This is a genomic window from Paenibacillus sp. FSL H7-0716, assembly GCF_038002705.1.
Classification (GTDB): Bacteria; Bacillota; Bacilli; order Paenibacillales; family Paenibacillaceae; genus Paenibacillus_AQ; species Paenibacillus_AQ odorifer.
In genome coordinates, this window is the sequence record NZ_JBBODA010000005.1 from 173,014 (window position 1) to 288,356 (window position 115,343).

Here is a 115,343-nt window from a genome sequence, read left to right on the forward strand (position 1 = left end):
GATCGTTCCAGAGCTGAGATCAGTTAGAATGATGTTACTGTGCCGACCCATGAGCTCAATGATGATCTTTTTGGCGAATACGTCACCAAGCTCATCTCTAGTCTTGACGTTTATGTGAATAATTCGTTCCATGCCAACCTGCGTAATGCTTTCAATGGTCCCTCCCTCACAATGCTTCCGCATAAGCATGCAGAACATGGGTGCTTCCGAAGGATTAATGCTGTTTCTTTCGGTAAAATGCACCCGAGGATACGTTGGATTAGCAGAGAGCAGCAGCTTGCCGCCGCCACCTGCGCCGCGCAGGTTAAAAATTAAATCGTGGTTGTTCGGTTGATATATTTTTCCTATACGTGCACCTATGAATGATTGCAATTCGTGCACGATAGCTCGGGTAACAATGCCGTCTAATGCCATGATAAAGCTCTCCTGTCGCCGTGAAATGAATTTCTTAAATATAAGAAAGTAAAAGTTTCACACCATACTTTATGTCTTATATTTCTCGCTCAAACGCCTACCTGTCCTTATAAGGACGCCAAAGATGTTTATGCTTACCTCTCTATGATGCCATACTTTAGGACATTCGCGCAAAAGGGGAATTGGATAGGGGTGATATTATTGGACGACCTTGAATACATTTGTCATGAACAGGTGGAAAAGCTGTGCGCCGCCGGAAGTAAAGAAACGACCGGGAGGGAAAGAAAAGTCATGGAACAAAACAGTTGGCACCGTCTCGGTGCAGAAGAGCTGCAGAAAATGTTCAATGTCCAGCCAAGGACGGGCCTCAGTGATGAGGAAGCCGCGGAGAGACGAAAGGAGAACGGGTATAACGAGCTGTCGGAAGGAAAGACGGTATCTCCGTTTACCCTGCTGTTGAACCAGTTCAAGGATTTCATGGTGCTTGTGCTCATGGGTGCGACGCTTGTATCCGGGTTGCTAGGCGAATACTTGGATGCCATCACGATCATCGCGATTATCCTACTGAATGGAGCGCTTGGATTTGTTCAGGAGTTTCGCGCCGAACGTTCGCTAAGAGCTTTAAAGCAGCTCTCCGCACCTTCTGCCAAAGTACTACGTGGAGGGAATAGCGAGATTATCCCAGCCAAGCTGTTGGTGCCAGGCGATATTGTCTTGCTGGAGAGTGGCGATCGGATTCCTGCCGATGTACGCTGGTTGGATTGCAGTGCTCTATATGTGGAAGAATCCGCACTTACTGGGGAATCATTGCCTGTCTCGAAGCATTCAGAAGCGATCCGTGCAGAAGAGATTCCGCTTGGTGATCAGAAGAATTTAGGCTTCATGGGTACTATGGTAACCAGAGGAACAGGGCGAGCTGTTGTAATTCGTACCGGTATGAATACGGAAATGGGTAAGATAGCAGATCTAATCCAAAATACGGATTCTCAGGAAACGCCTTTGCAGCATCGGCTTGAGCAGCTAGGGAAGATTCTGATCTACGTATCTCTGGGATTGACAATTGTAGTTGTGGCAGCAGGTATTCTGCATGGACAGCCTGCCACCTCCATGTTCTTGGCGGGTGTGAGCTTGGCAGTTGCCGCGATTCCGGAAGGGCTCCCCGCTATTGTAACTATTGCGCTTGCGCTAGGTGTGCAGCGGATGATCAAACGCAAAGCTATCGTTCGTAAATTGCCGTCAGTGGAAACGCTGGGCTGTGCCTCGGTAATCTGTTCAGACAAGACAGGAACTTTAACGCAGAATAAAATGACGGTGACCCGATTGTGGACGGGTGGACGTGGTCTTGAGGTAACAGGCGAAGGGTATGCTCCAAATGGACAGGTTCTGGAGAAAGGCAAAGCAGTGGATCTAAAACATGATCAAAGCTTACGGCGGATGTTGCAGGTCGGCGCATTATGCAGCAACGCAGAAATCATCGAGACCTTCCAGTCTGAAGTGCGGGGCAAACGCAAAGGGAAGGATAAGGATGCTATTCTTGAAAAGTCTGCAGACAACACTTCCGTTTGGGAACTAAAGGGCGACCCGACAGAAGGAGCGCTCGTGGCACTGTCAGGAAAGATGGGACTGACCGCTCAGACGCTTGCTGTAACCTACACTCGTGAACAGGAATTTCCGTTTGATTCTGAACGGAAGCTGATGTCTGTGATCGTAGGCCATCCTGGAGGACGGATGGTATGTACAAAAGGTGCGCCCGATGTATTGCTCAATCGCTGCTCGTACATGCTTTGGGAGGGCGGTGTTGTGCCTTGTACGCCAACTTTGCGGCAGAAGGTGCTTGATGCCAATGAGCAGATGGCTTCTGGAGCTCTTCGTGTGCTAGGTATGGCTTACCGGGATATGCGTCCAAATGAACATGTGAATAGTGAAAAGGATGCGGAGAATCAATTAGTCTTTGTTGGTTTGGCAGGAATGATTGATCCGCCACGTCGTGAAGTCCGCGATGCCATCAGCGTCACACGCCGTGCCGGGATCAAGACAGTTATGATTACCGGTGACCATGGTACAACTGCCGAGGCTATTGCACACCAGCTGGGAATTCTGCAGCGTGGTGGAACGGTGCTGACAGGTGCTCAGTTAACCCGGATGGATGATGATGAGCTGGATAAGGTATCGGACAATGTGTATGTATTCGCCCGCGTATCTCCAGAGCATAAGCTTCGGATCGTTAAATCGCTACAACGTCATGGTCACGTAGTGGCTATGACCGGAGATGGAGTGAATGACGCTCCAGCCATTAAGGCTGCGGATATCGGAATAGCCATGGGTATCACAGGCACAGATGTGACAAAGGAAGCATCATCACTTGTTCTCGGAGATGATAACTTCTCTACGATCGTTGCTGCCATCGAAGAAGGCAGAAACATCTATGAGAATATTCGTAAATTCATTCGTTATTTGTTGGCATCCAATGTAGGAGAAATTCTGACAATGTTCTTTGCCATGATGCTCGCTCTGCCATTGCCACTCGTTCCCATTCAAATCCTATGGGTCAATCTAGTGACAGACGGACTGCCAGCGATGGCCCTTGGCGTGGATCAGCCCGAGAAGGATTTGATGGAGCATAAACCGCGTGGTGCGAAAGAGAATATTTTTGCCCGCCGCTTAGGCTGGAAAATTATAAGCCGTGGACTCTTAATTGGCTTATGTACGCTGGGAGCATTTTGGCTAACTTTACGTATAGCACCAGAGAATCCTGCACAATTGATTCGGGCACAGTCGGTGGCTTTTGCTACACTCGTTATGGCACAGTTGATCCACGTCTTCGATTGCCGCAGCTCGCGCTCAGTGTTCCACCGCAATCCGTTCCAGAATAAGTATCTAGTGCTTGCCGTATTGTCATCAGTCTTACTGATGCTGGCCGTAATGTATATACCTGTGCTCCAGCCTGTCTTCAAAACAGTGCCGCTCAATTTCCGCGAATGGTGTCTGGTGTTTGTAACAGCGGGGATCCCAACCTTCTTGATGGGTGCCGGCAGTGTTTGGGGCGGCAAACGTAATCGTGGGCGCAGCGGCAGTACGATGATAAAAAGTACAAAAATTTCAGCATAAAGTCAATACTAATGCTCCATTCCTAAAGGTATACTTGTTGCAGTTAACCGCTCATATGCTTGCGAAATGCTAAATTACACAGAACCTTAAGCTTAAGCGAATGCTAACATAACATAACCTTTAGGAGTGGACTTTTAATGGAATTTACAAAAATGCACGGCCTCGGTAATGACTTCATCGTTGTTTTCGGTGAGCAAGAGCTGCCAAGTAATGCAGCGGAGCTTGCTGTAACCCTGTGTAACCGGTTCTTTGGAATCGGTGCTGACGGACTGGTATATATCCTGCCCTCTGCGCGTGGCGATTTCATGATGCGTATTATGAATTCTGATGGTTCGGAGGCGGAGCAGTGCGGAAATGCTATTCGCTGTGTCTCTAAATATGTATATGACCACAGAATGGTAAGCTCAGAGCAGATTGTAATAGAAACGATTGGTGCCGGAGAACAAAAGGTTACTTTAAACGTTAAAGACGGTGTTGTGGAGACTGTAACCGTAGATATGGGCGAACCTGTATTGTCCGGTCTGCAAATTCCAGTATCTATTGATGCAGAGCCAGTGCTCTCTCAGCCGATTGAAGCGGACGGAACCGAATTTAAGTTCACAGCGGTATCCATGGGAAATCCTCATTGCGTGATTTACGTAGAAGATGCAGTGAATTTTGATCTTGCCACATGGGGACCTAAGCTTGAGGTACATCCTTTGTTCCCGAGAAAAGTAAACGTTGAATTCGCAACGGTAATGGATCGGGGGAGAGTGGATATGCGTGTCTGGGAACGTGGGGCAGGACCTACGCTTGCCTGTGGCACTGGAGCCTGTGCAACCCTTGTCTCCTCTGTGCTGAATGATCTTACAGACCGGGCAGCTTGGATTAGTCTAAAGGGCGGCGATCTCTATATAGAATGGAATGAAGAGGATAATCATGTGTATATGACTGGACCTGCTGAGGTCGTATTCACGGGCAGTGTAGCAATATAAAAAAAGAACAAAAAAGGCAGTCCAAGAGCGCATTCTTGGACTGCCTTTTTTGTGTTTCTAACCTGATGTGACTTTAAGCAGCCGAATAATGGAAGGAGTAACCGAGAATAATACTACAATGCTTATGAAAAAAAGGAGGGAAGCTTGTTGAACATCAACGGGTTAACTAAAAGAAATAAATCCGGTAAGGGACAGCAAGCAGACCCGGCGGGTCCAGGTTTTGGAGCCAGATTAACCATTCATCTGGAGCAGACGCTAAACAATATCATTACCGAGCTGGGAGATAGTCCGGATCTTAGAATCCGCCAGGTAAGGCTTGGTGAGCAATCCTTTGTTGAGGCTGCTGCGGTACATCTTAATGGTCTAGCTAAGACAGAAACCGTTAATCAATTTGTAATGGGTTCATTGCTCTCCATAACGGATGAGATGCTCAAGGAAAGTAATACTACAGCAAATAATCTGAATGACCTCATCTTAAACCGTGCCCTGGAAATAGGTGAAGCGCAGCTGCAGGGGGATTGGAACGAGGTGCTGCTAGGAATTCTTTCTGGGAAGACACTGATTCTCATTGAAGGTTATGACAGTGCCATCATGTGTGAGACTGAAGGAGGGGAAGCTCGTTCTGTCACTGAACCCTCCACTCAACTAGTTGTGCGTGGTCCAAAGGATAGCTTTGTTGAATCTTTGGCTACGAATGTCTCATTAATACGCAGAAGAATAAGATCACCCAAACTAAGACTCGAGCATGTGAAGATCGGGTCGGTAACTCAGACCGATGTGGCTTTAATGTATATCAAGGATACTGCGGACGAGAAGCTGGTTGAAGAAGTTAGAAAACGGCTGCAGCAGATTAATGTAGATGCCATCATGGAATCCGGTTATATCGAAGAGCTGATTCAGGATAAGACCTTTACCCCTTTTCCGACTATCAATAACAGCGAGCGGCCAGACGTTGCTGCAACGAATCTGTTAGAAGGGAGGGTAGTGATTGTCGTTGATGGCACCCCCTTTGTATTGATTTTGCCAGCGGTTTTCACTCTTTTTTTTCAGTCTGCTTCGGATTATGCGCAAAGGTTCGATATTGCAATTCTGATGCGAATTATTCGGTATATCAGTTTTATCGTGCTTATTCTAGGGCCTTCCGTGTATATAGCTTTAACGACGTTTCATTATGAGATGATCCCTACAACTTTACTGATCAACCTTTTATCGCAACGGGAAAATGTGCCTTTCCCCGCTTTTGTAGAAGCGATTCTAATGGAAGGTGCGTTTGAGATCATCCGGGAAGCGGGAGTAAGAATGCCGCGTGCAGTTGGGCAGACCGTATCTGTAGTAGGTGCTCTGATTCTTGGTCAGGCCGTAGTAGAGGCTGGAATTATTACGCCCGTTATGGTGATTGTGGTCGCGTTGACCGGGATTGCGAGCTTTGCCATTCCAGCCTATAACATGGCGATTGCGGGCAGAATTATCCGCTTTGGTTTTTTGATATTGGCTGGTATGTTTGGTTTTTACGGAATTACATTGGGTTTAATCGTACTGGTTGCACATATCAACAGTCTGCGTTCTTTTGGCGTTCCTTATTTGTCTCCAATCGTGCCTTTGTCATCCAGAGGTCAAAAGGATGCCGTCTTAAGGCTGCCTTTGTGGGCGCTTGGCACAGCAGAGCCAGCTCCTGCTACTGCGCAGCAAGGGAATATTTCAGAAGGGAAGGAGATCACAGCCGGACATGAACAGAACCTATCTCCAAAAATTCTTGATAAGACTAAAGGGACACAGCCGCATAAGAAACGAAAGCAAGATTCTGAGTGAATGCAATTTTTTCTTAGCAGGACTTTTACCATGCATATTGATCTGTCTTAGTCTCACAGGCTGCTGGGATAGTGTGGAATTAAACAGAAGAGCCATCGTTTCCGGTGTGGCCATAGATAGAGGACCTACAGAAGAAGAGAAGTACGTATTGTCTTTTCAGGTTATCGTTGCTGACGAAATCTCTGGGAAGAACGCTAGAGGGACTTCACCTGTATCGGTATATAAAGGTAGCGGCCGCTCTATGTTTGAAGCATTAGCTAATGCCTCGCGTCAGACTGCACGTTTTTTGTCTTTAGGACATATTCGGGTGGTCATCATTTCCGAGAAGTTCGCGCAAGAAGGCATCAAGGATATCATGGATGTATTGGAAAGGGAAAGTGAAACCCGGCTGACAAGCCTGATTTTTATTTCCAAGGGACAGCCTGCTAGTGAATGTATGACGACTATGACCGTGTTCGGAAGGATTCCAGCCAATGATTTGGTGGAGAAGCTACAGACAACCTCCAAGCAATTTGGATATAACTATCGGATGGAAGTGGATGATATTATCCGGGGGATACAGGTTCCTGGTGGGGGGCCAGTGATCAATGGCGTGCTAGTGACTGGAGATTTGGAGCAGAGGGAAAGTAATGATAATTTAAAAAAAATAAGACCGGAGGCCATAATAAAAGTTACGGGTCTTGCAGCGTTTAAAGAAGACAAGCTTAAAGGATGGCTGCTCGGCGAGGAAGCGATCGGTACCGTTCTGCTTAAGAATAAAATCTCTCAGATGCCGGTGCTGGTCTCGATTGGTGAGAATGATTATATATCGTTTAATGTGTATTTATCACAGGTACATATCCACGCTGATGCGAAAGACATAGAGCATCCTGTCTTCACGATTAACGTCACTCAGCAGGCTGGATTAAAGGAATCGCCCAATGGCTTGGATCTAACAGATCCAACAGTGTTAAATGATCTTTCGAAGCTTTTGGAAAAGAATATTCAAGAGCAGATCCGCGCTGCCATAGCAACTGCCCGTTCGTTAAAAAGTGATTATCTAGGTTTTGGTGAAGCAGTAGAAAGAGCTAATCCACGTGGCTGGAAACAAGTAAAAGATCATTGGGACCGTATATTTGAAACCTGCCAGGTTAATATCAATACGGATGCTGTGATCAGGCATACAGATATGCGGAGTGATTCCTTTCAGTCCAAGAATAAGTAATGACAATAAAGGAGGGGCAGCTATGGGGAAAATAAAAATAGGACTACTCCAATTTTTCACGTTGACATTGTTGTTTGAACTGGGAACAGCGCTGGTGGTGAATCTTGGGATGGAGTCTGGTAAAGATGCGTGGATTTCCATACTGCTCGGAACTTTGATCGGTTTGATTGTATTTTCGGGGTACACTTATTTGTATAGAAAGTTTCCGGAACTCCCCTTAACGGCCTATACCCGCAAGCTGCTGGGAAGATCCTTAGGTACAGTGATTTCCGTTCTCTACATTATCCTTTTTCTCAATTTAGCGGGTCGTGATTTACGGGATGGCAGTTCTATGCTGGTTATGGCTACTATGCATCGCACACCTTTGTTTATCATATCTACATTGATGATCTTATCTTCTGCGTATGTTTTGCATAAAGGAGTAGAGGTGTTATCCCGAACTTCATTGGTATTCGCAACTCTCGTAATGCTGATCGGTATATTTTGCTCGATCATGCTGATGTTATCGGGTTCAATTAATTTGAATCGATTGCTTCCTGTTTTTGAGAATGGGTTCCAGCCTGTGATCGAATCTGTCATTCGCCAGAATTATATGTTCCCTTTTGGTGAAATGATTTGTTTTACCATGCTAATGCCCTATCTGAACAATGTTAAAAAAGGTCCTTGGGTCATCGGAGCAGGGATATTTTTTTCAGGTTTGCTCTTAAGTCTCACTATGATGCTGAATATCTCCGTGCTTGGCACAGATATTGTGAAACGTTCACCCCTACCTCTGATGCCCACGATTAGCAAGATTTCAATCTCCGATTTTATTCAACGGGTGGATATTCTAGTTGTTATGGTGCTGATTATCGGCGTTTTTTTCAAAATGTCAGTGTTTTTTGCGGCCGCACTTATAGGGATTTCCGAATTGTTCAAGATTCCTTACCGGAGAATGGTCTATCCCTGTGCTCTGATCATTCTGTTCAGCTCGATGTTGAACGCGCGGAGCTTTACTGAACATATTAATGAGGGAGGGAGATTGTTATATACGATTTTTCCCTTCTTTATGGTGTTGATCCCTGTAATTCTTGTCATCGTTGCGGCGATAAGAAGTCATCTTTCCCCGCCACGTTCTGGTTGATGTCCTGTTTTCCAGTAATAGATATCGGGGATGAACAAGCAGAGCAGCAAAATACAAGCAGTAGCTTTCTCTGAGGCGGTATAGAACAGATAATTAAGGATATAGCCGACGTTACCCAGCCCATAGCCATACAGCCAATCTAGCAAATAAATATACAGTAAGCAGAGAGTGGCTAGCAGTAAAGTTACAGCGTATTTTCGGATCAGAAACTTTCTTGTTTTTTTCTTCAAAGTATTCTCTCCTTTATGGAAATAACAGCATTAACGTTAGTATGAAGCTTTTTATAGATGAACATGCATGGTGGATATTTTGGGCTAAATGCTTTTCTTTTGGAAAGCTTATCATCCATACCGATTTATGTTACATTAGTATGAAACTAAAGTTAGAAACTAATGTGGCAGGGGAGGATCTTGTTGTGAAGCCGGATTTACGTTCCGCATGGGGAAATAAAGTTTTAGTCGGAGACGGAGCGATGGGCACCTACTTATATCAGAAGGGTTTCCCAGTCGGCATTTCCTATGAAGAATTAAATTTGACCTCTCCGGGGGTAATCGAAGATGTTCACCGCAGCTATATTGAGGCAGGGGCAGTGCTGCTGGAAAGCAACACCTTCTCGGCGAACTATGACAGGCTGTCCAAATATGGTCTAGAATCCAAGGTTGAGGAAATTAATCGAGCCGGAGTTAGAATCGCTCGCCGGGCTGCTGGAGATCATGGGTATGTATTAGGAGCTGTGGGATCTATTCGTGCGGGCAAACGTGCGAATCTCTCTTCCACAGAGCTGAAAAAATATTTTACACAGCAGATTGCTGCATTGTTAGAAGAGGACGTAGATGGCATTATGCTGGAAACCTTCTACGATGTTGAGGAACTGCATTTAGCTCTAAGAACGCTCCGCAAGATCAGCTCGCTTCCTGTAGTTTGCCAATTAGCTGTCGATGAAACAGCGCGCACATTAGATGGATTAACTTTGCCGGAAGCTTTTCGTATCCTGGAAGGCGATGGCGCTGATGTTATTGGATTTAACTGTAACACAGGCCCGAACGGAATGAAGCGAGCGCTAAAAGCTGTACAAGGGAGTCTGGTTCTGCCAGCTTCTGTGTATCCAAATGCGGGTGTAGCGGATTATGTAGACGGAGAATACCGGTACGGGGCTTCACCAGAATATTTTGGGCAAATGGCGCAGACTTTTGCGGAGATGGGCTGCCGGATAATCGGTGGTTGCTGTGGTACAACTCCGCAGCATATTGCAGAAATCTCGTCTGCACTGAAGAATTATGTACCGCAACCGCTTGCTCAACCGTTGCCACCTACTGTGGAGCGTGTATCGCTGCAAGATAATTTTGGCGATGATGATAGAGAGGGTAGAGAGCCAAATCTGGTTGATCTGGTCAAGGAACGACATACGGTCATTGTTGAGCTTGATCCACCTCGCGAATTGGATATCACAAAGTTTATGCAGGGCGCAGAAGCGCTTAGAAGAGCAGGGGCGGATGCGTTGACTCTCGCCGACAACTCCCTGGCTGTTACACGGATGAGCAATATGGCTTTGGGGCATTTGGTGCACGCTAAAACTGGACTTCGTCCGCTAGTGCATATTGCTTGCCGGGATCGTAATTTAATTGGTACTCAATCCCATTTGATGGGTTTTGATGCGCTTGGAATTGATCATGTGCTGGCCGTAACAGGTGATCCTGCGAAATTTGGAGATCTTCCCGGCTCAAGCTCGGTTTATGATTTAACCTCTTTTGAGATTATTAGAATGATCAAGCAGCTGAATGACGGGATTTCCTTCTCAGGTAAACCGTTGAAACAGAAAGCGAATTTTGTAATCGGAGCTGCATTTAACCCGAATGTTAAACATTTGGATAAGGCAGTGCAACGTCTGGAGAAGAAAATTGCCTCTGGTGCCGACTATATTATGACCCAGCCTGTCTATGATCAGGAACTTATCGTGAAGATAGCTGAGGCAACAGCACATCTGGAAATTCCCTTATTCATTGGGGTCATGCCACTGGCAAGCGGACGTAATGCAGAGTTTCTACATAATGAGGTTCCCGGTATTCAGCTTACGGACGATGTCCGCAACCGCATGAAGGGACTTGAAGGGGAAGCTGGAAGAGCAGAAGGTGTCGCTATCGCTAAGGAACTGTTAGATGTTGCTACTGCCCATTTTAATGGGATCTATCTGATGACTCCGTTCATGTTCTACGATATGAGCGCACAGCTTATGGAGTATGTGTGGGAGAAATCAGGACGCAAATTGTCCCCCTTGTTTCGCTAGTAATAATCAATTACAATAGTGTAATGGATGTGATTCCGTTGTCATTTAGCATGACCGGATACGGTCAATCGTCCCTGCAATTCGGCGGCTACAAGATTATGTTCGAAGTGAAATCGGTGAATCACCGGTACTGCGAAGTTGTACTGCGGATGCCCCGGGATTGGACGGGTTATGAGGATGTGTTGAGAAGAAAGGTTCAACAGCACATCAAACGGGGAAGAATAGATGTTACCATCAATAGAGAGCACGATGAGTCGACGGTTAGACCGGTTCTGAATCACTCTGCAGTAATGACCTATCTAAAGGCAGCAGAGCAGCTTAAGAACGAATATGGTTTGACGGGTGAGTTGACTTTACGTGATATACTTTCTATACCCGGTATTATGGACAGCAAAGACGAGGCTGCGGGTGCCGTGTCTGCGACATTAGAAGACTACTCCGAAGTATTGGAGGCGGGACTTGAGCAGTGTTTGCAGTCTCTGCTGGAGATGCGCGCCCGTGAAGGCAGTTATCTAGCCGCAGATATTGAACAGCGCCTGAACCATCTTGAGAACATGCATGCTGAAATGGTTGAACTTGCACCTGTCGTAATCATTGAATATCGAGAGAAACTTCGACATCGATTGAATGAACTAAATGATGGGACGTTCGCTTTTGATGAGCATAAATTCGGGATGGAGATCGCTATTTTTGCAGATCGCTGTAATATTGATGAAGAGTTGACCCGGTTGTATAGTCATTTCGAGCAATGCAGAGCCCTCCTGAAGGGGAAAGGACCGGTAGGACGCAAACTGGATTTTCTCATTCAGGAGATGAACCGTGAGACAAATACAATCGGATCGAAATGCAATCATCTAACTCTCGTGGGTCTTGTGCTAGATATGAAAGCAGAACTGGAGAAGATTCGAGAACAAGCTGCGAACATAGAGTAATCGGGAATAGGTAATAGCATAGAACTTTATGGGGGGAACTACCGGAACATGGCAATCAAACTTATTAACATTGGCTTTGGAAATATTGTGTCTGCCAACCGCATTATTTCTATCGTCAGTCCGGAATCTGCACCAATCAAACGTATTATCCAGGAGGCACGTGATCGGCATATGTTGATCGACGCCACCTATGGCCGACGGACTCGTGCCGTAATCATTACAGATAGTGATCATGTCATCCTATCGGCTGTACAGCCGGAGACTGTGGCGCATCGCTTATCCAGTAAAGATGACGACAACGACGAATAACAACTAAATGGAGTGTATTATGTCAAAAGGATTGCTCATCATATTATCCGGACCTTCCGGCGTAGGTAAAGGTACTGTTTGTACTGCACTACGTCCGAAGATGCCCGAACTTGTCTACTCAGTTTCTGCTACTACTCGCAGTCCGCGTGCGGGTGAGGAAGATGGCGTCAACTATTTTTTCAAAAGCAAAGATGAATTTATGACAATGATCGAAGCCGATCAATTGCTTGAATACGCGGAGTACGTAGGTAATTATTACGGTACTCCCCGTGATTTTGTGGAGAGAACTCTCAATAGCGGCAAAGACATTATTCTCGAAATTGAGGTTCAAGGCGCTCTCAAAGTCAAAGAGAAATTTCCTGAAGGGATTTTTGTGTTCCTTCTTCCTCCATCCATGGACGAGTTGAAGGACCGCATTCGCGGACGGGGTACTGAGCATCCAGATGTGATCGATCACCGCATGACTGTAGCGGAGGATGAGATCAACTTAATGCAGCATTATGATTATGCTGTTGTGAATGATGAGATTGATCTGGCTTGTAAGAGAATAGAAAGCATTATTATCGCCGAACATTGTAAAGTTAGATAATTTATGCTGAAGGTCAAATGTATTAACAGTAAACTATGAAGAGGTGTCCCAGTGCTATATCCATCCATTGATGAAATGATGACTAAGGTTGACAGTAAGTATTCGCTCGTTGTCGCTGCTGCACGTCGTGCTAGACAATTGCGTGAGGGTGGCAAGACAGATGTGAAGAATCCTAGATCGCATAAATTTGTTGGTGTTGCTCTTGAGGAAATTTACGAAGATCGCATTACTCTAACCCGCGGTGAAGAGTAGTCTCAAGCATAAGTAATAATGACCTATTGTAGAAACGGATGCCGCCTATTTGTTTTGAGGCGCTGCCGTTTCTTCTTGGGTTATGGAGCATTTATGGGTCTTAAATTTATGATGAAAGCCCAGAACCGGGCTCTTTATGACAACCGGAAGGTTGTTATTTTTTTCTCGTCGTAAAGATAACCATTCGTTGTAAGAGTAGGGAACAGGGGGGAGATCATGTTGAAGAGCTTGAAGGGGAAGACTATTTTACTTGGGATCACAGGAGGAATTGCTGCTTATAAAGCGGCGTCCTTGACCAGTAAGCTTGTCCAAAAAGGAGCCGAGGTTCATGTCATTATGACAGCTTCGGCGAAGCAGTTCATTACAGAGTTAACTCTACAGTCACTATCGAAGCAACGAGTTTACAGCGATACATTCCAGGAGAGAGATCCATCCTCCATTTCACATATTGATCTGGCAGATGCTGCGGATCTTGTGCTGGTAGCACCCGCAACCGCAAATATAATTGCCAAAATGGCACACGGGATCGCCGATGATATGTTATCTACTACATTGCTTGCTACTACGGCTCCTATTATGGTTGCACCAGCTATGAATGTTCATATGTATCAGCATCCAGCGGTACTTAATAATTTGAATATTCTCGCTAGCCGGGGCATTCAGTTTATTGAGCCTGGTGAAGGACTGCTGGCATGTGGATACGTTGGCAAAGGTCGGCTAGAAGAGCCGGAGGCTATTGTGAGTGTGGTTGAGAATTTTTTTGCACACCAAGCAAGCGTCGCATCCAAACCTCTTGTGGGTAAAAAAATCGTCATCACAGCGGGTGGAACGGTAGAACGCATTGATCCAGTACGTTATATCTCCAATGATTCATCAGGTAAAATGGGCTTCGCATTAGCACGTGCTGCACGCGCAATGGGAGCTGAGGTAACGTTGATTGCTGCACGTACAGATGAGGCTCCTCCACAGGATCCGGAAATTTCAGTCATTCGTGTTCAATCTGCCCAAGAAATGTATGAAGCAGTTAACGCACAGTGGGACAGCTGCGACATTATGATCAAGGCGGCGGCTGTATCGGACTACCGTCCGAAGCATAGTGAACCTTCCAAGATTAAAAAAAGCGGAGAGACGATGACGCTTGAGCTTGTGAAGACAACGGATATTCTGGAAACACTCGGTAAGAACAAAAACAAGCAGTTTTTGGTCGGCTTTGCTGCGGAGACGGGCAATACGGAATTTTATGCTAAGGACAAGCTGGTCCGCAAAAACTGCGATCTCATCGTTGCTAACAATGTAGCGGCTGCAGGAGCCGGATTTGGAGCGGATACGAATATCGTTTCGATATATGATGTGAATGGATTGGTGCTAGAATTGCCACAATTGTCGAAGGATGAGGTTGCTCTTCGTTTGCTGACGCTTGTGGCAGAGCGAATTACTGGAGCTTCTTTATAATGGATATCGCCAAGGTCATTGTGGATGTGCCTGTACGCAGCACTGACCGGCCATTTGATTATAGTATTCCAGAATCCCTGAAATTATGGATTGAAGTGGGCAGTCGGGTAGCCGTTCCGTTTGGTCACCGGACAGTCCAAGGTTTTGTAGTATCTTTAGAATCAGGCGAGACTCTAGTGAATCCTAGTCTGAAGCCAATCCAAGAAGTGCTGGACCTGCTTCCGCCTTTATCTCCTGAATTAGTTGAGCTTGCGGACTGGATGAGTAAAAGATATGCATGTAGACGGATTTCAGCACTGCAGGCGATGTTGCCCACCGCTCTAAAAGGGAAGGCAGAACGGCTGATTTCACTTGGAGATGTGCAGGAAGAGACAGCATTTCCAGCGGATGAATTGTTCCCAATGTTTGCGGACACAGGGGATGAGGAACGGCTAATCACAGAATTTATTGGTCGTAGTGGCGAAGTTTCCATGAAGCAGCTTACTCGTGCATTTCCTGAGGCTGCTGAGACGGTGAAGTTCATGCTGCGGCGTGGAGTACTTATAGAGAGTCAATCCATTAAGGATAAAATGGGCAAGAAAAAGCTCAAGGCAGTCGATCTGGCGATAGGTGTCACTGCTGCCCGTGAGGCTGTGAACAAATTTCCAAAAAAATCAGCACGGCAGAAGGAAGTTCTGAGTTTTTTAGTTGATATGGAAGCTACACTCCCCATGGCCCTTAAAGAAGTTTTGTCTGCACTCCAAGTAACGGCAAGTACTGTAAAGGCTTTGGAGGAAAAAGGTTTTATCGAGATCAGTGAAATTGAAGTCTATCGCGATCCTTATCAAGGACGAGATTTTAAACCTACCGCACCTCTACCGCTTACAGCGGAACAAGAGGTCGTATATACAAGAATTTCTCGAACTGTAGAGGAGCAGCTTCACGAAGTATTTCTGCTTCATGGAGTTACGGGTAGTGGTAAAACAGAGATTTATTTGCAGTGTATTAAACGTTGTTTAGATCAGGGTAGACAGGCTGTTGTTCTTGTTCCAGAGATTGCTTTAACGCCACAAATGGTGGAGCGGTTTAAGGGACGGTTCGGCAGCGGGGTCGCGGTTATGCATAGCCGGCTGTCTGTTGGTGAGCGATACGATGAGTGGCGTAAAATCCGTGAAGGAAAGGCCACAGTCGCTGTAGGCGCAAGATCGGCCGTGTTTGCTCCTTTCTCCAACTTAGGGCTGATTATTATGGATGAAGAACATGAGACCTCTTATAAACAGGAGGAGAATCCGAAATATCATGCCCGTGATGCTGCTATTCGTAGAGCGGAGCAGTGTGGGGCAGCTGTGATCCTTGGATCTGCCACGCCTTCGCTGGAAAGCTATCATGCTGCAAGATCGCAGAGTGATATTCATTTTTCACCGGTACTGCTGGAGATGCCTACCCGTGCGCTTGGAAATGAACTTCCAAAGGTGAACGTAGTAGACATGCGGGAAGAGCTTAAAGAAGGCAACCGTTCGATGTTCAGCCGAAAGCTTCATTCAGCGCTGGAAGAGAGGCTGGAACGCGGAGAACAGACGGTGCTGCTGCTTAACCGTAGAGGTTTCTCCACTTTTGTCATGTGTCGTAGCTGTGGTTACGTAGCCGGTTGTCCAGAATGTGATATCTCACTAACATATCATAGTCGTAGTGACAATTTGCGTTGTCATTATTGTGGCCATGCTGAACCAGCACCTAAGCTTTGTCCGGAGTGTGGGAGTGAGCATATCCGGTTTTTCGGAACGGGTACACAGCGGGTGGAAGAAGAGCTTGGTAAGCTGTTCCCAGGCATACGAGTGATTCGTATGGATGTGGACACAACAACAGAAAAAGGCTCACATGAGAAGCTGCTGAACCAATTCCGGGACAAAAAAGCGGATGTTCTCCTGGGGACTCAGATGGTAGCAAAGGGACTGGATTTTCCAGATGTCACTCTTGTTGGTGTAATCACAGCTGATTCAGCGTTGAACCTGCCCGATTTTCGCGCAGCAGAGAAGACATTCCAATTGCTTACACAAGTTGCAGGCAGAGCAGGCCGGCATCAGCTTCCAGGCGAAGTGGTCGTTCAGTCCTATACGCCAGAGCATTATTCCATTTTTCATGCCAGCGGACATGACTATCTCTCTTTTGTACGTGAAGAGCTAAAGCATCGTAGAGGCCTCCATTATCCACCGTATTGCAGACTCATCCTGGTCACATTGTCTCATGAACAGTTGCCGCTTCTACTGCGGATGGCAGAAAATTATGCTCTGAATCTTCAAGGAAAGGCCAGACAGCTAAGATGGTATGGAAGTCTCGATAAGCTAACCAGCGATGTGTTAGATCTGTTGGGTCCTGTGGCTTCACCTATCCCTCGATTAAAGGGTAGATATAGATTCCAGTGTATGATAAAATGGCGCGGCGCCATCGATGTAATTGGACTTGTCCGCCAAGTGGCTGAAGAGTTAGAGGATTCTGTACGGGATACTGGTCTTCAGATCAGCATTGATGTGGATCCGCAGATGTTGATGTAAATCCGTATCATGTTACAATGTAGAAAAAGAGCTTTATCAATTGACTTTAAATATAGAAATGTTCAGAACGGGAAGGTGTTTTGTAATGGCTATACGTTTGATCGTTAAGGAACCGGATGAAGTATTGCACAAAAAAGCTAAAGAAGTAGCTGTAGTTACTCCTAATGTTAAAAAATTGCTGGATGATATGGCACATACGATGTATGACGCTGAAGGAGTAGGGCTGGCGGCACCCCAAGTCGGAATTTTGAAACGTCTAATTGTGGTGGATGCGGATGAAGAGCATGGATTGATCAAAATGATTAACCCTGAAATCATCAGCATGGAAGGTGAACAGCTAGGACCAGAAGGATGTCTTAGTATTCCTGGCTTGAATGGTGATGTACGCCGTGCGGAGACTGTAACTGTACGTGGCCTTAACCGTGAGGGAAAAGAGATTACGATAACCGGCAGTGGTTTACTTGCCCGGGCTTTTCAGCATGAGATTGACCATTTGAATGGAGTTCTGTTTACAGATATCGCTGAAAAAGTGTACGAGATGACTGCTAACGAGACTGAGGAGTGAGAAATATGAAGATTGTTTTCATGGGAACTCCAGCCTTTGCGGTGCCAAGCTTGCAGATGCTGGTAGATGAAGGCTATGAAGTTGTAGCTGTCATCACCCAACCGGATCGTCCGCAGGGGAGAAAAAAGATCTTAGCTCCTTCACCAGTTAAGGAAGCCGCATTAGCTCTCGGATTACCTGTGCTTCAGCCTGAACGCATGCGTCGTCCTGAGGCAGTCGCTGAGCTAGCTGCGTATGAGCCGGATTTGATCGTCACGGCTGCTTATGGTCAAATTTTGCCTAAAGCTGTGTTGGAATTACCGCGAAATGGTTGTGTGAATGTACACGGTTCGTTGCTTCCTAAATATCGGGGAGGTGCTCCGATTCAGCGTAGTATCATCAATGGTGAGAAAGTGACCGGTGTTACTTTGATGTATATGGCGGAAGGGCTGGATACCGGTGACATGATCTCTCGTGTCGAAGTGGCTATTGAGGATGAAGATACCTCTGGAATTCTTTTTGAGAAGCTAAGCCTAGCGGGACGAGATCTGTTAAAGTCTGAAATGCCACGTTTAGTGAGTGGAAAAGTTCAAGCTGTTCAGCAAGATGATAGTGAGGCAACTTATGCTCCTAACCTTAATCGCGAGGATGAACGATTGGATTGGAACGCCAGCTCGCGTGATAACTATAATCGAATTCGTGGATTAGTTCCTTTTTCCGGCGCATTCACGTTCTGGAATGGTGAGACCTTTAAAGCTTGGGCTTCTAAGCTGCCTGAAGCGCAGAAAGCAAGCGATAGTGCTCCAGGAACGGTGCTTTCTGTAACCGAGCAAGGTGTCGAAGTGAAAACAGGTGACGGAAGTCTGCTGCTGACAACGGTTCAACCTGCTGGTAAAAAAGCAATGAGTGCGGCCGATTTTAGCCGTGGTGCTGTTATGAAGCCAGGGACGGTGTTAGGTTGAGCGGCGGTGGAAACGGTGTTGGCCGATCAGCAGTAAATCCTGGCGCTGGTAAGAGACAAGGGAATAATTCAAAAGCAGTTGGCAACAACGGCAGAGCTGGCAACAAGGGTAAGGTTGCCCCTGCCACTGCACGGGAAATCGCGCTTGAAATAATGGTTAAAGTTGAGCAGCAAGGTGCATATAGCAATTTGCTGCTCAACAGCAGTCTACAGAAGGCAACACTTAGCAGAGAAGATGCCGGACTGGTCACAGAACTTGTTTATGGCTCTATTTCGCGGATGAACACCTTGGATTATGTGCTTGAAGGATTTGTTAGTAAAGGGATAGCTAAACTACAGCCATGGGTCCGTAATTTACTGCGGTTAAGTTTATATCAAATTATGTATCTTGATCGTATACCGTCCCATGCAGCTGTAAATGAGGCTGTTAATATAGCGAAGAAAAAAGGCCACCAGGGAATCTCAGGGATGGTTAACGGCGTGCTGCGCAGTGTGTTGCGTGCTGGTGATCTACCGGTTCTGCCTGACGGGCTGAGTCAAGTGCAGCGGATATCGATCTTATACTCACATCCGTTGTGGTTAGTGGAACGTTGGATTACCGAGTATGGTGTCGACACGGCGGAAGCGATTTGTGCATCTAATAATGAGCCGCCTGCGGTCAGCGTACGTGTGAATACAACGATGATCAGTCGTGAAGCTCTGCTGAACCAGATGATTGAACAAGGTCTGCAAGCTTCAGTATCTGAGGTTAGTCCTTATGGCATTGTTGTGAAAGGCGGCGGAAACCTGGCGCTCACCTCCTGGTATCGTGATGGATATCTCTCCGTTCAGGATGAGAGTTCTATGCTAGTAGCTGAAGCGGTAGCTCCGGAGCCTGGGATGAGGGTGCTTGACTGCTGCGCTGCTCCTGGGGGCAAAACAGCACATATGGGCGAGCTCATGAAAGATGAAGGATCAATTTACGCTAATGATCTGCATTTGCATAAAGCGAAATTGATCTCAGATCAAGCAGAACGTTTAGGTCTTGATTGCGTATCTACAGGCAGTGCAGATGCGCTGGAGCTGGAGCACACTTTAGAGCATCAATCCTTTGATAGAATTCTTCTCGACGCACCTTGCTCTGGACTCGGCGTAATTCGCCGTAAGCCAGACCTCAAATGGCGTAAGCAGCCGGAAGATGTGGCTAGCGTAGCGTCATTGCAACGGGAATTGCTGCAGTCGGTCTCTAAACTGTTGAAACCGGGTGGCATTCTGGTATATAGTACCTGTACTACTGAACAAGCAGAAAATAGTGAAGTAGTAGCTGAATTTTTGAAGCAGAATCCTGACTTCACTGCTGTAACTTTTGCCTCCCCATTATGGGACAGGCTGGAGGGTACTGCGCTGGCTGAGGGTGAAGGAATTCAGCTGCTGCCTCATCATTATGGGAGCGACGGGTTCTATATTTCCAAGCTTCAGAGAGTCTTGTAATATAGCAAATTTTCTGACAATTGTAGTATCCTCCGCCCGCCGGGCTACCGTACGGCGGGCGTTTTCTTTTACCGTCTCTGAAATTTGTGTTAAAATAGGAAGAATGAGAAATAATACGCATATCCTTATGAAAGAACAGGTGTAGATAATAATGAAACCTTTAATATATGATTTTTCTTTAGAAGAGTTACAACAGTGGGCGAAAGACAATGGTGAGCCTGCTTTTCGTGGTGGACAAATTTTTGATTGGCTGTATGTAAAACGTGTAAATGACTTCGAAGCAATGAGCAATTTGTCCAAAGGGCTTCGCCAGAAGCTGAATGAACAATTCTCTATTGCAGCGCTAACTGAAATTACTAAAATGGAATCTAAAGATGGAACTGTAAAATTCCTGTTTGGATTGCATGACGATCATGCTATCGAAACAGTTATCATGAAACATAATTATGGCAATAGCGTTTGTGTAACAACCCAAGTAGGGTGCCGAATCGGCTGTACTTTCTGCGCTTCCACACTAGGTGGATTAAAACGGGATTTGACAGCGGGAGAAATTGTAGCTCAGGTAGTACGTTCCCAACAAATCCTGGATGCGCGCGGCGAACGTGTCAGCAGCATTGTTATCATGGGTACTGGTGAGCCGTTTGAGAACTATGATGCAACAATGAGATTCCTGCGTCTAATGATTCATGAGAAGGGCCTAAATATCGGACAACGGCATATTACTGTTTCCACCAGCGGTATTGTACCGAGCATTTATAAATTTGCAGAAGAAGATACCCAGATTAATTTGGCGATTTCAATTCATGCGCCTAACGACGCCTTGCGTTCAAAGCTAATGCCTGTTAACCGCCGTTTTCCGTTTGATGATGTAATTGAATCCTTGCGTTATTATCAAGCAAAGACGGGGCGACGCGTCAGCTTTGAATATGCCTTGATCGGCGGGGTAAATGACCAACCGGAGCATGCTGAGGAATTGGCTGGGGTGCTTAAGAGCATGCTGTGCCACGTCAATTTGATTCCGGTAAACCATGTGCCTGAGCGAAAATATGTACGTACTTCACGCAATGATATCTTTGAGTTTCAACGTATTTTGGCTGATAACGGGGTGAATGTTACTATTCGCCGTGAGCAAGGCCATGATATCGCGGCCGCATGCGGACAGCTGCGTGCCAAACATATGGAGTTGGGGTGAGGATATTTGATCAGAACAGTTCATGCCAGCGATATTGGCCGAGTGCGCTCTGTCAATGAGGATTCGGTCTGGATCGGCGCGACGCGCCACGGTTATACACTTGGCATAATTGCCGATGGGATGGGTGGACATCAGGCTGGTGAAACCGCAAGCAGGCTCGCTTTGGAGACAATGAGGAATAACCTGGACGGGTTAGAGCCTGAACTTCAAGACGAAGCTCTGCGTGATGCGTTGTCAGCTGCTATTTTGGAAGCTAACAGCACTGTGTTCAGAGAGGCTTCCGGAGACGATAAGTATCATAATATGGGTACTACTGTCGTTGCTGTTCTTTTGAATGGATCAAACGGATATATTGGCCATATCGGAGACAGCAGAGCCTATTTAATAAAAGACAGTGCGGCAGTTCAACTAACCGAGGATCATACGCTAGTCAATGAGCTGTTCAAGAACGGTCAGATCAGTGTGGAGGAATTGGATAATCATCCGCGTCGTAATGTGCTGACGAGGGCACTTGGTACAGATGCTGAGGTTGAGGTTGATATGGCGCCTATAGCTCTGCTACCTGGGGAAATTTTGCTTCTATGCAGCGATGGTTTAAGCAACTTTGTCACAAATGAGCATTTAGGCAAAGTTTCAGGTATACATGAGATATCGTTAGAGGAAAGAGCGGACCGTTTACTTCAGCTGGCACTGCTCGCCGGCGGTGGCGATAATATTAGCGTCGCTTTGTTAGAACATCATGGAGAGGCCGCTGTGCCCGAAACAAAGGAGTGGGATTGATGATCGGTCACGAATTGGGCGGCCGTTACCAAGTCATCGAACGGATCGGCGGAGGTGGAATGGCGCTCGTCTATAGAGCACATGACATTCTTTTAAACCGAAATGTCGCCATCAAAGTATTGCGCAATCAGTTTGTGCATGACGAGGAATTTATTCGCCGTTTTAGGCGTGAGGCGCAATCTGCCGCATCTTTGTCTCATCCGAATGTCGTCAGCATATACGATGTAGGACAAGAAGACGAAATTCATTACATTGTCATGGAGTATATTGAGGGTCAGAATCTTAATGAAATTATAAAAGAACGTGCGCCATTGCAGGTTGATGAATCCGTACGGATCGCTTCACAAATCTGTGATGCCCTAGATCATGCGCATCAGAATCAAATTATTCATCGTGATATAAAACCACATAATATCCTGATCGGACGCAATGGCCGGGTGAAAGTAACCGACTTTGGGATTGCCCGCGCAGTTACGTCAACAACCATTACACAGACCGGTTCTGTGGTTGGTTCAGTACATTATTTTTCGCCAGAGCATGCCAAAGGTGTCTCTACAGGAGAAAAGTCTGATTTGTATTCATTAGGTATTGTACTTTATCAAATGCTTACCGGAAGCCTGCCCTTCTTGGGAGAGAGTCCGATTAGTGTAGCTTTAAAACATCTGCAAGAAGAGTTTGAAGAGCCAAAACTTCTGAATCCACTCATTCCGCAAAGCGTTGAGAATGTAATTCTAAGATCAATGCGTAAAAACCCGGAGGAGCGGTACGACTCTGCCAAAGAAATGTTGCAGGATCTGGAAACATGCTTATTGCCGGAGCGCCGCAGTGAGGCGAAGATTCTGTTTAACGATGAAGAAGATGAGGATCGTACGCGGGTTATCCCGGCGATAAAACCGATTCAAAGAAGCAATGGTAATCGTAATCATCGTGAGGAACGGATGGTTCGTGATGAAGACGATGAACCGGTGCCTTCAAGCAAAGGTAAAAAACAATGGGCAAAACCTACATTATGGATTGGGCTTACCTTACTGTTGCTGTTGGCTATGGCCAGTCTCGTATGGTACGTTAAATCACAGCTAGTTGTTCCTGAGGTTTCCGTTCCTTATGTAGTAGGTAAACAGATAGAACAAGCTCAAACTGAGCTTGAGGATTTGGGGCTTGAGGTTGCTGATCCTATTCTGTATGACTACAGTCCGAATTTTGAAGAGAATGTGGTCATTAAGCAAAGTAGGGAAAAGGATGCTAAAGTGAAAAAAGGAGCGTCCCTTATACTCACTGTGAATACGGCTAAGCCACTACCCAAGATGCCAGATGTAGTTAACAAGAGCTTTGATGATGCGGTTAAAGCATTGATGGCGCTGGGTGTAGCCCAGGACCGGATTGATAATAAACCTCTCTATGACGAAAATACAGATGAAGGTCTTATTGTAAAATCTGACCCTGCATTAAATACTGAATTCGATCCTGAGACGGTTCAAATCACCCTTTACGTTAGTAAAGGAGAAGAAAGTGTACTGTTGCCAGATCTCATCGGTAAGACGGAGAGTGAGGCAAAGGCGCTGCTTGAAGGCGCCAAGCTTGTTCTTGGAGAAGTTAAGAAAGAATCCAGCTTCAGCATTGAAGAAGGTAAAGTAACAAAGACTTGGGCATTTGATAAGGGGACCGGTACTTCTGTTCCACCTGGAACAGCGATTACGATTTACTTAAGTACAGGTTATCCACCTGAAGCCCTGAATTATACCTTTAATGTGCCAGTCGCTCCTGCTCAGGATGGGAAAAAGAGCAAGATTCGTATCGAATTCGTGGATGCGCGCAATAATGGAGAGAAGCAGGATTGGGGAACACGTACCATTGGAAAAAGCCAAGTGTTATCTGTGAATCTAGTATTGGCTCCTAATAAAGATGGTTCAGTTATTGTTACCCGTGACGGTGTGCTTTTGGACACTTATGTCATTCCTTATATCGATGCTAAGAACGGAACCGTTCAGGAGCCTGAACCACCAGTTATAGCAACACCACAGCCAACTCCAACACCTTCTGCTGAACCTACGCCTACAACTGAACCTACGATTGAACCGGAGATCTTGCCGGGTTCAGGTTCAGAGAATGACGGGGGGAATAACGGGGCGGTGAATCAGACAGGGTTCGTAAATAATAGTTCGGTAAACAGTGAATCGACTAATAATGGCAATAACAAGCACAATAATAAGAACAATAATAAAGGCAAGGATAAATCTAAAGATAAAAACAACAACTAAACAGGGTTTAACCTGAACGGTTGGCGTAGCGAAATGACCCGGGGATATCAGACTTGGGTCATTTTCGCAAAATCAGGAGAGGAAGGCTCACTATGTATGCCTGAAGGAATAATTGTTAAGGCGTTAAGCGGTTATTATTATGTGAAACCGCTCCGCGAAGGATTAATTGCGACTGAAGAGCATTCTGTTCAATGCAGAGGCCGAGGAATTCTTAAGAAAAAAGGGATCGCACCGCTAGTTGGAGATCGGGTTATTTATATTCTTACTGAGCATGGAGAAGGAATGGTGGATGAACTTCTACCTAGAGAATCTGAACTGATTCGTCCACCTGTAGCGAATGTTAAGCTCGCAGTCCTTTTATTCTCCGTTCGGGAGCCCGATATGAACCTGAATCTGTTGGACAAGTTTCTAGTTCATATTGAGCATTCAGGTCTGGAACCCCTAATTGTTCTGACTAAACAGGATTTGGCGGATGATGATGGTGAAGCTACCCGTTATGTTAAAGAACTTTATGAGGATATCGGATATGAAGTGATGGTCACAAGTTCACTTACTGGTGCCGGAAGCGATGAGCTAAGACAACGGCTTACTGGTGGGATTAGCGTTTTTGCCGGTCAATCAGGGGTTGGTAAGTCCACCTTATTGAATCGTATTGTTCCCGGGCTTAAACTGGAAACTGGAGAGATCAGTTTACGATTGGGACGTGGTCGTCATACGACCCGTCATGTGGAGCTGATGGATATTGGTGGTGGAGGTTTTGTTGCAGATACTCCAGGTTTTAGTCAGCTTGATTTCTTGGAGCTTGGTGTAGAAGAGCTGTCCACTTGTTTTCGTGAATTTGCTCAATACGCATCCGATTGTAAGTTCCGGGGCTGCAGTCATCAGCATGAACCAGGCTGCCGTGTAATAGAGGCTTGGAAAGCAGGGAAAATTGCGGATAGTCGCTATGATCATTACAAACTGTTTTTTAATGAAATGAAAGATAAAAAGCGGAGGTACTAACATCATGATACGAATAGCACCATCTTTATTGTCGGCGGATTTCGCGCGTTTAGGTCCAGAAGTTGCAGAGGCGGAAGCCAGTGGTGGAGATTGGATACATGTGGATGTAATGGACGGTCATTTTGTGCCGAATATCACGTTGGGTCCACCTATTGTAAAAGCTGTATCGTTACATACCAAGCTGCCACTTGATGTTCACTTGATGATTGAGTCACCAGAACGTTATATCCCTGATTTTGCTGCAGCAGGTGCAAGTGTGATCACCGTTCACGCTGAGGCATGCGTTCATTTGCATCGTGTGGTTCATCAGATTAAGGAACTGGGGCTGAAGGCAAGTGTAGCAATTAATCCGGGCACTCCGGCTTCAGCGGTGCGTGAGGTGCTGGAGGATGTGGATATGATTCTGGTGATGACCGTTAATCCAGGCTTTGGTGGTCAAGCATTCATTCCTAACACTTTGCGCAAAATCACTCAAATTCGAGAATGGGCGAATGAAGTGAATCCAGATTTATTGATCGAAGTCGATGGTGGAGTATCGGAAGAGACAGCACCATTAGTTGTGGCAGCTGGAGCCGATGTTTTGGTAGCGGGGAATGCAGTTTTTGGCCGGAGTGATCGTGCTGCGGCGATCCGGGGAATTCGAGAAGCAGCCGAATCAGCACTGCGTTAAAAAATAGGCTATTGAGACTAGAGGTATAGGCCAAGTCCTCGGTGCATAAATATGGTTACATGAGCAGAAATCTCATGTAGCCTTTTTTTGTTTTGGCAGGGAGGACTGCAGTTCGTTTCCGTTATTGACAAGAGGAAAGTCTCCTGCGTACGGCATGAATTGATGGGAGGGTAAATCATGAAATTTTACACGTTTAAGCTGCCAAGGTTTTTGGGAGGTTTTGTTAAAGCAATATTGAACACATTTCAGAAGAGTTAAGCCTCTAACAGAAAAGAAAACATGAAAAAAAGCACCTTACAAATGTAAAGGGTGCTTTTTGCTTCATATAAGTTATCGTTCGGTCTTAAAAATTGCTAAAGACTAAACGCGTTCAACTTTACCGGCTTTCAAAGCACGGGTGCTGACGTACACGCGTTTTGGTTTACCGTTCACGAGGATACGGACCTTCTGAACGTTAACTCCCCAAGAACGACGGTTGCGGTTATTAGCGTGAGACACGTGGTTGCCGCTGCTCGGTTTCTTGCCTGTTACTGCACATTTGCGGGACATAGATTACACCTCCTTATTCCTAACACCTGCATAAACAATACTTATCTATAATATCACAGCAAATTTTGCTACGTCAACCGATTCAAAAACATTTATTTCTTTTAATACTTATAGTACAATGTAAATTAGTGCATTATGTCCTGTTAATCATAGAATGATTAGGCATGAAGTTAGGAAGGGGAATTCTCAATTGAGTAAGCGTTCTATAAACGGAACAGATTTTACCGCTATGGTATTGGCTGGAGCGGATAAGCTGCAACAGCATGCAGAACACGTCAATTCCCTAAATGTTTTTCCGGTCCCAGACGGAGATACCGGTACAAACATGAATTTGACGATGACCGCAGGTGCGAATGAATTAAAGAAAAATAACACCACTTCTGTGGGCCAATGTGCAGGTGTACTCTCCAAGGGCTTATTAATGGGAGCTCGCGGGAATTCCGGCGTTATTTTGTCCCAGTTATTCAGAGGGTTTAGCAGGTATGCGGCTCAACATGATGAGCTTAATACACAGCAGTTCGCTGCTGCGCTGCAAACCGGAGTGGACGCTGCGTATAAAGCAGTTGTAAAGCCTGTAGAGGGAACTATTCTTACTGTAGCTAAAGAGGCTGCAAGACATGCTGTTTATTATGCCCGCCGTACTACTGACGTTGTGGAGCTGATGACAGAGGTATTAGCCAAAGCAAAAGAAGCCTTAGCTTATACGCCTGAGCAATTACCTGTATTGAAGCAAGTCGGTGTTGTAGATTCTGGCGGTCAAGGTTTGGTCTACATTTATGAAGGGTTTCACCAGCATCTGACGAACGGAAGTACCGGACTGTCTGAATCTGTGCAAGGACAAACCCACACACCCGTTGCACCAGCGCCTAAACCCGTGTTAACGAAACCTGAAAATGAACTGTTTTCTGTACAGTCTTCTGCACAGTCACAGCTATCTACTGAAGATATAGAATTTCTATATGATATGGAGTTTTTCATTAATCGCCAGTTAGGCGTTAACGTGAGAACTAATTTTGATGAGGAAGCTTTTAGGAAAGCGTTGTCAGTTAATGGCGATTCCATTATTGTGATTTCGGATGATGAGACGATTAAAGTGCATGTGCACTCTAAGGCTCCTGGTGAAGTGATGAACTTGGCTCTTCTTTATGGGGAGATCACGCAGATACACATTCTTAATATGCGAGAGCAGCATCGTGACCTGCTGACTGCGGGCATGGATATTGCACCAATGCCTGATGTGTTCGCTGATATGCCGAATGAGAAGAGCGCAGTGCAAATGTCTCCTGCTGAACCACCAGCTGATGATTTGGCACCTTACGGCTTCATTGCGGTATCTTCTGGCGCTGGTATTGCTGATATTTTCAAAAGCCTTGGAGTAGATGTAGTCCTTGCTGGTGGTCAAACAATGAATCCTAGCACGGAGGATTTCGTGAACGCGATCTCTTCTATATCTGCGAAGCATGTTTATATTTTGCCGAATAACTCGAACATTGTTCTTGCCGCTCAACAAGCTAAAGATCTTCTAGAAGGCGAACGTGAGATTACGGTGATTCCAAGTAAAAGTATTCCTCAGGGAATAGCAGCAGCTTTTGCGTTCCAAGAGGAAGATGCTGTGGAGACTAATTCTGAGAATATGCTGGAAGCAATCTCTCATGTGAAGTCCGGACAAGTAACGAACGCTGTGCGTGATACCAGCTTTGATGAGCTGGAGATTAAGTCGGGCCAATTTATTGGGATTTCTAATTCCAAAATTGTTGCTGCGGCAGATGATCTTTTGGCTGCAAGTCAGGCGCTGTTATCCAACATGCTGGAGAATGGCGACGAAATCGTCACGATCCTTATTGGCGCAGAAACAGAATCCGAGGCTACTGATTCTTTGAGTGAGTGGCTGGAAGAGACTTATCCCAATGTGGAAGTTGAGATTCATGAGGGTGGCCAACCCCTGTATTATTATCTGTTCTCTGTAGAGCCATAGATAAGAACTAATAGTTCTTTAACAATGGAGTAGAAATTTGCTATTGCGTAGTTGGCAAAATTATAGCTTGGGGGAGAAAATCCATGAATCGTACCATTATCGTCACCGACAGCACTTCAGATATCCCGCCAGCAATGGCGGAAACGTACGGAATTGAGGTAGTACCGTTGACCTTAATGTTCGGCGAAGAGGCTTTTAGGGACAATCTGGATATGACTCCGGAGCAGTTCTATGAGCGTCTTCCCCGTACCTCACAGCTGCCGACTACTTCTCAACCCTCACCGGTTGAATATATGAATGTGTACCGCAGTATTCTGGAGCGTAACCCGGGCTGTTCTATCCTTTCCTTTCATATTTCTTCTGGACTGAGCGGGACTTATCAATCTGCATTGCTGGCTAAATCGATGCTGGAGGAAGAGGGAGAAGGAATCACTGTTGTAGATTCTCTCTCCGCTTCTTATGGTTTTGGATTTATGGTAGTGGAAGCTGCCAGAATGTCTGCTGAAGGCAAAGGGCCTGAAGAGATACTTGAGGCTGTAGAAAGCCTACGTCAATCGCGTAAGCTTTACTTCTTAGTAGATACACTTGAATATTTACAAAAAGGCGGGAGAATTGGGAAAGCCTCCGCTATTCTGGGGACACTTCTGAATATTAAGCCGATATTGTCCATTGATGCAGAGGGGATTATTTATGCGGTGGAGAAAGTTAGAGGCCGTAAGAAGGCTGTCGCCCGTATGATTGAACTGTTCAAGCGGGATCTGCAGGGTGTAAACAAAATCAATGTGGCCGTGGGTCATACGGCTGAACCGGCTTCCGGCGAAGAGTTCCTGAATGAGCTTGCAGGACACTTCACGTTGGAAGAAAAAGTGCTGACCAACGTTGGCCCTGTCGTGGGCAGCCATGTCGGTAACGGTACATTAGCTGTGTTCATTTGGCCTGCAAAATGAGGGATAAATATGACACTGGCATTAAATCAAATTGAAGTAAAAAACATAACTGGCGTGAGTGCTCAAAAGCAAAGCGAGCTTCACGCCTTTGGCGTCTTTACAGTAAAGGATTTATTAGAGTATTATCCGTTCCGCTACGAGGATTATCGTCCCCGCTCGCTTAGCGAGACTAAACACGGGGATAAAGTGACCGTAGAGGCAAAAGTAATCGGTATCCCTGTGCTGCAGCGCTTTGGCGGCAAGTCACGTCTTAGCTGTAAGATGGTTGCAGAGCCCTGGATGTTCACAGCAACCTGGTTTAACCGCCATTACGTAAGAGAGCAACTCACTGTGGGGCGGGAAATTGTGCTGACCGGAAAATGGGATCAGAAGCGCAATCAGATTACAGTGACTGATTATGAATTTCCGGATCGTGGTGAAGGAAAGACAGGAACACTGCAGCCAGTCTATTCAGTAGGTGGCAAGATCACGCAGTCGTGGATCAGGAAGGTTATTAATCAGGGACTTCAGCAGTATGGGGATCTGATTCCAGAGATTTTACCGCATTCTATTATGAGGGAATATGACTTCATGCCGCGTAAACGGGCCATTGCCACTATTCATAGCCCTGAGGACACTCGTGAAGGGCAGCAGGGGCGCCGTAGGATGGTATATGAGGAACTATTCCTGTTCCAGTTGAAGATGCAAGCGTTCAGGGTTCTGAACCGCGGGCGGATGGATGGGGTAGTTCACACAGTGGATAACGCGACGGTACGCCAGTTCGTGCGCAGTCTGCCCTTTGAGCTTACAGATGCACAGAAACGTGTAGAGCTGGAGATTTTACATGATCTGCGTTCACCATATTGCATGAATCGTCTGCTGCAAGGAGATGTTGGCTCGGGTAAAACAGTGCTTGCAGCTGTGGCGCTTTTTGCTACGGTAAGATCTGGTTTTCAGGGCGCACTTATGGTGCCTACAGAGATTTTAGCAGAGCAGCATATGCGTTCACTTACCAGAATGTTTGAGCCGTTTGGGATTACTGTAGGACTCCTGACGGGCAGTGTGACTGGCCGAAAACGTAAAGAATTATTGGCTTCGTTGCAAATGGGGATGCTTGATATCGTGGTAGGAACACATGCTTTGATTCAGGAGGATGTATTTTTCCGTGATCTGGGTCTTGTGGTAACTGACGAGCAGCATCGTTTTGGTGTGAATCAGCGTGGTGTATTGCGGCGTAAAGGATATAATCCGGATGTACTGACGATGACGGCGACGCCTATTCCTCGTACGCTTGCTATCTCTGTTTTTGGCGATATGGATGTATCCACTTTATCTGAAAGGCCGAAAGGCCGGGTGCCAATAACTAGTTACTGGGTAAAGCATGATCTCATGGATCGTGTGCTGAATCTGATTAAGCGTGAAATTGATCTCGGTCGTCAAGCTTATCTGATCTGCCCGCTCATTGAAGAGTCTGAGAAGCTGGATGTGCAGAATGCTATTGATTTGCATATTCAGATGAGCCAAGCTTTCCCTAGCTATAAAGTTGGGCTTTTACATGGTAAAATGACTCCCGCTGAAAAAGATGAAGTGATGCGGGCGTTTTATAACAATGAGCTGCAGCTGCTTGTGTCCACTACGGTGGTGGAGGTGGGTGTAGACGTTCCTAATGCAACATTGATGATCATTATGGATGCGGATCGTTTTGGCTTGTCACAGCTGCACCAGCTGCGTGGACGGGTAGGAAGAGGGCAGCATGCCTCTTTTTGTGTGTTGGTAGCTGATCCAAAATCTGAAATCGGACGTGAGCGAATGACTGCCATGACCGATACGGATGACGGATTTGAGATTTCCCGAAGGGATTTGGAGCTGCGTGGTCCGGGGGACTTTTTTGGGACAAAGCAGAGTGGATTGCCGGAGTTTCGGCTGGCAGATATGACGGCTGACTTTGAAATTCTGGAGCAGGCGCGGGATGATGTTGCAGAGCTCCTTAAGGATGAAGCCTTTTGGACATCACCTGAATATGCATCTCTTCGGCATTATTTACAGAGTGAACAGATCTTCCAAGGAGAATTAATTGACTAACTAGGCACATGTAGCACCGAAGGCTCATATACTGTGAAAGATTGGATATGACGGGAGGTGCTACACTTGGGTTATCAACAATTCGGAATTAGCCCTCAGTTGGTGGATCGCATCAAGCTGAAGATGAAAAACTCGACTGTGAAGGATCGTATCAAAAGTATGATTGAGGGCATCTCGAAACAGGAGCTGCAGGATCCTGCGGTTGTTCGCAGATTGGTACGGAAAGCGTCAGGTGTATTGAACGAGAAACTGACCTCGACACAGGAAGAACAAATTGTAAAGTTTATCATCGCGCAGAAAATCGATCCGAACAACACCTTTCATTTAATCCGCTTGTGGGGAATGTTCCGTTAAGTAGCGGATTAAATGAAAAGTAGGGGTTGTCCATAGATGTTTTTTTCATCGTATGTGACAGTCTGCAAGCAGCGATCCTCCTATTATTGGAGGATCGCTGCTTTGCGTTTTTGGCCGTAGTTACGGCTTGCTGAATAGTGACTCTATTTCGGACAAATCGTTGCCACCGAATCATAGTCATTCGTCGTCCGGTACCGCTGAATTATATTCATCCATCGTTTGATGCCACCGAATCATGGTCATCCACCGTCCGCTGATCCCGAATCATAGTCTTCTACCGTCCGATATATCGTAGAAATATGATCATTTGCTATCCGATACCGCCAAATTATATCCATCCTACATCTCATACCACTGAATCATAGTCATCCATCGTCCGCAGACCCCGAATCATAGTTATCCACCGTCCGATCCCGCTGAATCATGTTCATCCGCAGAGGCATTCGGACTCCAATGACGTTATTCACAAATATATCGCCTTTGGAGCAAGGTATCGGACCCCAGTGCAGTTATTCATAAGAAATAGGCTCATAGTTGGCGTTTTTGGTGCCAATAGGGGCTATGCGGTCCGATAGCATCCAAAATTCAGGATAATTCCGCGTATAAGGTCTGCTGTGTCCGATGCCATCGAATCACATTCATCTGCCGTGGGGTACCGCTGAATTATGTTTATCCACCGTCTGATGCTACCGAATCATGTTTATCCAATCGTCCGCTGCCCCCGAATCATAGTCACCCGCCGTCCGATGTCGCCGAATCATGTTCATCCGCAGAGGCATTCGGACTCCAATGACGTTATTCACAAATATATCGCCTTTGGAGCAAGGTATCGGACCCCAGTGCAGTTATTCATAAGAAATAGGCTCATAGTTGGCGTTTTTGGTGCCAATAGGGGCTATGCGGTCCGATAGCATCCAAAATTCAGGATAATTCCGCGTATAAGGTCCGCTGTGTCCGATGCCATCGAATCACATTCATCTGCCGTGGGGTACCGCTGAATTATGTTTATCCACCGTCTGATGCTACCGAATCATGTTTATCCAATCGTCCGCTGCCCCCGAATCATAGTCATCCACCGTCCGATCCCGCTGAATCATGTTCATCCCCTGAGGCATTCGGACTCCAATGACGTTATTCACAAATATATCGCCTTTGGAGCAAGGTATCGGACCCCAGTGCAGTTATTCATAAGAAATAGACTCATAGTTGGCATTTTTTGTGCCAATAGGGGCTATGCGGTCCGATAGCATCTGAAATTCAGGATAATTTCGCGTATAAGGTCCGCTGTGTCCGATAGCTGCCTCAATCGCGCAAACATGTTAGATTAAGCGAAGCTTGAGGCCTCGATCAAGAAGTTTGAGACCTCACTCCGAAAATCAGTTGCGATCAAAGGCTAAATTTAAAAAGAAGGGAGCGCTCCAGCCATTTTCCTGGCTTAAGGGCACTCCCCTTTTTTATTCGTGTAAGCGTGTTTGTCTATGATCTTTAGTGGCTGATCTGAATACAATTTGGCTCTCTGAATCACACTGTAAAACGAGTGCCCGAAGATGATCTTCTTCCATTCTGTTCGTTAGACAAAACAACGTGCTAACCTCTCCATCTTGCCCTGAACCTTCGGCAATCGCAGCTTCTCGGTTTAAGGATGTTGCAATTGCTTGCTGAATGTCCAAACATCTGCTGCTGGTAATCCAAGCAGTGCGGGAGTGGGATAATCCCCGTAGTGAGATACGAACACCTTCGAAAGCCAGCAGGTAGGCAATAATAGAATACATCGCTTGCTCCCAACCGAACAATGTACCTGCAAAAAGCAGAATTGCACAGTTCAGGATCATAATAACGACTTCCGTTGACTTTGGAGGTCCGCCGCTCAACAGAGAATATCCCTGGTCACTGGCTTGTTTATTTACACCACCGAATCTTACAGATATTCCAATACCTACTCCTAGACAGATGCCTCCTGCCATTGCGGCAGGTAAAGGATCGCTAATCACAGCAGGAAAACGATGCAGCGCAAGAGACGCGATGGTTAGGCAGGTTAATCCCAAAACAGTGTAAAGAGCAAAGCGGAGATTTACTTGCTTTCGCGACATAAATATAAAGGGCAGATTGAATAGAAATAGAAACAATCCAAGCTGCATTTCAGTAGTATGAGCGAATAATGCGGATAAACCTGTAATCCCGCCGACAACTAGGCCATGTGGCATTAAAAATAATTCCAATCCTACAGCAGCAAGCAATGCTCCGGCAATGACTGTAAGAACTCGGAAGGTAGAGCTTCTTTGTAGCTGTTGACGTTGATTTATTTTGTTCTGCATAGTTTTTTCCTCCTTCAACAGGGGAAACGACCTTACTTATTTTCAGTGGCTATGGCAGATTTTTTGGATATTCGTGCATCATGTCGTTTCTCAAAGTTGAATACTTTATCCAGTATTTTATAAATCTATTTAGATTCTTGTCAGACAATGTCCAAGGATAACAAGGATCAGCACGTAAATGGCTGCAAAAGTCTGCGAAAGGCTGCGAATAGCTGTGATTGCTCGCAAAAGGCTGCAAATGCCTGCGAATAGCTGCGAGTGGCCGCGAATGGTCGCAAATGGCTGCGAATGGTCGCAAGTGGCTGAAAATAGCTGCGAATAGCTGCAAATAGCTGTGAATGGTTACAGATAGTGAGGAATGGCCAGCACTCCGCCTGCTTTACCCAAATTGGCTATAACAATTTAAAGTTTATCCCGCGAGAACATAGGCATCCAATGATAGATGAAGCATGAAGGTTGTGACCAACGCTACGTCCGGCCCGCAAGCCTTGCAACGAAGTTGCCAATCAGTATAACGATAACTGCTGCAAGGGAGTAACAGAGCGCCTCACCGCCTAAGGGAGGTGGATGTACCTCAGTCTCAAGCTGAAGAAGAAGATGGCACCTAAGAAATAACGAAATAGGATCACGAGCTTTTCAATTCGTCTCTCATGTTCAATTTCAGCGAGAACAAGTCCACTAGTAGTGCGCCAATAACTTCTGTCTGCTAGATGAGTGGTCTCGGAAAATCCGGCAATCAAGAATAGTGCTGCGAATATTAATAATGCAAAAGCGCACCGGAACGGATATCCAGAACAAGGTTCAGCCAAGATACTTGCTTTCTTCCGGTGGATAATGAGCAATGCGAGCATGTATACCCACCGGGAAATCTGCTTCTCTATAATTCATGATACATAAGATTTTTATCAATCGAAGTTCTAAATTCCCTTCAGCCGACATTCATTTAGGGCAGAGGTGAACTTCGCTAAGGTAGTGATATTAGAAAATGAGACGTGAATTTTAACAGGTACAGCCGCAGTCGAAGCAGAAATTTATAAATCACTGGACGGAACAGCAAAGAAAGTACAGGGAGTATTGCAACTACCGCAAGATACTTCGTTCCCCACTGTTCGGTTATTTTGATGGTTCCTACCTGAGGGGTTATTTGAGGTGCAATCCTTACGGGAGGTGTAAACTTTCGCTCGTAGCGTTCAATTTCGGATGTCGTTGATTCTTGCTCCGTAGTGAATAATCCTCCAGACCAGGCAGGTGGGAAAGAGAACATCATTCCCAGAATTAGGACGATACGAAGAAAGCAATGTAGTGATAAACGCGCTATATATTGCACCGAAATAACACCTCCCGACTGTATGTAGTATAAAAAGCATACCATACCTTTTCCTTTGAATCCAAATTGTTTTGTGAAAAAAATTCATATATAGAGGATGAAAACATGAAACCGAACGGGAAAAATGACGTATTTCGCAGCATAGATAACTTTTATTATCAAGTTTCAGTCAGGAGGGATAAATTTGAGCGAATGGCAGGATTTTAACGGTTTTGATGAACGCAGCTTTTTCGGAAGCTTCATTCATGAGATGCCACTGTTTTTTAAATTATTTGCTTTACTTTTTCTTGGCCTTTTCGTTTTTATAATTGTTAAATCAGTGAGAATCTGGATGTCCAATAACGCAAGTCCTCTGATAAAAGCAAACTGCACAGCGGTCACCAAACGAACCGAGGTGTGGGGTGGATCTGGTGAATCGAGAGCAAATACTAGTTATTACGTTACGTTTGAGTTTGCCGATGGCTCTCGATTGGAGTTACAGGTAAGAGATCAGGATTTTGGCCTGATTGTAGAAGGGGACCGGGGCGAACTCCTGTATCAAGGGACTAGGTTTAAAAGCTTTAATCGGGATTTGAAGAAAGAATATCTAAATTTCTAAAAAAGTACATACCATTCAAGAATCACCATGCCTGTTTTGGGTAAAACTCATATGAGAGGTTTTACCAGATCTCAATTCTGGAAGGAGGCTATGGTCTTGAATTCAAATGATCCACAATCGCAAGGGCTGGTACCCTTCCATACACTGAGCGAGGAAGAAGTGCTGAATAGGCTGGAAACTCGGAAAGAGGGTTTATCTTCCGATGAAGCGGCTAAACTTCTGGAGCGATATGGGAAGAATGTACTGCAAGAAGCGAAGACTAAATCGCTATTAGAAAAGTTTATCGAACAATTTAAAAATGTAATGATCTTTATTTTGCTAGTAGCAGCTGTATTGTCAGGAGTTTTGGGGGAATGGACGGATACGATTATTATTTTGCTTGTAGTCATTCTGAACGCGGTGCTTGGAGTTATTCAGGAAAATAAGGCGGAGCAGGCACTCGATGCGCTTAAAAGCATGTCCTCTCCGCATGCCAGAGTAAGACGTTCAGGTCAGGTTACTGAGATAAAAAGTGAAGACCTCGTACCCGGGGATATCGTATTACTGGAAGCCGGAAATGTAGTTCCGGCGGATATAAGACTTTTGGAAGCCGCATCGTTAAAGACGGAGGAAGCCGCGCTTACAGGAGAATCATTGCCATCAGAAAAGCGGGCCGGTGTGCTTGAAGGTAGCGACATTGTAATCGGCGACCGCACCAATATGGCTTATATGAGCAGCAGTGTTACTTATGGCCGGGCGGTTGGTGTCGTTACAACAACAGGAATGCAGACGGAGGTCGGTAGAATTGCCGGTTATATCTCGGAGGAAGATAATGATGTAACACCGCTGCAAAAAAAGCTGGATGAACTAGGGAAATATTTCACCTTTATTATTCTTGGCGTTTGCGTGATTATCTTTGCCGTTGGGATCTTCGAGGGAAGAGAGCTAATGGATATGCTACTCACCTCGATCTCACTTGCGGTAGCGGCTATCCCGGAAGGGCTGCCAGCAATTGTTACGATCATTCTCGCGCTTGGTGTGCAGCGAATGGCGGGACGAAAAGCGATCATTCGCAAGCTTCCTGCCGTGGAGACACTCGGAAGTACAGAGATTATATGCTCCGATAAGACAGGTACTTTAACATTAAATAAAATGACTGTCGAAAAAGTACATGTCAACGGAAAGACCACTGATTCCAGTGCAGGACTTGAAGGGATTCCTGGTGGTGAGTTATTGCTTCAAGCTATGACGCTTTGTAATGACTCCAGCATTGACGAAGGAAAGACTCCTAGTGAAACTGAAGCAAAAGCTGGAACCAAGGATCCCCAAAACAAGAGCGGAAAAGCAATCATCGGCGATCCGACGGAGACCGCGTTAGTCGATTATGCGCTTAGTATAGGTACTGACAAAAGGGAGCTGGAAAAGAAATATCCACGTAAAAATGAGCTGCCTTTTGACTCCGATCGCAAGCTGATGACAACGATTCATGAGGTCGAAGCTGGACGTTACCGTGTGCTGACAAAGGGTGCACCAGATGTACTTTTGTCCAAATGCAGCCATATCTATGTTGATGGAGAAATGGTACCTCTACAAGACGAACATAAGCGGAATATCATGGAGAGTAATAAAATGCTTGCAAATGACGCACTTCGAGTGTTGGCGTTTGCTTTCCGAGATGAGGAGCAGTTGCCGACCGATCTCTCACCAGATACGACGGAGAAAGAGTTAGTATTTATTGGTTTGGTTGGTATGATAGACCCGCCTCGGGAGGAAGTACGGGATGCGGTAGCCATTTGCCGTAAAGCGGGAATAAGACCTGTAATGATTACAGGGGATCATCGTGATACAGCAGCGGCTATTGCCAAAAGATTAGGGATTATTGAAGATGAATCAGGTGTATTAACGGGCAGTGAGCTGGATAAATTCAGCGAAGAGGAATTTGCGGAGAAGGTTACCGATTATTCGGTTTATGCACGCGTCTCTCCTGAACACAAGGTGCGTATCGTTAAGGCATGGCGGCAAAAAGGAAAAATTGTGGCGATGACCGGAGATGGTGTAAATGATGCTCCTGCACTTAAATCATCCGATATTGGTGTGGGCATGGGGATAACCGGAACGGACGTTGCCAAGGGTGTATCAGATATGGTGCTTGCCGACGATAACTTTACGACTATAGTTGTTGCCGTTGAAGAAGGACGGAAAGTTTACAGCAATATCCGCAAAGCAATCCAGTTCCTTCTCTCGGCTAATCTTGGGGAAGTGCTGACATTATTTATCGCGACTATGATTGGTTGGCGTATTCTAGAGCCGATCCATATCCTGTGGATTAATCTCGTTACGGATACCTTACCTGCACTTGCCCTCGGGCTTGAGAAAGCCGGTGAGGATGTAATGGCGAAGAAGCCGCGTAAAGCAAGCAGTAGCATCTTTGCTGGCGGTGTAGGCATCGGGATTATATATCAAGGGATTATAGAAGCGGCGCTTACGTTATTCGTGTACCAATGGGCGCATACGCATTACAATGAAGGTATTGCGGTTACAATGGCCTTTGCCACATTAGGATTACTGCAAATTGCCCATGCCTTTAACGTCAGATCCAATAAAAAATCGCTATTCCAGATCGGTTGGTTCAGCAATCGTTATATGTTATGGGCGTCGCTGATCTCTATACTAATGCTTGTGCTTGTGATCATCATCCCGGGCTTAAACGACTGGTTTGGAGTCTCACATTTAAGTGGATTACAGTGGGGAATAGTATGTGCAGCAGCCGTAGCGATTATTGTTATAGTAGAACTTGTAAAGCTGTTTGTCCGGATAAGCGGAAGGGGCAAGAGCTGGGATTAAGAAATGGATAAGAGTTGTAGTCAAAAAAGCCTGAATCCCTTCAATAGGGAATCAGGCTTTTTGAATGATTTCTTTTAAAGTATGGGAAGCTTATAAAACACGCTGCATATGGAGGATTACATTACTCCAATAACCTGAGTCGAGGTCACTGATCTGAACTCCGGGTTCACCCCAAGTGTGGATAAACTTTCCGTCTCCAATGTAAATACCGACATGACCAGGTATAGCATCACTTTCAAATCGCCCGGGAACGGTAAAGAAAATAAGATCTCCTACATCCAGTTCGCTTCGACTTACACGAGTACCTAAATTGTCTTGATCTTTAGCTAAACGAGGTAAGCTGACACCGAATTTTTTGAATACATGCCTTGTAAAAGAAGAGCAATCAAATTTTTTGGTTTCTTCATAAGATCCAGCGCCAAAGTCGTAAGGTACACCTAAGAAATTTTTGGCAAAAGCGACTAACTCCTTTTTATCCGCTTCGGAAATACTTTGAATGCGTAAAGGTTTAGATTCACTCGTGGATTCGACCGAAGATAATTTTTCGATAGTCTTACGTTCGGATGGTGTAGCAATGTTTATCTCACCCGACTGGGGATTCCAGCCTACTTCTGTTTGCAGAAATTTGGACAAGGCTAAAGGGGTGATATAGATTTGCCCTTCTTGCCGTCTAGGGGCTTGTGGCAGTGTGATTTTTTCCCCAAGTGAGAATACCTGTGGTGAGCCAGGGCGCAGCATATACATAACATCGCTATAACCGATTTTAGTGTATCCATCACGTGAACCATCATCCTTCATCCGGTATCCGAGGGAAGTAACCGCAGGCTTGAGTGGAATCCAATACTTTCCCTGAGCGTCAGTAATTGCAGATTGTTCATAATAACTGGAGGCGTTTTTTCCATCAGGAGTTAGCGCGTTAACCTTAGGTTTTTGCGATTGAGATGAATAACCGCAGGATGAACTCGTTAAAGCGACAGCAAGCAATACAGTAGCGGTGGTTAGTAGTCTTTTGTGATTATTAGCCATTTAACACGCTCCATCTTCAAACTGTAAATTAAGTTTGTGCAGGGCGATTTTTTTTATGTAAAAGAAATAAAGGCAATCGCTGTAAGAGACAACCAAGCATTACCTGTTTTGATGTCATATATTCTTCAGAATTTGAAATCTATGGAAATATGATAAGTGATTGACGGATAAACAACCTCCATATAATATAGGTTTAATAGATTTCTATCATTAATGTGAGGTACGTGTAAGCTTATGCTTTAATGCTTTTATCGATAAAAGTGATAATGCTGAGTCGCTCACCTTGATGTATGCGTTAATAAACTAATGAAATGGGGTACTTTGATGAAAAAGAGAAACATTTTGGCGGGATTAAGCTTATGCTTCATGCTCGTAGCAGCTGGTTGTGGCAACAATAACACTGCTGGAAACTCAGGAAATGCAGCGAATTCCGGTAATTCCCCTACGAATGCAGGAGCAGCAGATTCAAAAACGTACAAAATTGCGATTTCGCAATATGTGGAGCACCCCTCACTTGATGCTACACGCGAAGGAATTCTCGCTGCTTTGAAGGATGCAGGAATCGTTGAGGGCGAGAACCTGAAGGTTGACCTTGAGAATGCACAGGCTGACCAAGCGAATAACTTGTCCATTGCTCAAAAGATCGCCGCTGACTCTAATGATTTGGTATTGGCAATTGCAACGCCTTCCGCTCAATCAATTGTTCAAGCACTTAGCAAAGCAAGTAAGGATACACCGATTTTATTCGCAGCAGTAACTGACCCACTCGACGCGAAGATTGTCACGGATCTGGAGCATCCAGGTGGAAATGTATCAGGTGTATCGGACACCAATCCCGAAGCGATTAACAGATTAATGCAATTTATAGCTACCCAATTTCCTAACGTGAAAAAGCTGGGCATCGTTATTAATGAAGGTGAACCAAATGCAGTAATTATGGCTGAGATTGCTAAAAAAGAGTTGGATAAGCATGGAATCGAGCTAGTGAAGGCTGCCATCACGAATACCTCTGAAGTCAAACAAGCTGCAGAATCACTTGTGGGTCGTGTAGATGCATTCTACATTACTTTGGATAACACAGTCGTAAGTGCAGTGGATACCATAATTCAAACAGCTAATGACAAGAAAATCCCCTTCTTCTCCAGTGACCGTGATACGGTTGAAAAGGGAGCTTTCGCCACCGTTGGTTTTAAATATTTCGATCATGGCTATCAAGTGGGTCAAATGGCCGTGGATATTTTGAAAAATGGTAAAAAGCCAGCTGATATGAAAGTAACCATGCAAGAAAAACTCGATCTCATTCTTAACCTGAAATCTGCAGCAGCGCAAGGCATAGAAGTGACTGATGCAATGAAGGCAGAAGTTGCCGATCAAGCTACCAATATTATTCAATAAGCCATTATATAGGGGCGATTTCGTGAGAACGCCCCTTTCCGCTCGAAGGAGGAAGTCATCTATGTTAAATTCGATGCTCGGGGCCGTTGAAATGGGACTGCTTTACGCATTTATGGCTTTAGGTGTATACATTACCTTTCGTATTCTTGATTTCCCTGATTTGACTGTAGATGGGAGCTTTACCACTGGTGGTGCCATAGCCGCTGTTATGATTACTAACGGTTATGCACCATGGCTTGCTACCCTGGCCGCTATTGCTGGCGGAATGCTGGCAGGAATGTGTACGGGCCTATTACATACGAAAGGCAAGATTAATGGACTGTTATCCGGGATTTTGATGATGATTGCACTCTATTCCATTAATCTGCGGATATTTGGTGGCAAACCGAACTGGTCTTTAATGGGTGACACTACCTTGTTCACTTCCATTGATCCTCTGCTCGTTCTGCCGTTTGTAGTTATTTTTGTGAAAATAGTAATGGATTTATTCCTGCGTACAGATCTTGGACTTGCGCTGCGGGCTACTGGAGATAATGCAAGAATGATCCGTAGTCTGGGTGTAAACACGGATAATACCACTATTCTTGGCGTCAGTTTATCCAATGGAATGGTGGCGCTCTCGGGGGCGCTAATCACTCAGTATTCTACTTTTGCGGATTCCTCTATGGGTATTGGGATGATTGTAATCGGGTTAGCTTCGGTGATCATCGGTGAAGCCATATTCGGTGCCAAAAATGTATTTCGGGCCACATTGGCTGTTGTGCTCGGATCCATAGTTTACCGGATCGTAGTTGCACTTGCCTTGCGGGTACCGTGGCTGAAAGCTTCGGATCTTAAGCTGATCACAGCAATTATCGTTATTTTCGCTCTTGTATTCCCGTCGATTCAGCGTTTCCTGAAGCAGAAGAATATGGCGCGGAGGCGTTCCGTTGAATTAGCTGAGCAGGCGCTAAGCAGCAAGAGAGGGGGCACCATCGATGCTTAAACTGGAGAACGTATCTAAGCTGTTCAATCCCGGAACACCCGATGAGAAAATAGCGCTGCTCGGCATTGATTTGGAGCTTCTTCCCGGTGATTTTGTCACCATCATTGGAAGTAATGGAGCTGGCAAATCTACGCTGATGAACATTATTTCCGGTGTCATGAAGCCGGATCTGGGTACAGCCAGCATTGAAGGGAATTCAATCAGCCATTTGGCGGAATTTCAACGGAGTCGCTGGATCGGCCGTGTCTTTCAGGACCCAATGGCGGGTACGGCTCCACATATGACGATTGAAGAAAATTTAGCTATGGCTTATAAAAGAGGTAAAAGCAGAGGGTTAACCTTTGGCGTAAATAAAGCAAAAAGAGCTTTGTTTCGTGATGAGCTAAGTAGGCTGGGGATTGGGCTGGAAGATCGCCTGCGGGCAAAAGTAGGGTTGTTGTCAGGTGGAGAGAGACAAGCGCTAAGCCTGCTAATGGCGACCTTTACTCAACCGCAAATTTTACTTTTAGATGAACATACAGCAGCCCTTGACCCTTCTCGTGCGGAGCTGATTACTAAACTGACAGAGTCCATTGTCCGTGAGATGAAGTTAACCACCCTAATGGTTACTCATAACATGGAACAGGCCATTCGTCTTGGCAATCGTCTGATCATGATGGATAAGGGCCGTATTATTTTGGATATCGATGAGGAACGTAAAAAAGATCTTACTGTAGAACGGTTGCTCGGAGAATTCGAGACAATCAGCGGACATAAATTGGCAGATGACCGAATGATGCTTGGCTAGTCAGTTGTAGGTGTGGAGGTAGCTCAATATAAGGGCTTGAAGTGAAGTCTGATTCTGGATTTCATTTCGAGCCCTTTTTTACATAGGAATTTTTTCGCCGAGCCATTATACTATCCTTAGCTTTCAGTTCACGTAAATTTACCCAAATGGAACATTATGGTTTATAATGGAATTATAGTGATAATAAATGAAAATTATCATATTTAGGGAGCGGAGAATGCAGATGATTTGGAAAAATGTTAGCGCTTACAAAAGTTCGGGCATTTTCAACAAAATGATACTGATTATTTCCTTTTTGCTTCTACTTTCCTTTTTATTCTCTTTGACCGTCTTGCAATATGTATATCGTATCTATGACAAGCAAATTTATGAAAAGGCCTCTGAGGTACTGGGGATGTCCTCTATAAGCATCGAAAATGCCCTAAGAGAATTGGATCAGCTTTCTTTTACAGTCGTATCTGATGAGCAAATTCAAGAATGCCTGCGCCAATTGCAGAATGATCCACAGCCTTATGAAAGACAAGTTCTACATAACAAGATCATAAACAGGCTGGTTGCTTTTGCAGGGGCAGAGAAATACGTTTATTCCATGATGCTGATGGATACGAGTGGCGGAGTAATGACTGCGGGTAATCGTGAAGGGGTATCACAGGATCTGCAGGATCAGTTAAAGCCGTTAGCTGCGGAAGCTAGTGGAAGTATAGTGTGGTATCCGCAAGGAAACAGAAATTCACTTTTGGCGGTTCGGCAGATTAAATCTTATACAGGGTCAACGTTTACGCTGGATGATCTGGGAACACTTGTGATCCGTATTCGGATCGATCTAATCATTGCGGATAGTACGAGCGATACCGACCAATTAATCGCAGTTGACGCCACGACGGGACAGGCAATCTATCCTGAAGCGCCGATTCTTTTGCCAGAAGAGCTTAAAGAAGAGACAGAACGTCCGGAGCTATATCGCACGGCCAAATATCAAGAAGGTACTTATTTTATAACTAAGACGAAATCATCTTATATAGATTGGATCTACATCAATGCAACTCCATTTAATGAGATGTTCAAACATATTACTTTTGTCAAAAAGCTGGTCGTCATCATATTCGCACTAATCTTATTAATTGGTCTCCTTTTAGGCTACAGGCTTGCTCGTAGTATTGTACGTCCGATCTCTAAGCTGACCAAAAAAATGAAGCAAATCGAGAAGGGCGATCTGGACAATCTGGAGGAACAGTCATTAGGTGTGGTTTCACAGACTGCGCAGGACGAGGTTAGTCAGCTAAACCGGACTTTTAAAATGATGATCCGCAGGATCAGAGAGCTTATTGATGAGAACTATGCGAAGCAGCTGATAATTAGAGAGACCGAGCTGAAAGCATTACAGGCCCAGATTAATCCGCATTTTTTGTACAATACACTGGAATCGATCAACTGGTTAGCCAAAATGAACAAACAAGCCAAAATCTCAGAAATGGTAGAAGCGCTCGGTTACTTGTTCCGCAGCTCTATTGGTCTCAAGGATCCGCTGATTACACTTGAAAAAGAGATCACTATCGTGCGCAATTATGTCATTATCCAGAAAACACGGTTTGATGAGAGGCTAGATTTCCGGATGGATGTACCTGAACATCTGCATGACGCTTTGATTCCAAAGCTGACCTTGCAGCCTTTAATCGAAAATGCTATCCGCTATGCACTAGAGCCTAATATTGAACCGTGCACCATTTCTATAACAGTTAGTGAAGAAGAGCAGGGCCTCGATATCAGAGTCAGTGATAATGGACCGGGAATGAGCCCTGAATTTATCAAAGATTTGCAGATGGGGAGAGTTAAGACCCGTGGAGAAGGCATCGGCTTAGCTAACATCGCGGAACGGATTCAAATCGTCTTCGGCCCTGAATGGGGCACAGTCATAGAAAGTGAGCCGGGTCAAGGAACAACTATACATGTGCGTATACCTTACTTAAAAGGAGTGCTAGAGAATGTATAAACTGCTGCTGGTGGATGATGAACGACTGATTCTGGAAGGGATATCGCAGGTTGTGGACTGGGGACGAGCGGGAACAGAGCTTGTAGGCACGGCGTGGAACGGGCTTGAGGCTTTGGTGAAAATAGAGGAGCTTAGCCCAGAAATTGTGATCACTGATATTTCTATGCCTGGTTTAGACGGTTTGGGACTGGTGCAAAAATGCAGTGAACGATTTCCAGATGTGAAATTCATTATGCTGACTGGTTATAAGGATTTTGATTATGCTTGTATTGCTATGCAGAACGGGGTCAAACATTATCTTTTAAAGCCGTGCAATGAGAATCAGATCCATGAGGCACTGGTTGAGCTGGTAGCAGAGCTCGATGAACAGAAGAGCCGGGGCGAATTCGTAAATAGTATGAAACAACGTCTACAGAAGGTATTGCCCCATGTGAAAGAACAATTTTTGAAGGAATGGATCTCTAACAAAACTTATGGAAGTCAGGATCTAGAGTATTATCAGGAACTATTCGGCATTGAGCTTAATGACAAAACGGTGCGCTTGCTCCTGTTCCGGCTAGAGGGATCTTATGAATATGAGCAATTGTTCGCTCTGCAAAATATTGCCCAGGACGTACTTCAGGAAACACTCCTGAGTGCGACGATAGGCGGTCATTTATTAATATTACTGGAAGACGAAGGTAATACGGTGCAGAACAGCCCCCTGCTTAAACGTATCGCTGAAGTAAGAGAGGTATTCTGCAAGTTTTATAAAATGGATGTGACAATCGCGATTAGTGATGCTGACCTTATGATTCATTCCCGGAGATTGTATCGTCAGACCTTGCAGTGCCTGAACCATCGTTTTTATTTGGAGGCGGGCGGTTTGATTACCGGAAGTGATATCCCAAGTGATGAGCTAAGTGGAAGAAATGATATCGAGTTAGATGAAGAGCATATTTGTCTACTTATAAAAGCAGGCGATCAAAATACGGTAGAGCTGGAATTGGAACGATTATTCAACTTGCTCGCTGATGAACGGTCAGATATTAACGTGACGCGTTCTTATGTTTTGCAGTTATACTCCGCTATGATTCGTTTAGCAGTCCCTGATGAAAGAAATAGCTTCACATCAGGCTTGGCGGAGCTTGCCGAAATTAGAACCTTGGGAGGTTTAAAAGCATACGTCAAAGAGGCAGCGGTTCGCTTAACAGCGATGTATGACCGACATTTTAGTTCCCGGCAATCACTTATTGTAGACAAAATGTTCAAAATTATCGCAGAGGATTACAAGAATGCAGAGCTGTCGCTTAGCTCGGTCGCTGCTGAAATGTTATATATGAATCCCGACTATCTAGGCAAAATATTCAAGAAAATTACCGGGGAGAAATTCTCGAATTACGTAACCAATTACCGGATTGCTAAAGCATCGGAGCATATTTTGAGAAGTGGGGATGTAAGAGTATTTGAGCTGGCTGAAATGTTCGGCTTCGGTGGAAATGCACAATATTTCAGTCAGGTATTTAAAAAAGTAACCGGCCAGACCCCTACAGATTTCATGAAACCCCCTCAAGCGAACTGATTATTGAACAAACAAGACGGTTTTTTGTATTCAATAATCACGGAATATTTGAGAAAATTTAACCAATGAAAGCGCTACCTAAAGGGATCAGAGCCTTTACACTATCATAGGAAAAGGGGACATGAAATTGAAAAAGAGATTCGCTTTACTAGCCGTACCATTATTGCTGTCGTCGATGTTAGCTGGTTGCGGTGGAGGTAACAACAATAACAATGCTACTGCTACGGATTCCGCTACAAATACTCCTTCGGAAACGAAACCTGCGGCCACGACCTCAGCAGAACCAGTAACCCTGCGAATCGCATGGTGGGGTGGAGATACAAGACATTCTTATACACAACAAGTTATTGATATGTATGAAGCCAAATATCCGAATGTAACCATTGAGCCTGAATATGCATCCTTTGATGATTACTGGAAAAAGCTTGCTCCGCAAGCTGCTGCAAATAGACTTCCTGATATCGTTCAAATGGATATTTCTTATATTAATCAATATGGATCTAACGGACAGCTCGAAGATTTGAAACCTTATTTGAACTCTCAGATTCAAGTCGGCGATGTGAATGAGAACGTGCTGAGTACTGGAGTGATCGGTGAGAAGCAATACGGAATTCCGTTAGGGGTTAACGTACTTGGTTTTCAATATGATCCAGAATTGCTGAAAAAGGCAGGTGTTGATTCTATCCCAGAGAACTGGACTTGGGATCAATACAAGGAAATCGCCGCGAAAGCTAAATCGGCTGGACTGTTTATGGACGGTTCCATGGCAGCAGACGTGTTCTTCAACTATTATCTGCGTACAAAAGGGCTGGCACTCTATAACAATGATGGTTCCGCACTTGGTTATGAGGACGATGCGTTGTTCACTGACTTTTTCGGAATGTTGTCTGGTCTGATTAAAGATGGAGCGGTCCCATCACAAGACAAACTGAGCCAAAATAAAGGGGTTATTGAAGAGTCGGATATTGTTAAAGGGACAGGTATCGGTGTATGGCAATGGTCGAACCAATACGTTGCTTTGCAAATCGCTGTAAATCGTCCTATGGAGCTGGCACAAATGCCTGGTCCAGATATGGATAAAGGGCTTTACATGCAGCCAAGTATGTACTGGTCAATTACTTCTAACTCTAAAGTGAAGGAAGAAGCAGCGAAGTTCGTTGATTTCTGGATTAATGATGTGGAAGCTAACAACCTGATCAAAGGCGAACGCGGAGTACCGATTTCAAGCAAAATCAAAGAATCTGTAGCTACTCAATTAACTGATTCCGGTAAGCAAGTATTTAAGTTTGTTGCTGACATGGAGCCTACTACTTCACCTATGAGTCCACCGGTAGGTTCCCCAGAGGTTGTAGCCCTGCTTACAGACCTCGCTGAACAAATGAACTTCGGAAAAATCGACCCAGCAGCAGCAGCGGCACAGTTCCGAAAAGAAGCGAACTCTATTCTCTCCAGCCGTTAATCGTAGGGTAACAGATAACTATACTGCGTCTCACATGGGAAACGGCATGCCATTTCGCTAGGCGGCATCCCGTTTCCCATATTATTCACATAAAAAGGAGTTGGAGACCCTTGGCATTAACGAATCCCCTACCTTCGAATCCATTGGCTGTTAAGAAAAAGAACCTCACCGGCCGGCGGTTACGAAGTAACCTTACAGGATATGCCTTCATCAGTCCGTTCGTCATTGGCTTCCTTTGCTTCACACTGATCCCGATGATCATTTCACTGTATCTTTCTTTTACCAAATATAATTTATTCGCTCCACCTAAGTGGATTGGATTTGATAATTACATCAAAATGTTCTCAAATGACCCGAAATATTTGCATTCACTAAAGGTAACGCTGCTTTACGTATTTATCGGTGTGCCTTTACGTCTAACCTTCGCATTATTTGTGGCCATGATTCTAAATACGAAATCACGTATGGTAGGAGCCTATCGGACAACTTATTATTTACCTTCTATTATAGGGGGTAGTGTGGCGGTCTCCATCATGTGGCGTAATATTTTTAGTGATACTGGAATTATTAACGGCATGCTTGGCTTTTTTGGAATTGGACCGGTAAGTTGGTTTGGCAATCCGAACGCTGCACTTATCATGTTGATAACTCTATCTGTGTGGCAGTTTGGCTCATCCATGTTGATCTTTCTGGCAGGTCTCAAAAACATTCCTGGTGAAATGTATGAAGCAGCTAGTGTGGATGGAGCCGGATTCTTCAGAAAATTCTTCAAGATTACTATGCCACTCTTAAGTTCAGTGATTCTGTTTAATCTAGTTATGCAGACGATCAGCGCATTTATGACCTTTGTTCCAGCTTATATTATCTCTAAAGGTGAAGGCGGACCTATGGACGGCACTATGTTGTATTCTCTCTATTTATTCCGTCAGGCTTTTATGTTTAATAATATGGGTTATGCTTCGGCTATGGCTTGGGTAATGTTGTTGCTTGTCGGCATCATGACCGGAATCTTGTTCAAGACATCCAAATCGTGGGTCTTCTACGAGTCGGAAGGAGGAAAATAATCCATGGCGAAAATTAAACTGAAATGGCCGCTTTATCACATCCTTATAGGTGGCCTCGCTATCGTTATGCTGTATCCGATTCTGTGGATGATCATGAGTTCTTTTAAAGAGAGCCGGCTTGTATTTGTTACAGCTCAGCACCTTATACCTGATCCATGGGAATGGGGGAACTATGCTAAAGGCTGGGAAGGTGTTGCAGGTTACTCCTTTGGTGTCTTCATCAAGAACTCTTTTGTAATTGTCATTGTCGCAACACTGGGCGCAGTCATTTCATCTTCACTGGTTGCCTTTGGTTTTGCCCGCAATAAATTTGTAGGCCATGGCTTATGGTTCGGAATCATGATGATGACCCTGATGCTTCCTTCCGATGTGGTGCTCGTCCCTCAATACATTATCTATGCCAAATTGGAATGGCTCGACAGTATCAAACCGATCGTTGTTCCACAGTTCTTCGGTGTCCCGTTTTTCATTTTCCTAATGCTGCAGTTTATTCGGACCATTCCTGTAGAACTTGATGAAGCGGCTACCATCGATGGTTGTGGGAAATTTGGACTTTATTTCAGAATCATACTACCGCTTATCCGTCCTTCTATGGCTACTGCGGCGATCTTCTCCTTCTATTGGCGGTGGGAAGATTTGCTTGGACCGGTATTGTACTTGAACTCACCTTCTAAATATACAGTTTCGATGGGGCTGAAAATGTTCCTGGACAGTGAGTCCGTATCCAACTGGGGTCCAATGTTCGCCATGTCTGTTCTAAGTTTGGCACCAGTCATGATTATCTTCTTTATCTTCCAAAAGCAGATTGTAGAAGGAATCAGCACCAGTGGTTTGAAAGGTTGATTTCAGCAAACGAATATAATGTTTTAAATCTCTAATTAAGAAAGGTGCGGCTGAATTTGGATAGCTATCGTTTTGATTTTGGGATTAAGGAAGCTGAGCCTGGCTACACCAAAATTCGGCCGGACACATCTTATTCTAAGGAAATAGGGTATGGTTTCACTTCTGATTCCACCGTCTTTGGTCGTTTCAGAGGGGGAACAGATATACTGCGAAGCGATTGCTGCATCCCACAGAAAGCAGTTTTTCTTCTGGATCTCCCGAATGGGATCTACCGTGTTACGCTGCTGTTGGGTGATGCTCTGGCAGATACCAGCACATTTATCAAAGCTGGAAAGGGCAAGTTCGTATTGGACACGCTAAATGTGCCTGCGGGCCAATACTTACGCGAATCCTTTGCAATTAGGATTAAGGATGGGCAGCTAAAGATATCGTTCTCGGGTGCGGCACCGCGTATCAATGCCTTGGACATTCAGGTGGACAATGAAGCGCTAGTCTTGTTCCTGGCGGGAGATTCCACGGTGACCGATCAAGGGGAAGAAGGCTACCCCTATGCGGGGTGGGGCCAACTGCTTCCACGCTGCTTCAAAGCCGGAATAGCTGTAGATAACCGAGCACTTTCTGGACGCAGTTCGAAGAGTTTTATTGAGGAAGGGCATTTGGAGGACATTGCCGCAGATATCAGACCCAGAGATTATCTGTTCATCCAGTTTGGACATAATGATTCCAAAACTGATGATTTAAGACATACCGAGCCCTTTACTACATATAAAGAGCATTTGCTCCGGTTGATTTTAGTCGCCAGGGAAGCGGGAGCCTACCCGGTTCTTGTGACCTCTGTACATCGGCGAAGATTTGATAGTGAAGAAGCAATTGTAGACACACATGGAGATTATTTAATCGCCATGCGGGAACTCGCAGTTACCGAGCAGGTTCCACTGATCGATTTAGCCGAGAAGAGCCGAAATCTCTTTGAGGCTTATGGCTCAGAGGGCTCAAAAGATTTATTCATGTGGAGCTATCCAGGAGAATTTATTGCACATCCAGGTGGCGTGCAGGATAATACCCATTTTCAGATTTTAGGGGCTCGTCTTGTAGCTGAGCTTATAGTGGAAGGGATCCAGGAAGCCGGATTAAACGATCTGATCATTCATCTTCGTCAGGGAGAATAATAATCCTAAAGGAAAAGTAAATATCTGTCGGTTCAACTTCTGTATGCAAGGTTAAGGTTAAGGAAAGAACTTAACTGGAAGACTTGCATGATAAGAAGGAGGATATCACGATATGGCAGATAAAAAGCTTGTAGGTAAGGTTGCAGTTGTAACCGGAGGCGGCTCAGGAATTGGCCGGGCAACCGTGCTTGAGTTCGCACGTAACGGAGCCAAAGTTGTATTATTGGACAGAACTGTGGAGAACGCTGAAAAGGTTAAACAGCAAGTGGAGAAAGAGGGCGGAGAAGCCCTAGTTATCGAATGTGATGTTGCTGAACCGCCACAAGTGGAAGCAGCGATAAACAAGGCGGCCGCGAAATGGGGTCGTCTTGATGTTGTTTTTGCCAACGCAGGGATTAATGGGGCAATGACGCCTATTGAAACGATGGATATTGAAGCTTGGGATCAGACCATTCATATTAACCTGCGTGGAACCTTCGCGACTGTTAAATATGCGATACCGCATCTAAAAGAAAGTGGAGGCAGCATCCTGATCAACAGCTCCATTAACGGAAATCGTGTATTTTCTAATGTTGGTTTTTCTGCTTACAGTACGACAAAGGCAGGACAGGTTGCTTTTATGAAAATGGCGGCACTGGAACTGGCTCAATTTCAAATTCGCGTAAATGCGATCTGTCCTGGGGCCATAAAGACCAATATAGATGACAACACTTTTCCATCAGAGGATCTGAAAGAAGTGAAAATCCCTGTAGAATTTCCTGAGGGAGATCAACCGCTGGAAGAAGGTCCGGGGCGACCTGATCAAGTAGCGAAGCTGGCGCTGTTTCTGGCGTCTGAAGATTCAGATCATATTACGGGGACGGAAATTTATTGTGACGGTGCAGAGTCGCTTCTGCACGGTTAGTTTTTCAACATAATCTTGGCCTCTCATAACGGATTCCATCCTCATCGCTATGCCGGACCACACGGGTCGAAAGAGCATATGCGCTGAGGATGGTTATGCCGTTTTTTGTTGTAAAATAAAGCTAATCATTATCTCCAATTTCCGTTATAATGGAGTATCTCTGGAGAAAGGAGATTGCGATATGGATTTTCAATTGGAATCATTAATGAAGTTACTAGTGGCCATGCTGTTCGGGCTGTTCATCGGGATTGACCGACAGATCAAGCAGAAACCGCTGGGGATACGGACCAGTATGGTCATAAGCATTGCGAGCTGTCTTGTCACAGTGGTGTCTATCCATGCCTTTGATAAGTTCGCAGGGCCAGAGCATCCAAACATGGACCCAATGCGGCTTGCGGCTCAGATTGTCAGCGGGATTGGTTTTTTGGGTGCGGGTGTTATTCTGCGTAGAGGCGGAGATGCCATTTCGGGCCTTACTTCGGCAGCACTCATCTGGACAGCTTCTGGAATTGGTATAGCTGTGGGTGCGGGATTCTATATTGAAGCAGCATATGCGGTCATTTTGCTGATGTTTGCTGTAAATTTAGTTCCTCATTTGATCCGCTCTCTAGGTCCAGAAGTACTGAATAAACATGAAGTTTCAGTGAGGATCATTATGGAAGCTAATTTTGTGCTTACAGAAGTGATCCAAAAAATCGAGCGGCCTCAGGTCAGCTCGCAGCGTAGTACTAGAGGTCCATCCCGAGCGATTCGAAGAATGAAAATTAAAGATTTGGAAGATGGCAGACAAATGATCGATATGGTGATCTCAGCCCCGGATCGGGATTACGCAACAGAAATTTATTACGATGTGAAGAAAATTGAACATGTAATGAGCGTAGAAGTGGAGCAATTGTAAAAAGGGCATGTCACCTCATGACTAGATGTGGTAATCTATCAAGTGGAGACAATTATCAGACACTGGAAGGGAGAACAATATATTATGTCAATCACAGCGTATGAAGGACAATATGAAGGAGAAGCAGCTATCTGGTTGAAAGCCGGTCGTTATGAGGCAGCTATTCTGCCGGGCATTGGCGGCAACCTGATCTGTTTCCGTGATACCGAAAACGGATATCGCTTCCTGCATGAGCCTGGAGCTGAAGAAATGGAAGCTTTTAAGGCAAGTCCGGGGATTCACGGAATTCCTGTATTATTTCCTCCAAATCGTTATGAGGATGGTAAATTTCCATGGAATGGTCAAACTTATCAATTCCCAGTAAATGAAGTTGCAACGGGCAACCATTTACACGGATTTTTACATACTGCAGCTTGGGAAGTCGAAGAATTTGGCAGCGGTAAGACTGAAAGCTTCGTAACCGTATTCATCAAGGTGGATGAGAATCATCCTTCTTATCAATATTTGCCACATAAGTACACGATCAAATTGCGGTATACCCTCGGCGAAGGAGGATTATCTCAACAGGTGCTGGTACACAATGATGGAGAAGATGTGATGCCTTGCTTGCTGGCATTCCACACTGCCATTAACGCACCCTTCGCACCAGGAAGCAGTGCACAAGATTATCGCGTAAAAGCTACTATTGGCGAGCGCTGGGAGCTCAACGACCGCATGCTGCCAACAGGCAAGTTCCAGGCGTTGGAGCCAGGAGAAGTTCAGCTTCGTGAAGAAGGTGTGAATCCATATTTTGCATCTATGGACAATCACTACACGGCTGCACCTCAGAACGGACGCAACCGGATGGAGCTTACCGATAGCAAAGCTGGAGTAACCTTGGTGTACGATGTAGGGACTTCGTACAAACAATGGATGATCTGGAATAACGGTGCTACAGAGCAGTTCTTCTGCCCTGAGCCACAAATTAACTTGGTGAATGCACCAATGGTAGATCTTCCTGCTGATGAAATCGGCTTGTTCAGCCTGAAACCAGGCGAATATTGGGAAGAAAGCAGCCGCCTGTACGTAAAATAGAGTTCATGTGAATATGAATAGGTTATAAAGAAGGGGCTGTCTCAAACGTAGTTTTTCTACGATTAGACAGCCCCTTAAATTTATCTCTTACTAATAATCTCTTCATTAATCTGTTCAATGATGTCTTGGATACTCTTCGAACCAAGATCACCTTCACCACGTTTTCTTACAGAGACAGTGTCGGAATTTTTTTCGTTCTCTCCAAGTACGAGCATGTAAGGTGCTTTTTCAAGCTGAGCTTCACGAATTTTGTAGCCTAACTTCTCATTTCGGATATCTACTTCGACACGAATGCCAGCCTTCTCCATGTGATGCTTCACTTGCAGTGCATAGTCAACATAGTTCTCAGAGACTGGCAACAACTTCGCATGAACAGGTGCGAGCCACAGTGGGAAAGCTCCAGCGAAATGTTCAGTAATAATCCCCATAAAACGATCGATCGACCCATAAACAGCGCGATGGATTACGACCGGGCGATGTTTAAGATTATCTTCCCCGATGTAAGTAAGATCGAATTTCTCTGGCATTTGCCAATCTAGTTGGATTGTTCCACATTGCCAGCTTCGTTTTAGCGCATCTAAGATATGAAAATCAATCTTAGGTCCATAGAACGCGCCATCCCCTTCATTCACACGATATTCGATCCCGAGATTGTCTAATACATTTTGTAAAGATTGTTCAGCCTGATCCCATAATTCTTCAGATCCCATATAATCTGCTGGCCGAGTAGATAATTCAATCTTATACTCAAAGCCGAACACTTGATAAATATGGTCAATCAGTGAGATTACCCGTCTTATTTCATCCTCAATTTGCTCTGGTAAAACGAAGAGGTGAGCATCATCCTGACAGAAAGTGCGGACTCTCATCATCCCGTTCAATGCTCCGGAATATTCATGGCGATGCACTTGACCAAATTCCGAGATACGGATAGGCAGTTCCCGGTAGGAATGCAGATTATTTTTGAAAATTAGCATATGCCCAGGGCAGTTCATCGGCTTAAGGGCAAATTTTGTTTCATCTACATCTGTGAAATACATATTGTCCTTGTAGTGATCCCAGTGCCCTGACTGCTCCCAAAGCCGATTGTTCATCATCAGCGGTGTACGAACTTCATCGTAATCTCTCTGTCTTTGTAATTCCCGGGCAAAGTTCTCAAGCTCTGTACGGATTGTCATTCCCTTGGGAAGATAAAAAGGCATGCCTGGCGCTTCTTCAGAGAACATGAACAACTCAAGTTCTTTGCCGAGCTTACGGTGGTCACGTTTTTTAGCTTCTTCAAGAAACAGTAAATGTTCTTCTAGCTGCGCTTTTTTAGGAAAGGCAGTTCCATAAATACGTTGCAGCATTTTGTTATTGGAATCTCCACGCCAGTAGGCACCCGCTACATTCAACAGCTTAAAGGCTTTGACCAAGCCAGTAGAGGGAAGATGTGGCCCACGGCAAAGATCGGAAAATTCACCTTGATCATAAATAGTTAATACTGTGTCTGCCGGCAGATCATGAATAAGCTCCAGCTTTAAAGGCTCATTCAGCTCTTCAAAAAGTTTAATGGCCTCTGTGCGGCTCACCACACGGCGGACAATCTGGTGATTCTCTTGGATGATTTTCGCCATTTCTTGTTCGATTGCAGCAAGATCATCAGTGGATAGAGGTTTCTCAATATCAATGTCATAGTAGAAGCCGTCTTCGATAACAGGACCTATACCTAGCTGGACAGCTTTATCTCCATATATACGTTTTATGGCCTGCGCCATGATATGTGCAGTACTGTGTCTATAAACCTCAAGACCGTCTTTGCTATCCAACGTAACAATATCGAGCCGGCAATCATGTTCGATCGCTTGGTTTAGATCAACAGATTTTCCATCAATTTTTCCAGCTACAGCATTTTTTTTCAGACTGGTACTTATGGCACCTGCTGCTTCTTTAATCGTTGTTCCTTGCAGTACCTCTCTAATTGTTCCATCTTGCAGTGTTACCTTGATCTTCATGATTTTAGCCTCCGTTTCTCAAATATTGTTAGTTGTGAACGCAAAAAAACGCATCTCTCCCAGAAAGGGACGAGTGCGTTCAGCTCGTGGTTCCACCCTAATTCGACCTGTCATATAGACAGGACCTCATTGGTATCCGATATCGGGGATAAATCGGTGCCGCATACTACCGAAAAAACAAAGTTCTACGGATTCAGCGCCACGGCTACAAAGGGGTAACTTCACAACCGGTAACTGGAGAAGCTTGCAGCCTGGACTTCTCTCTCTGGACAGTTCGTGTAGGAAATCATGTCTTTGATCATTGCCATATTCTGTTGCTAGTTAATATTACTCAATAGTATTCGATAAAGTCAAGGGGGGAGGTGCACAGAAAACGGATGATCGTTACTCCGCGGTCTTCATTTGCTTATCGGTAAAGGAAATGAGGAAGGACTTGGCGAATTTATATTTCAACATGTTTAAGGGGGATTGTAATGCAGATTATTGCCATGCTGACGATGCTAATTGACCATATTGGCTATATCTTTTTCCCGGAGAATCTTGCTTGGAGATATGTAGGGAGAATAGCTTTTCCAATTTATTGTTATGGGCTTGTGCAGGGACATATCCATACTTCATCCAGACCTAAATATTTATTTCGGTTGCTCTTGATTGCGATTATTGCCCAGATTCCCTATAATCTAGCGCTAAATTCTGGTGGCTGGAACGTGGTGTTTACGTTATTGCTGTCAGCAATCGTACTGGTTATTTTGGACAAGCTGCCTTCATTATGGCTTGGTATACCTGTGGTAATTGCAGCTATAGTGTTAATGGATTATTACCCTATAGATTATAATGCGTACGGTTTGCTCTTAGTATTGATTTTTCGTTACACGAAATCGTACTGGCTTGTTGGAGCCCATCTGGCACTGAATCTATTCTATATGTTTTATAATTATTGGGTTGTACAGATGCTCAGTATTTTACCTACCTTGCTGATTGCTTTTACGCCTTTAATTTGGAATCGCTTGGAGCGGCACCGGGTTCCGCGCTGGATGTGGTGGTCATTTTATCCTGCACATTTACTGATGCTGGCGATAGTTAAGGCTGTGATTTACAAGGATTGGGCTCAGATCGAATGGCGAAGTTTGTTGAATATCTAAACATTTTACAATAAAAGGAACTTTGATTTACAAAACTTACCTTAGCTGAGATAATGGATTGATTTCACAAAATAAGATGAAGGAGACATGCTATGAGTAGAGTTAAAGCGAAATTGAAGTGGTTTTTGCCTTTTGTCGCACTGATGCTAGTTCTTGCCGGCTGTCAGTCGGTAGGGGGGGTCGATGTTAATAAGGCGTTGATTGGGGATGTTGATGTTAAATCATCAGAATCCAGTATGACTTTTTCCATGAATGCTGAGCCCATAGAGGGAATTAGCGCGGAAGATAAGGAAATGGTTGATCTTATTAATTCTTTTTCCTTGAATATTAGTAAAGCTAAGTTACAAGATAATGGGAGTTTATCGGCCCAAGGAACTGTTGGTTATAAACAATTGAATATTCCATTCACCTTGTTTATGGACAAACAAACACTTGCTTTTACAGTTGAAGGAGCAAAACAACCGTTCTACTTCCCTGTACAAGGATACGATGAAATCTTAGGTGAAGTAGGCTTGGATACGGCAAAAGCTGAAGATGTCAGTAAGCTGTTGACGAAATTCGTTGTTAAGAATCTTCCTAATCCTGGCGTAATCAACATTACACCGGTTAGTGATGCTGTGTATGGTGAGCAGTTGAACATGACGAAGCTGCATGCAGAAGTGACTGGTGATGAGCTTCCTGCATTGTTAAAAGGCTTCCTGAAGTCTGTTTCCAAAGACACAGAAGGTTTTACTGAATTGGTGGGTGGTCTTTATGACTATCTGTACCCTGTGATCAAAGCTATGGATGAAGACGGTTCTGGCGATATTTTCAATCTGGGTTTCGGAGATATTCCACTGGATGATAAAGAAGCTGTCGTAACTGTATTGCATGATGCTGCCAAATTGGCTGTTGATGCATTGCTGCTAGTATATGACAATCAAGTGGACAGTCTTTACAAATCAACTCCTGAGATTAAGACCGTGTTGAGTAAGGATACGAAGTTATCTGTTGATATTTTCGTTGATAGTGCTCTGCATGTACGTAAACAGAATGTTGATCTGAAAGTGGCGCTTCCGGGTACCGAGGATTTCCCATTGAAGAGCCTCTCGCTTAAAGCTTCCAGTCAGATTTGGAACATTGGCGGTGCTGTAACTGCTGATCCAATCAGTACTGAAGGTGCACTTGATATTTCATCCGGACTTACACCTGGAGAGACTTTGAGAAACTTTGCCCCAGATTCTGATGTATATCGTATATTGAAGGATGATCTGGGCATTACGAAGAGAACCATTGTTATCGAACCTGATGACGAATATTATTACCCGATTGTAGACAAGAACACTACTTATATCCCACTGCGTTATTTGGCAGAAGATTTAGATGCTACTGTAGAATGGGATACGGCAAATCGTGCAATTAACGTTACTGATGGTGTGTACGGAGATAAACTGGTATTCAAAATCGGTTCTTCCGAAGCCTTGATTAACGGCACGACTGTAAAGCTTGCCCAACCTGTATTTGTTGACGAGTATGGCGATGCATATGTATCCTTGCGTCTGCTTGCTGAAGCGCTTCATGCTACTGTGTCGGTAGATGAAGATGGTTGGATTACTATTGTACGGAAATAGTTGTATCTTAACGATCAATTAACACAATAAACCCAGCTTCCATCTGATGCATAAATGCGGGTGGAGGCTGGGTTTTTTATATGAAATGCATAATCCAGTTATTGCTTCGTTAATACCACCTCTAAGGATATATTACTAAGCTCTTTATCCTCTGTCATACTTTGGATGTATCCACCTAAGAAACCTTCTTGTAGGCCTTCCCAAAGCTTGTAGCCTGGCATCGCTTTAATATCTTCTGAGGAGCTGCTGGCTGTCCCCGCGAAGTATCTTACATTAAGCTTGACCATTACCTCTGCCATCGATGTCTTTTCAGACTGCGTAAAGGAGCTCTCTTTTAAACCATCCATAGCTTTGTTGTAAGAGTTTGTAGCAAAAATATCCTCAGCATAGGTCTTGAAGTTTAAAAGATTCTGATCTGTAACGCCATTAGCTTTAGCCCATCCCTCTACATTTAAGGGCGTTGCTTCATAATTGACGGTTCTGCTCAGGGGATCGAAGGTCATCGCTCCATATTGATGTGGATAGACAGCCATTGCACTTGTTGCGATATCATAAATTGGTGTTTCTTCCGAAGAAGTTACCGGGTCTACCCGGATGTCCTGCATATGGATATGGCCAGACAAGACTAAGTTAAGTTCATTTTCACGAAGTAACTTTATTGTTTCCTGACTGTTATTCAGTTTAAAGCCTGAAACAGACATAGAAGTGTGGCTTAGTAGGTTGTGGTGCATAACCGTGAGAACAGAAGCGTGCTCCTTGGCAGCCAGTTTAACAGAATTATCTATCCATGATAGGGTAGAGGCGGTTAGGCGACCGTCCGTTTGGGGGAAACCGTATTTCTGATTGTTAAGATATTGGCTGCTGTCAATCATAAGGAGCCATAAATTTGGCGCTGCCTTAACGATGTAACTTAGTGATTCTTTATCACGTGATACAGCCTCTTTGTAACCGAAATCCTCATACATCGTGGTAAAGTCTTTGTCTGTAATGGAATCCGTAACAAGCTGCTTATCCCCGCTGAAGGATCTGGCCCAAGGATTAAATAAATCGTGGTTGCCTGGAATGACATAAACGGAGGTTCCTTGCGCTTCGATTCGCTTTAATTTTTGGGTTAGCTCCTGATGGCTGCTGCGTTCTCCGTTATTTGTTAAATCTCCACTGAGGATGAGAAAATCAGGCTTCTGCTGCTCAGCGTCATAAACCAAGGTTTCAAGGATTTCATCACTGTAAGGCAGCATTTTTCCATCACCGTCAGTTACATATTTTTGAAAAGCTGTACCCCCATCCTGTAGCTTCTTATTTAAGAAGTGAGTATCCGTTGCCACCCAGAAAGTGAGGGGGTGAAGATCGTTCGGATCTAGTGCTGTCGAGGTTAAATTAGACGAATTTGTGTCTTTACAGCTAGTTAGAGCCAAGCTCAGGGAAAGGAGCAGCAACAATGAGATTAAGGCTGATTTTCTATGCCGAACAAGGGCTTTCTCGCTTGGGAATTTCATGATTATAACCTTCCTTCTATACATTTGCTGCACTATTGTAGCGCATTTTAGCTCGTGGTGTATATCGGAAAAGGAAGAGGGCAGTTTCTAGCCCGCATGAAGTGATTAATGATTAATAGATCAGGTGCATAATTAAGCCCATAAATGCGACAATAAGAGTTGGCAACGAATATATCCGACAAAATAAGTTGTGAATAACTATTGTGTTTTCAGAAAAAAGGTGCTAAGATATACAAAAGTAAGTTACTAAAATTAATGGAGGTAGTTATTTTATGTCTAGCAATTTCTTTGAAGCAGTAAAAGGAAGACGTTCCATATATGCCCTCAGTAAAGAATCTACGATTTCGGATGCACAAATTGTAGAAATCGTTGAACAAGCGGTGCTACATAGCCCAACTTCATTCAACTCTCAAAGCTCAAGAGCCGTTGTTCTTCTTGGTGAACAACACGATAAGCTATGGGATATCACTACAGAAACATTGCGTAAAATCGTTCCTGCCGAACAATTTGAAGGAACAGCACAAAAATTAGCGTCTTTCAAAGCCGGTTACGGTTCCGTACTATTCTTCGAAGATCAAACGGTAGTGAAGAGCCTGCAAGAGAACTTCGCTCTATATGCGGAGAACTTCCCAATTTGGGCTAACCAATCCTCGGGTATTCTGCAATTTGTAGTATGGACAGCACTTTCTGAAGCAGGTGTAGGTGCATCCTTGCAGCACTATAATCCACTGATTGATGATGAAGTAAAAGAAGCATGGGGCATCCCGCAAGAATGGAAATTGATTGCTCAATTGCCATTTGGTAAGGCAGTAACTCCTGCTGGTGAGAAACAATTCCAACCGGTTGAAGATCGTGTTAAAGTCTTTAAATAAGTGAAATAAACGTTTGAAACCTCCTTAACCAGGCTAAGTATGTATATAGACTGGTTAAGGAGGTTTTTTGTATGCCATGGAACAAAGAGGATTATCCAGAATCATTAAAGAACTTCACAGCACCTGTTCGCCATAAGGCAATCGATATTGCGAATGCGCTTCTCGAAGATGGTTATGAGGAGGGGCGGGCGATTTCAATTGCCACAGCGCAGGCGAAAGAGTGGGGGGAGAACCACGATAAACAAATCCGTAAAAAAGGCCATTAAGGCTTAATCAAAGGCCTGAGCATAGAAACAAAAAAAGCAGGACAGCGTTTATTAACGCTTGTCCTGCTTTTTGACGGGTACAATTATTTAGTGGATTCATTTCCTGCTGCTGCGCTTGCAGTTGGCTCAGCTGTTGCAGCTGCATCTTCTTTAGCGTCAGTAAGTGTGTTCGTAATTTTTGCTTTTTCAGTTGTTTCTGACAACCAAGTGGAGGACAGAGTGGAAACCTTTTGCGAAACTAGAGTTTTACGAATTTCATCTTTCTTTTCTTCAAGTGTATAGTCTTTAGCATCTTTATGGTCGGTTACTTTAATGATGTGATAACCATAATCGGATTTCACAGCATCACTGGTTTCACCAACTTTTAGTTTAAAGGCTACATCAGAGAATTCAGCTACCATATCACCACGTTTGAAGAAATCCAGATCTCCGCCATTATCCTTGGAACCCGTATCAGAGGATTTTTCTTTGGCAAGAGTAGCAAAATCTGCGCCTTCTTTCAGTTGTTTCAGAATTGCATCTGCTTCTTCTTTAGTCTCAACGAGAATGTGGGAAGCGCGAACTTGTTCTTCTTCACTGAAAGTAGCTTTATTTGTGTCATAGTATTCTTTGATTTCATCATCCGTTACAGTGACTTGTGGCTCAAGGATTTTACGCAGCTTTACTTGCAGCGGCATTTGCTTTTTCAAGTCGTCTACAGTCATTGAGCTTTGGGACAAAGCAGCATTAAAGGCAGCTTCTCCGCCGAATTGTGCTTTAAGATCTTCAAGTTCAGTGTTGATGTCTTCATCTGTAACAGTTACGTTGGCTTTTTTAGCCTCTTGATCAACAAGCTCAGTTGTAATCATAGATTGCAGCGTGCTTTCTCCGCCTGCTTCGATCAATTTATCATAAAGTTGTTCTTTTGTGATTTTTGTTCCGTTTACTGTTGCAACAGCTTTTTTGCTGTCGTCTTTTTGGACGACCAGAACAATAATTAGTGCTGCAGCTAATACGATAGAGGCAATCATCCAAGCTTTATTGCTTCTAGGAGCAGTCGGAGGTGTAGGTGGCGTAGTATTGTTCGCACCGACCTTGTTCATTACTGGAATACTGTCTGCTTTTGTTGTATTCACAGGTTCCTCAGCAGCAACTTGCGCTACTTCAACCTCTTCATTGATAATCTCGGAAGTGTTCAATTCTTCTTCCGTGGTACCGTTGTTTTCTAAGTTCTCATTTCCATTCAGATCTTTTTTGTCCATTATTAGTAATGACTCCCTTCAATATAGGTGTTGCTTGTCTATTTACAACTTTAACAGAAATCCTAATCCTAAACCTTAAGAAAGTATAAAAAAAGGCAGGATCTTTTTAAGTTTCTATTAATAAAAAGCAAAAAGCCGGAAATGGCATCAGTAACATGCCCTTCCGGCTAATGGGAATAAGATGTCTACTTCAGTCCTTTCAGAAGATGACGAATGCTTTCTTGTTTTCGTCTTGGGACACGTACGTTTTTAGCATACAGGCCCATTTCACCGAAATAAATGCAGTCATCTGCGATAGAGCTGATCTTGTTCAGGTTGACATAACAGCCACCGTACACATGATAATAACTTGAATTGGACAACAATCGATTTAATTGCTCGGCAGTCATTCTCTTTTTTATGTTATAGTTTCTGCCGTGAAAAATGACCAAATCATGGTCCCCGACCTTAAAGAACAGAATGTCTGTCTCCACCTCGAAGTCCTCGTACACATTTCTGGCTTCCAGCAGGATGCTACTCATTCATGTTCCCCCTTTATACGGAATAAAAGACTAATGTTAGCGCTTTCATTATATCACAACAGTTAATCGTTGGAAAGACCCATTTTTGAATTGTTTCGTACATTTCTAACTTTATCGTTTGTAATTAACGTTTAAAAATTGTAGATTATATAGATGATCACATCTAATGAGTGTGAAGTAGCAATACTTTTGAGGAGGAATATAGAGATGAATGAGCAGAATAAGTTATTGCTGTTTACAGGTTCTTATGCAAGTGCCGCGGAAAGCGGAGTGCAGGTGTTTGAATTCGATGGAGCTGCAGGTGGTACGCTAAAGCTGCTGGATTCGGTGCAGGGCTTAACTAATCCTACCTTTGTTAATGTAGATGCCGCTGAAAAACGTCTATATGCTATAGGAGAAAAACCGAATGGTGAGGGTGGAAAAGAAGGCGAGGTTGTTACCTTTGCCATTGATCCAAAGGACGGGAAATTGAGTGAACTGAAACGCATTCCCTCCATGCCTGCTTCTGGCAACCGTCAAACAACCACCTGCCATATCAATAGAGATTTGAATGATGAATACGTTGTTGTATGTAGTTATCATGGTGGAAGCGTTGGTTTGATCAAATTAAATGAAGAGAAAGCTGCGGATCAATTAGTTGATGTGGCCGTACATTCAGGTCATGGCCAGCATCCTGAACGGCAGGACCGCCCTCATCCCCACTCCGCTATTTTCAGTCCGGACGGGCAGTATGTGTTTGTATCTGATCTTGGGCTTGATTTAATTCGGGCCTATAGAATCAATAGAGAAACCAACAAACTGGAAGTGCATGGTGATACGGTGCTGCATCCAGGAGCGGGACCACGCCACTTCACATTTCATCCAGACGGAAAGTCTGCTTATGTAATTAACGAGGTGGATTCCACCATTACATCGTTTACATATGACAGTGCCGCAGGCACTCTACACACTGTAGATACAGTGCCGACGCTGCCTGATGATTTTAACGAAGAGAATACTTGCGCTGAAATCGCCATTACCAAGGACGGAAAATATCTGTACGCTTCAAACCGTGGGGCTGACAATATCGCTGTGTATGCTGTGGATAATGCATCTGCTAAGCTTACACATCTGGAATATGTATCTACTCGTGGGGGACATCCACGTCACTTCGCATTGACACCAGATGGAGCTTATCTTATCGTGGCAAATCGTGATGCGAATAACCTGGTTGTATTTTCAATTGAAGCGGCTAGTGGCCGACTCGAATTTACTGGAAATACAGCTGAAGTATCCAAACCGGTATGTGTGAAGCCCGTAATTGTTCCTGCATAAAGTTACTCCATTTGAAGAGTGAATTAGTGATCTTGGGAAATGCTAAAGGGAACACCGGATATTAAGTCCGGTGTTCCCTTTTTTTGAAAATAAAAGCCTGTGATTATCTGGTTGATAAGGTGTAATGAGGGAGAAGACTATTTGAGCGAAACGGGCTTAAGAGGTACAATAGTGGATACTGCAGATTTGAATAGAACATTTTGCCTGCCATCACCTTGACCTTGCAAAGTGATTGTGAAAGCATCGTACGAGGTAACGAGCCCTTGCATTTTCACACCATTCGTCGTAAAAATCGTCACAGGCACCTTTGTGGAAATGAACTGGTTCAACAATCGTTCTTGCAATTTTAAACTCTCCACTTTGGCAGCACTCCATCTTCTGTGAATTTTTTTCTCTCAATAATTATAACATGGGTTAGTCCCTCACTGGAAATGAGATCAACAGTCACCTGAATAGACATGGAGGTATTTATGCTTTATTATCAGAACTGGTCTAGAGCTTTTCGCTTTTTTTTAGGGTTTGCTGCTTGTTTCGCCGTTATAGCTGTCCTTGTAAGTGTGAATAAGGTATCAACCTTTGATAACTATATTATTGATGGGGTGCAATCAGCGGAATCACCGGGGTTGACCTCATTCGCCAAAGGTTTATCTCTGATTGGTTCCTCAAAGATCGCTATAGGCATATCTATCGTTACCATGGCACTGCTCTATTTTTTGCTGAAACACCGATTTGAATTAATCTTGTTCCTGTGGGTTGGATTAGGCTCACAGCTCTTGAATACAATAATGAAGTTAAGTTTTCATAGAGAACGTCCGAATTTACATCGCATTGTTGAAGAGATTGGTTATAGTTTTCCGAGCGGGCACTCCATGGCAGCATTCTCTTTGTACGGCGTTATTGCCTTTTTACTGTGGCGTCATCTGCGGCGGAGGCATGAACGGGTCTTATTAATAATGTTCGCCGTATTCATGACCGTGGGGATTGGCTGGAGTCGTATCTATCTGGGTGTTCATTACCCGAGTGACGTAATTGGGGGGTATATGGCTAGTGGCGCTTGGCTGATGCTGTCAATTTGTTTATTTCAAATCTACAAGAGCTCGCGTAAGAATTAGGATAGATACAAAAACGGATATCTTTCATCACGCATGAAGATATCCGTCTTTATGTGTAAGAGATTGGTTAAGGGGTCGTCACATGTTGTTCAGATGTTTTGCGATCCTGGAATTGCCCCATTTTGCTTATTCTTTGCTTCAGCATCGCAGGAAGACCTGCTTTAAGCTTCTGGGCTTCGTCTTTTGTCAGACGTCCTTCGGTGATGGCTTGATCCAGCCGTTGATTTGCCGATTCGCAGAGCTTCTGTATATATTGATCTTCCGTCCAGCCTTTTTTCTCAAGAGCAAGCTGCGGGAGCGTTTTGCCTGCTTTCAGGCTATTGATTAGCTCTGTACGATCCATTTCCAGCAGTTTAGCCGTTTCAAAAATAATGAAATGTCCACCAGCCCTAACCTTTCCGTCTTTTCCTGGATGGTGACCGTGACCTTTCTCTGAAGGATGGGCACCAGGTGCGGTGGCTGTGGAGGTTACTTTCTCAGCAGAAGCACTTCCGATTGGCGCAAGAGCTGGAGACAGGCTGAGAAAAATAACGGTTGTGAAAGCCATTAATTTTTTGATATTGTTATTCATTCACTCACCTCGTATGTTATGTGATAGGCACTACTCGAATTAGTATTCCCTGAAAGCTGAAAGAAACATGAGTGAGAGCTTAAATGTTCTTAAAATTCATCCTCTCCAGGCTGGGGTAATTAGAAGTACGAGGGTTCGCTGATGTTCATATGGTAGCGTGGGCTAATTTTTAGGAGGGATAGGTTTGGCTTTAGGAGCTCGCATATTTAAAACAGGTTTGGCCGTTACGCTAGCCCTGTATTTAGCTGTAATGCTTCAATTTCCTTCTGCCGTGGGTGCAGGGATTGCAGCGATTTTCGCTATGCAGCCCTCTATTTATCGCTCTTGGCGTTATTTTCTTGACCAGCTCACGACTAGTACAATGGGGGCCGTTCTGGCTTTACTCGGAGGGATGCTGTTATCCAACAGTCCAATAGCAGTCGGTTTGGTCTGTATTCTAGTCATTATGATCAGTATGAAAATCAACCGGGCGGATACGATAAGTCTTACGTTAGTTACTGTAATAACAGTGATGGAGGCTTCGGGTGAATGGCAATTCGCACTTAATCGTTTTTTATTAACTTTAACAGGTATTGTTTCTGCATTTCTAATCAATATTATTGTCGTTCCACCAAAACCTCGTAAGCAATACATTAAGCAAATTGAGAATGTTTTTTCAAGCCTCTCTTTATTACTAAGAACAGCGGTTTCTCATGAGATGAAGGAAAGTGTATTTCGTGATGAAAAAAACGCCTTGCATTCATCCATAAAATCGTTGGCGGATAAGTATGCATTGTTTGAGGAGGAGCAGAAGCAGTTAAAACGGGCCAAGTATAGCCAGACTAGACAAATGGTTGTGTATAAGAACCTGTTAGCTTCTTTGCAAAAAGGTTACGATGTTCTCGAGGCCGTAGATCGGCATTATTTCCAGGCGGATCGGACCGAACATACAGATGCTCTATTTGATAATCATTTGGAACATTTAATCAAATATCATCAGCACATCTTACTTAAGTTTGAAGACAAATTAAAGCCCAATGCCAATGAATCCGAACCCTTGGGAGAAGACAATGATGAATTCCTGAATACCGCCATTTTGGGGTATAATGCAGAGAAAATAGGTCAGTTGCGTTTATACGTTGTGGCTGCTGCGATTTATGATTACGGATATCAATTGGAGCGCTTAGATAAAGTGGCCGATCAGATGAATCGTATAGCGGAGGATAAAGAATCTGTGCATGAAGCCTAAACATAACCCTGTGAAGAGCAACATATAAGCTTTGTAACAGCAAAAAATCCGGTTCCACAGGGACCGGATCATCTATTTAAGAGTATACTTGAAATCTCAAACTGAAATTGCTAAAATGATAAGATATCGAATAAGTATGCATTTAAAAACATAAATATGCAAATTTATCATATCATGATTCAAATGGAATGTCAACCTTCCAAAAGGGGATGAAATGTAGTGGATAACAATGAAAGTCAGTGGAAAGAGGAACAGGAACGGGTTGACGGAGTAACCAAGCTTTTGTCCGCCCATATTCGCAATTTATCAGAGGAGCTTGGACTTCATCGCAGTGATGTAGTGGATATGCGGAAAGACTTCTGGGAAGAGGTAACCGTAAACTTCAGTAGCCCGGATGATTTGGGAGAAACCTCAACAAGTCTTCGCCAACAGTCCCAAATCCTAAATGAACGGGAACGTCATCATTTGCAATCAAGCAAGGCGCTGAAAAAATATAAAAAGCTGGTTGTCTCTCCTTACTTTGGCCGAATTGATTTCACAGAGGAACCAACGGGCGGGCTGGAAAAGATTTATCTAGGGATTGGATCCTTGATGGAGGATGATGGCACCTTTTTGATCTATGACTGGCGTGCGCCGATCTCCAGCCTGTATTATGACGGAGCACCAGGTCCTGCTGCTTATGAGACGTCTGGAGGATTAGTCTCCGGAACAATGAATCTTAAACGCCAGTTTGTTATTGCTGACGGTGTAATTGAAGTTATGTTTGACACTGGGGTTACGATCGGGGATGAGCTGCTGCAGCAGGTGCTAAGTCATAGCGCTGACGATCGAATGAAAAGTATTGTTGCTACCATTCAAAAAGAGCAAAATGCGATAATCCGCAACGACAAAAGCCGGATGCTAGTTGTGCAAGGAGCAGCGGGAAGCGGAAAAACTTCTGCTGCATTGCAGCGGGTAGCTTATCTTCTATATAAATACCGCGAAGTATTATCAGCAGATCAAATGCTGCTGTTCTCACCGAATCCGCTGTTTAACAGCTATGTATCTACAGTGCTCCCGGAGCTAGGCGAAGAAAATATGCAGCAAACCACGTTTCAAATGTATTTGGAACATCGTCTTGGACATGAATTCCTGCTGGAAGATGTCTTTAGTCAGACTGAAAGTTTACTTAATGCTCCTGAGGGTCCAGACGTGGCTATACGCAGAGAAGGCATTGCCTATAAATCTTCCGTACCTTTCCTCGATGCGATTCGGCGGTATGCTACGTTGTTGGAACAAGAGGGTATGCTTTTTAAACCTTTAATGTTTCAAGGGAAAGCCGTGGTCAGTAAAGAAGAAATGGAACGCCAGTTCTACGCGTACGATCCTGCCATAAAGCTTGCAAATCGTGTGGACTTGATGATCCGCTGGCTGCTTAAGAAGATCGCAGATTTTACCCATGAGGAAAGAAATGCGAAGTGGGTCGAAGATCAGATCGAGCTGCTGGATTCCAGCGATTATCACCGTGCATATCAAATGTTGCGTCGGAAGAAGAAAGCTTCGCAGGATAGCTTTGACGATTTTGATACGGAAAAAGAAGTGTTATCTCGTTATGTAGTCAGCCAGCGGCTCAAACCACTGCGTGGTTGGACTAAACGGGGGCGATTTGTGGACGTTAAGGGCTTGTACAGCACGTTATTTACAGATCGCGAGCTTATGGCGCGCCTCAATGGAGATTATCCTTTACCAGTGGTGTGGGATGATATCTGTGAGCAGACATTGGAATCCATTGGAGTGAACGAGCTTGCTTATGAGGATGCTACGCCATTCCTTTATCTGAAGGAGTTAAGCCAAGGCTTCCGGACCAACACACTGATCCGCCATGTGATTGTAGATGAGGTACAAGACTACTCTCCATTCCAATTAGAGTTCATGCGCCGTTTATTTCCAAGAGCAAAAATGACCGTATTAGGCGACCTGAACCAAGCCATTTATGCGCAAGGTGAGGTACTGGGGGATTTGTCTAGTCTCGTAAGTATATATGGTGAAGAGAACACAGAAGTGATCTCCTTAACCCAAAGCTACCGTTCAACCTATGAGATCGTGGAGTTTACGCGGTCAATGATCCCTGGAGGAGAACGAATCGTACCTTTTAATCGGCGGGGAGAAGAGCCCCAGCTAAGTGTGGTATCCAGCGAGAAGGAGCTTCTGAATGCTGTGGAACAGGATATCCGCAAGCTGCATTCTGAGGGATATCATTATGTGGCGGTCATCTGCAAAACAGCGGAGGAAAGCGCAAGGGTTCATGCTGAACTGAATCGTAGCCTGCCGGTGAGACTTGTTACAAAGGAAACACCGAATTTTCAGAAGGGGACACTGGTTCTGCCTGCTTATTTAGCCAAAGGCGTGGAGTTTGATGCGGTCGTCATCTATGATGGCTCGGCTGAACAATATGGCAGAGAAAGTGAACGCAAATTGTTTTATACGGCTTGCACTCGGGCTATGCACTTGCTGCATATTTTTAGTCTGGGTGAACCTAGTCACTTTATTCCGTCCGCTAATGTGGCAACTTTAAGCGCCGGGTCGCTATAACCCTAGATTTCTTCATTTTAAGATCGTCCTTTTCGCAGCAGCGGAGGGACGGTCTTTTTGTTTTCATGAATAAAGATGGGCGAACAAACCACAATAAAGAATGTTGTACACAATGACAAAGGTGGTCAGTTCATGAAGGAAAGAAAATGGGATTTGCTTGCCTTAGCATCAATCCCACTAATAATGACCCTCGGTAACTCCATGCTGCTGCCTATTCTGCCGCAGATCTCCAAAGAACTCGGCATTAGCGCTTTTCAAGTCAGTATGCTGATCACCGTGTATGGATTGATGGCAATTGTAATGATCCCTATTGCAGGTTATCTATCAGACCGTTTTGGGCGAAAAAAGGTTATTCTTCCGAGTCTAATCATTGCCGCAATTGGTGGTGCTGTCTGCGTGGTGGCTGCTTGGTTTATGAAGGGGGTTAGCGCTTATTGGGTGATCTTAGCGGGGCGTCTGTTGCAAGGAATTGGTGCAGCGGGTGCTTTTCCAATTGTAATCCCCTTTGTAGGCGATTTGTTTAAGGAAGAAGAGGATGTGAGCAAAAGTCTGGGAATTATTGAGACCTCCAATACGTTTGGTAAAGTACTCAGTCCAATTCTTGGTGCCTATCTTGGGATATGGCTCTGGTTTGCTCCTTTTATTGCAATTCCCATTCTATGTCTAATTTCATTTTTGTTAGTCTTATTTCTGGTCCGAAAGCCCGAAGCAAAGGATGAACCTGAGAAACAGGAACTTCGGGCGTTTTTATCTGGAATTGTGAGCGTTTTACGTAAAAAGGGACGTTGGTTGTATGCTATTTTTGCCATAGGCGGCATCTGTATGTTTGTGACCTTTGGTGTCCAGTTCTATTTATCAGAAATGCTGGAAACTAAATATAAAATGCATGGGGCGACGAAGGGGTTTGTGCTGGCGATACCGCTTGCCCTCTTATGTCTGTCCTCCTATGGAACAGGAAAGATCATTGGTCAGAATAAAACGCTAATGAAATGGCTCGGGTTTGGGGGCATGGTGTTACTGACTGCGGCGATGATTTGTGCAGGATTCAACAAAGGCATTTATCTTTTAGTAGGGTTTATGGGTTTAGGCTGTGTTGGCATCGGAATTGTACTTCCCTGTATGGATGCTTTAATCACGGAGGGGATTGAGAAGGAGAACAGCGGCACGATAACCGCTCTTTATAGTAGTATGAGATTTATAGGGGTAGCGTTGGGGCCACCGGTGGTATCGTTGCTGCTAAGCAGTGGGCATTGGGTCTTGTTTGCGTTGATGGCTACAGTAGGGGCAATTGGTGGATTGCTAACCTTATTTGCAGTAACTCCGAGTAAGGGGGAAAAGGGGGAGCCAGGCGTTAAAGATACAGAGAAGATAATTCGTCCGATCTGGCCGAAACGTGTTCGCCAAACCTCTGCAATGTCTCTGGATGGAAAAAAGAGCTATCCCTAAGCTACGTTGCCGCAGCTTGTGGATAGCCCTCTTGATAAAAGAATAAAAGATATTCTTAGGCTTGTGGAACGGATTCCCAATCCTTCAGGAAACGTTCAATACCGTTATCTGTCAGCGGGTGCTTCCAGAGGGTTGGCAGAAGTGAACCTGGGATTGTAGCGATGTGTGCACCAGCAATAGCTGCTTGCTCAACATGAGCAATGTTGCGGATACTTGCTGCAATGATCTCGGATTTCAAGTTGTAGTTAGTCAGGATAGTCTTCAGATCCTTGATCAGCTTCATTCCGTCAACACCGATATCATCCAGACGACCTACGAAAGGAGAGATATAAGTTGCGCCTGCTTTAGCAGCCATCAAACCTTGAGCCGCGGAGAATACTAGTGTAACGTTAGTTTTGATGCCTTTTTTAGTAAGCTCATAACAAGCTTCCAAGCCATCTTCAGTCATAGGGAGTTTAATTACAACGTTTGGAGCCCATTCAGCAATTTCATATGCTTCTTTAAGCATTTCTTCTGCTGTAAGTCCGATTACTTCTGCACTTACAGGTCCTGGAACGATTGCAACGATTTCTTTGATAACATCCTTGAACAATCTTCCTTCTTTAGCGATCAGCGAAGGGTTAGTCGTTACGCCATCCACTAGTCCTAGGCGAGTAATACGTTTGATTTCTTCAATGTTTCCGGTATCCAAGAAAAACTTCATTTTAAATTTCCTCCCTTGATTTCCATATGGATTGACAAGCAACATTCATATTTACATTATGAGACATGCAAATCAAAGTTTCAACTGTTATTTTGAATATTTCAAAATAACTTTATAGAAACAGTATTACCTGTATGCGCTGAATTTCAGATAATATAAGATTGGCTTAGGCCTCCCTCCATGATAATATATAACCGGAATTGTTATTTTGGAGTGGGAGGTGGGGATGGGATGATGTATGCAATATTGGTTATTTTACTTGTGCTTGTGCTGGCAGCAGCGGGATTCCTTGCCTATCAGAACAGCAAGTTGGTGTCTAATCAGAAGAAACTCGGTACTTCATCAAGTGATCCTTCCCTTATGTATTCTATCTTTGACCAATCTAGTGCAGCTGGTGTTGAAGAACCTGAGGCCATTCCGTTATTTCAATACACTGTATTTGCGCGGTCGAATGGAGCAGTTGTTGTGAACAAGCCTGTATCTATGATTATTCTGTGCAGAGTTGCTGCGGGTAAAGGTGATTACTTACTGGCTGATGTCGAGCGTAATCTGCTTGACAAGATTAGTAGGCCAATGCCTTTGGATGCGTATTCTGAGCATAAATCCTATTTACACAGGACGGTTAATCACACAGAAAAAGAGATGATTCTCAATCTAGAGGATGCAGTGAATTTACAATATACATAGAGTAGGGTGAAAAATATTGATTTTTTGCTCTGCGCAAAGCATAATACAAATTTGGATATAAAAAAGAATCAAACAGCCGAAAGCAATCGCCTTTTATGTTAAACACAGCTACCGGCACATTGATTGGTAAAATAATGGATGCCAGTCAGCACTTAGGCATGATATCTCCCTACGGGTGCATTAAGCACCCATTCCAGCATCATGATCATATCTTCAACTCTAGTGAGCTGAGTTTGTAGGTTATCTTGCTGTGGGCTGTTCTCTGTTAATGAAGCTAATCTTGATTCCAGAGATCTGCGCTGCAGTGTCAATTCGTTGATTTTAGATTGAATTTGGTTTTCGGTTCTCATCCGGAATCCTCCTGAACAATAGGTGATTTCAACATCATCATAGATCATTATAACGGATAACATGGGGGTAATAAAATGAGTATCAATGTTAAACAATTAGCCGCGGAAAAAGCAGTGGAATTTGTAAAAGACGGCATGAAGATCGGCCTTGGCACTGGATCTACTGCCTATTGGGCGATCAACAAGCTTGGTGAGCGCGTCAGTGAAGGTCTAAAGATTACTGCTGTAGCAACCTCCCGTGCTTCCGAAGAACAAGCGCGTGAACTTGGGATTCCAATCGTAGCTTTTGGAGATATTGATAGTCTGGACCTGACCATTGACGGAGCGGACGAGCTGGATAGTAGTCTACAGCTTATTAAAGGCGGCGGCGGCGCGTTGCTTCGGGAGAAGATTGTTGCGAGTAACAGTACTCGTATGATCGTTATTGCTGATGAGAGTAAAGTGGTAAACACACTTGGCAAATTCCCGCTGCCTGTGGAAATTGTTCCTTTTGCATGGGAATGGACTGTGGCTGAACTTGCCAAGCTGGGTTGCAATCCTGAATTGCGTCGTAGCGGAGAAGAGCTGTACAAGACAGATAACGGCAATTACATCGCAGACTGCCGGTTCGAAGCGATTGAGTCCGCACCTAAACTTGCACTGGCCATCCAAAATATTCCGGGAGTTGTGGAACACGGCTTATTTATTGGAATTGCAGCAATGGCTATTGTGGGTAAAAAAGATGGAAGCATTGAAACTATAGAAGCTAAGCCGGGCAATTGATCATTCGTAGATCTGGAGAATCTAGCAGTTTACGGAAGCTGAGAGCATTGACACGGATAGGGCTGACTCTGTATAGTGCTACTGTTATCTATTGGATGTTCATCGGTTTTGGGCGTGAGATCCATACAGGTGGCCCGCTTCAGTACAATTTGATTGCATTACGTACGGTGTCACTTTATTTCGACATGAATAACGGGTTATCGCTGATCAGCAGGTTTGTGAATCTGCTTGGAAATGTTGTTGTGTTTATTCCATTTGGTATACTAATTCCACTTGCAAAGACACGGTCAATTTCTTGGATAAGAATCTCTTTATATGCTGTTCCTTGCATCCTGCTTTTGGAGTCTCTGCAAATGCTGCTGCATGTGGGAAGCTTTGATATTGATGATCTATTGTTAAATATGTTAGGGATATGGACAGGTTACGGTATGTTTCGAATCGGGTACAGAAGCAACAGAGAAGGAGGAATGTGAACAATGTTGGTAGATCTTAAATCCCTTATTGGTTCGCCTGAAGTAAACGAACTGTTAACGTATGCGGTCATTGATGACCCCAATGCTTTGGTGCAGACTTCGTCTGAGTACAGCGAACAAGCCGGGCTGCAGTTATATGGCTGGGAAGAAGAAGAACTCTTGCTTGGTCTTGTAGGCTTCGAAGAAACCGAAGACGGTTCTTTGGACATTCGGCATATTGCCGTCTTGCCAGAGAATAGAGGGAAAGGTTATGCACGGGGGATGATTTTGGAGCTGCTCGCTACTCGTCAGCCGCGTTATCTGGTAGCTGAGACTGAGGATGAAATCGCCGCAGATTTTTATCGCAGTCTAGGGTTCATGGTGTACAGCTTAGGAGAGAATGAAGCCGGAATTGAAATGTTAAGATGTGTATACGAAGTTGAAGAGAACGAGGATGAGGACTAAAAAGTCTTTGAAGGTCATAAAATGGCAGGTCGAGAGGAATCTCGGCCTGTTTTTTTTTGCGTTTTGTCTTTAAATGCCCGAAAAAAGCCAATTGACTTTTATAAAAGCAGGTATTATAGTTTGACAATGAAACTGTTCGACAGTTGAACTATATTTTGGAGGTAGGAAGCGTTGGATAACGAAGTGCAACATTGGATCAATCGCTACATGGATGCTTATTTGATTGTGACAAGACAAGTAGCAGCGAGAATTAAAGATAGTATTGCTGCGGAGACAACGAATGATCAGTATCAAATTCTTCGGTTGATTAATGCTCAGGAACAATGTACGTCTACATATCTTGCTGAATCTTTTTGCGTGGGTAAAAGCTCCATTACTGCAATCATCAACAGATTGGTGCAAGCGGGTATAATCGAGCGAACTCGTGACGAGAATGATCGCCGCCAGGTGTATTTGTCGATGTCTGAGCACGGAAAAAAAGTTTTTGAAGCAGCGGAGACACAGGTACATGAAGTGATTTCCCCGTATTTGTTTCATTTTGAAGAGAAGGATATTGAAATGTTCGTCATGATGTTCGAGAAGCTGGCGAATTTAATTCAGAATGATGATGGAGGGAAGAATCCATGAAGACGATTCTAAAAGCAAGATGGGCGGTTATCGCAATCTGGCTCGCTGTGGCCGTAGTTTTGGTCATGACGGCCCCTTCGTTCTCTGATCTTGTACGTGAGAAGGGGCAGGTTACTGTACCTGATGGCTATTCCTCATCTAGAGCGGCAGAGATCTTAAAGGAAGCGGCGAATGACAAGGGCGGAGAGACACTACATCAGGTAGCTCTTGTATTCAATAATCCAGAGGGAATCGGAGCTGATGAAACAGCTAGTATCCAGCAGGGTGTTGAGAAGTTGGCTGTGAATAAGGAGACGCTGCAGATCGATTCCATCACCGATCCTTTTTCACAAAGTGAGCTAAAGGATACGTTGATTGCCAAGGATGGCAAGACGATAATGGTGGCGTTGTCTATCAAAGGCGGAGGAGAGTCTGTTACCGCACTTCCTGATAAAGTGGATGAATTACTCTCAGATGTTAAGGCGGATCATTATTTAACCAGTGAGGGTTTGATTACTGAGGATATGATCGCTAGCTCGGAAGCCGGGCTTAAGAAATCGGAATATATTACGGTAGTATTTATTTTACTTATCCTGTTCGTGGTGTTCCGTTCGTTCGTGGCACCGTTTGTTCCGCTACTGACGGTAGGACTCAGCTATATTGTTTCTCAGTCCGTTGTGGCTTTTTTAGTGGACCGTTATGATTTTCCATTATCTACATTTACTCAAATCTTTATGGTTGCGGTCATGTTCGGGATCGGTACGGATTATTGTATCCTGTTAATCAGTCGTTTTAAAGAAGAAATGATGACAGCAGAAGATACCAAAAGTGCTATTATTGCAACCTACCGTAAGGCTGGTGGGACGGTGTTCTATTCCGGACTTGCGGTATTCGTAGGTTTTGTAGCGATTGGATTATCCAAATTCATTCTGTATCGCTCGGCGGTAGCCGTTGCCGTGGGCATTGCGGTTATGCTGCTGGCGCTTGTAACCATTGTTCCATTTTTTATGGCGGTACTTGGCAAAAAGCTTTTCTGGCCTTCACGCGGCAAGCTGGAGCACAGTGAGAGTCGTATTTGGGGAGCAGCAGGTTCTTTTTCCTTAAAAAGACCATGGGCCGCGCTGCTAATTGTTGCAGTAATCGTAGCTCCGTTCCTTGTTACCTATAGCGGAAAGCTGTCCTTCAACAGCTTGGAGGAAATTGGCTCAGAATATGCCTCGGTAAAAGGATTTAACATCATTTCGGATAGCTTCGGGCCGGGTGAATCCATGCCTGGCAAGATCGTAATCAAAAATGATGACCGGATGGATACTTCAGAATATCTTGGACTTGCAGAAAAAATCAGCCGCGAGCTGGAAAAAGTGGACAGCGTAAAATCGGTGCGCAGCATGTCTCGTCCAACGGGAGAGCTGATCAGTGATTTCTTAATCCCGAATCAGGTGGGGACTTTATCTGACGGTCTGGATCAGACCAGTGAGGGACTGACCAAGATTCAAACGGGATTGTCTGAGGCTAGTAAACAGCTGAGTGAAAATGCACCTAAGCTTACAGAAGCTGCTCAAGGCAGCGCTAAGCTGACGGAAGGCACAGCAGAACTGAAAGATGGAATCGTCGCGTTAGGCGATGGGCTGGCACGTATTGAGAGCGGAATAAAAAGCGGCTCAGCTGGTGCAGGAGAGATCAAAGCAGGACTTCAACAGGCAGCTGCTAGTGCCAAGCAGCTTGCGGATGCCAATACGAAGCTTCTGGAGGGATATAAAAAAATCGGCAGCGGTTTAACTGCGCTGGATCAAGGGCTTGGGCAGCTTCCGCAGCAGCTGCAAGGTGTGGCAGAAGCGTTGAAGGAACTGGATGGTTCTTTTACGGGTCTTGAGAGCAGTTATCCAGAAATTCTGCAGGATGTTAATTACCTGACCATTAAAGGCACCGTAACGCAGAGTGGTGCTGGGGCAGCACAGCTGGCAGCGGGTCTCGGGCAGATCTCAGAGCAGCTTAAAGGAGCAGCAGCAGGCTTAAATGAGGCGAATGCTGGCTATGCCAAAGCTTCGGCTGGGCAAACTGCACTCGCACAAGGTTTAGCTAAGCTTGTTGCGGGCATCGGTCAGCTGCAATCTGGGCTGGAGCAGGCCGCAGCAGGCCAAGGACAGATCGTAGATAAAATTCCATCCATTACTAGTGGCCTAGATCAATTGCAAGGTGGACAGCAGCAGCTTGCGGATGGGTTTGGTCAATTAACAGGGCAGATAGGAGCCTTAACTACTGGATTAAGCGACAGTGCAAACGGCTTGAAACAAATTACCAGTGGGCTGGGCTCAGCGCAAGATTATTTGAATCAGATTCAAGCAGCTAAGGACGATGAGCTTAGTGGATTCTTTGTACCCGCTGAGGCTCTTGAAGCTGAAGGCATAGAGCAGGTATTTAATACCTACTTGTCTGACGACCGTAAGGTGATGACGCTGGATGTGGTATTCACTGAGAATCCATATAGTTCAGAAGCTATTGACAGTGTTGATGATATTCAAGCAGCAGTAGATCGTGCAGTGAAGGGAACAAAGCTGGAAAATGCAGAGTCTGCAATCAGCGGGGTTACAAGCAGCCAGAACGATTTGCGTAATATTTCCAACGAAGACTACACACGTACAGTAATCTTGATGCTGGGTGGGATCTTCATCATCTTGGTGTTGCTGCTTCGTTCAATCGTAATGCCGATTTACCTTATTATTTCTCTTTTGATTACTTATTTTTCAGCATTGGGTGTTACAGAGGCTATATTCGTTCACCTTCTGCACTTTGAAGGGATTACCTGGACAACGCCATTCTTCAGCTTTGTTATGCTGATTGCGCTTGGTGTAGATTATAGTATTTTCTTAATGGCCCGCTTTAACGAATATAAAACTTGGGATGTACGGGAAGCGATCCTGCATGCCATGCGCAATATGGGAACAGTTATTCTTTCAGCGGTAGTTATTTTGGGCGGCACCTTCGCATCGATGTACCCTTCAGGCGTATTGTCGATGATGCAGATTGCAACAGTGGTGCTTGTAGGATTGGCCTTGTATGCACTAATCTTCTTGCCGTTTTTTGTTCCTGTTATGGTGCGGATCTTCGGCCGTGGGAACTGGTGGCCATTTGCGGTCAAACAAAGTGGAGAACCCACTAAACAAGATGTAAACATGTAATCACTCTACACAGCAAAAAACCTCTAGTGTTCGCCTAAATAAATAGGCGGCTAGAGGTTTTTTTGTGAAAATATAAATGCAAAGGTTATTTCATCTTGGCAAAAAAGCTACGTAACGCCCAGCCGCGTTCTTGCCGTTTTTTATATTTGGGTAGCGAACGGTAGATGGCGGTGGATTCGTCGAAAGCACGTTTAGCATCCTCGGTTCTGCCCAATGCTTTGTACATGGAGCCGGCTAAATAATAGGCTTCACTAGAGGAAGACTGAATCTCTTGAAATTGAGTAACGTAATGCAACGCTTTATCGTGATCTGTATGGCGGAAGGTTTCCGCTAACCGAAGATATGGCTGACCATATTGGGCTTTTCGGTTGATTTCTAGACCTCGAAGCATCTGAGCTTCGCCTTCTTCCAAAGCGCCCAGCTTAAGATTCACATGACCCAGCTCCACCCAATATTCAGCAGATTGTTCGTAACGGTCTTCGATCTGAAGCAGGATATCCTTGGCTTCCTTGTATTTTTTACGTTCTGACAGATTCCGGGCTAAATCAAATTTAGCAGAAACATCATTTGGATTCAAAGATACTGTTGTGCGCAGCTTGGAGATTTGCCGCACTCGTTTGAAGGGCTTTGTAATACTAGGGAAGATTCCCACGTATCGCCGATCTAAGAAATACAAGATAACAAGCAGGATGAATAAAGCCAGAAAAGGGTTGCCCACTAATCTGAAAAGCATCATAATACCTATAAATTTAAGCATGATTTCCCTCCATGATCATTTGGTTCCGGTATTGCGGTTGAATAAGAGCAGATCTAAGGCAGCGTAATTATATCATAATTCAAACCAATCTGAATCCCGGGATTTAAGATAAACTACAACTTTTGTCAGCTTTATAGCGTCTTAGTGTAATAGAAATAATAATTACAATAATATCATAAGAAGGGAAAATCAAGATGCACTTATTTTCAAGGAAGCTAAGGCTGTTTAGTTTGTTGGTTTGTTCAAGTCTGGTGACTGGATTGTTTATCCCTCAAGTTATAAGTGCAGCTCCATCACCTGGGAAGTTGGGTGGGATTAAGGAGATTGTTGCTTCGCCTGGTTTTTGGGGTGGAAGCTCTTTTGCTATGGGTGAGAATAGTAAGTATGCAGTCCTGAAGGATGGAACAGCTGTGGCTTGGGGAACGAATATGTTTGGTCAACTCGGAATTAGCGCGGTTGATTCACGTCCTTTTGCTATATCTCCTATTTTAAAGCCTGTTACTGTAATTGTAGATGGTCAAAGAATTGATTCCGCACAGTCTGCTATTTTTATGGATGGAAGTGTAAAAGTACCGATTAGGGATATAGCAGAAAGTCTGGGATATACCCTGTCTTTGGAGGGGGAACTGACGTTGACGAAAGCTGGGAAGAAAATTTCATTACCGTCAGTAGAATCCATTAAAGTAAGCTACACCTCTCTAGTGCCAGCAGCGGCTTTGGCCAAAGCTACAGGTCTTTCTACGGAGTGGAATAGTACGCTGTACCAATTAACATTACAAACAAAAAGATGACGTTCATTTAACACATATATTAATATTCTGAGGTACAATAAGTGAATTAATCTCAATTTCACCATAATAACCAGTTTGGAGTGATAGGAATGGCTTTTACAATATGTGTGTTTGCCGGATCGAATCCAGGTCTTAACTCTGAATATACGGAAATGGCTAGGGATTTAGGTTATCATATAGCGGCACAAGGCTGTAGATTGGTCTATGGAGGTTCGCGGAATGGCCTTATGGGACAGGTTGCGGACGGGGTACTTGCGAATGGCGGCGAAGCTATAGGAATTATGCCAGTGGATCTTTTTCAAGATGAAATCAGACACTCCGGATTGACGAATTTGATTGAAGTCTCCAGTATGCATGAACGTAAGGCGGTAATGAGCGGTATGGCGGATGCTTTTATTGCTTTGCCGGGAGGTCTTGGAACCTTTGATGAGCTGTTTGAAATTCTGTGCTGGATGCAGATTGGTATTCATCAGAAGCCTATAGGGCTGCTGAATGTTCGAGGTTATTTTAATCCACTGCAAGCCTTGATCTCCCACAGTGTGGCTGAAGGTTTTGCACCAAAAACTGCACTTCAAATGCTGCATACAAACTCAGAACCCGAATATCTGCTTGAACTGATGAGAGGACGAGTGGATCATAATAATGATGAGAAGGGGAAAGCAAGGTTCCCGTCACAGCGCTAGATTCAAGGTTTCCACTGCTCTAAGATGCGAATAAATTGGTTAGCGCTATTCAAAATTAAGGACGCAAACACTTCCGGTGTCTACGTCCTTATTTTTTATTTTCTTTTTGTTAAATCATTCAGCAATAGGGGGAAGGTTTATGATTCGAAAATTAGGCTTTGCGGCTGACGACCGTCTGTTAATAATTAATGCGGACGATTTCGGAATAACTAAAGGAACTAATGAAGCTATTGTTAACTTATTTGAAGGAAAAGCTATTACATCCACATCTATTATGATGCCTTGCCCAGACTCAAATGACGCTATGAAGATAATTAATTGGAAAGGAATAAAGAATATTGGAATTCATCTAACTCTAACGAGTGGCGAGAAATATCCGTATCAACCAGTATTCAAAGAAAAAATCTTGAGTAGCTTAATTACGGTGGAAGGGTATTTTCATCAAGATGCCACTCTTCTGGAAAGAAACGCTGCTGATGACGAGATTAGAATAGAGTTAGAATCGCAAATCCAAAGTGCAATCGTACAAGACATTGATCCAACTCATCTGGATAGTCATGGGGGGAGTATTATGGGGTTATACACTGGGCGAGATTTTTTAGAAATAGTATTTGATTTGTGTGAAAAGTACCGCCTGCCCTTTAATTTACCTATTAGGATATTAGAACAATCCCTTTTTAATAATGATCAGTTGAGATTGTTTCAAAAAAGAATTTCTTCAGCAAAAGAAAGGGGAGTTTTATTAATCGATGATATAATTTCTCTTCCTTACTGTTTCTACCCTGCTGCAGAATATAGCAAAATGAAAATGAGATTATCTGAATTGTTAATGAATTTAAAACCTGGAATAACACAGTTAACTATACATCCATCTATAATAACAGATCAATTAATAGCAATAACGAAATATTATACAGAAAGAGAATTGGAATATCGTCTTCTAAATGATATTGAAATTAAGCAATTGATTATCAATGAGGAGATTAAACTTATTTCGTGGAAAGACATACGTGATTTACAAAGATGTATTTAGCATATTGTAAAAGGTGCACTTTTTCATTTTTTAATATGAATCTGATACAACTGTTTAAACTTTGGACTAGCTGGGTAAATAAGCCGTAAGTAATTGAGCAGAAATGCAAATTTCAGGAACATCACGGAAGGAGGTTGAAATCCAATGAATGTGATCGTACATAATCTTATGGCTTACAATCATCAGTTTTTTAGACCTCAACCCGTGGTCAATCCCAAGCAAGGAAAAGCAGACAAAAAGAGAATGAGTTTCCAGGAAGTTCTGAATGAGAAAATGAAAGCGTACAGCACCTACAACAAAAATTAAGGATGAAAGCTATAACCTATGTCTGTTAAAGAAAGCCGGAACGCGATGATCCTAGAGATCATTGCATTCCGGCTTTCTTTAGGGTCTGACCTCAAAAAATTCGCAGCTCTTGCGAGAGTAGTAAGTCAGATCACTAACTCTAGATTGAATAACAACATCGAAATCAGTGAAGCGGACAACGGTTGCTCCTGAATTTACTAAATGATCGTCCTGAAATACACGAACAGGTAATTTGCGGTCAACGGCTTCTTGGAAATCGCTGTCGCTTAGCAGCGGGCGGTTAATTGGCATGGGGAATAACTCCTTTGATCATGTAATGAAGTAAGAAATAAAAATAGTATACCTGCGGAAGCACAAGAAATCCAATTTAAGATGAAGTACATGTATCCTGTGAGGAACATAATTGGACAAAATTCTATACTCCCTCCTTAGCAGGTATAGGCCTGTACGAAATATTTATTTGAGTTTTCCTCGTTTCGTAATTATTTCCACCATAAATCGGAAGTTTACCTCCTCAAAAAAAGAATTTAAACCCTGTACACTAATTCTTGTAAGAGAAACCTTTGAAAGGGGTACAGGGGAATGAATAAAGTAAAACACTTGGCGCTATCGTTAGTCGCTATCATGCTCGTAGGTTCACTGGCAGCATGCGGAGGCAACAACGCCGAGAACAAGAACACATCAAACAAAAATGCAGGTAACAACGCAGCAAGCACAAGTGAACCTACTAAGGATGAGGGGTCAGAACCGGCTGAGAAAATCGAACTTTCTTTCTGGACGCTGGGCAACGTGAACTATGAGGATTTAGCGAAGGAGTACACTAAGGAACATCCAAACATTACGATCAAAGTACAAAATACCGGTGACCAAACCGCTCACCATAATAATTTGACCACTGCTTTGTCGGCTGGATCGGGTGCGCCTGATATTTTCCAACTTGAAATCGGTTTCATGGAACGTTTCATCAACGCTCAGGACAAGTTCTATAACCTGAATGATCTGGGTGCCAAAGATATTCAAGCCAATTATCTGGATTGGAAATGGAAACAAGCTTCTTCCGTAGATGGCAGCTTCCAGCTAGGTCTTCCAACAGATATCGGTCCAACGGTTGTATATTACCGCACAGATTTGGCTGAAGAAGCTGGACTGCCAAGTGATTCAGAAGGATTCGGCGCAGCTATTGATACTTGGGATAAGTTCGCAGCTGTTGCCAAAGCTTTCAAAGAAAAAACAGGCAAACCATTTGTAGACCTTACGGATCTTACCTTTAATGCTTTGCGTGACCAATCTGCTGATGAAATCTATTTCAGCAAAGCTGATGGCAGCTTTATTGGAGATACCAATCCGCAAGTCAAAAAAGCTTATGATTTCACGGTTAAAGGTATTCAAGAAGGCTGGATCAGCAATGTTATGCTCTGGTCTCCTGAATGGGGTCAAGGCATGAACGACGGTTCATTTGCAGTAGTTATGGGACCAGCTTGGATGGCAGGAAATGTTAAGAGTAATGCTCCAGATTCCTCTGGAAAATGGAAAATTGCTCAGCTTCCTGAAGGTGCTGGTAACTGGGGTGGTTCGTTCCTGACGCTGCCAAAAGAAGGCAAACACTCGAAAGAAGCTTATGACTTTATCGCATGGATGGATAACAAGGAAAACCAACTGGAATCGTTCAAAACCAAAGGCCTTATGCCTTCCATTCCTGCACTGTATGAAGATCCTGCATTCGTAGATTTCAAAGATGATTTCTTCGGTGGACAACAAACCGCTGTAGAATTCGGTAAAGCAGCAAACCGGGTAAAACCTGTATACTACGGTCCGCTTCATGACCAAACCGATACTTTCTTCAAAAACGCATTGAAAAATGTGTTGGAGAAAAAAGCAGATCCGACCAAAGAATGGAACGAAGCAGTAAAACAAGCGAAAACATTGGCTGAACGCAGCTAAGATTTTAAGCTTATGAAATTCAATTTCTAGAAGGTCCGGATTCATAGAGTGAAACGTTCTCTGTGAATTCGGATTTACACGTTAGATTACCTGGAGGTGTGACATGGCACAACCTGTTATTTCAAGTCCGCATGCCGAGAGCAAGCGCCGCTTTTTAACTGAACAAAGAAGGAGCCGCATCACTGCTTACACGTTTATTTCGCCCTTTTTTATTCTGTTCTCGATATTTGGACTATATCCGATCTTTTTCACGATCTATCTCTCGTTCTTCAAATGGGATGCCCTGAATCCTATGAAATTTGTAGGGTGGAAAAACTATGATCTGGTCACAAGTGATCCGACCTTTTGGATTTCTTTTAGCAACACTTTAATTATGGGGCTTATGGGTACTGTTCCACAGATATTACTAGCTCTATTGATTGCTGTTTTGTTGAATTCGGCGATGACTCGTTTTAAGAAGACGTTCCGGGTTTTATTTTTTATGCCTAATATTACGTCTATCGTTGCGGTTACGCTCGTGTTCAGTACACTGTTTGGCAACAACGGAATGATCAACTGGATTCTAAACGGCTTGGGACTGGATAGTATGGCCTTCAACTCTGGCTGGTGGGGCGTTAAAATCGCCATTTCTACGATGGTTATGTGGCGCTGGACGGGGTATAATGCCATTATTTTTCTATCAGGCTTGCAAAGTATCCCTACGGATCTATATGAAGCGGCACGTATTGACGGTGCGAACAGAAGACAACAGCTAACCTTTATAACGTTACCGCTATTGAAGCCATTCATTGTATTTGTTACCTTGCTTTCAACTATAGGTGCCTTGCAGCTGTTCACTGAGCCTTATGTATTTTTGGGCCAAGCGGGAACTGGATCTACACGTCAGGAAGGAATCACTATGGTTACTTATTTGTATAGCGAAGCATTCCGCAACGGATTTTTTGGTACGGCAGCAGCTACGGCAGTCTTGCTGTTCCTGGTCACGATTATTTTCTCTGTCCTCAATATGCTGGTCTCAAATCGCATGGGTGGAGATACGGGAGGGGGTAAAGCGTGAGTACGCTGCGTGTATTTAAAAAAGATCCGGATGATCTAGGGATCATCGGCAAGTTAGGATTTTATCTGCTGCTGATTGTTGGTGCGCTCGTGTCCATTTTTCCTTTTTACTGGATGTTTGTAGTTGGCACTAATGACAGAGGCGCAGTATTCCATGTGCCACCTTTGCTTACGGTTGGAGACCAGTTTTTTGAGAATTTCCAGCGGGTACTGGACAAAACAGACTTCTTTCAAGCCTTGGGCAACTCTTTATTTGTCTCATCTATGGTTACAATATCAGTCGTGTTTTTCTGTACACTGGCAGGTTATGCCTTTGCCAAATATGAATTTCCGTTTAAAAATTTTCTGTTCTACTTTGTAATTGCTACATTATTTGTGCCACAGCAGCTTGGTGTATTACCTACTTACGTAATTATGGCCAAGCTCCACTGGATAGACTCTTTCAAGGCACTTATTGTTCCGGCGATGGTTAATGCCTTCGGAATCTTCTGGATGCGGCAGTATATCACTACAGCTGTACATACGGAATTGATTGAAGCAGGCCGGATCGATGGCGGCGGGCATTTCCGGATCTTCTGGAACATCGCTATCCCGGTCATTACTCCAGCTATGGCTACACTAGGTATACTGAATTTTATGACCGTTTGGAATGACTTCTTCTGGCCTTTAGTGGTTTTGAAGAATCAAGAGCATTTCACAATTCAGATTGCGCTCCAGCAGTTGTTCTCCAATCGAGATGGTCTAGACTACGGAATGATCATGTCAGCAACATTTACGGCAACCTTGCCACTGCTGATTGTATTCCTGTTATTTAGCCGCTGGGTGATTGCTGGACTAACTTCAGGAGCTATTAAGAGCTGATCTTACTTTTTGATCTTTACAGGGAATAGGCGGTTTTGTGAAGAATACTAGAGGACAGAGACAGCAGGGGGAAGGGGAATATCATGAAACTCCGCCGTAAAATCTTGTTCGCTATTATTCTTCTCGTCTTTATTCCGGTTATTCTGATGGGGATCGTTACTTACGTTAATTTTTCTAATGCAATGGAGAAAAAATCAAGCAACTTCTACTGGATTTCACTGCTTGAAACGGATCGAAAGCTTAAATTCGCGCTTAGTGAAATCACCTCGATCACGAATTCAAAAATTACGCAGCCGGTTGTTCAGCAATCACTGAAGCAGAAGAACTTTGTAATCACTTATGATCGAAAGCAGGAGCTTAGCAGTTATCTCATTGATCATCCAATGATTACTTCATTTAGTTTTTATAGTAAAGATCGTTTAATTTATCAATACAATGCATCGATGTCCTTTGAGGACTTAAAGAGACAAAGCTGGTTTGACGCGATGGAAGGCGCCGAAGGGCGGCCCGTGTGGTCAGGACCGGGAGAAAATGGCTCGGAGATCTCCGGCAATCCGGTACTTGTACAAGCAAGAGTAATCAAAGATTCATATTCTCTCGAAGATATCGGATATCTGGTTGTTAATGTAAAACCTGATTTATTGGATCAGATTTTCTGGGAAGCAGCAACCCTCAAGAAGGGGGATATTTTGCTGGTCAACAAGCTAGGAAATATCGTTTTTAATAAATCCGGTGAACATATTGGACAACGCACAGATTTCCCCTTTTTACAAAATGATTATGCTAAGGAGCATGACTATTACATCGACAACTATCAGGGGGGAAAATCACTCATAACCTTCCTACCTTCTCATAATGCAGCCTGGTATTTAGTAGCCATTACACCTATGAATCTAATCTCGTCAGAATCTGTATCTATCCGGAATATTGCGATTATTTTAAGTACAGTTTCGCTGTTGTCCGCCATTTTGTTCGACCGCTATTTCGTACGGAGGCTCGTTCATAGTATTAATAGTGCGGTTAACGGGATGAAGCGGGTGAAGCAGGGGATATTTACGCCGATCACTACACCCTATCGTGCTGATGATGAAAGTGATTTGCTGATTGATGGCTTTAATCGGATGAGCACGCAGATCAATGAGCTGCTTGTGCAGGTGGAGACTGAGCAGGGACGTAAGAAGGAAGCAGAAATGCAAGCGCTAATGGCGCAGATTAACCCTCATTTTATTTATAATTCACTCGAATCGATTAATTCGATGGCAGTGCTGCAAGGCAATAAAGATATTAGCAAAATGGTCATCTCACTCGGCAAGCTGCTGCGAATCAGCATCAGTCAGAATCAGGAGCTGATTCCGTTGCATATGGAGTTCGAGCATGTCCGTCATTATTTGGATATCCAGAAGTTTCGTTTTGAAGATAAATTCTCTTATATTATAGATCTTTCGGATGGTCTTAGGACGTTCATGACGCAAAAGCTGATCGTTCAGCCGATTGTTGAGAATGCGCTGTATCATGCGATTGAGCAGATGGAGGACCCAGGGGTCATCGAGATTACGGCCTATGAAATGGGCATGGATATGATCATTATCGTAAAAGATAACGGCCCCGGCTTTGACCTTGCCAAGATGATGAGTCTTTGGGATAACGAGGGAAGTGCTCAGAAGAAATACAGTGATAGCGGCGTGGGGCTTAAAAATGTGCATGAACGCTTGAATATTCGGTTCGGCAGTCCATACGGCATACTAGTGTGTTCATCCCCCGGCTTTGGTTCCACCATCCGAATCCGAATACCAAAAATACTGCCATAATCGACCATACGGAAAGAAAGGGGGAGAATGTTATCAAAAAATGGTTATTGAAATGGGGCTGGATGTGGTTATATCTAGTGCTGATTTCGGGTGCGGTTTTATTTATAACTTTAGGAAAGCAGGAACCCATTGAAGATGATTCACCAGAGAAAATCACATTAACTTTCCGTCATTTTTGGATTAAAGAGCATGATCGGCCACTGTTGACTATTTATGAAGATATCGTGGACAAATACCAGTTAGAGCATCCAAATGTGAAAGTTAACTTTGAAGGTTTAGACCAGACGTTACACCGTGATCAAAAGCTGAAAAACGAGATGGTTACTGGCACCCCGCCAGATATGTTTGTTTTGTTCGGTGGAGCGGAAATTGAGCCTTATGTGCGCTCTAAGCGCCTGATTGATCTGACGGATTTCGTCCGGGAGAATGCACTAACCAATCAATTCAAGGATCTGGATCTCTGGACCTTTGACAACCATATTTATGGCTTGCCCATTGAAGGGAATGCTGAACCCTTATATTTTAATAAAACCATATTCGAAAAGCTGGGTTTGAAGCCGCCAGAAACGCTGCAAGAGCTTGATGCTGCCATACTAAAGCTGAAGTCGGCAGGATATATTCCATTTGCACTTGGCAACGAGGATCGTTGGCCCGCAGGGATTTTTGCACATTATTTGATGGATCGTTATGCCGGCGCCGACTTGATCGAGAAGCTGATCACTGGTGAAAATCAAGCCAGTTTTCAGAATGAGGCGTATTTAAAGGCTTTTCAGCACTTGGAGCAATGGATCAAAGAAGAAGCCTTCAGCACGAAATCGAATGCGTTATCCACAGAAAATGCGGTGGGACTATTTACGAGCGGCAAGGCTGCGATGTATCTGAACGGAAACTGGGATATTAATTTATTTGCAGGAACAGCAGCTCCTACGGATTTTCAAAATGAGGTAGGTGTTATTCCGTTTCCCACATTGAAGAAGGGGGAACAACCTTCGATTGCCGGCGGTTATACATTCGGTATCGGCCTTTCCTCCGAACTAAGCGGAGCGAAGCGGGAGGCTGCGCTCGATCTCATGAAAGCTTTTTACACCCAGGAGGTTCAGACTCGGATTGTATATGAAGGGTTGAGAATTCCGTCCATGCGCATTGCCTTTGATCCTGAGAAGACAGGACCGGTATTCGCGCAAGTCATGAATATGATGGAAGTTAACCGCAAGAGCTTTGTCCCTTATGATAATGTATTGTCACCAGAAGTGAAAAAAACGTTCCTGAGTGTTATAGAACAGATGATTAACGGAGAAATGTCTGCTGAGCAAGCGTTAAAGCAAGTGCAGGCATCCTCCATTCAATATTGGAATTTGATCCAAAGCTCAAGTGTACAATGATCCTGGAGGTGCAGGGAATGGATGAGTTACAAGAGAAGTATAAAGTAATAATCGTGGATGATGAGCCGATTATTCTTCGTAGCTTAAAAGCAGCCATTCCATGGAATGATCTTCAGATGGAGATTGTGGGAGAGGCCCGAAATGGAGAATTAGCTCTTCGCTTGATAGAAGACACTTCACCACATATCGTGATTAGTGATATTCGCATGCCCGTAATTGACGGGATTACGTTGATGAAGGAAGTCTTGTCTAAAAACCCAAAGCTGGTGTTTATTTTTATAAGCGGGTACGGAGAGTTCGAATATGCAAGAGAAGCATTACGTCAAGGAGCTTTTGATTATTTATTGAAGCCGATCGATCATGATGAACTGGTTGAAATGCTAAACCGCGCCAGAACCAAGCTGGATGAACAGAAGCAAAATGATCAGCTGATTCATTCTGTGCAGATGCTGTCATTGCTTGCACGTGAACGTCTGTTTGCAGAAATCACTTTGGGAAATGCAAGACCGCTTGAGCATCTGAAATGGCTGGAGAACAGTGAACTGGAGAGTGGATATTTCATGGCTGTTGTCCAATTAGATGATTACTCCACACTGAGTAGTCAATGGAGTGTAGAAGAAAAACGGCTATGGCTGTTTGCAATCCGCAATATTGTGGAAGAATGGTCACTGGAGCATGGAGTGCTGACGGTTTTCCCGTTTCATAATGGAGAGTGGATACTACTGTTCCCTGGATCTTTAAGCGCCAGCAGGAGAGAACTTGGTGAACATTTGATAGCAGGAATCAAGAGATACTCCAAGCAGTCTTGTTCCGTGGGCATCAGCCGCACCACACAAGGCATTGATCAATTAAGTACGGTTTACCCTCTGGCCGCGAAGGCCTTATATCAACGGTTCTATTCAGGTCTTGCCGGGGTCTTTATTGATGAAGAGATATCGTTCCCAAGCAGTAAAGAGGTGAAATACCCAAAAGAGCTGGAAACTGCACTGATTGAAAGTATACGTACCTTAAATAGAGACCGGATGTGGTCTTTATTTGATGAGCTTGCTTTATTTATTGAGTCACAAGCTGTTCCTAAGGATATGGCTGAACGTCTTCTAGTTGAATTGATCGTTGTGTTGTACAGAAATTATGAGTATTTGAATATAAATTCAGATTGGTCTTTGCATGGATTACTTAGCAAGATGCACAATCTCGGCACTTTAAATGAAGTGATCTCTGCTTTGAAAGAAGAGTTTGGTGTGCGATTGGAGCAAGGGAACAAGCCTGTGAATCGCGAGGATACGCGTAGCGCCATCGAGAAAGCGAAACGTTATATTGAGAGTAATTACCATAAAGATTTAAGTATTGAGGAAGTAGCGGAGCTGGCTGATCTCAGCATCAGTCATTTCTGCACTTTATATAAGCAAATAACGGGCTATACCTTTTTGGAGTATGTTACACACTGCCGGATGGAGAGGGCGAAGTATATTTTGCAGAGCAGCAACGTAAAAGTGTATCAGATAGCTCCTCTTGTCGGTTATCAGGACCCACGTTATTTTACACAGGTTTTTAAAAAGGCTAGTGGTCAAACACCAACAGAATACCGAGAAGAGCATACTAAGCAGATCCATTAAAGAGGAGGTAAGGGATGGAATTTCATTTGGAGATGATTGTTAAGTGTTTAACGAACCACAAGCTGCAGAAATATTGGAAAGGGTTCGAGGCTGTTTCTTTTGCATTTTATAATAAGGATAACGTGTATCTGTACAATCATCCCAAATTCAAAACGGTAGGATATCATCCACATTTGCTTCCTTGGAGTAATGAATTCTCAGGAGATACAATCATTTTATATGAGGATCACCCTACAGCCATCGTTAATCTGGAATTACATGAAGAATTCGAAGACTTGTACGCCATTTGTGTACACGAATTATTTCACGGTTATCAATTCCTGATGGGAGATGAACGTTATGCAGATGAATTATTGATGATTACCTACCCTTTATCCCTCGAAAATATGGAATTGCGGATTCAAGAAAGACATCATTTATATCTTAGTGTAATGGCAGCTACTAATGATGAGCGAAATCAAGCAATGAACAGATTTATTGCCTTTCGTCAACAAAGAGAGCAGCTGCTCGGGGAGTACGTGCTCAATGAATATCTTATTGAAACGCTGGAAGGACCCGCTTGGTATGTTGAATTAAATGCCTATGCCGAAAAATCCACCCTTCCTAATGAGGAAGTATTGCACAAATTCAGTTCGTATTTAATAGATGAACTTGAATCTTCGGCTAATATCAGAAGAAGCTGCTACGGTTCTGGTCTGTTTATATGTTTGCTGCTGGATGAGCTTCGCACCGATTGGAAAGAAGAGTTTATGAAGTCGGAGTTAAGTTTATATGCGTTTTTTAAGCAATTTGTGGATCAAGTCATCATTCCCTTCGAGAAGATATCTATCAGCAAAGAAACGGAAGATATTATGCAATCGGTCAAAACAATCAGGGAGAAGGAATTCATTGATTTTATCAGCCTGGAAGGGTACCACCTTTATATTGAAGGAGATATAAAATCTACGGGTTTTAATCCTATGGGTATTATTGGTGGAGATGAGAAATGCATTCATAAGAATAATTTACGAATCCAAATTAATGATGCGGAGTATTTTCTGGAAAAGCCAGTGATTAGCTACTATAAAGCTGACCTTCGAAATATTAATAAACTGCACCTAGTACTAGATGAACCTCCAACTTTTAATAAAGATTCGTTAATCCTTAATGGAATTGGTGAGATCAAAGGTCAATACGAAGTGAAGGAAGATGGATGCTGGCTGCAATGCTAACGTAATTTAAATGAGAAGGAGAGTATGACATTTGTCATACTCTCTACTTGATGTTTATGACTTATAGGATGACACTTTATCTTCTATACTAAGAGTAGATGAAAAGATCCTTAGCCGGACACATCAAGGAGGAAACGATATAGATGACTACAAAACAGACATCACAGCTCTCCAGCCTTAAAAAGAGTGTAGCCCCTTACGAGAAAAATGACCGCAACGCAAGTATAAGACAGCTCATCAATACTTTAGGACCACTTGTGCTGTTATGGGGCGGAGCTTATTTCTCTTTATCTGTTTCCTATTGGCTCACCCTTCTGTTAGCTATTCCTGCAGCAGGATTTGTAATTCGAACTTTTATTATTTTTCATGATTGCACACATGGATCGTTTTTTAAGAATCGTAAAGCGAATGATATTATCGGAACGATCACGGGTGTCCTGACACTGGTTCCTTATCGGCAGTGGAAACATAGTCATTCCATTCACCACGCCAGCTCCAGTAATCTCGATAAAAGAGGGATCGGCGATATTTGGATTATGACGGTCGAGGAATACACAGCGGCTTCCTTCTGGAAACGTCTATATTACCGGATTTACCGCAATCCCATCGTGATGTTTGGTCTTGGACCGATTGCTGTTTTTATGATTCAGTATCGTTTTAATGTTAAAGGTGCTAGACGCAAAGAGCGGATGAATACCTATTTGACGAATATTTCAATTGCAGCGCTTTATGCCTTGCTGATATGGGCTATCGGCTGGCAGGCATTTCTTATGGTGCAGCTGCCTGTAGCATTTGTATCAGGGTTTCTCGGCATATGGTTGTTCTACGTCCAACATCAGTTTGAAGACTCTTATTTCGAGAATGAATCCGAATGGAGTTATGTGATGGCCGCGGTTGAAGGTAGCTCATATTATAAGCTGCCGAAGGTGCTGCAATGGATTACGGGCAACATCGGCTTCCACCATGTGCATCATTTAAGTCCAAAGGTGCCAAACTATAATTTGGAAAAAGCGCATAACGCGACGCCACCGCTACAAAAAGCAACAACGATTACGATTGGTACCAGCTTGAAGGCCCTTAATTTCCGTCTTTGGGATGAGGAAAATAAACGATTCATCAGCTTCAAAGAGATGAAGTCCATATTAAATAAACCGAAAACTGCAGGCGAGGTCCTGCAAGTTCATAAGCCCAGACTCCAGGGAGAATAATGGCTACATTGTAATCAAATAGCAGCAAAATGGAAGGTTAGAGCCGGAGAACTCATTCGCGCTCTAATCTTTTTTCTCTTTATCGTTGTGGTTCACCGGATTTTACCGGATTTATGCTAGAATAAGGTGAGTGGCATATGGCAAAAAGGAGAGCAAACATGCAGAAGTGGCATCATATTTTTCATAAAAGTACAGGTCTTAGCCCTTATGTATGGGTCGTATTTTATATTCTACCGTTTTATTTCATCTTTCGGTCCTCTTCTCCCTACCAGGTAGTTTCGGGAATCTTGATGATCGCTGTGTTTTTTGTTTGTTATGTGCTTTCTTTTGTCTCCAAGGGTTGGTTAGTTTATTTTTGGACGAGCGTGCAGATACTGGTCTCTATAACGATGACATTGTTGTTTGGATATATGTATTTTGCGCTTTTTTTAGCCTTTTTTATTGGGAATATCCAGAACCGGGTAGGGTTCTTCACCCTGTACTCCATTCATTTGCTGACTACGATTATTACGATTAATTATGAGCTGCTGTCGCGTAATCCCGTATTTATCAGCCAGCTTCCCTTTGTGCTTGTCAGTATGATTGCAGTGATCCTGCTGCCAATCAGTACCTATAACCGTAATAATCAAGGGAAGCTGCAAGACCAATTGGAGGATGCTAATAAGCGAATCTCAGAATTGGTTAAGCTCGAGGAACGCCAGCGGATTTCACGTGATCTTCACGATACATTAGGTCAGAAGCTTTCGTTAATTGGTCTGAAAAGTGACTTGGCAGGAAAGCTTATCGACAGTAATCCGACGCAAGCAAAAGCCGAGATCAATGATGTACGCCAGACGGCAAGAAGTGCACTGAAGGAGGTCCGGGAAATGATTACGCGAATGCGCGGCATTCGGCTTGAGGACGAACTCGTTCATATACAGCAGTTTCTTGCGGCTGCGGAGATCGACTATGTTTTACAAGGCAATCCTAAACTGTCTAACACTTCATTGATTACGGAGAATGTACTCAGCATGTGTATTAAGGAAGCTGTCACAAATGTTGTGAAGCATAGTAATGCACAATCTTGCTCAATTATCATTGAACCCACACGCACAGATCTCATCATTAAAGTGAAAGATGATGGAACCGGCATCCCGGGCAATGATCTTTATTTTAAAGGACATGGGCTGCAAGGTATGCGGGAACGTCTTGAATTTGTAAATGGCTGTATGGATATCGTGCGGGATGAGGGTACTACGATAGTGATTAAGGTCCCAAATGCATTTAAGCATCCGGAACAGGAGGTAACCGTATAATGATTAAGATTGTAATCGCTGAGGATCAGCGAATGCTTCTTGGAGCGCTGGCATCTTTGTTGGATTTAGAAGAGGATATGAAGGTCGTGGGCCGGGCAAGCAACGGGGAAGAAGCTGTAGCGATGGTTCAGCAGCATAAGCCGGATATCTGTATTATGGATATTGAGATGCCAGCGATGAGTGGTCTCGACGCTGCGGAAGCGCTGAAGAATAGCGGCTGCAAAACGATGATATTAACCACCTTTGCCCGTGCGGGATATTTCGAACGTGCGCTCAAGGCGGGAGTTCATGCTTATCTGCTGAAAGACAGTCCTAGCGAAGAACTGGCACTTTCGATACGTAATGTGATGGCAGGCCGACGCATGTATGCACCGGAGCTAATGGATGAAGCCTACAGCGGTGAAGTAAATCCTCTGACTCAGCGGGAGAAGGAAGTGCTTGGACTCATTGCCGACGGCAAAAATACAAAAGAGATCGCCAGCCAGCTGTACATTACCACGGGAACAGTCCGGAATTACATCTCTGTTATACTAGATAAGCTGGATGTAGGTAACCGCATCGAGGCTATCACTCGATTTAAGGAAAAAGGTTGGTTTAAGTGAGCGGGGCTAAGAAACGATTGGTTGGTTGAAGCAGCTTGTAAACGTGAATCGCTGATCGCTAATTGCTGATCGCTAATTGCTGATTCCTACTTTATGCTCACCAATCGCAAATAGATGTATTTCCTACAACTATATGCTATAAAATGCGCTGCAGATGCGATTTAGTTGCATTTCTTACATCTAAAAGTTCGCTTAGAGGGCATTTCCATTATTTTTCGGGGAAATAGTTGTAGAGAATGCAGTTAAAGAGTTGTCTAAGCAGAAAATATACTTATAATTGTACTGAGTGCAGCTATTTCTTTATTAGCATTAGTGAAATTCAATATAATCCGCTAAAAATAAAATTTTTAATGTTATTTTGATGTTAACACTCGCCAAATGTTCCCGCGCCGTATATCATTAATTATCGGCCTATTATTCTCAATAGGACAGTTAATCAAAAGGAAGTGTATTTTCTGATGTCAAGAAAGCTAAGAGCCGGCATAGTTGGCGGCACAGGTATGGTAGGACAACGTTTTATTGCCCTTTTAGAGAATCATCCTTGGTTTGAAGTAACTGCGATTGCTGCCAGTGCTAGATCTGCTGGAAAAACGTATGAAGAATCGGCCAAGGGCAGATGGAAGTTATCTACTCCAATGCCTGAGAACGTAAAGAATATTATGGTCCAAGATGCTTCTAAGGTAGAAGAAGTAGCTGCGGATGTAGATTTGATCTTTTGTGCTGTAGACATGAAAAAAGATGAGATTAAAGCGCTCGAAGAAGCTTACGCGCGCACCGGAACGCCAGTAATCTCCAATAACTCAGCGCATCGCTGGACGCCTGACGTGCCTATGGTCATTCCTGAGATTAATCCGGAGCATCTTGAGGTTATTGAACAGCAAAGAAAACGTCTGGGAACAGAGACAGGTTTCATTGCGGTTAAACCTAACTGCTCCATTCAAAGTTATGTGCCTGCGCTTCATGCGCTCAAAGATTTCAATCCATCTAAAGTGGTAGTCACCACCTATCAAGCTATTTCTGGAGCAGGAAAGACTTTTGCGGACTGGCCAGAAATGCTGGACAACGTGATTCCTTACATCGGTGGCGAAGAAGAGAAGAGCGAGCAAGAGCCTTTGCGGATCTGGGGAAGCGTTCAAGAAGAGGGTATCGTAAAGAGTGAAGCGCCAACGATTACTTCGCAGTGTATCCGTGTGCCTGTAGCGGATGGACATATGGCTGCTGTATTTGTTTCTTTTGAGAAAAAACCGTCCAAAGAAGAGATTCTGAATCTCTGGAAGAGCTTTAAAGGACGTCCTCAGGAGCTTGAACTACCTAGCGCTCCTAAACAGTTCATTACCTATTTTGAAGAGGACAATCGTCCACAGACCAAGCTGGATCGTGATATCGAGAACGGAATGGGTGTATCGACGGGCAGACTTCGGGAAGATGCCCTCTATGATTACAAATTCGTAGGTCTCTCCCATAACACCCTGCGCGGAGCAGCTGGCGGTGCTGTGTTGATCGCTGAGCTTCTGAAAGCAGAAGGTTATATTCAACCGAAATAAGTCCATGCATGAGCTGCAAAGCTGATGTGAATAGCACCTCATCAAAGCTTAGTCTTTGGTGGGGTGTTTTTATTTTAATTTTGAATTTGGTAAAATAAGTTATGGAAGGAGAGGGTACCTTTGAATAAATATTTATTAGCTTTTATATGGTTACCATTAATCCTGTTTACAAGCGGTTGTACATCGTCAACTCAAGAGGAACAAGAGTATGGAGTATCCTCTATAAATGCCGAAATTCCTATTCCGAAGAAGGCCAAAGAAATCGAAGTGATAACAAATTCAAAGAACCCTAATATAAAAATTGGAGCAAAGTACGAGTTGGATAATATAGGGGGAGAACAAGGTCTTTATCGGCTTGAAGGCTATTTTAATAAATTAAACGATGCTGGATGGATAGAGCTGGAGGACAAGCGGTTAGGGCATGTGCAATTTTTTGACAAAGAGGACACCGTCATCGCCATCGAAATACATCAGGATACCTTTGATATTCATGAAATGAATAAAGATGCTAAATTCTAAACAGTGGCTGGATAGATGAAGCATTTGTTATTACTTAAACAGAAAGGTTGAGAGTGTGGTAAGATAGGTGAAGTGTATAAACTATACGAATTCTGAATGACTGACGGAGTGATATGATGGGTGCAAAAAGTAAAGGTGGCGGCACAGGCAGAGGTACGGGGAGTAAAGGCTGGACACGCTGGAACAAAACAGCAAAACCAGTTAAACCTGCTAAAGGTGACCCAACGACGGGTCCAGGTGCTAAAGGTGCAAGTGGAAGCAAGGGCAGTAACGTGAAAAAAAGCGGAAGCACCAAATAGCTCCCTTAAACTGGGTTATTCCTGAAGGTTAACATCTGATTTTGATCGTTAAAATCAGGTGTTTTTTTATGACTAGAGGTAAGTATATAGGATGAAAGTAGGATCAGCAGTGAGAATCGATAAATATATAAGCGAAACAGGCTTTTGTTCCAGAAGGGAAACCAAGCGATTAATTGCAGCAGGTCGAATCGCTGTGAACGGTATTGTCTGTGAGGCGAACATTCTTATAGAGCCAGAGGATATCGTATGGATCGATGGGGAGCCGATAACAAGCAGTAAAGGGGAGCCAGTGTATCTCGCTTTGAATAAGCCGATAGGCATTACCTGTACAGCAGCACCACATGTGGCTGGGAACATTATTGATTTTGTAGGGTATCCTTCACGGATCTTTGCGATCGGCAGATTAGATAAAAACTCGGAAGGCCTCATTTTGTTAACCAACGATGGAGAGATCGTAAATAAAATGATGCGTTCCGAGAATGGGCATGAAAAAGAATATGTAGTTCATGTAGATAAACCGGTTACGTCAGAATTCTTACAAGCGATGTGTAGCGGTGTGAACATTCTTGGAGTCACAACGAAACCTTGTGAGGTCTATCGGATCACAGAATGTCAGTTTAGAATTATCCTAACTCAAGGTCTTAATCTGCAAATACGCAGAATGTGCAAGGAGTTAGGATATAGAGTACTAAAGCTGGAGCGCATAAGAATTATGAATATTACATTAGAAGGCTTGGAGATGGGACAATGGCGGCATTTAAGCAGTGAAGAGCTGTATGAGCTTATGTCCCGCTTAAACTGACTTTGTCAACAAAGCCTCTGGCAGTTGTTGTAATATCTTCTGCTCCGGCAATCGCTGAGATAACAGAGATCCCATCCGCACCAGCTGCTAATACTGGTGCAACATTTTGCAGTGTGATTCCCCCAATGCCAACCAAAGGGATGATAATGCCTTTATTTCTTAGTTCTTCAATAATCGTAGTGCCTTGAACAGCTTTGGCATCCTCCTTGGATGACGTAGGATAAATGGGACCCACGCCCAGATAGTCGGCTCCATCGGCAATCGCCTGCTGAGCTTCAGCGAAGGAGTGAGCGGATACACCAATGATTTTATTCTCTCCAAGTAGCTGGCGGATCGCCAATGCAGGTGTATCCTCCTGTCCTACATGAATTCCGTCCGCATCAAGTGCGATCGCTAAATCAATGTCGTCATTCACGATAAAGGGCACGCCATGGGCATGACAGATCTTTTGAAGTCGTCTCCCAAGATTAAGTCGCGCCTTATCGCTTAAGGATCCGGTCCCCTTTTCACGGAATTGAAACATGGTTATGCCCCCAGCAACCGCTTCCTGCAGCACCTTAACTGGAGCTTTACGGCAATTTACGCTGCCCATAATGAAATAGACTTTTAATAGATCTCGCAGATGTTCACTATTCATTCGTTGCACTGTTTATCCCTCGCAGTCTGTTCTGATACGCAAAATGATTGGTTGGTCCATGTCCAGCCCCTATGCCCAGCTCGTCCTCAATCGCCGCTTGTATAAACGCTTTGGCTGTTTGTATGGCCTCTGTTACGGATTTGCCTTTGGCTAGCTCGGCGGTGACTGCTGCTGAATAGGTGCAGCCTGTACCATGCGTATGTCTGGTCTGAATCCGGCTACTCTCTAATAAGGTATATTCGTCACCATCATATAGAAGATCGGTTACGGCTGTGGTCGAGGTATCATGTCCCCCTTTTAGCACTACATATTTGGAGCCCATGCCATGAATGATTTTGGCCGCTTTTTTGCGTTCTTCGATGGTGGTGATCGTCATCTTTGTGATCATTTCGGCTTCGGGAATATTGGGTGTCGTCACCAATGCTAAGGGCAGCAGATGGCTGATTAAGGATTGAACCGCCTCCTGCAGCAGCAGTGTGGACCCTCCTTTAGCGACCATCACAGGATCAATTACAAGATTAGACCAGCCGTAATGCTTAATTTTATCTGCCACAATGCGGATGATGTCCCTGTTAAATAACATCCCGGTCTTTACGGCATCTGGTTGCAGGTCAAGTCCTATAGAATCAAGCTGCTGTTTTATAGCTTCCAGAGTCACTGGATAAACCCCTTGGACACCCAGCGTATTCTGCGCTGTCACAGCAGTGAGGACGGACATGCCATAGACAGAAAGCTCCTGAAAGGTTTTTAGATCTGCCTGAATGCCAGCACCACCGCCGCTGTCGGAGCCGGCAATGGTTAGAGCTTTGGATATAATCATCGAATTCACTCCTTTGAGGGTCATTAACTGAGCTGTTTGATACTAGATCTTTCTAGGAAGACTTCTGGCGTGACCCATGTCAGTTGATTTAGAAACTCAACCTGAAAGCTTCCCGGCCCTTGACCAGTTGTTAGTTCAGCGGCGATTTCAGCTGCTACTCCATAGAAGGAGAGGGCTTCCACTGCGGCCTCCAACGAGGCACCTCCACTTACCGCGAGAAATGCACCCACAACAGCGCTGAGCAAGCAGCCAGTTCCTGTAACCTTCGTGAGAATAGGGTGACCGTTGCTGGCAATATAAGTGTTCTTTCCATTCGTGATCACATCGTCTTTTCCAGTTATGATGACCACACAGCTTAACTTCCTCGCAGCAGCTTCAGCCAAAAGAACTACATCGCCTTCACCTTCGCCAGCATCCACCCCTTTAATGGACCAGCTCTCCCCAATGACATTAGCGACTTCAGCCACATTCCCCCGCAGTGCGGTGATTTGCATCTCATTCACTAGCTTTTGAGTGACAGCGGTCCGATAAGAAGTTGCGCCTGCACCTACCGGGTCAAGCACTAGGGGAACCCCGTGTTTATTAGCGGATTTACCAGCGAGCAACATTGATTGAATGGCGTAGTCATTGAGAGTGCCGATATTTAGAACGACAGCAGACGACATAGCGGCGATGTCGATCACTTCTTCGTGGGCATCCGCCATAAAGGGAGAGGCACCCAGCGCCAACAGACCGTTGGCTGAGAAATTGGCTACTACAATATTAGTGATGTTGTGGATCAACGGGTTGGCTTCCCGTACTTTGGCTAAATAACTCATCATAATTCCTCCTCAAGATTGGATAAATAATTAACTAAATGCTACAGATTGATAAAAGCTTCCTGTGCTTTAATATCTTCTGGTAGAAGATCGTTGGTGGATAACCACACCTGAACCTTTTCCCAAGATGTCGGGTCTTGATAACCAAAAGATTGATCGCCAGCATTCATCAGCGGCAGTAGAATCTCAAGACTTTTTTTCTCAATCTCCTTGTCGAGCGGTGAAGTTGCATCTTCATGTGCAACCAGTAAATCCAGGGCTTGTTCAGGATTCTGCTCCACAAATTCCTGTCCTTTTGTTATGGCATTTAGAAATTTTTTAAAGTAAGCTTCAGAATTTTGCAATCCTTGTTCGCTGGCCACCAGCACAAGCTCATAATAGTCAGGTACTCCGTAATCCGTTGGATTAAGCGAGGTGACCGAATGTCCCTCTTTTTCAAGGATCAGTTGTTCATGGTTGATAAACCCGCCTATTATTGCGTCCACTTGTCCTGTAGAGATCGCAGGGATAAGGTCAAAACCTACGTCAATCAGCTTGGCGGATGAAGGATCGCCTCCATCACTCTGGATCATTGTCCGAATCATCGCTTCATAGAGCGGAATGGAGGAATAGCCGATTTTTTTTCCAGCGAGCTCTTTGGGACTATGAATACTGCCAGCCTGAGGAACCATCAGATGATTCAGTGGATGCCGCACGATTGCTGCAATCGAACGTACAGGGATTTTCTCGCCGCGTGCCATAAGCACCTGAGGCTGATAGCTGAGCGCTAGATCAATTTGATTTGCTGCTACAAGCTTTAGGGCATCATTGCTGTCCGCAGGCATTTTGATCTCGACATCCAAACCTTCCTCTTGGAAAAAACCTTGCTGTTGCGCAGCGTATAGAAAGGAATGAACGGCATTGGGATACCAATCAAGCATAATCGTCAGCTTGTGTGACTGCTTATTTTCGGTATTGGAGGAACCGGTTTGGGAGTTGTTATTTAGCTTGTCTGCCTTCCCGCAGCTGCTTAAGAGCAAAAGTGTGCATACTAGAAATACAGAAATAAGTCCTCGTTGTGGGGATTTTAATTGATTCATTGGTTAGATCCTCTTTTCTTTAAAAATAATTGTTCGAGTAAAGCTATCGCCAGAAAAAGCACAACACCAAGCGCGGACAACAGAAATACAGCCGCGAACATTTCATCGCTCTGCATATTTCCGGCCATTCTGCGGCTGAAGTAACCGAGTCCTTTACTGCCGCCGAGCCATTCCCCGATAGTAGCTCCGATGACGCAGTATACAATGGACAGCTTTAAGCCAGAGAAAAAGGCAGGCAACGCCAGTGGAATTTGGGTTTTGACAAGCAGCTGCCAGCGGTTTGCACCAAATGTTAATAATAAGTCCTTGTAGGTCTGGCCACTTGTACGAAGTCCATCATATGTACTCACTACGACTGGAAAAAAAGCCGTCAAAAACACCACAGCCACTTTGCTCCACAGCGAATATCCGAACCACATAATAAAAATGGGGGATAGCGCAATTAATGGGATCGTCTGGCTAATGATAAGGAAGGGATAGATGGTCTTTTCTATGGGGCGATACAGGAACATTCCAGTGCCCAGCAATACACCACAAACCACAGAAAGGACAAAACCCACCAGTATCTCCTGTAACGTTGCCAATAAATGCTGTCCGAATAATAATTGCCTGTGCTCGATCAATGCGAAGCCAATAGATGAAGGTGCAGGGAGAATAAAGGCTGGAATCATGTGAAGGCGAACAGCTGACTCCCAGATTACAAGAATGAGCAGTACCAGAAGAACGAAGGGACCATAATTGTCTAGATGTTTTTTAAAAGGTATACGTTGCATGCAATCTTCGCTCCAACTCTGCCCGTAGTGCTATAAACCGGGGTTCATAGTTCATCTTATAATGTCTTGGCTTTGGTAGATCGACAACGATCTCCTGTAATTCGCTGTGCGCACCGCCAGATAATAAATAAATCCGGTCACTGAGCAATAGTGCTTCTTCCAGATCATGAGTGATGAGCATAATCGTCTGATTCAGTTCACCCCATAACTCCAACAGCCAACGGTGTATCTCACGTTTGGTCATGGCATCGAGAGCACCAAAGGGCTCATCCAGCAGCATAAGACCACTTCCGCCTCCAGCCACTAAGGTGCGCAGAAATGCGACTCGCTGTTTCATTCCTCCCGAAAGTTCATGGGGATAAGCCTTCTCTACATCTGCTAAGCCGAAGCGGACCAACATTTCCCGAATCTGAGTGATCGTATCCTGTTTACTAAATCTGGGCTTGATCTCCCAGGGCAAAAGGCAGTTGTCGAGCACTGTTCTCCAAGGCAGCAATAAATCCTGCTGAGGCATATAAGCGATCTGGCCTAAACGACTAGCGGTTGAGGGGTGCGTAGAGAGTTTTATTTTTCCGTGAGTAGGTTCGAGTAAACCGGCAATCGTTTTGAAAAATGTACTTTTCCCGCATCCGCTAGCCCCTACTACGGAGACGAATTCCCCTTGCCTGATATCCATGGATAGATTTGCGAATACAGGGGGTTGTTCAGTTTCCGGAAAAGAGTAGGTTAGGCCTTGAATAGATAAAATGGTCGTGATGATCTAACCTCCTAATATTTTTGTGGAGCGCCTAAACAAATAAAGACCCATTCATTTCCAGAGGAAATGAATGGGTCAAAAAGTTCATTCTGCATAATAACACTAAACATGCTTGATGAAAATTCCGCTCCACTTCCCTCCGCTGGTATGATCCAGATCAGGTTCCAAGGGTCCGGAGCTTGAAGCTCCGTCTCAGTCGGCCGACTCCCCTAGTGAAATAACAGGTCCATATTAATTTGTTTATAAATATACCATATCTTTCTGAGAAGTAAAGAGAGAAAGAAGTGAAGGATTAATCCAAGATTGGGTAAGATATAAGTAGAAATCTAGTTAATATTACAATTCCGATGTATATAATCGGAAAAAAAGTATTGACGATCATGTGATGGCAGTGTACTATTCAATTTACCGGAAAAAAACCGGATAGAGAGAGGGGATTTAATAATGAAAAAATGGAGTTTAACTATTATATTGGCGTTAACCGTGGTCCTTGTAGCGGCTTGCGGCAATAATTCGAATACCAATACGGCTGCTGAACCAACAGCTGGAACGAATGGTGGAGCAGCATCTTCAGCGCAAAACAGTTTAGAGGCTGTGAAGGCCAGCGGCAAATTGCGGATAGGTACAGAAGGGACTTATGCACCTTTTACTTATCATGACACTGCGGGGAAATTGACTGGTTTTGACGTAGAAATTTCCGAAGAAGTAGCCAAACGTTTAGGTGTTGAAGCTGAATTTTTTGAAACTCAGTGGGATGGTATTTTTGCTGGGATGGATGCGAAACGGTTTGATGTCATTTTCAATGAAGTTTCCATTAACGAAGATCGCAAAGTGAAATATGATTTCTCTGAACCCTATATTGTATCCAAGGCAGTATTGATCGTGAGCGAAAACAATGAGGAGATTAAGAACTTTGCTGATCTAAAGGGTAAAAAAGCCGGACAATCCCTGACAAGTAACTTATCCGACATCGCTCGTGAGAACGGTGCTGAAATCGTAGCTACGGACGGTTTCAATCAAGCGATGGACCTGCTGACTTCGGGACGTATTGATGCAACTGTGAATGATGGCTTGTCTTATCTGGATCTGAAAAAACAAAAACCAGATGCAAAAATTAAAGTGGTTGACGAGATTCCTGAAGGATCACAAAGTGCCGCGGTATTCCTGAAAGGCAATGATGAGCTGGTGAAAGCGGTCAGTGATGCGATTAAAGAGATGAAAAGTGATGGAACGTACTTGAAAATTTCCGAGAAATACTTTGGAGCTGACGTTTCAAAATAATACAAGGCTAGCAAGGCTAATTAAGCCTAGAAGCTAAAAAGGATGTCTGAATAATGGATGACCGCAAAATACAAATTTTCTTAGATACACTGCTACCCCTGCTTAAAGCCGGGGTGGCTTTTACCATTCCGTTGGCGCTGCTTTCCTTTGTGCTTGGATTGATTTTGGCGATCCTAACCGCGTTGGCACGTCTTTCACCGTGGGTAATTCCGAAGCTAATCGCCCGTTTTTATGTATGGGTCATTCGGGGAACCCCGTTGTTAGTGCAGCTATTTATTATTTTTTATGGTTTGCCGGCTGTTGGTATTGTACTCGACCCTTTCATTGCCGCCACCATTGGATTTACCCTTAGCGTAGGGGCTTATTCATCGGAAATCGTACGCGCTGCTATCCTGTCGATACATAAAGGCCAGTGGGAAGCTGCCTTCTCAGTTGGTATGACTCGTGGGCAGGCTCTGCGCCGCGTAATTCTGCCACAAGCTGCACGCGTTTCTGTACCGCCGTTATCCAATTCTTTTATTAGCTTGGTCAAAGATACATCGCTTGCAGCGATCATCACCTATACGGAGATGTTTAGAACTGCTCAGCAGGTAGCTTCTACCACTTATGAGCCTTTGCTGGTATACTCCGAAGCAGGATTGTTTTATTTAGTGTTCTGTTCTGTGCTGTCGGCGCTGCAAAATTACTTGGAGAAACGACTCGATCGTTACTCTGCGACCTAAAGGAGAGATACTTGTGATTGAAATCATTAATTTGCATAAATCCTTCGGCGCACTCCAAGTGTTAAAGGGTATTGATCTGAAAATGGAGCATGGAAAGGTACTTGTCATTATTGGGCCATCCGGCTCGGGAAAGACTACACTGCTGCGCTGTTTTAATCTGTTGGAAATCCCGGATCAAGGCAGCCTGTCACTTGGGGATATCACCATTAATTTTACAGATCATAAGAAAATTCCTCAGAATTCCGTATTGGCCCTTCGGCAGAAAACAGGGATGGTCTTTCAATCGTATAATTTATTTCCGCATATGACTGCGCTTGGCAATGTGATGGAGGGACAGGTAACTGTCTTAAAACGATCCAAGGAAGAAGCGCGTAAGCGGGGGCTTCAGCTGCTGGCTAAGGTAGGTTTGGCAGATAAAGCTGATAACTTCCCCCATCAGCTGTCAGGAGGGCAGCAGCAGAGAGTGGCCATCGCCCGGGCTATGGCGGTAGATCCAGAAGTGCTGTTGTTTGATGAGCCCACTTCGGCGCTCGACCCTGAGCTGGTAGGGGAAGTGCTTAAGGTCATCAAACAATTAGCAGCAGAAGGTATGACTATGGTGATTGTGACCCACGAGATGAAATTTGCCGCCGATGTAGCGGACCGGATCATTTTGATGGATGGTGGTCATATTCTAGAGCAAGGGACTCCGCAAGAAGTGCTGGAGCACCCGAAGAATCTCCGGGCTCTGCAATTTCTGAATAGACTGAATGGTGAAGAAGAGTAGAAAGACAATATATATGAAAAAGCAGCTCAGGAATCATCCGGAGCTGCTTTTTCTTGTGTAGATTATTCAAATGAGAAGAGTTACTGAAATTTGGCTTATACTCCAGTTTTCAGGAACTCCAAAGCGTTGTAGAGCATAATCGCTGCTTCGGCACGGGTGAGTTCGCTTTTTGGATTAAACTTTCCGTTAGCGTCTAAAGTATTGATCTTGTATTTCAGGGAGCGCTGAATACTGCCTTGATACGCAGGGGTCAGAGAAGCTTCATCAGCGATATCTACTGGTACGATATTGATCATCGGCAGATTACCTACGCCTTCGATCGCTTGCACTAGATAGTTAGTGAATTGCTCTTTGGTCATAATTAGGCTAGGATCAATATCTTTTGGAAGCTTAACTTGATTGTAATAAGCATTGATGAAGGCTTCAGCGTACCAGGCTTTGTCTTTTACTTTTGTGAACAAGCCGCTGGCAACAGGAGCTTTGTTAAAGTCTATGGCTGCGAGGCTGAGCTGGAGACCGCCGGAGATAAACTGAATCCCTTGGGCTGTAGTGACCTTAGAGCCAGGGAGAAATTGAGATTCGCTGACCCCTTTAATTAACCCTTGATTTTTTAAAGAAATGATTTTTTCTTTGCCGTTTATGTTATCAATATCCTTAAAGGTGTTCCCAGCTGCAAACATCTGACCACCCAAAGAAAAGGAGAAAATGGCTACGGTTGTGATCGCTGCTAGCGTGCTTTTTTTCATGTTCATGTCTTTTCACCTCGTTGTATGGATAGGCTCCTTAGCCTTTGTCACTCCTTTAACGTTGTAAATTATGGAAAGGTTGCGGTCTAATCTGTATTATTTCACGAAAAAGTAGATTTTAATAGAAATATGGGCCAGATTGGGGTGTAGTACTTTGGATAAGTGGCATGAAATGATATAATGATGTCAGGCTCTTTTCATTCGTGGTTAATTTTGTTATGATTATATCGTAACGATTACTATTTATGGTTTGTCTTAACTGCATAAATAGGAGCGTCTCAGAGGGTACGGATGTTAAATCGTTCCGGGAAGGTAGGAGACCAAATGGATCAAATATCAAATATCAGTCAATTGTTTGCGGCGCAAAAATATAAATTAACGCCTCAGCGTGAAGCAATAGTGAACGTTCTGCTCGACAATGAGAAGGATCATTTAAGCGTAGAAGAAGTATATATGCTTGTTAAGAACAGCTATCCACATCTGGGCCTGGCAACGGTATACCGTACACTTGAGCTTTTATGTGAGCTTCATATTGTAGAGAAGATGAACTTCGGAGACGGAGTTGCCCGTTACGATTTGCGCGGGAACGATCATTCACATATGCATCATCATTTGATATGCAGCGTATGCGGAAGGTTGGAGGAAATTAAGGACGACTGGCTTGTGGAGCTGGAGAGAAGAGTGGAACGTGAATATGGCTTTAACGTCACGGATCACCGCCTTGATTTCAAGGGTACTTATGCAACATGTAAACGTACTGGCTGCAAAAAAGCAAAAGCAGAAGCAGATAAAGCAGTCTCGTAAGATCGCTTTCTAACCTAAAGACACAGGCTTTCTCCAAGCCTGTGTCTTTTTTGATTACTGCGTTTTAGGAAGTCTAGCTTCGAGTAGGTACAAAGGATTTGATCCACGTTCCGAAGCTGCCAGGGTTACGGCTCTGAACGAGAATTACACCTTCTCCACGGAAGCGGCAGACAAGTGCTTCACCACTGGTTATGCTGTTTAGCCAGCCAGAGGCTGCCTTTTCTACCTTATAGTCCATATAATCTGGCCATGCTACGAGGTGTCCGTTATCGATAATCATTTCTTCACCAGGTCCTAAATTAATCGCATGGATAGCACCGAAGGAAGACAGGAACACCGTTCCTCTGCCACTGATTTCTACAATGAAGAAGCCTTCACCGGAGAAGAGCCCTCTGGTTAAATTCTGCATTTTGGTATTTACTTGAATGCCTTCAGTTCCGGCGAGAAATCCGTCTTTTTGAACTAACAGCTTATACGATCCGTCTAATTCTATCGCCTGAATATCGCCGAGTGAGCCAGGGGACAGCAATACCTCACTTTGACCACGGGTCGCTCTAAGTTCTTGAAAGAAGAATTTCTCACCGCTCAGCATTCTCCCGAGACCGCGCATTAAACCACCATCCACGGTTCCTTTTAATTCTACGTTAGGTGACATCGCGACCATTGCGCCCATTTCAGCCTTTACGCTTTCACCGGGATTTAGTTGGACCTTTAACATAGCAAAAGCACCTTCATACAAAACCTGGTAATTCATCCTTTAAACCTCCGCATCTATTTAGATAAGATAGAATACTAGCTTTGCTCTAAGTGTAACGGAATTCTTGCTTCGCTCATAGTCTGGAATATGTTAAAATGAAGTTGTCTTATAGTTGTAAGATCAATAATCATTTACCTATGAATAGGAGAGTGGTGTCACATGGCACGAACCAAGACACAAAAAGCCTTGCGTAAGGCAGAGCGCTCCGGAGCCTGGTGCGCAGCACAAAGTCGTAGATCGAATAGTGATTATGGAGCCATTTCACAGCATGTACGGTTAACACCAAGCAAGCAGGAACAATTGAATAAGAATAGATATAAGGGGCAGATCTTCCAAGATGATGCTCCTTTTTTATTGGCTATTTGATAAGAGGACGTCGCTCAGCGTATAGTAATTGAAGAAATAATATATAGGAGATGTATCCCAGATGAAGCAAAATAAATATGACGATTCGAATTTCTTCTCAGCCTACCAGCAAATGCCTCGTTCTATTGGAGGGCTTGCAGCAGCAGGAGAATGGCATGTATTAAAGGCGCTTCTTCCAGACTTACATAATAAAAGTGTGCTTGATCTAGGCTGCGGCTTCGGCTGGCATTGCCTATATGCCCGTGAGCAGCAGGCGAGTTCAGTTATAGGTGTGGATATCTCGGGAAAAATGCTGCAACAGGCGCGTGAAAAAACGAACGATCCTGCTATAACTTATATCCAGCTGCCGATTGAGGACATTGATTTTGCGAGCGAGCAATTTGATGTGGTCCTCAGTTCATTGGCTTTCCACTATATTGAATCTTTTGCAGCCATCTGCCGCAAAGTCCATGTGTTTCTTAAGCCAGGCGGGAGTTTTATTTTTTCAGTGGAGCATCCAATCTTTACTTCACGGGAAGAGCAAGACTGGTATACCGATGAGCAAGGAAACCGTCTGCATTGGCCCGTAGATCATTATCAATCAGAAGGACTTCGTGAAACTAAATTCTTAACTGAAAATGTGATTAAATACCATCGCACGATTTTCACCTACTTCAATGACCTGATAGAAGCTGGCTTTACTATTAAAGCGGTTAAAGAACCAAAGCCTTCAGAAGAAATGAGTAATGATCCATGGATGAAGGATGAGGAGCGTAGACCGATGTTCCTGATCATTTCGGCTGTAAAAGAATAATCTCATGCTCACGAGTTATGTTCAAATATAGAGGCAGGGGTTGTCCTAAAAGTAGCCTTTTCTACTAAGGGACAACCTTTTTGCAATGAAACGGGTTTTCTTCATTTACACCTGTTCTCTGCTGTGCACACGATATTCTCTTGGTGACATACCGAAACGACTTCGGAAGACCCGGTGAAAATAGGTATAGTTCGCAAAACCACAAGTTTCTGCTACTTGCTCCAGCGGCATGGGACTGAAGGTTATCCGTTCTCTGGCCATTTCCAGTCGGACATCGTTTACATATTTAATAATACTGGTCCCAAAGGCTTCCTTAAATAAATGAACGGCCCGCGAGACGGATATACCCACAAAACCTGCTACATCCTCCAATAGAAAGGGAAGGGTTGCGTGCTCCTCAACATATTGCTTCATTCGGTATGCCAAATAACCTTTTGGAGTAATTGCTGGCTGGTCTGTAATTAGCCGGTCGATTTCCATACATAGAATTTGCAGATAGCAGGCAGATATTTCTGGAGAGAAGTCGGAAAGTCGACGGTGCTCCAGAATCAATTGGCGAAACAAGCCAAGAAAATTCTCACTAAGCGGCACACTTAGGCGAGTGGGTCTTTGTGAACGTTGCCACCATTCATCAATCCATGTTCCCCCGCAAAAGATATGATAATCTCCGCTTTCAATTCGTGGCTTGCCTACTGGGTACTCTTCTTTATCTATGATCAAATAGTAAGGATCATTTGGAGCGAATAACATAATATCCCCGCTTTCCACAGGTGACATCACACCATCGATCAATGCACGGCTTCTTCCTTCCGTTTGCAGACGTATAAGAAAGTTCTGGTTCCCTTGACTTTGAGACATATGAAAAGGCTTGCGATGAAAAGAAAATCCGGCTGATAATACGTGACAGGTAGCAGAGTGAGTCATAGGTCCTCCTGGTTTATAGAAATGATAAGCAGATTGTTCATGTTTTAATCATATTATTCATTTTAATATATACGCTTTCATATTACTATGTAGCTAAGCAATAAAGAAAGAAATCGACCATCAACGCTAGAAACAGTCGGTATTATCAGTGCTTGCAAGAATGACAGTTTAAGGAAACTGATGAGAATCAGATTAGTCAATTCTGTTACAGCATTATTGTTCAAGTGATTGACACTACAGAAAGCTAACTTTAAATCCAATTGGAGTGATTCGAAAATGCTGAAGATAGGCCTGCAATTGTATACGCTCAGAGAAGAACTGGAACAGGATTTTGAAGGGACACTGCGTAAAGTAGCAGCCCTTGGTTATAAAGGTGTAGAGTTTTTCCATTACTTCGGCCGTAGCGCAGCAGAAGTCAAAAAATTGCTTGATGAACTTGGATTAGTAGCGCTGGGCGCACACCGTCCCTATGACGCGTTGTTGAATGATACAGAGGCAGAGATCGCGTACAACCTGGAGATTGGAAATCATAATCTGATTGTGCCGTATCTGTCAGAAGAACAACGTAACTATGAAGAAGTTGCTGCGAATCTGAAGATTATTGGAGAAAAGTGCAAGGCGCGTGGAGCAGTTCTTTTGTACCATAATCATGACTTTGAGTTAACTGATCGATATGGTGACCGTACAGCGTTTGACGGTTTGTTTGAAGAGGTGCCAGCTGATTTACTGCAAGTTGAAATGGATACATGCTGGGTACATCACGCAGGTTATGATGCCGTAGAATATATCAACAAATACGCTGGCCGGTTGCCGATCATCCATCTGAAAGATTTGAAGAAACATGAGGATGGTTCACCAGAAACGGTTGTTCTAGGCGAAGGAGAAGTAAACCTTACAGCAATTCTTGATGCGGCTGTACAGGCAAAGGTAGAGTGGGCGGTAGTGGAGCAGGATTATTGCAGCCGTTCACCATTAGGAAGTGTAGAAGATAGTTTGAAATGGGTAAAAGCATACGCTAATCAAGGGGGAAATGTTCATGTCTAAAAAGTTGAGAATTGCTATTGTCGGTTGCGGTGGAATTGCTAACGGAAAACATATGCCAAGTTTGTCACGTCAAGCAGATGCTGAAATGGTAGCCTTCTGTGATATCGTCGAAGAACGTGCACAGGAAGCAGCAAAAACCTATGGTGCTGAAGGCGCGGCTGTATATACAGATTATCAAGAGCTTTTGAAAGCCGGAGGATTCGATATCGTGCATGTATGTACACCGAATGACAGTCACTCCGTGATCACAATCGCAGCATTGGAAGCTGGCAATCATGTAATGTGTGAGAAGCCAATGGCGAAGACTACAGCTCAAGCACAGGAAATGTTAGAGGCTGCCAAACGCACTGGTATGAAATTGTCTGTAGCTTATCAGAACCGTTATCGTGCGGATAGTGAATATCTTAAAGACGTTTGTGAAAACGGTGAGCTTGGTGAGATCTATTATGCAAAAGCGATTGCCGTTCGTCGTCGCGCGGTTCCTACATGGGGTGTATTCCTGGATGAAGAAAAGCAAGGCGGCGGTCCACTGATCGATATCGGTACGCATGCGCTTGATCTAACATTATGGATGATGGATAATTATAAACCGCGTAGTGTTATGGGCTCGACTTTCCATAAGCTAGGTAACCGTAAAAACGGCGGAAATGCTTTTGGTCCATGGGACCCTGAACAATTTAAAGTAGAAGATTCAGCATTTGGATTTATTACCATGGAAAATGGTGCTACAATTGTACTGGAATCAAGCTGGGCTCTTAATGTATCTGAATTTGGAGAAGCGAAGACGCTCCTAGCAGGTACAGAGGGTGGCGCAGATATGAAGGACGGGTTACGCTTAAATGGTGACCGTGGTGGCCGTCTATACGAGACTAAAATTGACTTGTCCGCAGGGGGAGTAGCTTTCTTTAACGGAGGACAAGAGAGTGAATCCGATCGTGAAGCTCGCTTGTGGCTTGAAGCAGTTCGGGAAGATAAAGAACCAGTAGTTAAACCTGAACAAGCCCTTGTCGTTACCCAAATTTTGGAGGCTATTTACGAATCTTCCCGTACAGGTCGTGCTGTGTATTTTGACGGGACATCAGATAACTAAACGAGAAGCAGGTGTGAAGTTCATGAGTTCAAACAGACATTCTGTAGTCATTGTTGGTTTTGGAGGAATGGGAAGTTATCACGCAGGGTTGATAAAAGAGACCTCTACCTTAATCGTAGTTGGAACGTACGACGTGCTTGAAGAACGTCGTGCCAATTCCAACGACGCTGGCTACAAGGCGTACCAAAGTTATGAAGAAGTATTGGCAGATTCTTCGGTCGAAATTATTCTAATTGCTACGCCAAACGATGTGCACAAAGAAATTGCGATACGTGCATTACAAGCTGGCAAACATGTCATTTGTGAGAAGCCAGTTACTCTATCCAAGGTTGAATTTCAAGAAATACTGGCGGCCGCTGATGAAGCTGGACGTGTGTTTATGGTGCATCAGAACAGACGTTGGGATGAAGATTTTTTAACCATCAAAAAAATGTACGATGAGGAGACGATTGGATCCCTATTCCAGATCGAATCCCGCGTGCACGGAGCGAACGGAATTCCTGGAGACTGGCGTCATGTTAAGGCACAAGGCGGAGGGATGCTGCTGGATTGGGGCGTTCACTTATTGGACCAGCTATTATTCATGATTGACAGCAAAATTACCAGTGTGAGCAGTAGTCTAAGCTTTATTTTAGGAAACGATGTCGATGACGGTTTTGAAGCTATTCTGCAATTTGAGAATGGAATTAAAGCGATTGTAGAGGTTGGGACGACTAACTTTATTACATTGCCAAGATGGTATGTGAAAGGTATCGAAGGCACTGGAATTATTGAAGACTGGTCTTTAACTGGAAGATTGGTGACAAGAAATAACGCAGGCGAAAAAATCGAACCGAAGCCGATTCGTGCAGGTGTAGGACTAACTAAAACTATGGCACCTCCATCGGAGGGGGCAACGATCACTGAGGAATTACCTCAGCCGTCGGAGTTAAGCTCTAGCTTTTATGATAATTTCGCTGCTGTCATTGAGGGAACAGCAGAACCTATCGTTAAGAACGCCGAAGTTATGCGGGTGCAGAATTTGATTGAAGTTATTTTTGAAGCTGCTGAGAGTAATCAAGTGGTGAAGAATTTTGATATCTACGATAAATAAAAAGTAAACTATTTCCAAGAGGAGGTGGCCTACAATGAAACTTGGAGTATTTATGGTCTTGTTTGGAGGTCGTAAGCTGGAGGATGCTCTTGATTATGTAGTATCCAAAGGGCTAAAGGCGGTAGAAATCGGTACGGGAGGCAATCCTGGCAATAGCCACTGCGACCCTAAAATGCTGCTGGAGAATGAAACAGCCTTACAAGAATTCAAACATGCTGTGGAATCTCGCGGACTTACAATCAGTGCTTTGAGCTGCCACGGTAACCCATTGCACCCGCAAAAAGAACTTGCTCAAAAGGATCATGAGGATTTCGTAAACTCGGTCAAATTGGCGCAGAAGCTAGGGGTTCCGGTTGTGAATACCTTCTCTGGATGTCCTGGAGATCATGAGGGTGCTAAATATCCGAACTGGCCTGTAGCTCCATGGCCCAATGATTATCAAGAAATTCTGGACTGGCAATGGGAGAACAAGGTTATTCCTTATTGGAAAGAATGGGGTGCCTTTGCCGCTCAGCATGATGTAAAGGTAGGTCTTGAGCTGCATGGCGGATTCTCTGTACACACACCAGGTACTCTGCTACGGCTGAGAGAAGCAGCAGGTGAAGTGATCGGTGCGAACCTTGATCCGAGTCACATGTGGTGGCAAGGAATTGATCCTGTGCAAGCGATTCATATTTTGGGACGCCAAGGTGCAATCCATCACTTCCATGCGAAGGATACCGTTATCGATCCTGTGAATGTCAATATGCACGGATTAACTGATATGCAGTCGTATACCAAGATGCTTGACCGTGCTTGGCAGTTCCGTTCTGTCGGCTTTGGACATGATCTTAAGACTTGGGCTGACATTATTAGTGCACTTCGTTTGGTTGGGTATGACTATGTGGTTAGTATCGAGCATGAAGACGGGCTGATGTCTGTTGAAGAGGGTTTCTCCAAAGCTGTAAGTAATCTTCAACAAGTATTGATTGAGGAGCCGCTGACAGAAATGTGGTGGGTTTAAACGAAATGGAGAGCTTCACGAAAGTTAAATTAAATGATGAACAGCTGGATGTTTTGGTGAAAGCGGTTTTCGGTTCAGAAACTGTGATTAACCTAAGTTCAGAGCTTACGGGAGGCTTTTTTAATACAGCCTATGATTTGGAACTCAGCACTGGGAAATCTGTCATTCTAAAGGTTGCCCCTGCTGTAGAGACAGATACGTTAAGTTACGAGAAGAACATTATGCGAACTGAAGTGGAAGCTCTCCGAATGGTTGCAGATAAGGGTGTCGTGCCCGTACCTGCCGTCTACCATTATGATGAAAGTCTGCTGCTCATTCCTATTCCGTATTTCTTTATGGAGAAGGTGGAGGGCCAGCCCTACAGTGACGTGAAGGAGAGTCTTTCACTTCCGGAGAGAGACGCTATCGAAACTGAGCTGGGGCGTTACAATCGCATAATCAATGAGCTACGCGGAGAACGTTTTGGCATTTTTGGAACGGATTCAGAGGAGCCAAGAGCCTCGTGGAGAGAGACCTTTTCATGCCTGATGGAAAGTGTACTTGCTGATGCCAAGAGGCTGAATGCACAGCTCCCTGCGTCCAGTGAAGAGATTATGCAGGAAGTTTTCAAGTATCTCCCTGCATTAGATGCTGTAACCGACCCACGACTGGTGCATTGGGATTTATGGAATGGGAATGTATTTGTGAAGGATGGAGTCATCGTATCGCTGATTGACTGGGAGAGAGCCCTATGGGGTGATGTGCTGATGGAGTATTATTTTAGGCATTTTGAGAATTCTTCCAGTTTCTATAAGGGGTACGGAACA

Annotated in this window: 109 protein-coding genes and 1 riboswitch (2 of these 110 only partly in view); of the genes, 84 read left to right on the top strand and 25 right to left on the bottom strand. The window is 44.2% G+C overall.

Annotation, left to right across the window (positions count from 1 at the left end; all coding sequences use genetic code 11):
- Positions 1 to 414, bottom strand: the start of a protein-coding gene (locus MHH60_RS09055; protein ID WP_076136129.1) for an Rqc2 family fibronectin-binding protein. The gene continues 1,476 nt to the left of window position 1, outside the view; only the first 414 of its 1,890 coding nucleotides appear in the window; its start codon is at positions 412 to 414; its stop codon lies off the left edge, out of view.
- 291 nt (positions 415 to 705) lie between these two features.
- Between MHH60_RS09055 and MHH60_RS09060 the strand changes: the two genes are divergently transcribed.
- From MHH60_RS09060 to MHH60_RS09080, 5 genes are all read left to right on the top strand, one after another.
- Positions 706 to 3,522, top strand: a complete 2,817-nt coding sequence (locus MHH60_RS09060) for a calcium-translocating P-type ATPase, SERCA-type (protein WP_076136131.1) — start codon at positions 706 to 708, stop codon at positions 3,520 to 3,522.
- A 137-nt stretch (positions 3,523 to 3,659) separates the two neighbouring features.
- A complete protein-coding gene (gene dapF, locus MHH60_RS09065) occupies positions 3,660 to 4,496 on the top strand; it encodes a diaminopimelate epimerase (RefSeq protein WP_076136133.1) in 837 nt (278 codons plus the stop codon).
- A gap of 147 nt (positions 4,497 to 4,643) precedes the next feature.
- Entirely contained in the window at positions 4,644 to 6,305 is a 1,662-nt protein-coding gene (locus MHH60_RS09070) for a spore germination protein (RefSeq protein ID WP_076136134.1), read from the top strand.
- A complete protein-coding gene (locus tag MHH60_RS09075) occupies positions 6,223 to 7,509 on the top strand; it encodes a Ger(x)C family spore germination protein (protein ID WP_081389037.1) in 1,287 nt (428 codons plus the stop codon). The genes MHH60_RS09070 and MHH60_RS09075 overlap by 83 nt, the downstream gene beginning before the upstream one ends.
- Before the next feature lie 22 nt (positions 7,510 to 7,531).
- Positions 7,532 to 8,632: a GerAB/ArcD/ProY family transporter gene (locus tag MHH60_RS09080; protein ID WP_076136136.1), complete on the top strand. Its 1,101-nt coding sequence runs from the start codon at positions 7,532 to 7,534 to the stop codon at positions 8,630 to 8,632.
- Here the strand turns inward: MHH60_RS09080 and MHH60_RS09085 are convergent.
- The gene (locus MHH60_RS09085; protein ID WP_036686181.1) at positions 8,605 to 8,862 is read right to left on the bottom strand and encodes a hypothetical protein; all 258 of its coding nucleotides are present in this window, start codon (positions 8,860 to 8,862) and stop codon (positions 8,605 to 8,607) included. The two genes, MHH60_RS09080 and MHH60_RS09085, sit on opposite strands and share 28 nt — an antisense overlap.
- Before the next feature lie 185 nt (positions 8,863 to 9,047).
- Between MHH60_RS09085 and MHH60_RS09090 the strand changes: the two genes are divergently transcribed.
- From MHH60_RS09090 to spoVM, 16 genes are all read left to right on the top strand, one after another.
- Complete coding sequence (locus tag MHH60_RS09090) at positions 9,048 to 10,916, top strand: bifunctional homocysteine S-methyltransferase/methylenetetrahydrofolate reductase (RefSeq protein WP_076136138.1); 1,869 nt, start codon at positions 9,048 to 9,050, stop codon at positions 10,914 to 10,916.
- 38 nt (positions 10,917 to 10,954) lie between these two features.
- Positions 10,955 to 11,848, top strand: coding sequence for a YicC/YloC family endoribonuclease (locus tag MHH60_RS09095; RefSeq protein ID WP_036686185.1), 894 nt, complete (start codon positions 10,955 to 10,957; stop codon positions 11,846 to 11,848).
- A gap of 48 nt (positions 11,849 to 11,896) precedes the next feature.
- Positions 11,897 to 12,157, top strand: coding sequence for an extracellular matrix/biofilm regulator RemA (gene remA / locus MHH60_RS09100; RefSeq protein WP_006209218.1), 261 nt, complete (start codon positions 11,897 to 11,899; stop codon positions 12,155 to 12,157).
- A gap of 19 nt (positions 12,158 to 12,176) precedes the next feature.
- Entirely contained in the window at positions 12,177 to 12,746 is a 570-nt protein-coding gene (gene gmk, locus MHH60_RS09105; RefSeq protein WP_076136140.1) for a guanylate kinase, read from the top strand.
- Positions 12,747 to 12,797: 51 nt separating this feature from the next.
- Complete coding sequence (rpoZ, locus tag MHH60_RS09110) at positions 12,798 to 12,998, top strand: DNA-directed RNA polymerase subunit omega (RefSeq protein WP_036686188.1); 201 nt, start codon at positions 12,798 to 12,800, stop codon at positions 12,996 to 12,998.
- Between the two features lie 216 nt (positions 12,999 to 13,214).
- Complete coding sequence (gene coaBC / locus MHH60_RS09115) at positions 13,215 to 14,450, top strand: bifunctional phosphopantothenoylcysteine decarboxylase/phosphopantothenate--cysteine ligase CoaBC (protein WP_076136142.1); 1,236 nt, start codon at positions 13,215 to 13,217, stop codon at positions 14,448 to 14,450.
- Positions 14,450 to 16,981 carry a primosomal protein N' gene (gene priA, locus MHH60_RS09120; RefSeq protein WP_076136144.1) on the top strand — a complete coding sequence of 844 codons (2,532 nt, stop codon included), beginning with the start codon at positions 14,450 to 14,452 and terminating at the stop codon, positions 16,979 to 16,981. The genes coaBC and priA overlap by 1 nt, the downstream gene beginning before the upstream one ends.
- A gap of 85 nt (positions 16,982 to 17,066) precedes the next feature.
- Positions 17,067 to 17,546: a peptide deformylase gene (gene def / locus MHH60_RS09125; protein WP_036686193.1), complete on the top strand. Its 480-nt coding sequence runs from the start codon at positions 17,067 to 17,069 to the stop codon at positions 17,544 to 17,546.
- Positions 17,547 to 17,551: 5 nt separating this feature from the next.
- Positions 17,552 to 18,487, top strand: a complete 936-nt coding sequence (fmt, locus tag MHH60_RS09130) for a methionyl-tRNA formyltransferase (protein WP_076136146.1) — start codon at positions 17,552 to 17,554, stop codon at positions 18,485 to 18,487.
- Positions 18,488 to 18,639: 152 nt separating this feature from the next.
- Positions 18,640 to 19,956, top strand: coding sequence for a 16S rRNA (cytosine(967)-C(5))-methyltransferase RsmB (rsmB, locus tag MHH60_RS09135; RefSeq protein WP_370511497.1), 1,317 nt, complete (start codon positions 18,640 to 18,642; stop codon positions 19,954 to 19,956).
- Between the two features lie 151 nt (positions 19,957 to 20,107).
- A complete protein-coding gene (gene rlmN, locus MHH60_RS09140; RefSeq protein WP_036686196.1) occupies positions 20,108 to 21,148 on the top strand; it encodes a 23S rRNA (adenine(2503)-C(2))-methyltransferase RlmN in 1,041 nt (346 codons plus the stop codon).
- 6 nt (positions 21,149 to 21,154) lie between these two features.
- Complete coding sequence (locus MHH60_RS09145) at positions 21,155 to 21,928, top strand: Stp1/IreP family PP2C-type Ser/Thr phosphatase (RefSeq protein WP_076136149.1); 774 nt, start codon at positions 21,155 to 21,157, stop codon at positions 21,926 to 21,928.
- Positions 21,928 to 24,186, top strand: a complete 2,259-nt coding sequence (pknB, locus tag MHH60_RS09150) for a Stk1 family PASTA domain-containing Ser/Thr kinase (RefSeq protein WP_076136151.1) — start codon at positions 21,928 to 21,930, stop codon at positions 24,184 to 24,186. The genes MHH60_RS09145 and pknB overlap by 1 nt, the downstream gene beginning before the upstream one ends.
- A 96-nt stretch (positions 24,187 to 24,282) precedes the next feature.
- Complete coding sequence (gene rsgA / locus MHH60_RS09155) at positions 24,283 to 25,188, top strand: ribosome small subunit-dependent GTPase A (protein ID WP_036686201.1); 906 nt, start codon at positions 24,283 to 24,285, stop codon at positions 25,186 to 25,188.
- A gap of 4 nt (positions 25,189 to 25,192) precedes the next feature.
- Positions 25,193 to 25,858 (top strand): ribulose-phosphate 3-epimerase, encoded by a 666-nt coding sequence (gene rpe / locus MHH60_RS09160; RefSeq protein ID WP_076136152.1) that lies wholly within the window; start codon positions 25,193 to 25,195, stop codon positions 25,856 to 25,858.
- A gap of 177 nt (positions 25,859 to 26,035) precedes the next feature.
- A complete protein-coding gene (spoVM, locus tag MHH60_RS09165) occupies positions 26,036 to 26,116 on the top strand; it encodes a stage V sporulation protein SpoVM (protein WP_020431362.1) in 81 nt (26 codons plus the stop codon).
- 102 nt (positions 26,117 to 26,218) lie between these two features.
- On the opposite strand, the gene rpmB is transcribed toward spoVM, so the two are convergent.
- Positions 26,219 to 26,407 (bottom strand): 50S ribosomal protein L28, encoded by a 189-nt coding sequence (gene rpmB / locus MHH60_RS09170; protein WP_036686205.1) that lies wholly within the window; start codon positions 26,405 to 26,407, stop codon positions 26,219 to 26,221.
- Positions 26,408 to 26,597: 190 nt separating this feature from the next.
- Between rpmB and MHH60_RS09175 the strand changes: the two genes are divergently transcribed.
- From MHH60_RS09175 to MHH60_RS09190, 4 genes are all read left to right on the top strand, one after another.
- The gene (locus MHH60_RS09175; RefSeq protein ID WP_076136154.1) at positions 26,598 to 28,382 is read left to right on the top strand and encodes a DAK2 domain-containing protein; all 1,785 of its coding nucleotides are present in this window, start codon (positions 26,598 to 26,600) and stop codon (positions 28,380 to 28,382) included.
- A gap of 83 nt (positions 28,383 to 28,465) precedes the next feature.
- A complete protein-coding gene (locus MHH60_RS09180) occupies positions 28,466 to 29,329 on the top strand; it encodes a DegV family protein (RefSeq protein ID WP_036686209.1) in 864 nt (287 codons plus the stop codon).
- Between the two features lie 9 nt (positions 29,330 to 29,338).
- A complete protein-coding gene (gene recG, locus MHH60_RS09185) occupies positions 29,339 to 31,390 on the top strand; it encodes an ATP-dependent DNA helicase RecG (protein WP_076136156.1) in 2,052 nt (683 codons plus the stop codon).
- A gap of 66 nt (positions 31,391 to 31,456) precedes the next feature.
- Positions 31,457 to 31,744 (top strand): stage VI sporulation protein F, encoded by a 288-nt coding sequence (locus MHH60_RS09190; RefSeq protein ID WP_036686212.1) that lies wholly within the window; start codon positions 31,457 to 31,459, stop codon positions 31,742 to 31,744.
- A gap of 1,454 nt (positions 31,745 to 33,198) precedes the next feature.
- On the opposite strand, the gene MHH60_RS09195 is transcribed toward MHH60_RS09190, so the two are convergent.
- The gene (locus MHH60_RS09195) at positions 33,199 to 34,059 is read right to left on the bottom strand and encodes a YitT family protein (RefSeq protein WP_076135455.1); all 861 of its coding nucleotides are present in this window, start codon (positions 34,057 to 34,059) and stop codon (positions 33,199 to 33,201) included.
- 178 nt (positions 34,060 to 34,237) lie between these two features.
- On the opposite strand from MHH60_RS09195, the gene MHH60_RS09200 reads away from it, so the two are divergent.
- A complete protein-coding gene (locus tag MHH60_RS09200; protein ID WP_162636728.1) occupies positions 34,238 to 34,381 on the top strand; it encodes a hypothetical protein in 144 nt (47 codons plus the stop codon).
- 642 nt (positions 34,382 to 35,023) lie between these two features.
- Here the strand turns inward: MHH60_RS09200 and MHH60_RS09205 are convergent.
- Positions 35,024 to 35,386 carry a hypothetical protein gene (locus MHH60_RS09205; RefSeq protein WP_076135459.1) on the bottom strand — a complete coding sequence of 121 codons (363 nt, stop codon included), beginning with the start codon at positions 35,384 to 35,386 and terminating at the stop codon, positions 35,024 to 35,026.
- Positions 35,387 to 35,570: 184 nt separating this feature from the next.
- Here MHH60_RS09205 and MHH60_RS09210 point away from each other — a divergent pair, with 184 nt between their 5' ends.
- Together MHH60_RS09210 and MHH60_RS09215 are read left to right on the top strand one after the other, a co-directional pair.
- On the top strand, positions 35,571 to 35,984 hold the full coding sequence (locus MHH60_RS09210) for a DUF2500 domain-containing protein (protein ID WP_256715124.1): 414 nt from the start codon (positions 35,571 to 35,573) through the stop codon (positions 35,982 to 35,984).
- 126 nt (positions 35,985 to 36,110) lie between these two features.
- The gene (locus MHH60_RS09215; protein WP_218640677.1) at positions 36,111 to 38,807 is read left to right on the top strand and encodes a calcium-translocating P-type ATPase, SERCA-type; all 2,697 of its coding nucleotides are present in this window, start codon (positions 36,111 to 36,113) and stop codon (positions 38,805 to 38,807) included.
- A 90-nt stretch (positions 38,808 to 38,897) separates the two neighbouring features.
- Here the strand turns inward: MHH60_RS09215 and MHH60_RS09220 are convergent, their stop codons facing one another.
- Entirely contained in the window at positions 38,898 to 39,833 is a 936-nt protein-coding gene (locus MHH60_RS09220) for a C40 family peptidase (protein ID WP_076135462.1), read from the bottom strand.
- 324 nt (positions 39,834 to 40,157) lie between these two features.
- Between MHH60_RS09220 and MHH60_RS09225 the strand changes: the two genes are divergently transcribed.
- From MHH60_RS09225 to MHH60_RS09280, 12 genes are all read left to right on the top strand, one after another.
- On the top strand, positions 40,158 to 41,228 hold the full coding sequence (locus tag MHH60_RS09225; RefSeq protein ID WP_076135464.1) for an ABC transporter substrate-binding protein: 1,071 nt from the start codon (positions 40,158 to 40,160) through the stop codon (positions 41,226 to 41,228).
- A gap of 61 nt (positions 41,229 to 41,289) precedes the next feature.
- Positions 41,290 to 42,213: an ABC transporter permease gene (locus tag MHH60_RS09230; RefSeq protein ID WP_036686219.1), complete on the top strand. Its 924-nt coding sequence runs from the start codon at positions 41,290 to 41,292 to the stop codon at positions 42,211 to 42,213.
- Positions 42,206 to 43,000, top strand: a complete 795-nt coding sequence (locus MHH60_RS09235) for an ABC transporter ATP-binding protein (RefSeq protein WP_076135466.1) — start codon at positions 42,206 to 42,208, stop codon at positions 42,998 to 43,000. Before MHH60_RS09230 ends, MHH60_RS09235 begins: the two co-directional genes overlap by 8 nt.
- Before the next feature lie 223 nt (positions 43,001 to 43,223).
- The gene (locus MHH60_RS09240; protein WP_076135748.1) at positions 43,224 to 44,990 is read left to right on the top strand and encodes a sensor histidine kinase; all 1,767 of its coding nucleotides are present in this window, start codon (positions 43,224 to 43,226) and stop codon (positions 44,988 to 44,990) included.
- A complete protein-coding gene (locus MHH60_RS09245; protein ID WP_076135468.1) occupies positions 44,983 to 46,551 on the top strand; it encodes a response regulator transcription factor in 1,569 nt (522 codons plus the stop codon). Before MHH60_RS09240 ends, MHH60_RS09245 begins: the two co-directional genes overlap by 8 nt.
- 121 nt (positions 46,552 to 46,672) lie before the next feature.
- Positions 46,673 to 48,010 carry an ABC transporter substrate-binding protein gene (locus tag MHH60_RS09250; protein ID WP_076135470.1) on the top strand — a complete coding sequence of 446 codons (1,338 nt, stop codon included), beginning with the start codon at positions 46,673 to 46,675 and terminating at the stop codon, positions 48,008 to 48,010.
- Between the two features lie 143 nt (positions 48,011 to 48,153).
- Entirely contained in the window at positions 48,154 to 49,074 is a 921-nt protein-coding gene (locus MHH60_RS09255; RefSeq protein ID WP_076105030.1) for a carbohydrate ABC transporter permease, read from the top strand.
- 3 nt (positions 49,075 to 49,077) lie between these two features.
- Positions 49,078 to 49,917, top strand: coding sequence for a carbohydrate ABC transporter permease (locus MHH60_RS09260; protein ID WP_076105000.1), 840 nt, complete (start codon positions 49,078 to 49,080; stop codon positions 49,915 to 49,917).
- Positions 49,918 to 49,973: 56 nt separating this feature from the next.
- Complete coding sequence (locus tag MHH60_RS09265) at positions 49,974 to 51,086, top strand: rhamnogalacturonan acetylesterase (RefSeq protein ID WP_076135472.1); 1,113 nt, start codon at positions 49,974 to 49,976, stop codon at positions 51,084 to 51,086.
- Between the two features lie 112 nt (positions 51,087 to 51,198).
- A complete protein-coding gene (locus MHH60_RS09270) occupies positions 51,199 to 51,990 on the top strand; it encodes an SDR family oxidoreductase (protein ID WP_076135474.1) in 792 nt (263 codons plus the stop codon).
- A 181-nt stretch (positions 51,991 to 52,171) separates the two neighbouring features.
- Positions 52,172 to 52,888, top strand: coding sequence for an MgtC/SapB family protein (locus MHH60_RS09275; RefSeq protein ID WP_036686231.1), 717 nt, complete (start codon positions 52,172 to 52,174; stop codon positions 52,886 to 52,888).
- 84 nt (positions 52,889 to 52,972) lie between these two features.
- Positions 52,973 to 53,962 (top strand): aldose 1-epimerase, encoded by a 990-nt coding sequence (locus MHH60_RS09280; RefSeq protein WP_076135476.1) that lies wholly within the window; start codon positions 52,973 to 52,975, stop codon positions 53,960 to 53,962.
- A gap of 80 nt (positions 53,963 to 54,042) precedes the next feature.
- Here MHH60_RS09280 and thrS read toward each other — a convergent pair whose 3' ends face one another.
- The gene (gene thrS / locus MHH60_RS09285; RefSeq protein ID WP_076135478.1) at positions 54,043 to 55,956 is read right to left on the bottom strand and encodes a threonine--tRNA ligase; all 1,914 of its coding nucleotides are present in this window, start codon (positions 55,954 to 55,956) and stop codon (positions 54,043 to 54,045) included.
- Positions 55,957 to 56,429: 473 nt separating this feature from the next.
- Between thrS and MHH60_RS09290 the strand changes: the two genes are divergently transcribed.
- Entirely contained in the window at positions 56,430 to 57,098 is a 669-nt protein-coding gene (locus MHH60_RS09290; protein WP_076135480.1) for a TraX family protein, read from the top strand.
- A 92-nt stretch (positions 57,099 to 57,190) separates the two neighbouring features.
- Positions 57,191 to 58,708, top strand: coding sequence for a copper amine oxidase N-terminal domain-containing protein (locus MHH60_RS09295; RefSeq protein WP_076135481.1), 1,518 nt, complete (start codon positions 57,191 to 57,193; stop codon positions 58,706 to 58,708).
- Positions 58,709 to 58,806: 98 nt separating this feature from the next.
- On the opposite strand, the gene MHH60_RS09300 is transcribed toward MHH60_RS09295, so the two are convergent.
- On the bottom strand, positions 58,807 to 60,204 hold the full coding sequence (locus MHH60_RS09300; protein ID WP_076135482.1) for a metallophosphoesterase: 1,398 nt from the start codon (positions 60,202 to 60,204) through the stop codon (positions 58,807 to 58,809).
- Between the two features lie 272 nt (positions 60,205 to 60,476).
- Between MHH60_RS09300 and MHH60_RS09305 the strand changes: the two genes are divergently transcribed.
- The gene (locus tag MHH60_RS09305) at positions 60,477 to 61,076 is read left to right on the top strand and encodes a nitroreductase family protein (protein ID WP_076135484.1); all 600 of its coding nucleotides are present in this window, start codon (positions 60,477 to 60,479) and stop codon (positions 61,074 to 61,076) included.
- 71 nt (positions 61,077 to 61,147) lie between these two features.
- Positions 61,148 to 61,342, top strand: a complete 195-nt coding sequence (locus MHH60_RS09310) for a hypothetical protein (RefSeq protein ID WP_076135486.1) — start codon at positions 61,148 to 61,150, stop codon at positions 61,340 to 61,342.
- 83 nt (positions 61,343 to 61,425) lie between these two features.
- Here MHH60_RS09310 and MHH60_RS09315 read toward each other — a convergent pair whose 3' ends face one another.
- Both MHH60_RS09315 and MHH60_RS09320 read right to left on the bottom strand, forming a co-directional pair.
- A complete protein-coding gene (locus MHH60_RS09315; protein ID WP_076135488.1) occupies positions 61,426 to 62,583 on the bottom strand; it encodes a peptidylprolyl isomerase in 1,158 nt (385 codons plus the stop codon).
- A 185-nt stretch (positions 62,584 to 62,768) separates the two neighbouring features.
- The gene (locus MHH60_RS09320) at positions 62,769 to 63,104 is read right to left on the bottom strand and encodes a LytTR family transcriptional regulator DNA-binding domain-containing protein (RefSeq protein ID WP_036686243.1); all 336 of its coding nucleotides are present in this window, start codon (positions 63,102 to 63,104) and stop codon (positions 62,769 to 62,771) included.
- A 207-nt stretch (positions 63,105 to 63,311) separates the two neighbouring features.
- Here MHH60_RS09320 and MHH60_RS09325 point away from each other — a divergent pair, with 207 nt between their 5' ends.
- Entirely contained in the window at positions 63,312 to 64,418 is a 1,107-nt protein-coding gene (locus MHH60_RS09325) for a lactonase family protein (RefSeq protein ID WP_076135490.1), read from the top strand.
- A 137-nt stretch (positions 64,419 to 64,555) separates the two neighbouring features.
- On the opposite strand, the gene hfq is transcribed toward MHH60_RS09325, so the two are convergent.
- Positions 64,556 to 64,777, bottom strand: a complete 222-nt coding sequence (hfq, locus tag MHH60_RS09330; protein WP_036686247.1) for an RNA chaperone Hfq — start codon at positions 64,775 to 64,777, stop codon at positions 64,556 to 64,558.
- Positions 64,778 to 64,876: 99 nt separating this feature from the next.
- Here hfq and MHH60_RS09335 point away from each other — a divergent pair, with 99 nt between their 5' ends.
- Positions 64,877 to 65,530, top strand: coding sequence for a phosphatase PAP2 family protein (locus MHH60_RS09335; protein ID WP_239498773.1), 654 nt, complete (start codon positions 64,877 to 64,879; stop codon positions 65,528 to 65,530).
- A 67-nt stretch (positions 65,531 to 65,597) separates the two neighbouring features.
- On the opposite strand, the gene MHH60_RS09340 is transcribed toward MHH60_RS09335, so the two are convergent.
- A complete protein-coding gene (locus tag MHH60_RS09340) occupies positions 65,598 to 66,101 on the bottom strand; it encodes a hypothetical protein (protein WP_076135494.1) in 504 nt (167 codons plus the stop codon).
- A 184-nt stretch (positions 66,102 to 66,285) separates the two neighbouring features.
- Between MHH60_RS09340 and MHH60_RS09345 the strand changes: the two genes are divergently transcribed.
- The 3 genes from MHH60_RS09345 to MHH60_RS09355 all read left to right on the top strand — a co-directional run bounded on the left by MHH60_RS09345 (position 66,286) and on the right by MHH60_RS09355 (position 71,346).
- Entirely contained in the window at positions 66,286 to 67,329 is a 1,044-nt protein-coding gene (locus tag MHH60_RS09345) for an FUSC family protein (RefSeq protein ID WP_076125912.1), read from the top strand.
- Between the two features lie 219 nt (positions 67,330 to 67,548).
- Positions 67,549 to 69,900 (top strand): RNA polymerase recycling motor HelD, encoded by a 2,352-nt coding sequence (gene helD, locus MHH60_RS09350; RefSeq protein WP_076135496.1) that lies wholly within the window; start codon positions 67,549 to 67,551, stop codon positions 69,898 to 69,900.
- A 132-nt stretch (positions 69,901 to 70,032) separates the two neighbouring features.
- A complete protein-coding gene (locus MHH60_RS09355) occupies positions 70,033 to 71,346 on the top strand; it encodes an MFS transporter (RefSeq protein ID WP_081389001.1) in 1,314 nt (437 codons plus the stop codon).
- A 55-nt stretch (positions 71,347 to 71,401) separates the two neighbouring features.
- On the opposite strand, the gene fsa is transcribed toward MHH60_RS09355, so the two are convergent.
- Positions 71,402 to 72,049: a fructose-6-phosphate aldolase gene (gene fsa / locus MHH60_RS09360; protein WP_036686257.1), complete on the bottom strand. Its 648-nt coding sequence runs from the start codon at positions 72,047 to 72,049 to the stop codon at positions 71,402 to 71,404.
- A 231-nt stretch (positions 72,050 to 72,280) separates the two neighbouring features.
- On the opposite strand from fsa, the gene MHH60_RS09365 reads away from it, so the two are divergent.
- The gene (locus tag MHH60_RS09365; protein ID WP_076135498.1) at positions 72,281 to 72,736 is read left to right on the top strand and encodes a hypothetical protein; all 456 of its coding nucleotides are present in this window, start codon (positions 72,281 to 72,283) and stop codon (positions 72,734 to 72,736) included.
- Between the two features lie 152 nt (positions 72,737 to 72,888).
- On the opposite strand, the gene MHH60_RS09370 is transcribed toward MHH60_RS09365, so the two are convergent.
- A complete protein-coding gene (locus tag MHH60_RS09370; protein ID WP_076135500.1) occupies positions 72,889 to 73,086 on the bottom strand; it encodes a hypothetical protein in 198 nt (65 codons plus the stop codon).
- Positions 73,087 to 73,167: 81 nt separating this feature from the next.
- Here MHH60_RS09370 and rpiA point away from each other — a divergent pair, with 81 nt between their 5' ends.
- The 5 genes from rpiA (at position 73,168) to MHH60_RS09395 (ending at position 78,550) form a co-directional block, all read left to right on the top strand.
- The gene (gene rpiA, locus MHH60_RS09375; RefSeq protein ID WP_143766711.1) at positions 73,168 to 73,848 is read left to right on the top strand and encodes a ribose-5-phosphate isomerase RpiA; all 681 of its coding nucleotides are present in this window, start codon (positions 73,168 to 73,170) and stop codon (positions 73,846 to 73,848) included.
- A complete protein-coding gene (locus tag MHH60_RS09380; RefSeq protein WP_081389002.1) occupies positions 73,845 to 74,321 on the top strand; it encodes a VanZ family protein in 477 nt (158 codons plus the stop codon). The genes rpiA and MHH60_RS09380 overlap by 4 nt, the downstream gene beginning before the upstream one ends.
- Before the next feature lie 3 nt (positions 74,322 to 74,324).
- Positions 74,325 to 74,765, top strand: a complete 441-nt coding sequence (locus MHH60_RS09385) for a GNAT family N-acetyltransferase (RefSeq protein ID WP_076135504.1) — start codon at positions 74,325 to 74,327, stop codon at positions 74,763 to 74,765.
- 171 nt (positions 74,766 to 74,936) lie between these two features.
- The gene (locus MHH60_RS09390; RefSeq protein ID WP_038570382.1) at positions 74,937 to 75,392 is read left to right on the top strand and encodes a MarR family winged helix-turn-helix transcriptional regulator; all 456 of its coding nucleotides are present in this window, start codon (positions 74,937 to 74,939) and stop codon (positions 75,390 to 75,392) included.
- Entirely contained in the window at positions 75,389 to 78,550 is a 3,162-nt protein-coding gene (locus MHH60_RS09395; protein WP_076135506.1) for an MMPL family transporter, read from the top strand. The genes MHH60_RS09390 and MHH60_RS09395 overlap by 4 nt, the downstream gene beginning before the upstream one ends.
- 85 nt (positions 78,551 to 78,635) lie before the next feature.
- Here the strand turns inward: MHH60_RS09395 and MHH60_RS09400 are convergent, their stop codons facing one another.
- Positions 78,636 to 79,307 carry a tetratricopeptide repeat protein gene (locus tag MHH60_RS09400; protein ID WP_076135508.1) on the bottom strand — a complete coding sequence of 224 codons (672 nt, stop codon included), beginning with the start codon at positions 79,305 to 79,307 and terminating at the stop codon, positions 78,636 to 78,638.
- 251 nt (positions 79,308 to 79,558) lie between these two features.
- On the opposite strand from MHH60_RS09400, the gene MHH60_RS09405 reads away from it, so the two are divergent.
- The 4 genes from MHH60_RS09405 to MHH60_RS09420 all read left to right on the top strand — a co-directional run bounded on the left by MHH60_RS09405 (position 79,559) and on the right by MHH60_RS09420 (position 82,120).
- Positions 79,559 to 80,098, top strand: coding sequence for a hypothetical protein (locus MHH60_RS09405; protein ID WP_143766703.1), 540 nt, complete (start codon positions 79,559 to 79,561; stop codon positions 80,096 to 80,098).
- Between the two features lie 89 nt (positions 80,099 to 80,187).
- Positions 80,188 to 80,781, top strand: a complete 594-nt coding sequence (locus tag MHH60_RS09410) for an LOG family protein (RefSeq protein WP_076135511.1) — start codon at positions 80,188 to 80,190, stop codon at positions 80,779 to 80,781.
- Positions 80,782 to 80,920: 139 nt separating this feature from the next.
- Positions 80,921 to 81,814 (top strand): polysaccharide deacetylase family protein, encoded by an 894-nt coding sequence (locus MHH60_RS09415; protein ID WP_076135512.1) that lies wholly within the window; start codon positions 80,921 to 80,923, stop codon positions 81,812 to 81,814.
- A 144-nt stretch (positions 81,815 to 81,958) separates the two neighbouring features.
- The gene (locus tag MHH60_RS09420) at positions 81,959 to 82,120 is read left to right on the top strand and encodes a hypothetical protein (RefSeq protein ID WP_172628809.1); all 162 of its coding nucleotides are present in this window, start codon (positions 81,959 to 81,961) and stop codon (positions 82,118 to 82,120) included.
- Positions 82,121 to 82,198: 78 nt separating this feature from the next.
- Here the strand turns inward: MHH60_RS09420 and MHH60_RS09425 are convergent, their stop codons facing one another.
- Entirely contained in the window at positions 82,199 to 82,411 is a 213-nt protein-coding gene (locus tag MHH60_RS09425; protein ID WP_076125931.1) for a hypothetical protein, read from the bottom strand.
- 291 nt (positions 82,412 to 82,702) lie between these two features.
- On the opposite strand from MHH60_RS09425, the gene MHH60_RS09430 reads away from it, so the two are divergent.
- The 14 genes from MHH60_RS09430 (at position 82,703) to MHH60_RS09495 (ending at position 98,264) form a co-directional block, all read left to right on the top strand.
- On the top strand, positions 82,703 to 84,061 hold the full coding sequence (locus MHH60_RS09430) for an ABC transporter substrate-binding protein (RefSeq protein ID WP_076135514.1): 1,359 nt from the start codon (positions 82,703 to 82,705) through the stop codon (positions 84,059 to 84,061).
- 103 nt (positions 84,062 to 84,164) lie between these two features.
- Entirely contained in the window at positions 84,165 to 85,118 is a 954-nt protein-coding gene (locus MHH60_RS09435) for a carbohydrate ABC transporter permease (RefSeq protein ID WP_036686279.1), read from the top strand.
- A complete protein-coding gene (locus MHH60_RS09440) occupies positions 85,115 to 85,978 on the top strand; it encodes a carbohydrate ABC transporter permease (RefSeq protein WP_038570403.1) in 864 nt (287 codons plus the stop codon). The genes MHH60_RS09435 and MHH60_RS09440 overlap by 4 nt, the downstream gene beginning before the upstream one ends.
- Positions 85,979 to 86,061: 83 nt before the next feature.
- On the top strand, positions 86,062 to 87,786 hold the full coding sequence (locus MHH60_RS09445) for a cache domain-containing sensor histidine kinase (protein ID WP_076135515.1): 1,725 nt from the start codon (positions 86,062 to 86,064) through the stop codon (positions 87,784 to 87,786).
- Between the two features lie 62 nt (positions 87,787 to 87,848).
- Complete coding sequence (locus MHH60_RS09450; RefSeq protein ID WP_076135753.1) at positions 87,849 to 89,168, top strand: ABC transporter substrate-binding protein; 1,320 nt, start codon at positions 87,849 to 87,851, stop codon at positions 89,166 to 89,168.
- Positions 89,169 to 89,185: 17 nt separating this feature from the next.
- Positions 89,186 to 90,784 (top strand): response regulator, encoded by a 1,599-nt coding sequence (locus MHH60_RS09455; protein ID WP_076135517.1) that lies wholly within the window; start codon positions 89,186 to 89,188, stop codon positions 90,782 to 90,784.
- 14 nt (positions 90,785 to 90,798) lie between these two features.
- A complete protein-coding gene (locus MHH60_RS09460) occupies positions 90,799 to 91,995 on the top strand; it encodes a hypothetical protein (RefSeq protein WP_076135518.1) in 1,197 nt (398 codons plus the stop codon).
- Between the two features lie 143 nt (positions 91,996 to 92,138).
- Positions 92,139 to 93,203: a fatty acid desaturase gene (locus MHH60_RS09465; protein WP_076135520.1), complete on the top strand. Its 1,065-nt coding sequence runs from the start codon at positions 92,139 to 92,141 to the stop codon at positions 93,201 to 93,203.
- Between the two features lie 158 nt (positions 93,204 to 93,361).
- Complete coding sequence (locus MHH60_RS09470; RefSeq protein WP_076135522.1) at positions 93,362 to 94,498, top strand: sensor histidine kinase; 1,137 nt, start codon at positions 93,362 to 93,364, stop codon at positions 94,496 to 94,498.
- The gene (locus MHH60_RS09475) at positions 94,498 to 95,100 is read left to right on the top strand and encodes a response regulator transcription factor (protein ID WP_036686291.1); all 603 of its coding nucleotides are present in this window, start codon (positions 94,498 to 94,500) and stop codon (positions 95,098 to 95,100) included. Before MHH60_RS09470 ends, MHH60_RS09475 begins: the two co-directional genes overlap by 1 nt.
- Before the next feature lie 458 nt (positions 95,101 to 95,558).
- Positions 95,559 to 96,644, top strand: a complete 1,086-nt coding sequence (gene asd / locus MHH60_RS09480) for an aspartate-semialdehyde dehydrogenase (RefSeq protein ID WP_076135524.1) — start codon at positions 95,559 to 95,561, stop codon at positions 96,642 to 96,644.
- A 120-nt stretch (positions 96,645 to 96,764) separates the two neighbouring features.
- On the top strand, positions 96,765 to 97,163 hold the full coding sequence (locus MHH60_RS09485) for a hypothetical protein (protein ID WP_076135526.1): 399 nt from the start codon (positions 96,765 to 96,767) through the stop codon (positions 97,161 to 97,163).
- Between the two features lie 116 nt (positions 97,164 to 97,279).
- Positions 97,280 to 97,462, top strand: a complete 183-nt coding sequence (locus MHH60_RS09490; RefSeq protein ID WP_038570418.1) for a DUF3934 family protein — start codon at positions 97,280 to 97,282, stop codon at positions 97,460 to 97,462.
- A 109-nt stretch (positions 97,463 to 97,571) separates the two neighbouring features.
- On the top strand, positions 97,572 to 98,264 hold the full coding sequence (locus tag MHH60_RS09495) for a pseudouridine synthase (RefSeq protein ID WP_076135755.1): 693 nt from the start codon (positions 97,572 to 97,574) through the stop codon (positions 98,262 to 98,264).
- Here the strand turns inward: MHH60_RS09495 and thiE are convergent.
- Genes thiE through MHH60_RS09525 form a run of 6 tightly spaced genes read right to left on the bottom strand, consistent with a single transcriptional unit; the run spans position 98,245 to position 103,067 of the window.
- Positions 98,245 to 98,901: a thiamine phosphate synthase gene (thiE, locus tag MHH60_RS09500; RefSeq protein ID WP_076135527.1), complete on the bottom strand. Its 657-nt coding sequence runs from the start codon at positions 98,899 to 98,901 to the stop codon at positions 98,245 to 98,247. The two genes, MHH60_RS09495 and thiE, sit on opposite strands and share 20 nt — an antisense overlap.
- Complete coding sequence (gene thiD / locus MHH60_RS09505) at positions 98,894 to 99,721, bottom strand: bifunctional hydroxymethylpyrimidine kinase/phosphomethylpyrimidine kinase (protein WP_076135529.1); 828 nt, start codon at positions 99,719 to 99,721, stop codon at positions 98,894 to 98,896. Before thiD ends, thiE begins: the two co-directional genes overlap by 8 nt.
- A 23-nt stretch (positions 99,722 to 99,744) precedes the next feature.
- Complete coding sequence (thiM, locus tag MHH60_RS09510) at positions 99,745 to 100,539, bottom strand: hydroxyethylthiazole kinase (RefSeq protein WP_111503702.1); 795 nt, start codon at positions 100,537 to 100,539, stop codon at positions 99,745 to 99,747.
- A gap of 41 nt (positions 100,540 to 100,580) precedes the next feature.
- Positions 100,581 to 101,618, bottom strand: coding sequence for an ABC transporter substrate-binding protein (locus MHH60_RS09515; RefSeq protein WP_076135533.1), 1,038 nt, complete (start codon positions 101,616 to 101,618; stop codon positions 100,581 to 100,583).
- Positions 101,615 to 102,391, bottom strand: a complete 777-nt coding sequence (locus MHH60_RS09520; RefSeq protein ID WP_081389003.1) for an ABC transporter permease — start codon at positions 102,389 to 102,391, stop codon at positions 101,615 to 101,617. The genes MHH60_RS09515 and MHH60_RS09520 overlap by 4 nt, the downstream gene beginning before the upstream one ends.
- Positions 102,372 to 103,067 (bottom strand): ABC transporter ATP-binding protein, encoded by a 696-nt coding sequence (locus tag MHH60_RS09525; RefSeq protein ID WP_172628811.1) that lies wholly within the window; start codon positions 103,065 to 103,067, stop codon positions 102,372 to 102,374. Before MHH60_RS09525 ends, MHH60_RS09520 begins: the two co-directional genes overlap by 20 nt.
- A 198-nt stretch (positions 103,068 to 103,265) precedes the next feature.
- Positions 103,266 to 103,369, bottom strand: a riboswitch (TPP riboswitch).
- Positions 103,370 to 103,592: 223 nt separating this feature from the next.
- Between MHH60_RS09525 and MHH60_RS09530 the strand changes: the two genes are divergently transcribed.
- The 3 genes from MHH60_RS09530 to MHH60_RS09540 are packed head-to-tail and all read left to right on the top strand — an operon-like array spanning position 103,593 to position 105,917.
- Positions 103,593 to 104,429: an amino acid ABC transporter substrate-binding protein gene (locus MHH60_RS09530; RefSeq protein ID WP_076135536.1), complete on the top strand. Its 837-nt coding sequence runs from the start codon at positions 103,593 to 103,595 to the stop codon at positions 104,427 to 104,429.
- A 53-nt stretch (positions 104,430 to 104,482) separates the two neighbouring features.
- Positions 104,483 to 105,151 carry an amino acid ABC transporter permease gene (locus MHH60_RS09535; RefSeq protein ID WP_036686309.1) on the top strand — a complete coding sequence of 223 codons (669 nt, stop codon included), beginning with the start codon at positions 104,483 to 104,485 and terminating at the stop codon, positions 105,149 to 105,151.
- 13 nt (positions 105,152 to 105,164) lie between these two features.
- The gene (locus MHH60_RS09540; RefSeq protein WP_076135538.1) at positions 105,165 to 105,917 is read left to right on the top strand and encodes an amino acid ABC transporter ATP-binding protein; all 753 of its coding nucleotides are present in this window, start codon (positions 105,165 to 105,167) and stop codon (positions 105,915 to 105,917) included.
- 95 nt (positions 105,918 to 106,012) lie between these two features.
- On the opposite strand, the gene MHH60_RS09545 is transcribed toward MHH60_RS09540, so the two are convergent.
- Complete coding sequence (locus MHH60_RS09545; RefSeq protein WP_076135539.1) at positions 106,013 to 106,669, bottom strand: S-layer homology domain-containing protein; 657 nt, start codon at positions 106,667 to 106,669, stop codon at positions 106,013 to 106,015.
- A 318-nt stretch (positions 106,670 to 106,987) separates the two neighbouring features.
- Here MHH60_RS09545 and MHH60_RS09550 point away from each other — a divergent pair, with 318 nt between their 5' ends.
- A complete protein-coding gene (locus MHH60_RS09550; RefSeq protein ID WP_076135760.1) occupies positions 106,988 to 107,467 on the top strand; it encodes a Fur family transcriptional regulator in 480 nt (159 codons plus the stop codon).
- A gap of 73 nt (positions 107,468 to 107,540) precedes the next feature.
- Here MHH60_RS09550 and MHH60_RS09555 read toward each other — a convergent pair whose 3' ends face one another.
- Positions 107,541 to 108,221, bottom strand: coding sequence for a TIGR00266 family protein (locus MHH60_RS09555; protein WP_036686316.1), 681 nt, complete (start codon positions 108,219 to 108,221; stop codon positions 107,541 to 107,543).
- A 162-nt stretch (positions 108,222 to 108,383) separates the two neighbouring features.
- Here MHH60_RS09555 and MHH60_RS09560 point away from each other — a divergent pair, with 162 nt between their 5' ends.
- Positions 108,384 to 108,590, top strand: coding sequence for a hypothetical protein (locus MHH60_RS09560; protein WP_036686317.1), 207 nt, complete (start codon positions 108,384 to 108,386; stop codon positions 108,588 to 108,590).
- Positions 108,591 to 108,651: 61 nt separating this feature from the next.
- On the top strand, positions 108,652 to 109,383 hold the full coding sequence (locus tag MHH60_RS09565) for a class I SAM-dependent methyltransferase (protein WP_076135541.1): 732 nt from the start codon (positions 108,652 to 108,654) through the stop codon (positions 109,381 to 109,383).
- A gap of 105 nt (positions 109,384 to 109,488) precedes the next feature.
- Here MHH60_RS09565 and MHH60_RS09570 read toward each other — a convergent pair whose 3' ends face one another.
- A complete protein-coding gene (locus MHH60_RS09570; RefSeq protein ID WP_076135544.1) occupies positions 109,489 to 110,307 on the bottom strand; it encodes an AraC family transcriptional regulator in 819 nt (272 codons plus the stop codon).
- Positions 110,308 to 110,583: 276 nt separating this feature from the next.
- Between MHH60_RS09570 and MHH60_RS09575 the strand changes: the two genes are divergently transcribed.
- The 5 genes in view from MHH60_RS09575 to MHH60_RS09595 are tightly spaced (at most 34 nt apart) and all read left to right on the top strand, a layout consistent with a single transcriptional unit that may run on beyond the window.
- Positions 110,584 to 111,351 (top strand): sugar phosphate isomerase/epimerase family protein, encoded by a 768-nt coding sequence (locus MHH60_RS09575; RefSeq protein WP_076135546.1) that lies wholly within the window; start codon positions 110,584 to 110,586, stop codon positions 111,349 to 111,351.
- A complete protein-coding gene (locus tag MHH60_RS09580; protein WP_036686323.1) occupies positions 111,344 to 112,441 on the top strand; it encodes a Gfo/Idh/MocA family protein in 1,098 nt (365 codons plus the stop codon). Before MHH60_RS09575 ends, MHH60_RS09580 begins: the two co-directional genes overlap by 8 nt.
- A gap of 22 nt (positions 112,442 to 112,463) precedes the next feature.
- Positions 112,464 to 113,534, top strand: a complete 1,071-nt coding sequence (locus MHH60_RS09585; protein ID WP_076135548.1) for a Gfo/Idh/MocA family protein — start codon at positions 112,464 to 112,466, stop codon at positions 113,532 to 113,534.
- Positions 113,535 to 113,568: 34 nt separating this feature from the next.
- Complete coding sequence (locus MHH60_RS09590) at positions 113,569 to 114,537, top strand: sugar phosphate isomerase/epimerase family protein (RefSeq protein ID WP_038570445.1); 969 nt, start codon at positions 113,569 to 113,571, stop codon at positions 114,535 to 114,537.
- A protein-coding gene (locus tag MHH60_RS09595; RefSeq protein ID WP_341161129.1) for a phosphotransferase family protein crosses the window boundary here: on the top strand, positions 114,525 to 115,343 show its 5' portion. It continues 171 nt past the right edge of the window; the window shows 819 of its 990 coding nt (coding positions 1-819); it begins with the start codon at positions 114,525 to 114,527; its stop codon lies off the right edge, out of view. The genes MHH60_RS09590 and MHH60_RS09595 overlap by 13 nt, the downstream gene beginning before the upstream one ends.

Coding starts and splice junctions, on each gene's coding strand:
- MHH60_RS09535 (WP_036686309.1), top strand. CDS start 104,483: ATGGATGACCGCAAAATACAAATTTTCTTAGATACACTGCTACCCCTG.
- MHH60_RS09515 (WP_076135533.1), bottom strand. CDS start 101,618: ATGAATCAATTAAAATCCCCACAACGAGGACTTATTTCTGTATTTCTA.
- MHH60_RS09475 (WP_036686291.1), top strand. CDS start 94,498: ATGATTAAGATTGTAATCGCTGAGGATCAGCGAATGCTTCTTGGAGCG.
- MHH60_RS09340 (WP_076135494.1), bottom strand. CDS start 66,101: ATGAATAACAATATCAAAAAATTAATGGCTTTCACAACCGTTATTTTT.
- fmt (WP_076136146.1), top strand. CDS start 17,552: ATGAAGATTGTTTTCATGGGAACTCCAGCCTTTGCGGTGCCAAGCTTG.
- MHH60_RS09300 (WP_076135482.1), bottom strand. CDS start 60,204: ATGAAATTCCCAAGCGAGAAAGCCCTTGTTCGGCATAGAAAATCAGCC.
- MHH60_RS09415 (WP_076135512.1), top strand. CDS start 80,921: ATGATTCGAAAATTAGGCTTTGCGGCTGACGACCGTCTGTTAATAATT.
- thiD (WP_076135529.1), bottom strand. CDS start 99,721: ATGATTATATCCAAAGCTCTAACCATTGCCGGCTCCGACAGCGGCGGT.
- MHH60_RS09460 (WP_076135518.1), top strand. CDS start 90,799: ATGGAATTTCATTTGGAGATGATTGTTAAGTGTTTAACGAACCACAAG.
- MHH60_RS09220 (WP_076135462.1), bottom strand. CDS start 39,833: ATGGCTAATAATCACAAAAGACTACTAACCACCGCTACTGTATTGCTT.
- MHH60_RS09335 (WP_239498773.1), top strand. CDS start 64,877: ATGGAGGTATTTATGCTTTATTATCAGAACTGGTCTAGAGCTTTTCGC.
- MHH60_RS09555 (WP_036686316.1), bottom strand. CDS start 108,221: ATGAATTACCAGGTTTTGTATGAAGGTGCTTTTGCTATGTTAAAGGTC.
- coaBC (WP_076136142.1), top strand. CDS start 13,215: ATGTTGAAGAGCTTGAAGGGGAAGACTATTTTACTTGGGATCACAGGA.
- MHH60_RS09325 (WP_076135490.1), top strand. CDS start 63,312: ATGAATGAGCAGAATAAGTTATTGCTGTTTACAGGTTCTTATGCAAGT.
- MHH60_RS09470 (WP_076135522.1), top strand. CDS start 93,362: ATGCAGAAGTGGCATCATATTTTTCATAAAAGTACAGGTCTTAGCCCT.
- rsgA (WP_036686201.1), top strand. CDS start 24,283: ATGCCTGAAGGAATAATTGTTAAGGCGTTAAGCGGTTATTATTATGTG.
- fsa (WP_036686257.1), bottom strand. CDS start 72,049: ATGAAGTTTTTCTTGGATACCGGAAACATTGAAGAAATCAAACGTATT.
- rsmB (WP_370511497.1), top strand. CDS start 18,640: ATGGTTAAAGTTGAGCAGCAAGGTGCATATAGCAATTTGCTGCTCAAC.
- MHH60_RS09200 (WP_162636728.1), top strand. CDS start 34,238: ATGGCTGCAAAAGTCTGCGAAAGGCTGCGAATAGCTGTGATTGCTCGC.
- MHH60_RS09395 (WP_076135506.1), top strand. CDS start 75,389: ATGAAGACGATTCTAAAAGCAAGATGGGCGGTTATCGCAATCTGGCTC.
- MHH60_RS09235 (WP_076135466.1), top strand. CDS start 42,206: ATGCTTAAACTGGAGAACGTATCTAAGCTGTTCAATCCCGGAACACCC.
- MHH60_RS09490 (WP_038570418.1), top strand. CDS start 97,280: ATGGGTGCAAAAAGTAAAGGTGGCGGCACAGGCAGAGGTACGGGGAGT.
- MHH60_RS09400 (WP_076135508.1), bottom strand. CDS start 79,307: ATGCTTAAATTTATAGGTATTATGATGCTTTTCAGATTAGTGGGCAAC.
- MHH60_RS09455 (WP_076135517.1), top strand. CDS start 89,186: ATGGATGAGTTACAAGAGAAGTATAAAGTAATAATCGTGGATGATGAG.
- rpe (WP_076136152.1), top strand. CDS start 25,193: ATGATACGAATAGCACCATCTTTATTGTCGGCGGATTTCGCGCGTTTA.
- MHH60_RS09385 (WP_076135504.1), top strand. CDS start 74,325: ATGTTGGTAGATCTTAAATCCCTTATTGGTTCGCCTGAAGTAAACGAA.
- MHH60_RS09545 (WP_076135539.1), bottom strand. CDS start 106,669: ATGAACATGAAAAAAAGCACGCTAGCAGCGATCACAACCGTAGCCATT.
- rlmN (WP_036686196.1), top strand. CDS start 20,108: ATGAAACCTTTAATATATGATTTTTCTTTAGAAGAGTTACAACAGTGG.
- MHH60_RS09290 (WP_076135480.1), top strand. CDS start 56,430: ATGCAGATTATTGCCATGCTGACGATGCTAATTGACCATATTGGCTAT.
- MHH60_RS09575 (WP_076135546.1), top strand. CDS start 110,584: ATGCTGAAGATAGGCCTGCAATTGTATACGCTCAGAGAAGAACTGGAA.
- gmk (WP_076136140.1), top strand. CDS start 12,177: ATGTCAAAAGGATTGCTCATCATATTATCCGGACCTTCCGGCGTAGGT.
- def (WP_036686193.1), top strand. CDS start 17,067: ATGGCTATACGTTTGATCGTTAAGGAACCGGATGAAGTATTGCACAAA.
- priA (WP_076136144.1), top strand. CDS start 14,450: ATGGATATCGCCAAGGTCATTGTGGATGTGCCTGTACGCAGCACTGAC.
- MHH60_RS09060 (WP_076136131.1), top strand. CDS start 706: ATGGAACAAAACAGTTGGCACCGTCTCGGTGCAGAAGAGCTGCAGAAA.
- MHH60_RS09320 (WP_036686243.1), bottom strand. CDS start 63,104: ATGAGTAGCATCCTGCTGGAAGCCAGAAATGTGTACGAGGACTTCGAG.
- MHH60_RS09565 (WP_076135541.1), top strand. CDS start 108,652: ATGAAGCAAAATAAATATGACGATTCGAATTTCTTCTCAGCCTACCAG.
- MHH60_RS09580 (WP_036686323.1), top strand. CDS start 111,344: ATGTCTAAAAAGTTGAGAATTGCTATTGTCGGTTGCGGTGGAATTGCT.
- MHH60_RS09075 (WP_081389037.1), top strand. CDS start 6,223: ATGAACAGAACCTATCTCCAAAAATTCTTGATAAGACTAAAGGGACAC.
- MHH60_RS09295 (WP_076135481.1), top strand. CDS start 57,191: ATGAGTAGAGTTAAAGCGAAATTGAAGTGGTTTTTGCCTTTTGTCGCA.
- MHH60_RS09315 (WP_076135488.1), bottom strand. CDS start 62,583: ATGGACAAAAAAGATCTGAATGGAAATGAGAACTTAGAAAACAACGGT.
- MHH60_RS09450 (WP_076135753.1), top strand. CDS start 87,849: ATGTGGTTATATCTAGTGCTGATTTCGGGTGCGGTTTTATTTATAACT.
- MHH60_RS09275 (WP_036686231.1), top strand. CDS start 52,172: ATGGATTTTCAATTGGAATCATTAATGAAGTTACTAGTGGCCATGCTG.
- MHH60_RS09520 (WP_081389003.1), bottom strand. CDS start 102,391: ATGCAACGTATACCTTTTAAAAAACATCTAGACAATTATGGTCCCTTC.
- MHH60_RS09430 (WP_076135514.1), top strand. CDS start 82,703: ATGAATAAAGTAAAACACTTGGCGCTATCGTTAGTCGCTATCATGCTC.
- MHH60_RS09370 (WP_076135500.1), bottom strand. CDS start 73,086: ATGAGAACCGAAAACCAAATTCAATCTAAAATCAACGAATTGACACTG.
- MHH60_RS09225 (WP_076135464.1), top strand. CDS start 40,158: ATGAAAAAGAGAAACATTTTGGCGGGATTAAGCTTATGCTTCATGCTC.
- MHH60_RS09425 (WP_076125931.1), bottom strand. CDS start 82,411: ATGCCAATTAACCGCCCGCTGCTAAGCGACAGCGATTTCCAAGAAGCC.
- MHH60_RS09270 (WP_076135474.1), top strand. CDS start 51,199: ATGGCAGATAAAAAGCTTGTAGGTAAGGTTGCAGTTGTAACCGGAGGC.
- MHH60_RS09240 (WP_076135748.1), top strand. CDS start 43,224: ATGATTTGGAAAAATGTTAGCGCTTACAAAAGTTCGGGCATTTTCAAC.
- MHH60_RS09465 (WP_076135520.1), top strand. CDS start 92,139: ATGACTACAAAACAGACATCACAGCTCTCCAGCCTTAAAAAGAGTGTA.
- MHH60_RS09570 (WP_076135544.1), bottom strand. CDS start 110,307: ATGACTCACTCTGCTACCTGTCACGTATTATCAGCCGGATTTTCTTTT.
- MHH60_RS09305 (WP_076135484.1), top strand. CDS start 60,477: ATGTCTAGCAATTTCTTTGAAGCAGTAAAAGGAAGACGTTCCATATAT.
- MHH60_RS09280 (WP_076135476.1), top strand. CDS start 52,973: ATGTCAATCACAGCGTATGAAGGACAATATGAAGGAGAAGCAGCTATC.
- MHH60_RS09420 (WP_172628809.1), top strand. CDS start 81,959: ATGAATGTGATCGTACATAATCTTATGGCTTACAATCATCAGTTTTTT.
- MHH60_RS09410 (WP_076135511.1), top strand. CDS start 80,188: ATGGCTTTTACAATATGTGTGTTTGCCGGATCGAATCCAGGTCTTAAC.
- MHH60_RS09195 (WP_076135455.1), bottom strand. CDS start 34,059: ATGCAGAACAAAATAAATCAACGTCAACAGCTACAAAGAAGCTCTACC.
- MHH60_RS09355 (WP_081389001.1), top strand. CDS start 70,033: ATGAAGGAAAGAAAATGGGATTTGCTTGCCTTAGCATCAATCCCACTA.
- MHH60_RS09250 (WP_076135470.1), top strand. CDS start 46,673: ATGAAATTGAAAAAGAGATTCGCTTTACTAGCCGTACCATTATTGCTG.
- MHH60_RS09560 (WP_036686317.1), top strand. CDS start 108,384: ATGGCACGAACCAAGACACAAAAAGCCTTGCGTAAGGCAGAGCGCTCC.
- asd (WP_076135524.1), top strand. CDS start 95,559: ATGTCAAGAAAGCTAAGAGCCGGCATAGTTGGCGGCACAGGTATGGTA.
- MHH60_RS09530 (WP_076135536.1), top strand. CDS start 103,593: ATGAAAAAATGGAGTTTAACTATTATATTGGCGTTAACCGTGGTCCTT.
- recG (WP_076136156.1), top strand. CDS start 29,339: ATGACACTGGCATTAAATCAAATTGAAGTAAAAAACATAACTGGCGTG.
- thiM (WP_111503702.1), bottom strand. CDS start 100,539: ATGAGTTATTTAGCCAAAGTACGGGAAGCCAACCCGTTGATCCACAAC.
- MHH60_RS09525 (WP_172628811.1), bottom strand. CDS start 103,067: ATGGATATCAGGCAAGGGGAATTCGTCTCCGTAGTAGGGGCTAGCGGA.
- pknB (WP_076136151.1), top strand. CDS start 21,928: ATGATCGGTCACGAATTGGGCGGCCGTTACCAAGTCATCGAACGGATC.
- MHH60_RS09230 (WP_036686219.1), top strand. CDS start 41,290: ATGTTAAATTCGATGCTCGGGGCCGTTGAAATGGGACTGCTTTACGCA.
- MHH60_RS09180 (WP_036686209.1), top strand. CDS start 28,466: ATGAATCGTACCATTATCGTCACCGACAGCACTTCAGATATCCCGCCA.
- spoVM (WP_020431362.1), top strand. CDS start 26,036: ATGAAATTTTACACGTTTAAGCTGCCAAGGTTTTTGGGAGGTTTTGTT.
- MHH60_RS09260 (WP_076105000.1), top strand. CDS start 49,078: ATGGCGAAAATTAAACTGAAATGGCCGCTTTATCACATCCTTATAGGT.
- MHH60_RS09435 (WP_036686279.1), top strand. CDS start 84,165: ATGGCACAACCTGTTATTTCAAGTCCGCATGCCGAGAGCAAGCGCCGC.
- MHH60_RS09245 (WP_076135468.1), top strand. CDS start 44,983: ATGTATAAACTGCTGCTGGTGGATGATGAACGACTGATTCTGGAAGGG.
- dapF (WP_076136133.1), top strand. CDS start 3,660: ATGGAATTTACAAAAATGCACGGCCTCGGTAATGACTTCATCGTTGTT.
- thiE (WP_076135527.1), bottom strand. CDS start 98,901: ATGAATAGTGAACATCTGCGAGATCTATTAAAAGTCTATTTCATTATG.
- thrS (WP_076135478.1), bottom strand. CDS start 55,956: ATGAAGATCAAGGTAACACTGCAAGATGGAACAATTAGAGAGGTACTG.
- MHH60_RS09365 (WP_076135498.1), top strand. CDS start 72,281: ATGATGTATGCAATATTGGTTATTTTACTTGTGCTTGTGCTGGCAGCA.
- rpmB (WP_036686205.1), bottom strand. CDS start 26,407: ATGTCCCGCAAATGTGCAGTAACAGGCAAGAAACCGAGCAGCGGCAAC.
- remA (WP_006209218.1), top strand. CDS start 11,897: ATGGCAATCAAACTTATTAACATTGGCTTTGGAAATATTGTGTCTGCC.
- MHH60_RS09310 (WP_076135486.1), top strand. CDS start 61,148: ATGCCATGGAACAAAGAGGATTATCCAGAATCATTAAAGAACTTCACA.
- MHH60_RS09585 (WP_076135548.1), top strand. CDS start 112,464: ATGAGTTCAAACAGACATTCTGTAGTCATTGTTGGTTTTGGAGGAATG.
- MHH60_RS09080 (WP_076136136.1), top strand. CDS start 7,532: ATGGGGAAAATAAAAATAGGACTACTCCAATTTTTCACGTTGACATTG.
- MHH60_RS09445 (WP_076135515.1), top strand. CDS start 86,062: ATGAAACTCCGCCGTAAAATCTTGTTCGCTATTATTCTTCTCGTCTTT.
- MHH60_RS09550 (WP_076135760.1), top strand. CDS start 106,988: ATGGATCAAATATCAAATATCAGTCAATTGTTTGCGGCGCAAAAATAT.
- MHH60_RS09590 (WP_038570445.1), top strand. CDS start 113,569: ATGAAACTTGGAGTATTTATGGTCTTGTTTGGAGGTCGTAAGCTGGAG.